99 protein-coding genes, 1 tRNA gene and 1 rRNA gene (2 of these 101 cut by a window edge) are annotated in these 115,069 nt (G+C 66.2%); 38 read left to right on the top strand and 63 right to left on the bottom strand.

Annotated features, from left to right (window positions below; translation table 11 throughout):
- Positions 1-663, bottom strand: partial view of a glycoside hydrolase family 97 protein gene (locus tag O2K97_RS14010; RefSeq protein WP_269219732.1) — the beginning only. Its footprint begins 1,401 nt before the window's first position; the window shows 663 of its 2,064 coding nt (coding positions 1-663); its start codon is at positions 661-663; its stop codon lies beyond the left edge, outside the window.
- A gap of 106 nt (positions 664-769) precedes the next feature.
- Between O2K97_RS14010 and O2K97_RS14005 the strand changes: the two genes are divergently transcribed.
- A complete protein-coding gene (locus tag O2K97_RS14005; RefSeq protein WP_269219731.1) occupies positions 770-1,783 on the top strand; it encodes a LacI family DNA-binding transcriptional regulator in 1,014 nt (337 codons plus the stop codon).
- Positions 1,784-1,788: 5 nt separating this feature from the next.
- Here O2K97_RS14005 and O2K97_RS14000 read toward each other — a convergent pair whose 3' ends face one another.
- Together O2K97_RS14000 and O2K97_RS13995 are read right to left on the bottom strand one after the other, a co-directional pair.
- Positions 1,789-3,432, bottom strand: a complete 1,644-nt coding sequence (locus O2K97_RS14000) for an alpha-amylase family glycosyl hydrolase (protein WP_269219730.1) — start codon at positions 3,430-3,432, stop codon at positions 1,789-1,791.
- Entirely contained in the window at positions 3,429-5,246 is a 1,818-nt protein-coding gene (locus O2K97_RS13995; protein ID WP_269219729.1) for an alpha-amylase family glycosyl hydrolase, read from the bottom strand. The genes O2K97_RS14000 and O2K97_RS13995 overlap by 4 nt, the downstream gene beginning before the upstream one ends.
- Positions 5,247-5,535: 289 nt before the next feature.
- Between O2K97_RS13995 and O2K97_RS13990 the strand changes: the two genes are divergently transcribed.
- A complete protein-coding gene (locus O2K97_RS13990) occupies positions 5,536-8,385 on the top strand; it encodes a TonB-dependent receptor (protein WP_269219728.1) in 2,850 nt (949 codons plus the stop codon).
- Positions 8,386-8,584: 199 nt separating this feature from the next.
- The gene (locus tag O2K97_RS13985) at positions 8,585-9,859 is read left to right on the top strand and encodes a sugar MFS transporter (protein WP_205681552.1); all 1,275 of its coding nucleotides are present in this window, start codon (positions 8,585-8,587) and stop codon (positions 9,857-9,859) included.
- 69 nt (positions 9,860-9,928) lie between these two features.
- Here the strand turns inward: O2K97_RS13985 and O2K97_RS13980 are convergent, their stop codons facing one another.
- A complete protein-coding gene (locus O2K97_RS13980; protein ID WP_419466068.1) occupies positions 9,929-10,393 on the bottom strand; it encodes a TetR family transcriptional regulator in 465 nt (154 codons plus the stop codon).
- 273 nt (positions 10,394-10,666) lie between these two features.
- Between O2K97_RS13980 and O2K97_RS13975 the strand changes: the two genes are divergently transcribed.
- The 4 genes from O2K97_RS13975 to O2K97_RS13960 all read left to right on the top strand — a co-directional run bounded on the left by O2K97_RS13975 (position 10,667) and on the right by O2K97_RS13960 (position 16,952).
- Entirely contained in the window at positions 10,667-11,869 is a 1,203-nt protein-coding gene (locus tag O2K97_RS13975; RefSeq protein ID WP_112861456.1) for an efflux RND transporter periplasmic adaptor subunit, read from the top strand.
- Positions 11,870-11,872: 3 nt separating this feature from the next.
- On the top strand, positions 11,873-15,151 hold the full coding sequence (locus O2K97_RS13970; protein WP_269219726.1) for an efflux RND transporter permease subunit: 3,279 nt from the start codon (positions 11,873-11,875) through the stop codon (positions 15,149-15,151).
- The gene (locus tag O2K97_RS13965; RefSeq protein ID WP_269219725.1) at positions 15,151-16,596 is read left to right on the top strand and encodes an efflux transporter outer membrane subunit; all 1,446 of its coding nucleotides are present in this window, start codon (positions 15,151-15,153) and stop codon (positions 16,594-16,596) included. The genes O2K97_RS13970 and O2K97_RS13965 overlap by 1 nt, the downstream gene beginning before the upstream one ends.
- Before the next feature lie 152 nt (positions 16,597-16,748).
- Positions 16,749-16,952 (top strand): hypothetical protein, encoded by a 204-nt coding sequence (locus O2K97_RS13960; protein WP_228763748.1) that lies wholly within the window; start codon positions 16,749-16,751, stop codon positions 16,950-16,952.
- A 7-nt stretch (positions 16,953-16,959) separates the two neighbouring features.
- Here O2K97_RS13960 and O2K97_RS13955 read toward each other — a convergent pair whose 3' ends face one another.
- The 7 genes from O2K97_RS13955 to O2K97_RS13925 all read right to left on the bottom strand — a co-directional run bounded on the left by O2K97_RS13955 (position 16,960) and on the right by O2K97_RS13925 (position 25,493).
- Positions 16,960-17,136: a hypothetical protein gene (locus O2K97_RS13955; RefSeq protein WP_017505124.1), complete on the bottom strand. Its 177-nt coding sequence runs from the start codon at positions 17,134-17,136 to the stop codon at positions 16,960-16,962.
- Positions 17,137-17,187: 51 nt separating this feature from the next.
- Positions 17,188-18,303 (bottom strand): HlyD family secretion protein, encoded by a 1,116-nt coding sequence (locus tag O2K97_RS13950; RefSeq protein ID WP_269219724.1) that lies wholly within the window; start codon positions 18,301-18,303, stop codon positions 17,188-17,190.
- Between the two features lie 13 nt (positions 18,304-18,316).
- Positions 18,317-20,014 (bottom strand): MFS transporter, encoded by a 1,698-nt coding sequence (locus O2K97_RS13945; protein WP_269219723.1) that lies wholly within the window; start codon positions 20,012-20,014, stop codon positions 18,317-18,319.
- On the bottom strand, positions 20,014-20,589 hold the full coding sequence (locus O2K97_RS13940) for a TetR/AcrR family transcriptional regulator (RefSeq protein WP_269219722.1): 576 nt from the start codon (positions 20,587-20,589) through the stop codon (positions 20,014-20,016). The genes O2K97_RS13945 and O2K97_RS13940 overlap by 1 nt, the downstream gene beginning before the upstream one ends.
- A 46-nt stretch (positions 20,590-20,635) precedes the next feature.
- Positions 20,636-21,145, bottom strand: a complete 510-nt coding sequence (locus O2K97_RS13935; protein ID WP_269219721.1) for a GNAT family N-acetyltransferase — start codon at positions 21,143-21,145, stop codon at positions 20,636-20,638.
- Complete coding sequence (locus O2K97_RS13930; RefSeq protein ID WP_269219720.1) at positions 21,142-23,220, bottom strand: S46 family peptidase; 2,079 nt, start codon at positions 23,218-23,220, stop codon at positions 21,142-21,144. Before O2K97_RS13930 ends, O2K97_RS13935 begins: the two co-directional genes overlap by 4 nt.
- A gap of 179 nt (positions 23,221-23,399) precedes the next feature.
- Entirely contained in the window at positions 23,400-25,493 is a 2,094-nt protein-coding gene (locus tag O2K97_RS13925; protein WP_269219719.1) for a S46 family peptidase, read from the bottom strand.
- A gap of 214 nt (positions 25,494-25,707) precedes the next feature.
- Between O2K97_RS13925 and O2K97_RS13920 the strand changes: the two genes are divergently transcribed.
- The 3 genes from O2K97_RS13920 to O2K97_RS13910 are packed head-to-tail and all read left to right on the top strand — an operon-like array spanning position 25,708 to position 28,671.
- Entirely contained in the window at positions 25,708-26,880 is a 1,173-nt protein-coding gene (locus O2K97_RS13920) for an ABC transporter permease (RefSeq protein WP_055805778.1), read from the top strand.
- The gene (locus O2K97_RS13915; RefSeq protein WP_017505116.1) at positions 26,877-27,632 is read left to right on the top strand and encodes an ABC transporter ATP-binding protein; all 756 of its coding nucleotides are present in this window, start codon (positions 26,877-26,879) and stop codon (positions 27,630-27,632) included. The genes O2K97_RS13920 and O2K97_RS13915 overlap by 4 nt, the downstream gene beginning before the upstream one ends.
- Positions 27,633-27,666: 34 nt before the next feature.
- Positions 27,667-28,671: an HlyD family secretion protein gene (locus tag O2K97_RS13910; protein WP_269219718.1), complete on the top strand. Its 1,005-nt coding sequence runs from the start codon at positions 27,667-27,669 to the stop codon at positions 28,669-28,671.
- Between the two features lie 23 nt (positions 28,672-28,694).
- Here O2K97_RS13910 and O2K97_RS13905 read toward each other — a convergent pair whose 3' ends face one another.
- Positions 28,695-29,492 (bottom strand): crotonase/enoyl-CoA hydratase family protein, encoded by a 798-nt coding sequence (locus tag O2K97_RS13905; RefSeq protein ID WP_269219717.1) that lies wholly within the window; start codon positions 29,490-29,492, stop codon positions 28,695-28,697.
- A 116-nt stretch (positions 29,493-29,608) separates the two neighbouring features.
- Positions 29,609-29,761, bottom strand: a complete 153-nt coding sequence (locus O2K97_RS13900; protein ID WP_017505113.1) for a hypothetical protein — start codon at positions 29,759-29,761, stop codon at positions 29,609-29,611.
- A gap of 156 nt (positions 29,762-29,917) precedes the next feature.
- Here O2K97_RS13900 and O2K97_RS13895 point away from each other — a divergent pair, with 156 nt between their 5' ends.
- Both O2K97_RS13895 and O2K97_RS13890 read left to right on the top strand, forming a co-directional pair.
- Entirely contained in the window at positions 29,918-30,139 is a 222-nt protein-coding gene (locus tag O2K97_RS13895; protein WP_269219716.1) for a DUF1289 domain-containing protein, read from the top strand.
- Positions 30,140-30,214: 75 nt separating this feature from the next.
- A complete protein-coding gene (locus O2K97_RS13890) occupies positions 30,215-30,730 on the top strand; it encodes a retropepsin-like aspartic protease family protein (protein ID WP_269219715.1) in 516 nt (171 codons plus the stop codon).
- On the opposite strand, the gene pgsA is transcribed toward O2K97_RS13890, so the two are convergent.
- From pgsA to O2K97_RS13855, 7 genes are all read right to left on the bottom strand, one after another.
- The gene (gene pgsA / locus O2K97_RS13885) at positions 30,727-31,371 is read right to left on the bottom strand and encodes a CDP-diacylglycerol--glycerol-3-phosphate 3-phosphatidyltransferase (protein WP_370458456.1); all 645 of its coding nucleotides are present in this window, start codon (positions 31,369-31,371) and stop codon (positions 30,727-30,729) included. The genes O2K97_RS13890 and pgsA overlap by 4 nt on opposite strands.
- Before the next feature lie 44 nt (positions 31,372-31,415).
- The gene (locus tag O2K97_RS13880; protein WP_269219714.1) at positions 31,416-32,039 is read right to left on the bottom strand and encodes a carbonic anhydrase; all 624 of its coding nucleotides are present in this window, start codon (positions 32,037-32,039) and stop codon (positions 31,416-31,418) included.
- Positions 32,040-32,060: 21 nt separating this feature from the next.
- On the bottom strand, positions 32,061-33,929 hold the full coding sequence (uvrC, locus tag O2K97_RS13875; RefSeq protein ID WP_269219713.1) for an excinuclease ABC subunit UvrC: 1,869 nt from the start codon (positions 33,927-33,929) through the stop codon (positions 32,061-32,063).
- Positions 33,930-33,945: 16 nt separating this feature from the next.
- A complete protein-coding gene (locus O2K97_RS13870; protein WP_242077064.1) occupies positions 33,946-34,392 on the bottom strand; it encodes a DMT family transporter in 447 nt (148 codons plus the stop codon).
- Positions 34,389-34,997 carry a hypothetical protein gene (locus O2K97_RS13865; protein ID WP_269219712.1) on the bottom strand — a complete coding sequence of 203 codons (609 nt, stop codon included), beginning with the start codon at positions 34,995-34,997 and terminating at the stop codon, positions 34,389-34,391. The genes O2K97_RS13870 and O2K97_RS13865 overlap by 4 nt, the downstream gene beginning before the upstream one ends.
- An 84-nt stretch (positions 34,998-35,081) precedes the next feature.
- Positions 35,082-35,552, bottom strand: coding sequence for an NUDIX domain-containing protein (locus tag O2K97_RS13860; RefSeq protein ID WP_269219711.1), 471 nt, complete (start codon positions 35,550-35,552; stop codon positions 35,082-35,084).
- Between the two features lie 66 nt (positions 35,553-35,618).
- Positions 35,619-36,368, bottom strand: coding sequence for a hypothetical protein (locus O2K97_RS13855; RefSeq protein WP_269219710.1), 750 nt, complete (start codon positions 36,366-36,368; stop codon positions 35,619-35,621).
- A 190-nt stretch (positions 36,369-36,558) separates the two neighbouring features.
- On the opposite strand from O2K97_RS13855, the gene O2K97_RS13850 reads away from it, so the two are divergent.
- From O2K97_RS13850 to O2K97_RS13830, 5 genes are all read left to right on the top strand, one after another.
- Positions 36,559-37,320 (top strand): SDR family oxidoreductase, encoded by a 762-nt coding sequence (locus O2K97_RS13850; protein ID WP_269219709.1) that lies wholly within the window; start codon positions 36,559-36,561, stop codon positions 37,318-37,320.
- Positions 37,321-37,323: 3 nt separating this feature from the next.
- Positions 37,324-37,737 carry a dihydroneopterin aldolase gene (folB, locus tag O2K97_RS13845; protein WP_269219708.1) on the top strand — a complete coding sequence of 138 codons (414 nt, stop codon included), beginning with the start codon at positions 37,324-37,326 and terminating at the stop codon, positions 37,735-37,737.
- Positions 37,738-37,819: 82 nt separating this feature from the next.
- Complete coding sequence (locus O2K97_RS13840; protein WP_269219707.1) at positions 37,820-38,488, top strand: hypothetical protein; 669 nt, start codon at positions 37,820-37,822, stop codon at positions 38,486-38,488.
- Between the two features lie 10 nt (positions 38,489-38,498).
- Complete coding sequence (locus O2K97_RS13835; protein ID WP_269219706.1) at positions 38,499-38,882, top strand: hypothetical protein; 384 nt, start codon at positions 38,499-38,501, stop codon at positions 38,880-38,882.
- A 66-nt stretch (positions 38,883-38,948) separates the two neighbouring features.
- Positions 38,949-39,233 (top strand): GNAT family N-acetyltransferase, encoded by a 285-nt coding sequence (locus O2K97_RS13830; RefSeq protein WP_269219705.1) that lies wholly within the window; start codon positions 38,949-38,951, stop codon positions 39,231-39,233.
- A 40-nt stretch (positions 39,234-39,273) separates the two neighbouring features.
- On the opposite strand, the gene O2K97_RS13825 is transcribed toward O2K97_RS13830, so the two are convergent.
- From O2K97_RS13825 to msrA, 6 genes are all read right to left on the bottom strand, one after another.
- A complete protein-coding gene (locus O2K97_RS13825) occupies positions 39,274-40,260 on the bottom strand; it encodes an SDR family oxidoreductase (protein WP_269219704.1) in 987 nt (328 codons plus the stop codon).
- Positions 40,261-40,339: 79 nt separating this feature from the next.
- Positions 40,340-40,657: a hypothetical protein gene (locus O2K97_RS13820; protein ID WP_269219703.1), complete on the bottom strand. Its 318-nt coding sequence runs from the start codon at positions 40,655-40,657 to the stop codon at positions 40,340-40,342.
- A 118-nt stretch (positions 40,658-40,775) separates the two neighbouring features.
- Positions 40,776-42,740 carry a glucans biosynthesis glucosyltransferase MdoH gene (mdoH, locus tag O2K97_RS13815; RefSeq protein ID WP_269219702.1) on the bottom strand — a complete coding sequence of 655 codons (1,965 nt, stop codon included), beginning with the start codon at positions 42,738-42,740 and terminating at the stop codon, positions 40,776-40,778.
- Positions 42,741-42,893: 153 nt separating this feature from the next.
- Complete coding sequence (locus tag O2K97_RS13810) at positions 42,894-44,741, bottom strand: acyltransferase family protein (RefSeq protein ID WP_269219701.1); 1,848 nt, start codon at positions 44,739-44,741, stop codon at positions 42,894-42,896.
- An 86-nt stretch (positions 44,742-44,827) separates the two neighbouring features.
- Positions 44,828-46,150, bottom strand: coding sequence for a VOC family protein (locus O2K97_RS13805; protein ID WP_269219700.1), 1,323 nt, complete (start codon positions 46,148-46,150; stop codon positions 44,828-44,830).
- 71 nt (positions 46,151-46,221) lie between these two features.
- Entirely contained in the window at positions 46,222-46,872 is a 651-nt protein-coding gene (msrA, locus tag O2K97_RS13800) for a peptide-methionine (S)-S-oxide reductase MsrA (protein WP_269219699.1), read from the bottom strand.
- Between the two features lie 139 nt (positions 46,873-47,011).
- On the opposite strand from msrA, the gene O2K97_RS13795 reads away from it, so the two are divergent.
- The 3 genes from O2K97_RS13795 to O2K97_RS13785 all read left to right on the top strand — a co-directional run bounded on the left by O2K97_RS13795 (position 47,012) and on the right by O2K97_RS13785 (position 48,856).
- Positions 47,012-47,101 (top strand) — tRNA-Ser (locus tag O2K97_RS13795).
- A gap of 184 nt (positions 47,102-47,285) precedes the next feature.
- Positions 47,286-48,476, top strand: coding sequence for a tyrosine-type recombinase/integrase (locus O2K97_RS13790; protein WP_269219698.1), 1,191 nt, complete (start codon positions 47,286-47,288; stop codon positions 48,474-48,476).
- Entirely contained in the window at positions 48,473-48,856 is a 384-nt protein-coding gene (locus O2K97_RS13785; protein ID WP_269219697.1) for a hypothetical protein, read from the top strand. The genes O2K97_RS13790 and O2K97_RS13785 overlap by 4 nt, the downstream gene beginning before the upstream one ends.
- A gap of 424 nt (positions 48,857-49,280) precedes the next feature.
- On the opposite strand, the gene O2K97_RS13780 is transcribed toward O2K97_RS13785, so the two are convergent.
- The 5 genes from O2K97_RS13780 to O2K97_RS13760 all read right to left on the bottom strand — a co-directional run bounded on the left by O2K97_RS13780 (position 49,281) and on the right by O2K97_RS13760 (position 52,071).
- Complete coding sequence (locus O2K97_RS13780; protein ID WP_269219696.1) at positions 49,281-49,652, bottom strand: hypothetical protein; 372 nt, start codon at positions 49,650-49,652, stop codon at positions 49,281-49,283.
- Positions 49,649-50,161 carry a TIGR02594 family protein gene (locus O2K97_RS13775; protein WP_269219695.1) on the bottom strand — a complete coding sequence of 171 codons (513 nt, stop codon included), beginning with the start codon at positions 50,159-50,161 and terminating at the stop codon, positions 49,649-49,651. Before O2K97_RS13775 ends, O2K97_RS13780 begins: the two co-directional genes overlap by 4 nt.
- Before the next feature lie 45 nt (positions 50,162-50,206).
- On the bottom strand, positions 50,207-50,431 hold the full coding sequence (locus O2K97_RS13770) for a hypothetical protein (protein ID WP_269219694.1): 225 nt from the start codon (positions 50,429-50,431) through the stop codon (positions 50,207-50,209).
- 98 nt (positions 50,432-50,529) lie between these two features.
- Positions 50,530-50,925 (bottom strand): phage tail fiber protein, encoded by a 396-nt coding sequence (locus O2K97_RS13765; RefSeq protein WP_269219693.1) that lies wholly within the window; start codon positions 50,923-50,925, stop codon positions 50,530-50,532.
- A gap of 105 nt (positions 50,926-51,030) precedes the next feature.
- Positions 51,031-52,071 (bottom strand): hypothetical protein, encoded by a 1,041-nt coding sequence (locus tag O2K97_RS13760; RefSeq protein WP_269219692.1) that lies wholly within the window; start codon positions 52,069-52,071, stop codon positions 51,031-51,033.
- 4 nt (positions 52,072-52,075) lie between these two features.
- Here O2K97_RS13760 and O2K97_RS13755 point away from each other — a divergent pair, with 4 nt between their 5' ends.
- The 7 genes from O2K97_RS13755 to O2K97_RS13725 all read left to right on the top strand — a co-directional run bounded on the left by O2K97_RS13755 (position 52,076) and on the right by O2K97_RS13725 (position 59,298).
- A complete protein-coding gene (locus O2K97_RS13755) occupies positions 52,076-52,399 on the top strand; it encodes a response regulator (protein WP_269219691.1) in 324 nt (107 codons plus the stop codon).
- On the top strand, positions 52,396-54,408 hold the full coding sequence (locus tag O2K97_RS13750; protein WP_269219690.1) for a chemotaxis protein CheA: 2,013 nt from the start codon (positions 52,396-52,398) through the stop codon (positions 54,406-54,408). Before O2K97_RS13755 ends, O2K97_RS13750 begins: the two co-directional genes overlap by 4 nt.
- Before the next feature lie 5 nt (positions 54,409-54,413).
- Complete coding sequence (locus O2K97_RS13745; RefSeq protein ID WP_269219689.1) at positions 54,414-54,917, top strand: chemotaxis protein CheW; 504 nt, start codon at positions 54,414-54,416, stop codon at positions 54,915-54,917.
- A gap of 87 nt (positions 54,918-55,004) precedes the next feature.
- Positions 55,005-56,816, top strand: coding sequence for a methyl-accepting chemotaxis protein (locus O2K97_RS13740; RefSeq protein WP_269219688.1), 1,812 nt, complete (start codon positions 55,005-55,007; stop codon positions 56,814-56,816).
- A complete protein-coding gene (locus O2K97_RS13735; protein WP_269219687.1) occupies positions 56,816-57,328 on the top strand; it encodes a chemotaxis protein CheW in 513 nt (170 codons plus the stop codon). The genes O2K97_RS13740 and O2K97_RS13735 overlap by 1 nt, the downstream gene beginning before the upstream one ends.
- Positions 57,329-57,362: 34 nt before the next feature.
- Positions 57,363-58,217 carry a CheR family methyltransferase gene (locus O2K97_RS13730; protein WP_269219686.1) on the top strand — a complete coding sequence of 285 codons (855 nt, stop codon included), beginning with the start codon at positions 57,363-57,365 and terminating at the stop codon, positions 58,215-58,217.
- 4 nt (positions 58,218-58,221) lie between these two features.
- The gene (locus tag O2K97_RS13725; RefSeq protein ID WP_269219685.1) at positions 58,222-59,298 is read left to right on the top strand and encodes a protein-glutamate methylesterase/protein-glutamine glutaminase; all 1,077 of its coding nucleotides are present in this window, start codon (positions 58,222-58,224) and stop codon (positions 59,296-59,298) included.
- 56 nt (positions 59,299-59,354) lie between these two features.
- On the opposite strand, the gene O2K97_RS13720 is transcribed toward O2K97_RS13725, so the two are convergent.
- The 6 genes from O2K97_RS13720 to O2K97_RS13695 form a co-directional block, all read right to left on the bottom strand.
- Entirely contained in the window at positions 59,355-61,115 is a 1,761-nt protein-coding gene (locus O2K97_RS13720; protein ID WP_269219684.1) for a hypothetical protein, read from the bottom strand.
- A gap of 214 nt (positions 61,116-61,329) precedes the next feature.
- The gene (locus tag O2K97_RS13715) at positions 61,330-62,829 is read right to left on the bottom strand and encodes a tryptophan halogenase family protein (RefSeq protein ID WP_269219683.1); all 1,500 of its coding nucleotides are present in this window, start codon (positions 62,827-62,829) and stop codon (positions 61,330-61,332) included.
- An 18-nt stretch (positions 62,830-62,847) separates the two neighbouring features.
- Entirely contained in the window at positions 62,848-64,809 is a 1,962-nt protein-coding gene (locus O2K97_RS13710; protein ID WP_269219682.1) for a glycoside hydrolase family 3 protein, read from the bottom strand.
- 94 nt (positions 64,810-64,903) lie between these two features.
- Entirely contained in the window at positions 64,904-67,705 is a 2,802-nt protein-coding gene (locus O2K97_RS13705) for a TonB-dependent receptor (RefSeq protein ID WP_269219681.1), read from the bottom strand.
- 204 nt (positions 67,706-67,909) lie between these two features.
- The gene (locus O2K97_RS13700; protein ID WP_269219680.1) at positions 67,910-69,337 is read right to left on the bottom strand and encodes a glycoside hydrolase family 30 protein; all 1,428 of its coding nucleotides are present in this window, start codon (positions 69,335-69,337) and stop codon (positions 67,910-67,912) included.
- Positions 69,338-69,445: 108 nt separating this feature from the next.
- Positions 69,446-70,507 carry a LacI family DNA-binding transcriptional regulator gene (locus tag O2K97_RS13695; protein WP_269219679.1) on the bottom strand — a complete coding sequence of 354 codons (1,062 nt, stop codon included), beginning with the start codon at positions 70,505-70,507 and terminating at the stop codon, positions 69,446-69,448.
- A gap of 28 nt (positions 70,508-70,535) precedes the next feature.
- On the opposite strand from O2K97_RS13695, the gene O2K97_RS13690 reads away from it, so the two are divergent.
- The gene (locus tag O2K97_RS13690; protein WP_269219678.1) at positions 70,536-71,840 is read left to right on the top strand and encodes an MFS transporter; all 1,305 of its coding nucleotides are present in this window, start codon (positions 70,536-70,538) and stop codon (positions 71,838-71,840) included.
- Between the two features lie 408 nt (positions 71,841-72,248).
- Here the strand turns inward: O2K97_RS13690 and O2K97_RS13685 are convergent, their stop codons facing one another.
- The 6 genes from O2K97_RS13685 to O2K97_RS13655 all read right to left on the bottom strand — a co-directional run bounded on the left by O2K97_RS13685 (position 72,249) and on the right by O2K97_RS13655 (position 80,117).
- Positions 72,249-73,082, bottom strand: a complete 834-nt coding sequence (locus O2K97_RS13685; protein WP_331276131.1) for a hypothetical protein — start codon at positions 73,080-73,082, stop codon at positions 72,249-72,251.
- A 21-nt stretch (positions 73,083-73,103) separates the two neighbouring features.
- The gene (locus O2K97_RS13680; RefSeq protein ID WP_269219677.1) at positions 73,104-74,795 is read right to left on the bottom strand and encodes a TonB-dependent receptor; all 1,692 of its coding nucleotides are present in this window, start codon (positions 74,793-74,795) and stop codon (positions 73,104-73,106) included.
- The gene (locus O2K97_RS13675) at positions 74,782-75,387 is read right to left on the bottom strand and encodes a hypothetical protein (protein WP_331276151.1); all 606 of its coding nucleotides are present in this window, start codon (positions 75,385-75,387) and stop codon (positions 74,782-74,784) included. The genes O2K97_RS13680 and O2K97_RS13675 overlap by 14 nt, the downstream gene beginning before the upstream one ends.
- Positions 75,388-76,068: 681 nt before the next feature.
- Complete coding sequence (locus O2K97_RS13665; protein WP_269219674.1) at positions 76,069-78,564, bottom strand: TonB-dependent receptor domain-containing protein; 2,496 nt, start codon at positions 78,562-78,564, stop codon at positions 76,069-76,071.
- Complete coding sequence (locus O2K97_RS13660) at positions 78,530-79,480, bottom strand: FecR family protein (protein ID WP_269219673.1); 951 nt, start codon at positions 79,478-79,480, stop codon at positions 78,530-78,532. Before O2K97_RS13660 ends, O2K97_RS13665 begins: the two co-directional genes overlap by 35 nt.
- 109 nt (positions 79,481-79,589) lie before the next feature.
- Positions 79,590-80,117, bottom strand: coding sequence for an RNA polymerase sigma factor (locus O2K97_RS13655; RefSeq protein WP_269219672.1), 528 nt, complete (start codon positions 80,115-80,117; stop codon positions 79,590-79,592).
- A 198-nt stretch (positions 80,118-80,315) separates the two neighbouring features.
- Between O2K97_RS13655 and O2K97_RS13650 the strand changes: the two genes are divergently transcribed.
- Positions 80,316-81,281, top strand: coding sequence for a hypothetical protein (locus tag O2K97_RS13650; RefSeq protein WP_269219671.1), 966 nt, complete (start codon positions 80,316-80,318; stop codon positions 81,279-81,281).
- Positions 81,282-81,284: 3 nt separating this feature from the next.
- The gene (locus O2K97_RS13645; protein WP_269219670.1) at positions 81,285-82,433 is read left to right on the top strand and encodes a glycosyltransferase family 4 protein; all 1,149 of its coding nucleotides are present in this window, start codon (positions 81,285-81,287) and stop codon (positions 82,431-82,433) included.
- Positions 82,434-82,442: 9 nt separating this feature from the next.
- Here O2K97_RS13645 and O2K97_RS13640 read toward each other — a convergent pair whose 3' ends face one another.
- Positions 82,443-83,033, bottom strand: a complete 591-nt coding sequence (locus tag O2K97_RS13640) for a methyltransferase domain-containing protein (RefSeq protein ID WP_269219669.1) — start codon at positions 83,031-83,033, stop codon at positions 82,443-82,445.
- Positions 83,034-83,136: 103 nt separating this feature from the next.
- Positions 83,137-84,546 (bottom strand): SLC13 family permease, encoded by a 1,410-nt coding sequence (locus tag O2K97_RS13635; protein ID WP_269221143.1) that lies wholly within the window; start codon positions 84,544-84,546, stop codon positions 83,137-83,139.
- Between the two features lie 221 nt (positions 84,547-84,767).
- Here O2K97_RS13635 and O2K97_RS13630 point away from each other — a divergent pair, with 221 nt between their 5' ends.
- The gene (locus O2K97_RS13630; protein WP_269219668.1) at positions 84,768-85,451 is read left to right on the top strand and encodes a hypothetical protein; all 684 of its coding nucleotides are present in this window, start codon (positions 84,768-84,770) and stop codon (positions 85,449-85,451) included.
- A 22-nt stretch (positions 85,452-85,473) separates the two neighbouring features.
- Here O2K97_RS13630 and O2K97_RS13625 read toward each other — a convergent pair whose 3' ends face one another.
- The 5 genes from O2K97_RS13625 to O2K97_RS13605 form a co-directional block, all read right to left on the bottom strand.
- Entirely contained in the window at positions 85,474-87,666 is a 2,193-nt protein-coding gene (locus O2K97_RS13625) for a GumC family protein (RefSeq protein ID WP_269219667.1), read from the bottom strand.
- A gap of 81 nt (positions 87,667-87,747) precedes the next feature.
- Entirely contained in the window at positions 87,748-89,031 is a 1,284-nt protein-coding gene (locus tag O2K97_RS13620) for an outer membrane beta-barrel protein (protein WP_269219666.1), read from the bottom strand.
- A 21-nt stretch (positions 89,032-89,052) separates the two neighbouring features.
- On the bottom strand, positions 89,053-90,030 hold the full coding sequence (locus O2K97_RS13615) for an SDR family NAD(P)-dependent oxidoreductase (protein WP_269221142.1): 978 nt from the start codon (positions 90,028-90,030) through the stop codon (positions 89,053-89,055).
- The gene (locus O2K97_RS13610; protein ID WP_269219665.1) at positions 90,027-91,349 is read right to left on the bottom strand and encodes a UDP-glucose dehydrogenase family protein; all 1,323 of its coding nucleotides are present in this window, start codon (positions 91,347-91,349) and stop codon (positions 90,027-90,029) included. The genes O2K97_RS13615 and O2K97_RS13610 overlap by 4 nt, the downstream gene beginning before the upstream one ends.
- A 234-nt stretch (positions 91,350-91,583) precedes the next feature.
- Positions 91,584-92,375: a PhoH family protein gene (locus tag O2K97_RS13605; protein ID WP_091752533.1), complete on the bottom strand. Its 792-nt coding sequence runs from the start codon at positions 92,373-92,375 to the stop codon at positions 91,584-91,586.
- A gap of 310 nt (positions 92,376-92,685) precedes the next feature.
- On the opposite strand from O2K97_RS13605, the gene O2K97_RS13600 reads away from it, so the two are divergent.
- On the top strand, positions 92,686-93,213 hold the full coding sequence (locus tag O2K97_RS13600; RefSeq protein WP_269219664.1) for a gamma carbonic anhydrase family protein: 528 nt from the start codon (positions 92,686-92,688) through the stop codon (positions 93,211-93,213).
- On the opposite strand, the gene O2K97_RS13595 is transcribed toward O2K97_RS13600, so the two are convergent.
- The 4 genes from O2K97_RS13595 to O2K97_RS13580 all read right to left on the bottom strand — a co-directional run bounded on the left by O2K97_RS13595 (position 93,208) and on the right by O2K97_RS13580 (position 96,981).
- Positions 93,208-94,149 carry a bifunctional riboflavin kinase/FAD synthetase gene (locus O2K97_RS13595; protein WP_269219663.1) on the bottom strand — a complete coding sequence of 314 codons (942 nt, stop codon included), beginning with the start codon at positions 94,147-94,149 and terminating at the stop codon, positions 93,208-93,210. The two genes, O2K97_RS13600 and O2K97_RS13595, sit on opposite strands and share 6 nt — an antisense overlap.
- Positions 94,149-94,610: a MaoC family dehydratase gene (locus O2K97_RS13590; RefSeq protein WP_269219662.1), complete on the bottom strand. Its 462-nt coding sequence runs from the start codon at positions 94,608-94,610 to the stop codon at positions 94,149-94,151. Before O2K97_RS13590 ends, O2K97_RS13595 begins: the two co-directional genes overlap by 1 nt.
- A gap of 39 nt (positions 94,611-94,649) precedes the next feature.
- Entirely contained in the window at positions 94,650-95,519 is an 870-nt protein-coding gene (locus O2K97_RS13585) for a TIGR01459 family HAD-type hydrolase (RefSeq protein ID WP_269219661.1), read from the bottom strand.
- Between the two features lie 187 nt (positions 95,520-95,706).
- Positions 95,707-96,981: an EAL domain-containing protein gene (locus tag O2K97_RS13580; RefSeq protein ID WP_269219660.1), complete on the bottom strand. Its 1,275-nt coding sequence runs from the start codon at positions 96,979-96,981 to the stop codon at positions 95,707-95,709.
- Between the two features lie 109 nt (positions 96,982-97,090).
- Here O2K97_RS13580 and O2K97_RS13575 point away from each other — a divergent pair, with 109 nt between their 5' ends.
- Positions 97,091-97,873, top strand: coding sequence for an SDR family NAD(P)-dependent oxidoreductase (locus O2K97_RS13575; protein WP_066624513.1), 783 nt, complete (start codon positions 97,091-97,093; stop codon positions 97,871-97,873).
- Positions 97,863-98,798 (top strand): lysophospholipid acyltransferase family protein, encoded by a 936-nt coding sequence (locus tag O2K97_RS13570; protein ID WP_269219659.1) that lies wholly within the window; start codon positions 97,863-97,865, stop codon positions 98,796-98,798. The genes O2K97_RS13575 and O2K97_RS13570 overlap by 11 nt, the downstream gene beginning before the upstream one ends.
- Here the strand turns inward: O2K97_RS13570 and O2K97_RS13565 are convergent.
- The 5 genes from O2K97_RS13565 to ileS all read right to left on the bottom strand — a co-directional run bounded on the left by O2K97_RS13565 (position 98,756) and on the right by ileS (position 105,430).
- Positions 98,756-99,262 (bottom strand): response regulator, encoded by a 507-nt coding sequence (locus O2K97_RS13565; protein WP_269219658.1) that lies wholly within the window; start codon positions 99,260-99,262, stop codon positions 98,756-98,758. The genes O2K97_RS13570 and O2K97_RS13565 overlap by 43 nt on opposite strands.
- 66 nt (positions 99,263-99,328) lie before the next feature.
- The gene (locus O2K97_RS13560; protein ID WP_269219657.1) at positions 99,329-100,186 is read right to left on the bottom strand and encodes a M23 family metallopeptidase; all 858 of its coding nucleotides are present in this window, start codon (positions 100,184-100,186) and stop codon (positions 99,329-99,331) included.
- The gene (locus O2K97_RS13555; RefSeq protein ID WP_269219656.1) at positions 100,183-100,383 is read right to left on the bottom strand and encodes a DUF2093 domain-containing protein; all 201 of its coding nucleotides are present in this window, start codon (positions 100,381-100,383) and stop codon (positions 100,183-100,185) included. Before O2K97_RS13555 ends, O2K97_RS13560 begins: the two co-directional genes overlap by 4 nt.
- Before the next feature lie 40 nt (positions 100,384-100,423).
- Entirely contained in the window at positions 100,424-101,677 is a 1,254-nt protein-coding gene (locus tag O2K97_RS13550) for a cation:proton antiporter (RefSeq protein ID WP_269219655.1), read from the bottom strand.
- A 756-nt stretch (positions 101,678-102,433) separates the two neighbouring features.
- The gene (gene ileS, locus O2K97_RS13545; protein ID WP_269219654.1) at positions 102,434-105,430 is read right to left on the bottom strand and encodes an isoleucine--tRNA ligase; all 2,997 of its coding nucleotides are present in this window, start codon (positions 105,428-105,430) and stop codon (positions 102,434-102,436) included.
- Between the two features lie 302 nt (positions 105,431-105,732).
- On the opposite strand from ileS, the gene O2K97_RS13540 reads away from it, so the two are divergent.
- The gene (locus tag O2K97_RS13540) at positions 105,733-106,638 is read left to right on the top strand and encodes a hypothetical protein (RefSeq protein ID WP_269219653.1); all 906 of its coding nucleotides are present in this window, start codon (positions 105,733-105,735) and stop codon (positions 106,636-106,638) included.
- A 128-nt stretch (positions 106,639-106,766) separates the two neighbouring features.
- Here O2K97_RS13540 and O2K97_RS13535 read toward each other — a convergent pair whose 3' ends face one another.
- The 4 genes from O2K97_RS13535 to hfaA all read right to left on the bottom strand — a co-directional run bounded on the left by O2K97_RS13535 (position 106,767) and on the right by hfaA (position 112,402).
- Positions 106,767-109,652 (bottom strand): M16 family metallopeptidase, encoded by a 2,886-nt coding sequence (locus O2K97_RS13535; protein WP_269219652.1) that lies wholly within the window; start codon positions 109,650-109,652, stop codon positions 106,767-106,769.
- Positions 109,653-109,762: 110 nt separating this feature from the next.
- On the bottom strand, positions 109,763-111,022 hold the full coding sequence (gene hfaD / locus O2K97_RS13530; protein WP_269219651.1) for a holdfast anchor protein HfaD: 1,260 nt from the start codon (positions 111,020-111,022) through the stop codon (positions 109,763-109,765).
- Positions 110,949-111,965, bottom strand: coding sequence for a holdfast anchoring protein HfaB (hfaB, locus tag O2K97_RS13525; protein WP_039247049.1), 1,017 nt, complete (start codon positions 111,963-111,965; stop codon positions 110,949-110,951). The genes hfaD and hfaB overlap by 74 nt, the downstream gene beginning before the upstream one ends.
- Positions 111,962-112,402, bottom strand: a complete 441-nt coding sequence (hfaA, locus tag O2K97_RS13520) for a holdfast anchoring protein HfaA (RefSeq protein WP_269219650.1) — start codon at positions 112,400-112,402, stop codon at positions 111,962-111,964. The genes hfaB and hfaA overlap by 4 nt, the downstream gene beginning before the upstream one ends.
- A 119-nt stretch (positions 112,403-112,521) precedes the next feature.
- On the opposite strand from hfaA, the gene O2K97_RS13515 reads away from it, so the two are divergent.
- The 3 genes from O2K97_RS13515 to O2K97_RS13505 form a co-directional block, all read left to right on the top strand.
- On the top strand, positions 112,522-113,193 hold the full coding sequence (locus tag O2K97_RS13515; RefSeq protein WP_269219649.1) for a rhomboid family intramembrane serine protease: 672 nt from the start codon (positions 112,522-112,524) through the stop codon (positions 113,191-113,193).
- Positions 113,194-113,296: 103 nt separating this feature from the next.
- Complete coding sequence (locus tag O2K97_RS13510; protein ID WP_112861507.1) at positions 113,297-113,722, top strand: CBS domain-containing protein; 426 nt, start codon at positions 113,297-113,299, stop codon at positions 113,720-113,722.
- 629 nt (positions 113,723-114,351) lie between these two features.
- Positions 114,352-115,069 (top strand): 16S ribosomal RNA (locus tag O2K97_RS13505); it runs 743 nt beyond the window's last position.

Raw genomic sequence — 115,069 nt, 5'->3', positions numbered from 1 at the left:
GTAGTCGATGCAGGCGGCCTCGTGGATGGAGACGTGCAGGCCCGACTGGCCCCGGACCGTCATCGGCGTCTGGGCGCTGCCGACCGCATCGATCGGCGTGCGGCTGTAGAGATATTCCTCGCGGTTCCATTCCCACGCCGGGCACCACAGGGCCTCGCCGTTTTCGGCCAGGTTGAACTCGGTGATTTCCGAACCGATGCGGACGGTGGTCAGGCCGGCCTGCTGCGGGAACTCATAGCGGAAGCCCAGACCGTCGTCGTACAGGCGGAAGACCACGTCCACGCGGCGTCGCAGGCCGCCGGTCTCGGCATAGGCGACGCGCCATTCATTGTAGTGGTTGCGGATGAACTGGCGCTCGCCCCACGGCTGCTCCCAAGTGTCGTCGACCGTGACCGGCTGGCCTGCGGTCAGGGTCAGGCCGCGCTCGATGGCCGGCGCGTCGGTCAGGAGGAAACCCAACTTGGACGGGGCCACCACGACCCGGCCCTGACGCAGCACCGAATACATCGGCCGTCCGTCGTTGTCGGTGAAAGCCTCGACCGTCAGCACGCCGCCGGGCGACGACGCGCGGGCATGGTTCGGTGCGGTCTGGGCGCGCGCGCCCGTCGCCCCCAGAGCCAGGATCGACACGCCGCCAAGGGCCAGGAAGGATCTGCGCTGCATCATGGGAACTCCGTTACGCCGCCTCTTGCCAACCGCCGCGAACGGTGGCTGAAATATTTGCAGAAAATTTTGCAGCTTCACCATGCTGCTGTGAGGACCCGCGACCTTGAGCCGCAAGACCACCCGTCTGGAAGACATCGCCCGCCTGGCCGGCGTGTCCATCGCCACCGCCTCGCGCGCCCTGAACGACAGCCCCGCCGTCAACGATCGCACCAAACAGACGATCTGGAAGCTGGCCAAGGAACACGACTACCCGTTCCGCCGTCACATGCCCGCCGGCCCGATCGGCGCCCAGGGCACGATCGCCCTCGTGGTGCCGCGTCCGCAGGGGCGCGAAGGGCGCCTTAGCGACCCCTTCTTCTTGGAGCTTCTGGCCGGGGTGGGCGAGGCGGCGCGCGAACGCGGCTGCGACCTGCTGATGAGCCATATCTCGCCCGCCAACTATGACGAGCTGTCGGCGGCGCTGAACACCAGCCGGGCGGACGGCGTGATCTTTCTGGGCCAATCCAGCCTGCATTCGGCCTTCAACCGTCTGGTCGACGCCGACCATCGTTTCGTCGTCTGGGGCGCCGAACTGCCCGATCAGGACTATTGCTCCATCGGCTCGGACAACATCTCGGGCGGGCGCCGGGCGACGTTGCATCTGGCGCGGCTTGGGCGAAAGCGCACCGTCTTCTTGGGCGATCTGGATCCGCCCGAGGCCATGCAGCGTCATCGCGGCTATCTGGACGCCTTGAGCCAGAGCGGACTGGACGTGGACGCCGACCTGATCGTGCCTGCGCATTTCGAGGTCGAATCCGCCGAGGCCGCCGTGGACGCCCTGATCCGACGTGGGCTGGATTTCGATGGCGTCGTGGCTGCGTCCGACCAGATCGCGCTCGGAGCCGTAAGGGCGTTGCTGCACGCCGGCGTCGAGGTGCCGGGCCAGGTCTCGGTCATCGGTTTCGACAATGTGCCGTTCAGCCGCTACTCGCGCCCGGCGCTCAGCACCATCGCCCAGGACACCATGAAGGCCGGCCGGTTGATGGTGTCCAAACTGCTGGATCACGGCGGCGCCGCAGCAGGCCGTTCCGAGCGCGTTCCGACCGAGCTGATCGTTCGCGAGACCTGCGGCGGCTGACCCCGTCATCCGGCGTCGGCGAAGATCAGGCCGGCCAGCGGCCTCAACGTCGATCCGTCCGCTTCGGTCCAGTTGACCGCCGCGATCCGGCGCGCGCCGGCGGGCGTTGACCAGTCCACGGCATCGAAGCCCAGGTTGAACACGCACAGCAGGCGCTCGCCGCCCTCGGCCCGTTCGAACCGGCGGAAGACCAACAGGTCGCCCGCACTCTCGATCTCCAGGCCGCCGGTCCGCAGCGCCGGATGGGCCTGGCGCAGGGCGATGATGCGGCGCGCGGCATGCAGGATCGAAGTCGGGTCCGCCTCCTGCGCATCCACGGACAGCGCCAGATGGCGCGGGTCGACCGGCAGCCAGGGCTCGACCGTCGAGAAGCCGGCGTTGGGCGCCGAGGCCACCCAGGGGATCGGCGTGCGGGCGCCGTCGCGGCCCAGCGTCTGTGGCCAGTTGGCGATGGCCTCGGGATCGACCAGCCGTTCGAACGGCACCTCGGCCTGAGGCAGGCCCAACTCCTCGCCCTGATAGACGAAGACATTGCCGCGCAGGCACATCAGCAGCAGCAGGGCCATTTCCGAAAAGGCCTTCTCGTCCCGGCCCTGGGCCCAACGCGACACCGCGCGCGGCGCATCGTGATTGGAGAAGGTCCAGGACGGCCAGCCCTCGCCCTGCTGATCCGGCCACATCCCATCGCCCACGCCGATCAGTTCGCTCTTCAGCGTATCGGCATAGAGATAGAGGAAGCCGTAGGCCGAGTGCAGACGGTCGTTGCCGGCGGTGAATTCCTTCATCTCGCGGTCGGCGTGATCGCCGCCGACCTCCGCCACCGTGAACCGGCCTTCATAGCTGTCGGTCAGGGCGCGGATGCGGTTCAGGAAGCCGATGATGTCCGGGTGGGACTGGTTGTAGATCTTGTCCTGGAAGTCGAACGGCCGCGTGCGCTTCTTGCCGTCCTGGATCGGCGGATTGTCGCGCAGGGATGGATCATGGATGGCGAAGTTGATCGCATCCAGACGGAAGCCGTCCACTCCCCGATCCAGCCAGAACCGCGCCGCCGCGATCAGGGCGTCTTGAACCGCCGGGTTCCTGACGTTCAGTTGAGGCTGTGACGCCAGAAAGTTGTGCATGTAGTATTGGCCGCGACGCGCGTCCCAGGTCCAGGCCGGGCCGCCGAACACCGACTGCCAGTTCGACGGCGGCGAGCCGTCCGGCTTGGCGTCGGCCCAGACATACCAGTCGGCGTGGTCGCCGTTTCGGCTGGCGCGGCTGTGGGTGAACCAGGGATGTTCGTCCGAGGTGTGAGAAAACACCTGATCGATGACGACCTTCAGCCCTAGGGCATGGGCGCGCGCGATCAGGGCGTCGAAGTCGGCCAAAGTGCCGAAGATCGGATCGACGTCGCAATAGTCCGACACGTCATAGCCGAAGTCCTTCATCGGCGACGTGAAGAAGGGCGACAGCCAGATGCCATCCACGCCTAGAGAGGCGACGTGGTCGAGGTGCTGGGTGATCCCCTTCAGATCGCCAACGCCGTCGTCGTTGGAGTCGGCGAAGCTGCGCGGATAGATCTGATACAGCACCGCGCCGCGCCACCAGTCCTGAGAGAGGGCAGGGGCGGCGTCAGCCGTGGAAAGATCGAGGGGCAGGGCAGTCACGGCACGCTCTTGCAGACGACGTAATCGAGGGGGGGCACGCGAACGGCGACACTGGCGGGTGCGGAGGATTCGGGTGTGCAATCGCCGCGCAGAGCTTGCCACCGCAGCGAGCCAGGCTCCACCTCGACTTGAGCGGCGACGGGCGCAGTGGAGGTGTTGAACAGGGCCAGGACCTCCGATCCGTCCTCGCCGATGCGAGACATTGCGAACAGACCGGGCTTGTCGCCATAGGCGCGCACGACCTGATGGCCGCGTCGCAGGGCCGGCTCTTCGGCGCGGATGCGGGTCATCTCTGCAATCGCCTGATATAGGGGGGCGTCAGTGGAGTAGGCCGGCTGGCGACCGCCGACCGGCGTTTCGTTCGCATAGACCGGCGTGCGGCTGGGCCACATGTCCTGGCGCGAGTTTCCGTATCCGCCCGCGCCGGCGAAACCCTGTTCATCCCCGTAATAGAGTGTCGGCACGCCGCGGCTGAACATCATCAGAGCATGGGCCAGTTTGATGCGCGCCAGCACCTCGGCGTCGTCGGCGTTCGGATTGGCCTGTTTCACGAAGAAGCCCACCCGGCCCATGTCATGGTTGCCCAGGAAGGTCGGCAGGATCGCGGCGGTTTCTGCGCCCTTGTCATAGATCGTGTCGGCGTCGAACAGCTTGGCCAGGGCGTCGGTCCCGACCTTGCCGGCCGCCACATCGGTCGCCTGCTTCTGGAACGGGAAGTCCAGCACCGCCGGATAGCCGTCGACCCGCGTGAACCGCGCCGTCACCGCCGGATCGGGATCATAGACCTCGCCGAAGATGTGGAAGTTCGGGATGCCCTTGGCCTCGGCGCGGGCGATCATGGCGGGGATGAAGGCCTGCCAGAAGCCCGGGTTCACATGACGGGCAGTGTCTATGCGGAAGCCGTCGATCCCGTATTTCTCGATCCAGCCGCCGAAGATGTCGATCATGCCCTGGATGACCACCGGGTCCTCGGTCAGCAGGTCGTCCAGCCCGGCGAAGTCGCCGTCCAGGCTGCTTTCGCCGGTGAAGGTGCTCTCGCCCCGGTTATGATAGTGGATCGGATCGTTCAGCCAGGCCGGAACCTTGGCGTTCTCCTCGCCCGCCGGGACATAGGGCGTGTAGGCGTAGTCGGGCCGGGTCAGGCGCGAAAAGTTCCGACCGTCGAAGCCCTCATTGATCGGCGCACCGTCGACGCCGCCGCGACGGGTGTAGGGATAGTCGGCGCGGCTGCGATAGGCGCAGCGACCCTCCGGGCATTCGCGATACTGGATGACGTCGGCGGTGTGGTTGGCGACGATGTCCAGATAGACCTTCATGCCGCGCGCGTGGGCCGCCTCGACCAGGGCGCGCATCGCAGCCTCGTCGCCGAAGTGCGGATCGACGGTGGTGAAGTCGGTGATCCAGTATCCGTGGTGCGCCGCGCCGGTGTAGTCGCCGTGGCTCTGCACCGGCTTGTTCTTGAACACGGGCGCCAGCCAGACCGCCGTCGCACCGAGACCCTGGATATAGTCCAGCTGTCGGGTCACGCCCGCCAGGTCGCCGCCGTGATAGAAATCGGTATCGGCCGGATCGAACCCGCTTTTCAGCCGGTCGGCGGCGTAACCGCCGTGGTCATTCGTGGCATCGCCATTGGCGAAGCGATCCGGCAGCAGGAAGTAGATCACCTCGTCCTGTGGAAGGCGTTGACGCAGAGCGGACAGGGCGTCTTCGGCCTGGCGCGTTTCCGCCGCAGCCGGCGTTGCAAAGCCGCTCAGCAGAGCCGCCGCCGCCATCGCCGCGTGCAGTCCGGCCCTTCTGGGGGTTCCCCTCGCCATGACGCTCACTCCCTTGCGTCTGGAAAGTGCAAAGCCTTCCAGATCGATTTGCAAGATTTTGCAGCAATGTGCGGGGCTGTCAACGCGTCGCTGAAATGCTGCAATGCGTCATGAACACAGCGCGAAATCGCACATCTCGGTGCCTCGGGGGACTATGAGCCCGCGCGAAGTGCGACGGAAATCAGACCTCCGCATTAACTGCTTGCAACATTCCCAAAGATTTGCATATTTTTGCGACGGCTTCAGATCGCGACGTTCAGAATCGCGGTCAGCCCCAGGGAGGATGACCATGTTCCAACGTCTCAACCGGCGCGCGCGCCTGCTATCCGGCGTCGCCTTCGGCGCAGCCGCCCTGATGGCGGTCAGCTCGGCCCACGCACAAACTGCGCCGGCCACGACGGCGCAGGCCGACGACCAAGCCACCGAGGTCGGCGAAATCGTCGTCACCGGCATTCGCCGCTCGATCGAGGCCGCAATCTCGGCCAAGGCGAACAACACCTCGATCGTCGAAGTCATCTCCGCCGAAGACATCGGCAAGCTGCCGGACGTCTCGATCGCCGAATCCTTGGCGCGTCTTCCGGGCGTGACGATGCAGCGCCTCGACGGCCGCAGTCAGCAGATTTCCATCCGTGGCCTGGGCCCTGATTTCACGACCGCCCTGCTGAACGGCCGCGAACTTGTCACTACCGGCGACAACCGCGGCGTCGAGTTCGACCAGTTCCCCGCCGAACTGTTGAACAGCGTCGTCGTCTACAAGACCCCGGACGCGGCCCTGATCGGCCAAGGCCTTGGCGGCACTGTCGACCTGCGCACCGTTCGCCCGCTGGCCTATGGCCGTCAGGCCGTCGCCATGAACTATCGCCACGAGTGGAACGAGATCGGCGCCCTGAACTCGGGCACGACCGACAACGGCGACCGCTACACCATCTCCTACATCGACCAGTTCCTGGACGGTACGCTAGGCGTGGCCCTGGGCTACGCCCACATGAGCTCGCCCTATCAGTCGGAGCGCTTCAACGCTTGGGGCTATCCAAACTACACGGACGGCAATCTGCTGACCGGCGGCGTGAAGCCCTATGTGATGTCGTCGGAGCTGGAGCGCGACGGCTATATGGGCGTGCTGGAATGGCGCCCGAACGATCGCATCCACTCCACGATCGACGCCTTCTATTCCGAGTTCAAGAACACCCAGGTTCTGCGCGGTATCGAATTCCCGCTGGCTTGGGGTGGCTTGGCCGAAAATCCCAACCGCAGCACCAATCCTGTCGTTCTGGGTGGCTGTCAGATCACTAACAATGTCGCGACGCCAAACGTCTGCCGTCCGGCGCCGTCGCTGCGTCCCGGCTACACCGTCGAAGACGGCCTCATCGTCGCCGGCACCTGGGACAACATCAAGGGCGTCGTTCGTAACGACCTGAACAAGCGCGACAGCAACATCACCGCCCTGGGTTGGAACACCGAGTTCACGCTCAGCGACGATTGGTCGGCGAACCTGGACCTCAGCTATTCGAAGGTCGAGCGTAACGACATCATCCTGGAAACCAACGCCGGCACCGGCCGCAACATCAACGGCGCGCTGGACACCCTGGGGTTCCAACTGACCGGCGACGGCGTGACCCGCTTCACCAGCCAGCTGAACTATGCCGATCCCACGCTGATCAAGATCACCAGCCCGCAAGGCTGGGGCGGCGACGTGATCCCTGAGGGCCAAGCCGGCTATATGAACACCCCGTCCATTGAGGACGAGATCAAGGCTGCGCGCTTCTCGGTGACCCGCGAGCTGCACCAGAGTCCGTTCAAGTCGATGGACTTCGGCTTCAACTACACCGAACGCCAGAAGACTTTCGTCAATGATCAATACTACCTAGGCGTCCCCGGCGGCGGTGATCTGACGGTGCCCTCGGCCTTCCTGCTGGACCCGACCGACCTGGGCTATCTCGGCATTAGCGCAGTGCTGAGCTATGACGCTCTCGGCCTGGTCAACAGCGGCGCGTTGAACCGCATCCGCAACCCGAACGCCGACGTCACCGCAGGCAACTGGGAAGTGACGGAAAAGGTCTCGACCGCCTATGTCCGCGCCAACATCGACCACAACCTGTTCGGCCGCGCCCTGACCGGCAACGTCGGCATGCAGTTCGTCTATACTGACCAAAGCTCCAGCGGCTTCTCGGCGCGTCAGGTTGGACCCGGAGTGGCCGAAACCATCGCGGTGACGGGCGGCGACGACTATCTGGAAATCCTGCCCAGCGCGAACTTCATCCTGGAAGCCGGCGAAGACATGTTCGCGCGTTTGGCGGTTTCGCGCACCCTGGCCCGTCCGCGCATGGACGACATGCGCGCCTCGCGAAACTACAGCTATAACCCCGGCCAAGCCCTATCGACCGACATCAATCGTTCTCCGTGGGGCGGCGGTGGCGGTAATCCGGAACTGCGGCCGTTCATCGCCGACGTGATCGACGTGTCGTTCGAGAAGTATTTCGCCAATCGCAAGGGCTACATCTCGCTGGCGGCCTTCTACAAGAACCTCGAAAGCTACGTTTATAATCGCAATCAGATCTTCGACTTCACTGGCTATCCCATCGGCGTGATTTCGCCGACCAACCCCGAGCCGGCGTTGCGCCAAGGCCTGGTCGGCGCGCCCGACAACGGCGAAGGCGGTTGGATTAAGGGTCTCGAGCTTTCGATCTCGGCGCCGTTCGACATCTTCCATCCGGCCCTGGAAGGTTTCGGCGCCCAGTTCAGCGCTTCGACCACGGACAGCGAAGTCCAGCCCGATCCGACCCAGGCCCCGACCGCCCTGCCGGGTCTGTCGGAGAACGTGATCAACGGCTCGCTCTACTATGAGCGCTACGGCTTCCAGTCGCGGATTTCGGCCCGCTATCGTTCGGACTACCTGGGCGAGGTCGCCGGCTTCGGCAACGGCCGCACCCTGCGTTCGGTCGCGGCGGAAACCGTGGTCGACGCCCAGGTCGGGTATGAGTTCCAGTCCGGTCCGCTGGAAGGCCTGTCGGTTCTGGCTCAGGTCAACAACCTGACCGACGAGCCGTTCAAGACCTTTGAGAACGGCGATGAGCGCCGGACCATCGACTATCAGCACTACGGCCGCACCTTCGCGGTCGGGCTGAACTACAAGTTCTGATTTCCCCTCTCTTCTGAGCAAACTTGGGCCGCCGCGTTCGCGAGGCGGCCCTTTTCTTTGCCTACGACACGGGCCGGCGGAAACGTTTCGTTACAGAGCGCGCTTTTCGGCTGGACGCGCCTTTCGCGATGTCCGAACCAAGCAGGATGAGAACCGCGCGACCACAGCGCGGCCGTTCGATTTCACTGGGGGATCATCCATGACCGTTCCGGACGCCGGAAAACGCCAGGGCGCAGGCCTGGCCTTCGCCTATGTCACCACGCTGTTCTTCGCCTGGGGCTTCGCCACCTCGCTAATCGATCCGCTGATCGCGGCGGTGAAGCGGGTGTTCGATCTGAACAACGCCGAGGCCTTCCTGACCACCTTCGCCTGGTTCATCGCTTACGGTCTGATGTCGCTGCCGGCCGCCTCGGTCCTCAGCAAGCTGGGCTACAGCCGCTCGATCATCGGCGCCCTGATCGTCATGGTCGCGGGCTGCCTGATCGTGCCGGCCGCGACCGCCGCCGACTGGTATCCCGGCGTGCTGATCGCCCTGTTCGTCATCGCCTCGGGCGTGACCCTGCTGCAGGTCGCGGCCAACCCGCTGGTCGCCGAGCTGGGCAGCCCCAAAGGCGCCTCCAGCCGTCTGAACCTGTCGCAGGCCTTCAACTCGCTGGGTACGACCGTCGGCCCTTGGCTGGGCTCGCACGTCCTGCTGACGGGCGGCGTCTTCGCCGCTGGCGCCGTGGTCACCGCCGCAACCCGCACCCAGTCGCTGCGCAGCATCGACATGGCCTTCCTGGGCATGGGCGCCTTCTTCGCCCTGATCGCTGTCTTCATCTTCACGGCGCGCAAGAAGATCAATGCGGCCGCGCCTGAATCGCACAATGCGGTCTCGCCGCTGAAGGCGCTATCGTCGCCGTGGGCCGTATTCGGCGCCTTGGCCATCTTCCTCTACGTCGGTTCGGAAGTCGCCATCGGCGGCATGCTGACCAACTTCCTGGAAAGCCCCGACATCCTGAACGCTCCCATCGAGACGGCGGGCAAGATGGTGGCCCTGTATTGGGGCGGCGCCATGGTCGGCCGCTTCATCGGTTCGGCCGTCCTGACCAAGGTTCGTCCCGGCATCGTCCTGGCCTTCTGCACCGTCGCGGCGGCCGTTCTGTGCCTGACCGTCAGCCAGATCGGCGGCCCGACGGCGGCCTACGCAGTTTTGTCTATCGGCCTGTTCAACTCGATCATGTTCCCGACCATCTTCACCCTGACGCTGGAGCGCTCGACCGCTCCGACGTCGGCGACGTCGGGTCTGCTGGTGTTCGGCATCATTGGCGGCGCCCTGCTGCCCCAGGTCGCGGCGCATATCGCCGATGCGGCCGGAAAGCTTCAGCCCGCCTTCATCGTGCCGATGCTGGGCTACGTCGGCCTGACCATTTTCGCGATCGGCTGCATCCGCACCAAGGCGCGGACCGAAGTGACCTCCACCGCTTCGCACTAAGCCGGTCGTCAGACAAGACAAAGGGCGCGGAGGTCAGCCTCCGCGCCCTTTTTCATTTCGGCGATGGGGTCAGCCGTCGATCAGGGACTGAAGAATGGGAGCCAGGCGGTCGCGCATCTCCTCACATTGGGCGGGTGCAATGTTGAAGCTGCCGCCGCCCAGTTCGCGACTGACCGACATGCCCATGATGAAGCCGGCCAGGAGACGCGCGCGGACCGTGGCGTCCGGCCCGCTCAGCCACTCCTCCAGCGGGCCGAAGAACCGTTGGGTGCAGGTGTTCTGAACCATCTCCGACGCCTTGGCCGAACCGATGGAGCGCAGCATGATCGACATGCCCTTCAGCTTTTCGGCCTTCTTGGGTTCGAAGACGATCTCGTGCGCCACGCGCCGGCCGAAGTCGGCCTTTTCGCCCTGCATCAGCGCGCTGCCGTCGCCGCAGCTGTCTAGCGCGGCCAGGAACAGGTCATCCTTGGAGCCGAAGTAGCGGCTGATGAGGGCCGCATCGACCCCGACATCGCGGGCGATGTCGCGCATGCCCACGTCGTCATAGCTCTCGGCCGCGAATCTCTCGCGCGCAGCATCGAGAATGGCCGTGCGCGTGGCGGCGGCGTTTCTCGGACGTGGGCCGGGACATAACAAGGTGATGACACTCCACAGACAATAACCGTAGAGCACATATGGCTTTGTCAACGCCTGTTGACAAGCGCCACCGCGCCGACCATTAAGTCACCACGCGTTGACAAGGCCGACTCCCCATCGGCATTCGTCCGCATGACAGGGATTTACCTCCGACAGGGAGATGCGCAGATGCGCGGGCTGAAGATTGCGGCGGTATCCGTCATGGTGACGGGTGCCCTTTATGGTTGTTCGCCAAAGGCCGAGGCGCCGGCGCAGGGCGCGCCGCCCGTAACAGTGGCTGTGCCGCTGAAGCAGCAGGTGCGGGACTGGGACGAGTTCACCGGCCGCTTCGAGGCGGTCTCCAGCGTGGACGTGCGCGCCCGGGTCGGCGGCTATATCCAGGCGGTTCACTTCCGCGACGGTCAGATGGTCCAGCGCGGCCAGCTGCTGTTCACCCTGGATCCGCGCCCGGCGCAGGCCGCGCTGGCCCAGGCTCAGGCCCAGGTGGCCCAGGCTCAGTCGCAACTGTCACTGGCCCGCGCCAACCTGGCCCGCAGCGAGGCTCTGCTGGCCTCGCAGGCGGTGTCCAAGGCCGAGTATGATTCCAACAAGGCGGCCGTCGATGCGGCCCAGGCCAATCTGGCGGCCGGCAACGCCGCCGTCCGTAATGCGCGCCTGAACCTGGAATACACCCGCGTCACCGCGCCGGTGTCGGGCCGCGTGTCCGACCGTCGCGTCGACCCGGGCAATGTCATCGCCGGCGGATCGTCGGCCGGCGACGTCCTGACCACCATCATTTCGGGCGGCCCGATCCACTTCGTCTTCGACGGTTCGGAAGCGGTCCTGCTGAAATACCTGCGTCAGGGCGGCGCCAACCAGGGTGCGACGGTCAATGTCCGTCTTCAGGACGAAAGCACCTATAAGCACACCGGCCGTCTGGACTTCTCTGACAACGCCGTGGACACCGCCTCGGGCGTAATCCGCCTGCGCGCCATCCTGCCCAACGCTGACGGCTTCCTGCGCCCCGGCATGTTCGGCAGCGCCCAGGTCGCGGGCGCCGGCGCCTATGACGCTCTGCTGGTGCCGGATTCGGCCATCGGCACAGATCAGGCCCGCCGCACCGTCGCCGTGGTCAACGCCGACGGCACCGTGACGAACAAGGCCGTCCAGCTCGGCCCGATCGTGCAGGGCCTGCGCGTCGTCCGTTCGGGCCTGGCTCCAACCGACCGCGTCATCATCGCGGGTCTGCAACGCGCCGCCCAGCCGGGCTCCAAGGTCACGCCCAAGAACGGCAAGATCGAACCCGTCGCCGGCGATGCGTCCCAGGCGCCCGTCACCCAGTCGGCGCCCGCGTCCAGCGCCTCCTTCGCCAACAGCCTGCCGGCCGGCTAAGCCATGAACATCTCCCGCTTCTTCATCGACCGGCCGATCTTCGCGGCCGTGATCGCGGTGGTGATCTCCATCATCGGCATCGCCGCCTATCCGCTGCTGCCGCTGTCGCAGTACCCGGAAATCGCGCCGCCGACGATCACCATCAACGCCGCCTATCCCGGCGCCTCGGCCGAGACCCTGGCCGAAACCGTCGCCGCCCCCATCGAGCAGGAGGTGAACGGCGTCGAGAACATGCTCTACATCTCCTCCTCGTCCACGTCGGACGGGGCGGTGGCCATCACCGTGACCTTCCAGCCCGGCACGGACCTCGACGCCGCACAGGTGCTGGTCCAGAACCGGGTGGCGCTGGCCGAGCCCCGTCTTCCCGAGGCGGTTCGCCAGACGGGTGTCGTGGTTAACAAGGCCGAGAGCGGCTTCCTGATGATCCTGGGCCTGACGTCGCCCGACGGCACCCTGGATAACGACTATGTCGGCAACTACGCCAACTCCACGCTACGGGACCGTCTGCTGCGGATCGACGGCGTGGGCGCGGTTCAGGTGTTCGGCGGCGGCAACTATTCGATGCGCGTCTGGATCGACCCGGCCAAGGCGGCCGAGCGCGGTCTGACGGGCCCCGAAATCGTCTCCGCCCTGCGCGCCCAGAACGTTCAGGCCGCCGCCGGCTCCATCGGCCAGCCGCCGTTCCCCAACAGCGCGGCCGCCTTCCAGCTGCCGGTTCAGGTCCAGGGTCGTCTCAGCGATCCCAATGAGTTCGCCAACGTCGTCCTGAAGACGGACGCTCAAGGCCGCGTCACCTATCTGCGCGACGTGGCGCGGATCGAACTGGGCGCCCAGGACTACGGCATCCGCGGCTTCTTCGACGGCCAGCGCGGCGTCGGCATCGCTATCGTTCAGCAGCCGGGCGCCAACGCCCTGGGCACCGCCGACCGCGTGCTGAAAGAGGTCGAGGCCCTGAAGTCCGAAGTGCCCGCCGGCATGAAGGTGGACGTGCCCTACAACCCGACCGAATTCGTCGCCGCCTCGGTGGAGTCGGTTCAGCACACCCTGGTCGAAGCCGTCATCCTGGTCATCATCGTGGTCATGGTCTTCCTGCAGACCTGGCGCGCGGCCATCATCCCCATCGTCGCCATTCCCGTCGCCCTGGTCGGCACCTTCGCGGTGCAGCTGGCGCTGGGCTATTCGATCAACTCCCTGTCCCTGTTCGCCCTGGTCCTTGCGGTCGGCATCGTCGTCGATGACGCCATCGTCGTGGTCGAGAACGTGGAGCGGGCCATCGGTGAGGGGCTCAGTCCCAAGGAGGCCGCCTATCGATCGATGCAGGAGGTTTCCGGCGCCCTGATCGCCATCGGCCTGGTGCTGGTGTCGGTGTTCGTGCCCACCATGTTCGTGCCCGGCATCCCCGGCATCTTCTATCGCCAGTTTGCGGTCGTCATCGCCTCGGCCTCGGTCATCTCGCTGTTCGTGTCCCTGACTCTGTCGCCGGCCATGGCCGCCCTGCTGCTGAAGCCGCACAAGAAGGATCATGAGCACGCTCGCAAGCCGGGCGTCCTGGGCACGGTCGTCTATTACGGCGGCTGGGCCGGGCGGAAGTTCAACGAGGGCTTCGATTGGCTGTCGGATCGTTACGGCCGCCTGACCGCGCGTCTGGTGCGCACGGTCGGTCTGGTGCTGATCATCTATGCCGGTCTTCTGGGCCTGACCGCCTGGCGTCTGGTGGATACCCCCTCGGGCTTTATCCCTGAACAGGACCAAGGCTTCCTGATCGGCGTCATCCAACTGCCGGCGGGCGCGTCTCTGGATCGCACCCAGGCGGTGATGGAACGCGCCACCAAGATCATCCAGGGCACCGCCGGGGTGAACGGCACCGTGGCCTTCGCCGGTCTGGACGGCTCCAGCTTCTCGTTCGGCTCCAACGCCGCCACCATCTTCGTGCGCCTGAACGGCTTCGAGGAACGCTCCAAGGAGGAGGCCGCTACGGCCCTGGCCGGCGCCATCACCCAGGCGACCGGACAGATCGAGGACGCGCAGATATTCGTCATCGCCCCGCCGGCGGTCCAGGGTCTGGGCACCGGCAACGGCTTCTCGATGATGATCCAGGACCGCGAAGGCGCCGGCTATCGTCCGCTGGAAGGCGCGACCTTCGCCATGATGGGCGCCGCCGCCCAGAAGCCGACCGAGGTCAGCCAGGTCTTCTCGACCTACAACACGGCCTCGCCGCGCATCACCGCCGACGTCGACCGCGACAAGGCGCTGATGCTGGGCGTCCAACCCAGTTCGGTGTTCGACACCCTGGGCGTCTATCTGGGTTCGTCCTACGTCAACGACTTCAACATGCTGGGCCGCACCTTCCGGGTGACGGCGCAGGCGGAGCCGACGGCGCGCGACGACATCGCCGACATCGCCAATCTGAAGACCAAGTCGTCCACGGGCGCCATGGTGCCGATCGGATCGGTGGCCAATCTGGTCAACGATTCCGGACCGGCGCGGATCGTGCGCTACAACCTGTTCCCGGCGGCCGAACTTCAGGGCAACGCCGCTGCAGGGGTCTCTTCCGGCGAGGCGCTGCAGATCATGGAAACCATGGCCGCCCAGACCTTGCCGCAGGGCTTCTCCTACGAGTGGACGGGTCTGGCCTATCAGCAGAAGGCGGCGGGTTCCGGCGCGACGGTCATCTTCCTGATGGCGGTGGTGTTCGTCTTCCTGGTGCTGGCGGCTCAGTACGAAGCGTTCACGCTTCCGCTCGCGGTCATTCTGATCGTGCCGATGTGTCTGCTGGCGGCCATCATCGGGGTGAACCTGCGTGGCCTGGACAACAACATCCTGGTCCAGATCGGGCTTGTCGTTCTGATCGCCCTGGCAGCCAAGAACGCCATCCTGATCGTCGAGTTCGCCAAACAGGCCGAGGAAGAGCAAGGCATGAACCGGTTCGAGGCTGCGGTCGCCGCCGCCAAGACCCGTCTGCGTCCGATCCTGATGACCTCCTTCGCCTTCATCCTCGGCGTCGTGCCGCTGATGCTGGCCTCCGGGCCGGGCGCGGAGATGCGTCAATCGCTGGGCACGTCCGTCTTCTCGGGCATGCTGGGCGTGACCTTCTTCGGCCTGATCTTCACCCCGGTCTTCTATGTGGTCAGCCGCTGGCTGTCCTCGAAACTGCCGCAAGGCAAGAAACCGACCACGACGCCTGACCGTCCTTCGGACCGGCCCGTGCGTTATGACGAAACCAGCGACCTGACCGATCCGAACGCGCCTGCGCCCGCGACCGGCCGGGGAGGGGACATCTGATGACCCGCAACAAGACCCTCAGCTTCCTGACCGCCGCAGCCCAGTTGACGGCTTCTGGCGCCCTGCTGGCCGCCTGCGCGGTCGGGCCCAAGGCGCCGATCGCCGACCTGCCCGTCGCCGGCACGGGCGCCTTCGTCGGCTCGGCCAGCCCCACTGTCTCGACCGCTGCGGCGCGCGACGACTGGTGGCGGCTGTACGAAGACCCCACGCTGGACGCCCTGATCCAGCAGGCCTTCGCCGAAAATAACCAGCTAGAAGCCGCCTTCGCCAATCTGCGCGCGGTTCGGGCGTCGTTGTCGGAGGCCCGCGTCGGCCGTTTCCCGACCACGACGACCAGCGCCCAGGCCCAGCGCAGCCGCGCCTCGGCCGCCACGGTCCAAGGCCTGCCCGCAGGGCAAGATGCGCCCGAAATCGACACCTATGACGTCGGCATTCAGGCGGCCTATGAGGTCGATCTGTTCGGACGGGTGGAATCCACCATCCGCGCCGCCCGCGCCGACGCCCGCGCCGCCGAGGCCGCCCTGGCCACGGTCCAGGTGACGGTCGCGGCCGAGATGACCCGCGCCTATGCCGACACCTGCTCGGCCAATGCGCAGATCGCGGTCGCCGAACGGACGCTGGAGTTGCAACGCAACACCGCCAACCTGACCCAGACCCTGCTCGACGGCGGGGCGGGCACCGGGCTGGACGTGGCCAGCGCCCGCGCGGCCCTGGCCCAGACGGCGGCGACCCTGCCGACCCTGCGCGCAGCCCGTAACGAGGCCCTGTTCCGCCTCGCGACCCTGACCGGCCGCACCCCGGCCGAGGCCAGCCAGGCCGCCGCCGCCTGCGTGCGCCCGCCCCAGCTCAGCCAGCCGATCCCGGTCGGCGAAGGCGCGGCGCTTCTGGCCCGCCGTCCCGACGTGCGCCAGGCCGAGGCCGAACTGGCCGCCGCCGCCGCGCGGGTAAACGTGGCGACCGCAAACCTGTTTCCGCAGATCAGCCTGGGCGGCTCCTTCGGCTCCACCGCGCTGGACGCTGGCGAACTGGGCGACGACCAGAACTTCCGCTTCAGCTTCGGTCCGCTGATCAGCTGGTCCTTCCCCAACGTCTTCGCCGCCCGCGCTCAGATCAAGGCCGCCGGCGCCCGTTCGGACGCAGCGCTCGCTGCGTTCGACCAGACGGTGCTGACGGCCCTGCAGGAGACGGAAACGGCCCTGTCCAACTACGCCAACGAGCTGGACCGCCGTGCGGCCTTGACCGAAGCCAGGGACCAGGCAGCCCGCGCCGCCGACCTGTCGCGCCTGCGCTTCAACGCCGGCGCCGACAGCTTCCTCTTGGTGCTCGACGCCGAACGCACCCAAGCGGCGGCGGACGCCGCTCTGGCCCAGTCTGACGCCTTGGTCACCACCTACCAGATCGCCTTGTTCCGCGCCTTGGCTGGAGGCTGGCAAGCCGACAGCTGACCGCGTCGCGATGCTGAAAGAAGAGGGCCGGGCGACGCATCGCCCGGCCCTTTTTTCGTTCGTCCACAGTTTGAGGACCGTCCTAATGTTCTACATTTGTTCCGTTTGTGATCTAACCGGCTGCGGCGGTCGGCGGCGTGATGGAGGATCAGATGAACGACGGAATCCTGGCCCATATGATGGCCGAACTGGATGCGGAGCTTGCGCGGGCGGAGCCGTCCTTGCCCGCCCATCCCGAACATACGCGCCAGACCGAGATCATGCGCGCTTTGGCCTTGGGGCTGGGGAATTTCGAGCGGATGCGGGCGCACGACGTGCATCTGCTCGCCGCCAGCCTGTCGCCGCGATCGGCCTGATCCGGCGTCAGGGCTTGCGCTTGAAGGTGTCGCCGATCTCAGCGGCGTCCGGGCCATCCGGTCCCGCGCTTTGGCGCTCGGCCTGACCGACCGCCTTGGTCGCCTTGTCGGAGGTCAGGGCGTCCGGCTTGCCGGCGGGATCGGCGCCGTTCTCTTCACGACCCTTGGTCTGTTCGCGGTCCATGGTGCTCTCCGTTGCTTGGAGAGGTAGCGCGATCGGGAGCCGCGCGTTCCGTCAGCCGGCCGTATTGACCTTCGCCACCACCGACATGCCCGGCGCCAGACGCTCGGCGGCGGGCTGGTTCGGGTCGATGCGGATGCGGACCGGGATGCGCTGGGCGACCTTGGTGAAGTTGCCGGTGGCGTTGTCGGGGCGGATGACGCTGAACTCCGACCCGGCGGCGGGGGCGATGCGTTCGACATGGCCGCGCAGGGTCTGGCCGCCCAGGGCGTCGACGGTGATTTCGACCGGCTGGCCGACGCGGATGTTCTTCATCTGCGTCTCCTTCATATTGGCCGTGACCCAGACCACGTCAGGCACCAGACCCATCAGCTGGGCGCCCGCGGTCACATACTGGCCCTGGCGCACGCCGATCTCGCCCAGACGGCCGGCGCGGGGGGCGACGATGCGGGTGTTGGCCAAATCGATCTGAGCCAGACGCACAGCGGCCTGGGCGTTCTCGACGGCGGCGGCCAGGCTGTCGCGGCCGACGACGGCGGAGGTGACGCCGGTCTGAGCGATGCCCTCGGCGGCGCGGGCCTGGGCGACCTGGGCCTGGGCGCTGCGCAGGGCGGCCTCGGCGACGTCCACATTGGCCTGGGCGACCCAGCCGCCGGCCTTCAGGGTGCGGGCGCGGTTGGCGTCGGCCTGGGCCCGCGTCAGCGTTGCTTCGGCCGCGGCGATGGAGGCGCGCTGCTGGGCCACCGATCCGCGCGCCGACGCCTGGGTCTGGGCCGAGTTGGACAGGGCCGCCTGGGCCGAGTGCAGGCTGGCCTCCGCCTGCTCCAGCCGCTGGCGATAGATGCGGTCGTCCACTTGGGCCAGCAACTGCCCCTGTTGGACGGTCTGGAAGTCCTGGACCGGCACCTGGACGACATAGCCGTTCACCTGCGGGCTGATGATCGTCACCTGACCGCGCACATAGGCGTTGTCCGTACGCTGGATCGCGCCCCGGAAGGGCGGCAACTGCCAGGCGTACAGCACCATCAGAACGCCCAGCAGGGCGACCCCGGCGGCGATGACGGTCCACATGACGTTCTTCTTCGGCGCAGGCGCAGGTGGAGCAGCGGCGGGCGCCTGCGGGGCGGCAGGGGCGGAAGAGGCGGGGGCGGGCGGGGCAGCGTCGGTCATTGTGGGTCTCGGTTCAGTCGGCGGCGGCGACGGCGGCGCTCTGGACCGCAGCGTCTGCATTGTTGTTCTTGGCGTCGCGGCGCGCCTTCCAGCGCGGCCGCAGGTGGGTGACGGTCACCCAGGCGGAGCCCAGGGCCGCGATCACGGCGATGACCAGAAAGACGTCGTTGTAGGCCAGCACATTGGCCTGCTGCGTCACCTGTCGGCCCAGCAGGACGGCGCCTTCGGCCTTCGCCAGCGCGGGGTTCGTTATCGTCGAGGCATAGGCGCCCGACAGCTGGCGCAGCCGCAAGGCGACCTGCGGGTCCAGCGCCGACATCCCGGCCGCCAGCTGGTTGGAATGGTATTTCTCGCGGATGATCTGAAGCGTCCCGGTCAGGGCCGAACCCGCCAGACCGCCGACGTTCTGAAGCACGCTGAACATGACGATGAAGCTGATCAGGTTCTGCTTGCCCTGGGTCAGCACCTTGACGATGCCGATCATCAGCGCCGGGCCGATGAACATGGCCGAGGCGAAGGCGATCAGGGCCTGGCTGAAATATAGCTGCGCCGGGCGCGTCAGGACCGTCGAATGGCTGTCGATCCAGGCGCCGACCGCGATCAGCGCCAGGGCGATGGCGATCGGCTTGTTCAGCTTCTCCATGTTCAGGGTGAAGGCGCTGACCAGGGTGCCGGCGATCATCGACAGCAGGATGACGACGAACAGGCCGTGAAGCTGATCTGGTCCCAGACCCACGACGGTCAGGAAGCCCACCGCGCCGGATGTCTGTTCCGACAGAACCATGCGGATCAGCAGGATCGCCCCGAACAGGCGCAGCAGGTCCGGCCCGGTCAGCCAGCGCGTGTTGATCAGCGGGTTCTTGCGATTGTGCTCGACCAGGAAGGCGGCGGTCAGCAGGATGACGGAGCCGATCAAGGCCCAGCCGATCCAGGCGGCCTGCGTCCACCAGACGATGCGTCCCAGACCCAGGGCCGCACACAGCAGGGCCACGCCTGGCGCGAACAGGGCGAAGGTCAGGAAGTCCAGCCGGTCGAACACCCGCAGCCGCTCGGACGGCGGCAGCTTGACCACCTGCACCGCGCCCCAGGCGACCAGGCACAGGCCCAGCTCGAACAGATAGAAGGCGCGCCAGTCGCCCAACTGGAGCAGGCCGGGCATGACGAGCCGCGAAATCGGCACGGCGAAACTGGCCAGGCCGATGCCGATGATCAGCCCCTTGAGTCTATGCGCCGCCGGAAAGGCCTGGATGATGTAGAGGAAGCCCAGGCTGGAAAGGCCCGCGCCCGCCATGCCGGCGATGGCCCGCACCAGCAGGGTCGATTGATAGTTGTCGACGAACAGGTGTGCGGCGCAGACCAGCACGAAGGCGCCCAGGAAGATCTGGGTGAACAGGCGCAGGCCGTACTGCATCCGGAACTTGACGAGGATCAGGTTCATGCAGGCGTTGGTCATGACGAAGACGACCGGCAGCCAGGCGGCCTCGGTGATCGTGATCCCCAGCGAGCCTTGCAGGTTCTGGATGTTGGCGGTGACGGCGGCGTTGCCCAGCGATCCGACCATGGCGACCAGCAGGCCGGTCAGGGCGTACTGGATCCGCATCGGCCAGGCGTGATCGGGCGTGGCGGGCGAGCCGGGCATCATCGGCCGCTCGTGCGGCTTCAGCGTCTCGACATACTGTTCCCAGGGCAGGTGCCAGTTGTTGCGGGCCATCAGCGCGGCTCCCCGCGCGGTCTTAGGCCGTCAAGAACAAGCGCGCGGGTGCGCAGCGACACGGCCTGGCGCTCGGCTTCGTCCGCGCCCTGAAAACCGGCGCCCAGCAGGGTGGCGATCAAACGGATGTCCATCGGCCGCAGATCCTCCCTCACCAAGCCGGCGGCCTGGGCCCGCTTCAGCGGTGCGGCGCCCGCCTCCATCAAGCTCTGCCGCAGCGGTGTAAGCGCATCTGGCGACCGCACGTTCCGCACGACGCCGGCCAGTCCCGCATTGCGCACCATGTCCTCGGCCAGCCGGTCCAGAAACCAGAAGAAGGCCTGCGGATCATCGCCCTGATCGGCGGTGCGCCGACCCAAGTCCGCGACGTCGGCCTCCAGCACCGCCAGAGCCAGTTCCGTGCGGTCGGAGAAGTGCCGATACAAGGTGCCGCGCCCCACTCCGGCCCGTTCGGCGATCAGATCCAGGGGCGCATCCAGTCCCTGGTCGGCGAAGACCGCGCGCGCGGCCTCCAGCACCGCCGCCCGGTTCAGAGCGGCGTCCTTGCGGACAGGTTTTTCGGCAGGGCGCGTCATGGTGAGGCGCGTAAATGGACACGACTGTCCGTTTTGCAAGGGGTAGCTAGAGCGCTTTTTCCAGCACCACGAAATCCAGCTCGGGCCGGGGTGGATCGACGGGGAAGGGGCGGGTCTCGCCGGTCGGGGCGTAGCCGCGTCGTTCGTACCAGGCGATCAGTTCGGTCCGGCGGTGGATGACCGTCATCTCCATGCGGCGCGCGCCGAAGCGCGCGATCGCCTCGCTTTCGGCGGCCGAGAGCAGACGACGGCCGAGGCCGGACGCCTGCAAGGTCGGCTCGACCGTCAGCATGCCGAGATAGGCCAGGTCCTCGCCGGCGCGGGCGACCTGAACGCAGCCGATCAGCGCGCCGTCGCGATGGGCCAGCAGGATGACCCGGTCGGGATCGGCGATCAGGGCCGACAGCTCCGCCGCGCTGGTGCGATCATCGAACAGCAGGTCGGCCTCATGCGTCCAGCCGGCCTTGGCGGTATCGCCGCGATAGGCGCGCTCGATCAGCGGATGCAGCGCGGCGACGTCGTCGGACGTCGCCGCGCGTATGGCGATCGGCGTCACCGGCTGACGCCCAGCTCCGTCAGCAGATGATCCATCCCATAAACGTCGCGCAGGGCCACGGTGACGGCCTGGGTTGTGACGATCACGCTGCGGTTGGTGTTGCGATCGTAGCCATAGGCGTTGCGCTGGGTCAGGACGGTGGAGTCGAAGTTGGCCCCGATGATCTCGCCCCGGGCATTTACCGCGGGCGAGCCGGACGACCCGCCGATCGTGTCGGTCGAGACGGCCATGTCCATCACCGCGTTCGGATCGATCCGGTCCTTGGCGGCCATCAGCTTGGGCGCGACCTTGAACGGTTCGGCGCCGGTGGCGCGGTCCCACAGGCCGGCGAAGGTGGTGAAGGCGCCGAAGCGCTGGCCGGGCACGTCCGAGCCTTCGACCTTGCCATAGGTCAGACGCAGCGTGCCGGTGGCGTCGGGATAGACGGCGTCGCCATAGGCGGCGAAGCGGGCGGCCGCCAGCTGTTCCGACGCGCGGTCGGTCGGGGCCTTGACCTTATTCTCCCATTCCGTGCGGACGGCGCGGGCGTCGGCGTCGATCGACAGCACATACTGGATCATCGGATCGTCCGACGCCTGAACCGCCGCCAGGCCGCCGGTCCACAGGGCGCGACGCACGGCCGGATCGGCCAGTTTGGTGCCCGAGACGACGCGGGCCGACAACGCTTCGGGGCTTTCCTTGCCGAGCAGGGTGCGAACGTAGGGGCTGTCCACCGTCAGCCATTCGCGCGTCTTGGACAGCCACCATTCCAGCCGGATCTGCTCCAGCTCGGGATAGGTGGGTCGTTCGGCGAACAGACCGGATTCGACGCCGGGCAGGCGGCTGTCGGCGAACTCGGCCAGACGCTGGTCCGACGGCTTGGCCCGCTCCTGCGCGCCGCGCACGATGGCCTTGGCCCACTGGAACAGCTGCGATCCGCCGGCGACAGAGGTGGTGCCCAGGCCCGTGCCGCCTTCCAGCAGGGCGGTCGGCGCATAGAGTTCGCGCGCGATGGGCTGGACCGCTTCCAGCGCCCCCCACGGATCGGGACCATTGCCGTTGGCGGCGGTGTAGCGCTGCATGAAGTCGACCTCGGCCGCCGCCTTGGCCTGGATGAACTGGGCGTCGGTCAGGGCGCGCATCCGGCCAAGACCGCGCTTGTAGGTGTTCTCCACTCCGACGATCGGGTCCATGGCGATGAAGGCCTGGTCCTCGCCCTCTTCGGAATAGCGGATCAGACGGCCGCGCAGCTCCGAGGCGATCAACTGATCCAGCGGCAGAACCACGTCGCGGATGGTGGCCAGCTGGTCCATCGTCAGCAGGCGCTGGGTCGCGCCGGGATTGCCGGTGATGAAGACGGCCTCGCCCTCGGTCGGCTTGTCGGCGTTCCAGGCGAAGTGGATCGGTGTCTCGACCGGCTTGCCGTCCTCGTACAGGCGGATGAAGGCGGCATCGATGGCGAAGCGCGGGAAGGAGAAGTTGTCCAGATCGCCGCCGAAGGTCGCGGCGCGGTCTTCCGGCGCCCAGGCCAGGCGCACATCGCTGTATTTGCGGTATTTGTAGAGTTTGAACTGGCCGCCCCGGTACAGGCTGACGACCTGGCAGCGGATATTGGGATCGGCTCCGCAGGCTTCGGTTTCGATCCGACCGGCCTCGGCCTCGCGGGCCTGGGTGAAGGCCTGACCTTCAAGCCCTTCGCCGGCCTTGTGCATCCGCTCTGTGACGTCGGAGATGTCGGTCAGGATCTCGGCCGTGGCGCCGGGGCATTTGCGCTCTTCCTCGCGAGTCTTGGGCGTAAAGCCCGTCTCGCCATACTGCTGCTGCGGCGTGGACAGGTTGGCCACGCAGGTGGCGACGCAATGGTTGTTGGTCATGACCAGGCCCTGGCCCGACACCACGCCCGCCGAACAGCCGCCGAACTTCACTGACGACAGCCGCACCCGATCCAGGAAGGCCTGATCGATATTCGTGCCCAGCGTCTGGTTGGCGCGGGCGATGGGGAAGTTGTCGTAGGTCCACATGCCTTCCTCGGCGCTGGCCGTAGAGGCGGCGGCGACAGCGAGAACGGCGGCGGAGGCGAGGAGAAGAGGGCGCATGTGCGGTGTCCTTTAAGTCTCCTCCCCGCCTTGCGGGGAGGTGGCGCGGCGCTTCTTCAGCGTCGTGACGGAGGGGCTCTTAAGCACTTTACAGGCGATCATGCGGTGGTGAAGAGCCCCTCCACCGGTTCGCGGTCCCCCTCCCCGCGCAGCGGGGAGGAGACTTCTTCGTTTTCAGCTTAGCGACGCACGCCCAGTTCGCGCAGCAGGCGCGGCTGGTTGTAGACGTTGCGCAGGGCCTCGGTGATGGCGGCGGTCGAGACCGTCACCGTGCGGTTCAGCTCGGGGTCGTAACCGAAGCTGCCGCCCAGCGAGTGGATGTTGCCGTCGAAGGCGGCGCCGATGACTTCGCCCTTGGCGTTGATCACGGGCGAGCCCGAGTTGCCGCCGATGATGTCGTTGGTCGAGACGAAGTCATAGACGGTCGACTTGTTGACCTTGCCCTCGGCCGCCAGCCAGTCCTCGGCCGCGTTGAAGGGCTCGGCGCCGGTGTTGCGCTCATAAAGGCCGCCGATCTGGGTGAAGGGTTCGACCGTCACGCCGCGATAGGTCCAGCCCTTCACCTGGCCGTAGGACAGGCGCAGGCTGAAGGTCGCGTCGGGGTACAGGTTGGTCCCGTAAACCGCGAACCGGGCCTGGGCGATCTTTTCGCCGGCGCGGCCGGTCGGGCCGGACACGGCCGATTCCCACTGGGTGCGGACCGCCTGGGCCGCATCGTCATTGGCCAGGACGAACTGGATCAGCGGGTCGCCCGAAGCGGCCAGTTGCTCCGGCGTCATGGCCAGGGCCTGGGCGCGGAAGGCGGGATCGGCCAGACGCGTGCCGTCGACCAGACGCTCCGCGATCTGCTCGGGGCTTTCCTTCCCCAGCAGCGCCTTCACGTTCGCATTGTCGACCGTCAGATATTCGCGGGTCTTGGACAGCCAGAAGTCGAGATAGATCTTCTCCAGGTCGGTCGAGATCGGCGTCTCGGTCGCCAGGCGACGCCCCAGCGAGGCGATGTCGGCATCCGAATAGCCGGCGCGGCGTTCAGCGATGGGCTTGGCGCGTTCCTTGGAGGCGCGGACGATGGCCTTGGCGTAGCTGTAGAGCGACGAGCGCTGACCGGCCGCCGATTCCAGCTGGCGATAGGGCAGATAGAGGTCGCGCTGGGCGGTCGAGGCGCGCTCCAGATCGGCCCACGGATCGCCGATGCGTTGCGCCAGGGCCGGGTCGGCGGCGACGCGCTGGCGCAGCTCCTGCTCCTCGCGGCGCTTGGTGGCCATGAAGGCCGGGTCGGTCAGGGCGCCCTGCTGGCCGTAATAGACCTTGAAGCTGTTCTCCAGACCAAAGATCGGATCGACCGAGACGCGCTTGGCCTCTTCGCCGGTGGTCGAATATTCCAGCAGACGGCCGCGCAGTTCCGACGACTGGATCAGGGTGATGGGCAGTTGCTGGTCGCGCAGCGCCTCTAACTGGGCCAACGTCAGCAGGCGCTGGGTCGAGCCGGGGTTGCCGGCGACGAAGGTGACGTCGCCTTCCTTGGGCGCATTGGCGTTCCAGGTCAGGTGGTTCGGCGTGGCGACCGGCTTGCCGTCCTCGTAGATGCGCAGGAAGCCGGCATCCAGAGCGTAGCGCGGGAAGTTGAAGTTGTCCGGGTCGCCGCCGAAGAAGGCCGCCTGGAACTCGGGCGCAAAGACCAGGCGCACGTCGTCATACTTGCGGAACTTGTAGAGCTTGTACTGACCGCCGCGGTAGAAGCTGATGACCTGGCAGGTCAGTTTCTGATCGTCGCCGCAGGTCTCTTTCTGGATTTTGTCGATCTCGGCGGCGCGGGCCTGGACGAAGGCGGCGCCCTCAAGACCGGCGCCGGCGCCGACGACCCGATCGGTGACGTCAGTGATGTCCGTCAGGATTTCGGCCGTCTGGCCGGGGCACTTCTTCTCTTCCTCGCGGGTGGCGGGCATCCAGCCGTTCTTGACGTAGTCGTTCTGGGCCGTGGACAGGTCTTGCACGCACGACACGACGCAGTGGTGGTTGGTCAGCACCAGGCCTTCGTTCGACACCAGCGAGGCCGAGCAGCCTTGCAGGCGGACAGCAGCGTTGCGCACGCTGTCCAGCCAGGCCTGGTCGATGTTGGTGCCGTACTTCTCGTTCACCGTGGCGATGGGGAAGTTGTCGAAGGTCCACATGCCCTCGTCGGCGCGGGCGGAGGTCGCAGGCGCGGACAGGACGGCGGTGGCGGCGCCGAGCGCGGCCAGAGAGGCGGTGAGACGAAGCGAGGGCAAGGACATGAAGGCGTGTTTCCCAGAGCGTGGGACGGCCTGTCCCATCTGTTATGTTGTAACTAGCGTCAACACAGGGCTGACGCCAAGAGGCTGTATCGCCCTTAATCCCCTGATTTCGAACCCGCAATGACACCTCTTCACAAGCCTTACCCCGATTTAACTTGGCGGTGAGGAGGCGCACGGTCAGATAGGCGCAAGTACCGGGGGTTTATCGACGACGATGTCGCTTGCGCTATCAACACTGCTGTTCGAGTGGCGCCGCTATATGGCGGCGGTCATGGCCCTGGCCCTGTCCGGGCTTCTGGTCCTGGCGATGACCGGCGTCTTCATCGGCATCGGCAAGGGATTCACCGCGACCATCGAACGGTCGAACGCCGACATCTTCATCATGCAGCCCGGCGCCAAGAGCCTGATCGGCGGACCGTCGGGCGTGCCACGCCGTTTCATCCCCTTAGCCTACAACCACCCTGAGGTGGTCGAGGTCATGCCGCTGGACGGTGCCGGCGGCACCTTCCAGAACATCAAGAACGTCGACCCGACCAAGAGCCAGGCGGACAATGCGTCGCAGGGCGCGCCGCGTCAGAAGTTCGTCCAGGCCAGCATCATCGACACCCGTCCCGGCTCGGTGACTATCCCGACCGACTATTCGCAGGAACTGGTCGACGCGCTGCGCCAACCCTACACCGTGGCGGTCGACGAGACGGCCCTGACGACCCTGGGCGTGAAGCTGGGCGACAAGGCTCTGTACAACGGCCAGACCGTCACCGTCGTCGGCGTGACGCGCGGCTATCCCAATATGATGCAGCCGGGCGTGGTCATGTCGCGCGACACCCTGCGGATGCTGGGCCAGGCCGACACCGGTCCGCGCGTCGGTCCGTTGATGGTCAAGCTGCGTGATCCGGCCCGCGCGCCCATCGTGGTGGCCCAGCTGAACGCCATGGGCGCCGGTCAGTGGAAGGCGTGGACCAAGCAGCAACTGGCCGACGCCAACGCCGGCGCCATGTTCGAGGAAGGCATCCTGGTCATCATCATCGGCGGCTGCGTCGTGCTGGGGATCATCATCGGCGTGGCCATCACCTGGCAGACCCTGCGCGGCGCCATCATGGCCAACATCAAGGAGTTCGCCTCTCTGCGGGCCCTGGGCGTCAGCATGGGGTCGTTGCGTCGGATCGTGGTCGAGCTCAGCTTCTGGGTTGGCGTCGTCGGCGTCATCGCGGCCATCGTCCTGACCTGGCTGGTGTCGCTGCTGGCGATGATGGGGGCGGTGATCATCGCCCTGCCGCTGTCGCTGCTGATCATCGTCGGCATCGGCCTGATCGCCATCGCCATGGTGTCCGGCCTGCTGTCGCTGGGCATCCTCAAGAACAGCCAACCGGCGGACCTGCTGCGATGAACGTTCATACAAAGGTTCACGGCAAGCACGGCGACTTCGCCATCGAGGCCAAAAGCCTGGTCAAGCGGTTCAAGTCCGGCAAGGCCTGGGTGGATGTGCTGAAGGGCGTCGATTTCGATGCGCGGCATGGCGACCTGACCATGGTCATGGGGCCCTCCGGCTCGGGCAAGTCCACCCTGATCGCAGCCCTGTCGGGCTTGCTGAAGCCCGAAGAGGGCCGGGTGGATGCGCTGGACGTCGACGATCTGTGGAAGCTGTCCTCGGGCCGGATCGACAAGTTCCGCCTGGATAACTGCGGCTTCATCTTCCAGGGCTTCAACCTGTTCCCGTCGCTGACGGCGTTGCAGCAGGTCGAGACGGTGCTGAAGTTCCAGGGGCTGACCGCGGGCCAGGCCAAGAAGCGCGCCACGATCGCCCTTGAAGAGGTCGGCCTGGGTCACCGCCTGCATCAGCGGCCGGCGGCCCTGTCCGGCGGTGAAAAGCAGCGCGTCGCCATCGCCCGCGCCTTGGCCAAGGATCCCAAGATCCTGTTCGCCGACGAACCGACCTCGGCCCTGGACGGCGAGAACGGCCAAGTGGTCATCAAGCTGCTGCGCCGCGCCGCCACCGAACACGGCGCCGCCGTCATCTGCGTGACCCACGATCCGCGCCTGGAGGCCTGGGCCGACCGGGTCATCCATATCGAGGACGGCAAGATCCTGGACGACCAGCGCCGCATCCCCGATCCGAACGCCATCCTGGCGTCCCACTAACCGACACGACGATTTCCCTTAGGACGACACGCCAATGCCCGGCTTTCTGAAGAAAAAACGCACCTGGATCGGCCTGCTGCTTGTGATCGTGCTGGCGGTCGGCTTCATGCTGTTCCAGTCCGCCGCCAAGACCAAGAAGGCCGAGCAGGAAAAGGCGGCGGCGACTAAGGTCGACAGCCCCTATGCGGCCATCGCCAACGGCAAGGTCGACGTCGAGGGCGGCATCATCCAGATCGCGGCCCGTCGCGGCGGTATCGTCCGTGACGTCCTGGTTCAGGAAGGCGATCGCGTGGTCGCCGGTCAGATCCTGGCCCGTCAGGAAGACGACGAGGCGCGTCTGGCGGTACAGGCCGCCGCCGCCGCCGTCAGCCAGGCCGAAAGCCAGCTGACCCAGATCCGCGTCGACATCCGCACCGCTCAGCGCGAGCAGGAGCGTCTGCAACGACTGGTCGCCACCAACTTCGTCGCCGCCCAGCGCATGGACCAGGCCCAGGACGCCGTCGCCACCGCCCAGGCCCGTCTCGGGTCGCAGGTCGCCGCCGTCCAGACCGCGCGGGCACAGTTGGATCAGGCCCGCTACAATCAGGAACTGACGGTCATCCGCGCCCCGACCAGCGGCCGGATCGTACGCCGCTACGCCAACCCCGGCGCCGGCGCCTCGACCCTGAACGTCTCCAACATGTTCGACCTCGAGCCCGACGCGCCGCGCATCGTCCGTGCCGAGGTGGTCGAGAGCGACCTGCCGAACCTGACCGACGGTCAGGCCGTCGAAATCAGCCCCGAGGGCGACGCCAGCAAGGTCTATATCGGCGCCGTCATGCGTCGGGCCGCCGTGTTCGGCGCACGCAAACTGGCCTCTGACGATCCGTCGCAGCGCAGCGATGAGCGGGTGGTGGAAGTCGTCGCCTCGGCCGGCGATGCGCCCCTGCTGATCGGTCAGCGGGTGTTGGTCAAGTTCATGAAGCCGGGCGAGACCGCCGGGGCCAAACGCGCGGTCGCCGCCGGCGTCGGGCCGAACCAGGCCATGAAGACGAAATAAGACGTCGGATCAGCGGCCCCGTTTCAGTTTCCTTTGAAATCGCCGGGCCGCTTTTCCAGCACGGCGGCGACGCCTTCCTGATGGTCCTCGGTCAGGTGGGCGAGCGCCTGCATGGCCGCCGACATCTCCAGCATCTGGTCGAAGGTCGTGTCGCGGCCTTGGCGCAGCAGGGTCTTGGCCATGCGCAGGGCCTGGGGCGGTTGGGCCGCGACCTGGGCGGCGGTAGCCAAGGCCTCGGTCATCAGGTCGTCGTGCGCGACCACGCGATTGACCAGCCCCCATTCGGCCGCCGTGGCGGCGTCGATGGATCGGGCGGTGAACAGCAGTTCGGCGGCGCGAGCATAGCCGATGTTGCGCGGCAGCAGCCAGGACCCGCCGTCGCCGGGAATGATGCCCAGCTTCAGGAAGGGCACGCCGAAGCTGGCGCGCTCAGACGCGATGCGGATGTCCCCGAGCCCCGCGATATCGCAGCCCAGCCCCATCGCCGGCCCGTTGACGGCGGCGATCAGCGGAACCTCAAGCCCATACAGCGACCGCACGATCCGGTGCACGACGCGGCGATAGCGTTCGCGGATCGCCGCGCCCGAGCCCTCGAACAAGTCGCGCCCGTCCCGCATCGCCGTCAGATCGCCGCCGGCCGAGAATGCCCGCCCGGCGCCGGTCAGGACCACGCAGCGGATCGACGGATCGGCGTTGACCCGCTCGCACGCCGCCGCGACCTCGTCGCCGTCGCCCAGATCGGGCAGGGCGTTCAGCCGCGCCTCGCGATCCAGCGTCCAGATCAGGATCGCGCCCCGCTTCTCTTCGGTGATCAGGCCCATGCTTCGTCTCCGTCTTCGCGCCCGTCATCGACCGTGAACGCCGCGTCAGGCAAGCCCGGAACTGCAAAAGCCCCGGCGAGACCGGGGCTTCTTCAGGCTGAGGGCCGGGCGGGCCGTCAGCGTTTCTTAATCGTATAGGGTACGAAGTTGGACGGATGGCTGACCACCCGGCCCGAGTTCGACGGCATATGCCGACTGTTGACCAGCATCCCGCCCCAAAGGGCGAAGGACATCATGGCGTGTTGGAGGTTACGCTCCTTATCGTTCATCTTGGCGTCTCCTTTCGCAGAACGATGAAAAGAGACGCGTCGTACCAATGGGATTCCACCGTCAGTCGTTTCGCGTCATCAGCCGATATAAGACAGTTTTGTGAATTTGCAACTTTATTCGTCAGGAGTCGGAGTGATTTTCGCCACTGTGTCACAATGAGCGCAGCTACCCCGAGCCGGCCCGGACCGCCCAAGGCCATCGCCACGCCCTGCGTCATGGTGTGCGCAGTCGATGGCGAGAGCGGCCTTTGCCTCGGCTGTTTTCGCACGCTGAAGGAAATCGCCGGCTGGCGGTCGCTGAGCGACGCCGAGCGCGCGGCGGTCATGGCTGAGCTGCCGTCGCGCCGTGGTCAGGTGGATCCGGCCAAGCTGGGCTAGCGCGGCTCGGGGCTTAAGCTTTCGTCAGCCACGTCGTTTCACCCCATCCAAACGCCGAGCCTCTAAGACAGAGGCATGGTTCGCATCGATACCCAGTCTGTCGTCGTCCTCGGCTTCGCTCTTATGGCGTCGTTCGGCACCGCCCTGACGATCCGCCATCTGGAAGGCGACGGCATGGCTCAGGCGGCGACGCCCGTGGTCGAGGCTGCGGTCGGCGCCTCCGGTACCGACGCCCAGGTGGTCAAGGGTGCGGACGGCCACTACTGGGCAGAGGCCAATATCGACGGCAAGGCGGTGCGGGTGCTGGTGGACACCGGCGCAAGCGTGGTCGCCCTGACGCGCGCCGACGCCCTGCGGCTGGGTGTCGATCCCGAACTCGAAGCCTTCACCGGCAAGGTCCAGACCGCATCGGGCGTCGTGCGCGCCGCGCCGGTTCAGCTGAAGACGATCTCGGTGGCGGGGGCGCGGGTGGACCGGGTCGAGGCCCTGGTGGTCGAGCAGGGGCTGGAATACTCCCTGCTGGGCATGAGCTATCTGGGCCGGCTTTCCGCCTTTTCCGCCACGCCGGCCGGGCTGACGCTGCGACCCTAAAGGTCGCGCATCTGGCGACGGGCTTCGCTGAAATACTGCCAGCCGGTCCACAGGGTGATGATGGCGGCGAACCAGATCAGGAAGATGGCGAAGGATTCGAACGCCGGCTGCCAGGCCAGCGGCGATCCGTCTTCGTTTTGCAGACCCAGGGCGCCCCACAGCAGGGTCAGCTGAAGCGCGGCGAGCGCCACCATCTGCACCGTGGTCTTCCACTTGGCGGCCAGGGTGACCGGAAGTTCGATACGGCCGGCCATCGTTTCGCGAAGGGCGGAGACGGCGAATTCGCGGAACAGGATCAGGCCGCAGGGCAGGGCGATGCCGGGTAGGGATCCAGAAGCCAGGACGCCCAGGATGGCGCCGGTCACCAGCACCTTGTCGGCGATGGGATCCAGAATGGCGCCCCAGCGCGTGGTCGCGTTCCAGCGGCGGGCGAGGTAGCCGTCGACCCAATCGGTCGAGGCCGCGATGACGAAGATCCAGAAGGCCCAGACGCTGAATCGCCCTTGGGTTTCCGGCGACAGCCAGGCCTCAAGCGCGCCCGGCGCCGCCCCGGCCATCATGGCGAACATCACCACCCCGGCCGCCAGACGCAGTCCGGTCAGGATGTTGGGAATGGGGTTGGCGCGGTGGGCGGAGGTCATCGTCATGTCCGTTGCAACGCGCCGGGTGTGGCACGGTTCGCCGCTCAATCCAACGGTTCGAACCGGGGCTTGTCGGTCAGGGCCGTAAGCGCGCCCTCGGCGATGCCGAAATGCAGGCCGCTGAGCTGAATCTCGCCCTTGGCTTCGCGCTCGGCGATCCAGGGGAAGGTGCGCAGGTTCCGGATCGACAGCCGCACGATGGCCTCTTCGGCCGCGCGCTCCAGCTGGTCGGGGGCGACGGTTTCGGCGACGTGCTGGACGACAGGCGCGCCTTGAGCGATCCAAGGGGCGACGAAGTCGGCGACGATTTCAGGCGCGCCGTTGATCATGGCGTTGACCCCGCCGCAATGGGCGTGGCCCATGACCACGATCCGCTTGACGCCCAGCACCTTGACCCCGAACTCCAGCGCCGCCGACACGCCGTGCAGCTTGCCGTCCGGCTCGTAGGGCGGGACCAGATTGGCGACGTTGCGCACCACGAACAGTTCGCCCGGCTTGGCGTCGAAGATCAGGGCTGGATCGGCGCGGCTGTCGGAACAGGCCACGATCAGGGTGTGCGGCTTCTGGCCCTTGGTCGCCAGGGTTTCGTATTCGGCGCGGGCCGTCGGCCAATGCTCGGCGCGGAAGCGGCGATAGCCGGCGGTCAGTTCGTCTTCGGTGTCGCTCATGGTCGGTGTCTTAGCTCCGGCTCAGCTTTTACGGAAGAAGGCGTGGATGCGTTCGGCGAGGGGTTGGTTGATGCCGTCGACCTTGACCAGATCGGCCAGCGAGGCGCGGCTGACCCCCTTGGCCGAGCCGAAGGCGTGCAGCAGGGCCTTCTTGCGGCCGGGGCCGACGCCTTCGATCTCGTCCAGCGGGTTCTTCTTGATGTCCATCGAGCGGCGCTTGGCGTGGGCGCCGTTGGCGAAGCGGTGGGCCTCGTCGCGCAGGCGTTGCAGGTAGTAGAGGGCCGGCGACTTCAGCGGCAGCATGAAGGGGGCCTTGCCGGGCATGAAGAACTTCTCCATGCCGGCGTCGCGATCGGGCCCCTTGGCCACGCCGACGACGGTGATGTCATCCAGCCCGCCCAGGTCGGCCATGACCGCCAGCACCTCGGCCAACTGTCCCGCGCCGCCGTCGATCAGCAGCAGATCGGGGCGGACGACGTCTTCGCCCTCTTCCTCGTCCTTGACCAGGCGCGAGAAGCGACGGCGCATCACCTCGCGCATCATGCCGTAGTCGTCGCCGGGGGTCAGATCCTCGCCCCGGATGTTGAACTTGCGATACTGCGACTTCTGGAAGCCTTCGGGGCCGGCGACGACCATGCCGCCCACCGCATTGGTCCCTTGAATGTGGGCGTTGTCGTAAATCTCGATCCTTTCAGGTCGGCTCTCCAGTCCGAAGGCCTCGCACACCGCGTCCAGGATCTTGCCCTGCGCCGAGCTTTCGGCCAGGCGGCGACCCAGGGCCTCGCGCGCATTCGTCAGGGCGTGGTCGACCAGCGCCAGCTTCTCGCCGCGCATCGGTCGGACGATCTCGACCTTGCGGTCCGCCTTCATCGAGAAGGCCTCTTCCAGCAGTTCCAGCTCGTGCGGGCGGACGTTGGACAGGATCAGGCGCGGGATCGGCTTGTCCTCGTAGAACTGACCCAGGAAGGCGGCCAGGATCTCAGGATCGGTGTCGGTCTTGTCCACGCGCGGGAAATAGGCGCGGCCACCCCAGTTCTGGCCGGCGCGATAGAAGAAGACCTGGACGCAAGCCTGGCCGCCGTCGGAATGCAGGGCGAAGACGTCGCCTTCGGCCACGCTGTCGGCGCTGACGGAGTTCTCCATGGCGATGGCCGACAGGGCGCGGATGCGGTCGCGCACGCGTGCGGCCTGTTCGAAGTCCATCTCGTCCGACGCCGCCTGCATCTCCTTGGACAGGCGGCTTATGACGGCACGCGACTTGCCGCGCAGGAACTGTTCGGCCTCTGTGACCAGTTCGCCGTAGTCCTCAAGGCTGATCAGGCCGGTGCACGGCGCCGAGCAACGCTTGATCTGGTGCAGCATGCAGGGGCGGGTGCGGGTCTCATAGACGCTGTCCGAACAGGACCGCAGCAGGAAGGCCTTTTGCAGGGTGTTCAGCGTGCGGTTGACCGCCCAGGTCGAGGCGAAGGGGCCGAAATAGTCGCCGGGCGTCGTGTGGGCGCCGCGATGCTTCCTGACCTGGGGCGCGCGGTGATCGCGGCGGATCATCAGTTCGGCGAAGGACTTGTCGTCGCGCAGCACCACGTTGAAGCGGGGCTTCAGCTTCTTGATGAAGTTGGATTCCAGCAGCAGGGCTTCGGTCTCGGTGGCGGTGACCACCAGCTCCATCGACCGGGTCTGCGACACCATCAGGCCGATGCGCTGGGTGTGAAAACGCCCCTGCGCATACTGGACGATGCGCTTCTTCAGCGACTTGGCCTTGCCGACATACAGGCACGACCCGTCCTCGCCATACATGCGATAGACGCCCGGCTTGTCCGGCGCCCGGCGCGCCTCGTCGGCGATCAGGGCGGCGGCTTTCAGTTGGGAATCAGGCGTCTCCTCGGTCATCGCGCCCGATATAGGGTCAAGAGCGCCGGACCAGAAGGACGCCGGCCAGAACAAGCCCCACCCCGGCGATGCGGCCGATGTTCAGCGGCTGGCGCGGCACGCCCAGCGCCCCGAAATGATCCAGCGCCAGGCTGAGCAGCAGCTGGCCGCCGACCATCAGGGTGATGGTCATGGCCACACCCAGGCGCGGCACGCCCCAGGCGGCGGCGACCACGAAACAGGCGCCGTAGGCCCCGCCCAGCCAGGCGTACCACGGCAGGGCCCGCGTCGCGGCCATGTCCGGCCGGGTGTGCAGGATCGCCGCCAATATCCCCAGCACCGTCGTCCCGACCGCAAACGAGATGAAGGCGGCGTTGACCGGCGAGGCCACGGCGGTCGCCAGCCTGGCGTTGGTCGGAGCCTGAAGCGCGGTGGCGCCGCCGGCCAGGATGACGACGAGGATGGCGAGCAGGGACGGGTTCATGGCCCCTGGCTAGCATGGCTTTCAGGACTTGCAGAGGGCGGCGTTCGGCGGCGGGCGCGGCGCAGGCGGCGGCGCTCAGCCCGATTGAGGGGCGCGCCGGACGGGTTTGCGTCGTCCGAGGATAAAACAGGGTGCAATCGGTGCGCTTCGCCCGGTTCGGACCCGGCGTCGTCCGTCGAGGGGCGAGGGGCGCGCGCGTCGGTCCCATCAGACGGTCGGGGCGGAAAATCAGGGTGCAATGTGTGCACATCGCCGGTCTGGGACGCCATCGACGACAGGGTTTCGAAGATCCTGAGCCAGCGCTGGGCCTCGGTCGCCTCGCCGTCCATCAGGGCCAGTTGCAGGCGACGACGCGCCGTGTCGGCCATGTCGGAAAAGGCGATATCCTCGACCGCCTCGAGCTCGAGCGCGGGATCGTACAGGTCGGGATCGTCCTGGTCCCCGCGCCGCCACTTGCCCTTGCGCGCGCGAATGCGGAAGGCCGACAGGCCCAGGTCGTAGCGGCGACAGACGATCCGCGCCGGCTCGCCCGCCAGATAATCGTCGCGGGCCAGGTCCCAGATCTCCTGCGAGCGGACGCGATAGACGGGGGCGGCTTGGGTCATGGGCGGACGCTGCCACGCGCCTGCGTCAGATGCGGACGCACAACGTCTCCTCCCCGCTGCGCAGGGAGGAGACGGCAGCGGGTCTCACCAGTCCGGATCGACCGGGGCGCCGTCGAAGATTTCGGCCAGGCGCGCGCCACAGCCCCGGTTCACATCGTCCGGCAAGGCGTAGGGCGAGAACCAGCCGATCTCGGCGATCTCGCCGTGGCTGGTGCGCTCGCCCACATCGAAGGCGTCGATGCGGAAGACTGCGACGTGATCGCCGGGAAAGAACCGCGCGTTGGAATGGATCGAGATCAGGCGCGGCGCCCCGCGCGCGACCAGACCGGCCTCTTCACGCAGTTCGCGCACCACGGCGGCGTGCGTCGTCTCGCCCCAATCCACCCCGCCGCCCGGCAACCACCAGCCGGCCAGATAGGTGTGCCGGACCATCAGCACCCGCCCCTGCGCATCCACCGCCACCGCCCGCACGCCCAGCGTCTTGCCCCGCGTCAGCCGCGACCAGGCGAAGAAGAGGGGGCGGGTGAAGGGTTCGACGTGGATGCGCCAGATCATTCTGTCGTCCTTAGCGGCTCATATCGCATGTCTCGAGGGCACAGCCTCCAAAAGACATGGCCAGATTTATCTTGGCCGTTCTGCATCGGGATTATCGGGAAATAGCCTCAACAACCCTTGCTGCGGAAGATGCTGACAAGCCTTTAGACCCCATTGACCTCTGCGCTCGGCTGCACTCGACGGATTGATGGCCCAGTAGTCAGTGATCGATGCTCTCAACCGACCATCGACGATTAGTCTCTCACCAGACCGATATAGCCCACGCGCTTCTTCTGGCGCGTCATCGAACCGCACGAACACTGCGGCATCCACCGGGGCCTTGCCCACGTAGCTGTATGTCAGGCATCGGCCGATGTAGCTTGCCGGCCTCGACGCTCCGCGCGCCGCCTGACGTGCGAACCATGCTGTTTCCGCTTCGCAACGCGCATCGCCATCTGGCGCAAGTTCGAACTTGTAGACGCCAGACGGTTCGCCCCGCGTAGGACCGAAATAGTAGCCGTCCCCCGGCCCCATGTTGATATACAAGGCGCCGGCGACACCGCTGCGCAGCCACAAGTCTTCTCCGCTGCCTATTCCGATGAATTGCGACGCCGTCTGGAAGCTGGGATCATCCGCAGGGTCACGGGAAAGATTGCCTGGCATCCAAACGTCGATCCCATAAGGGCGCTCGCCAAACCAGCGTAAGGCTGCATCCTGCTCACATCGTCGGTTCATCTCATGAAGCATGGCGGAACTGGGACGGTCCGCTAGATACAACGTCGTCAGGCAACCCGACAGCGGAGCGGCCATCGCGATGGCTAGCAGTATGCGCGACATTTTAAACTCCCCCACAAATCGGACCTTAGCGTTAGGCGCGCTTCAGGCAAGTGAACCATCCCTGCTTGAACCCCGCCCCGTCCCGCACTAAGCCAAGACGGACAACAGGAGCATCCCATGCTGGCTCTCGGCATCATCTTCGGCTTCATCGCCGTTCTGGCGGCGTTCAACGTGTTCGAGTTCGGTCGGGTTGACTGAGGCGGCTGCTCGCTCCGAGCGGGGCGTCGCCCTGGTCACGGGCGGGGCACGGCGGATCGGGCGGGCCATCTGTCTGAAGCTGGCCCAGGCCGGGTTCGACGTGGCGATCCATCATCATGCGTCGGGCGACGACGCCCGGACCCTGGCCGACGAGATCGCGGGTCTGGGGCGACGTGCGTGCCTGTTGCAGGCGGACCTGACGGACGAGGCCAGGGTGCGGGCGTTGATCCCCGCGGCGGTCGAGGCGCTGGGGTCGGTCAGCGTGCTGGTCAACAACGCCTCGGTGTTCGAGGACGACCGGATCGGCGACCTCACGCGCGACAGCTGGGACCTGCATCTCGACACCAATCTGAGAGCGCCGATCGTTCTGGCCGAGGCGTTCGCGGCGCAAGCCGTCGAGGGCGCCATCGTCAATCTGTTGGACCAGAAGGTGCTGAAGCCGGATCCGCGCTTCTTCTCCTACAGCCTGTCGCGCAACGGCCTGTGGTGGGCGACCCAGACCCTGGCCCAGGCGCTGGCGCCCGGCATCCGGGTCAATGGGGTGGGGCCGGGGCCGACCCTGCCGTCCATCCACCAGACGCCCGAAGAGTTCGCCGCCGAGGCGCGCGCCACCCTGCTGGAAACCCCCGGCAGCCCCGAGGCGGTGGCCGAGGCGGTGTTGTGGCTGATTGACGCCCGGATGGTGACGGGCCAGATGATCGCCGTCGACGGGGGCCAGCACCTGGCCTGGCGCACCCCCGACATCCAGGAGTAGCGCGTGGTTTCCTCTCCTCTGGCGACGCCGGCTCCGGCGGACGATCCCCTGCTTTTCGGGCCGCTGCGTTTCGAGCGGCTGAGCGTGTTCGTGCGCGGGTTGGAGGTCGAGGCCGGGATCGGGGTCTATGACCATGAGCAGGGGCGGCTGCAGCGGCTGGTGATCGATGTGACGCTGGAGCTGGCGCCGCGCCCCATCGAGCGGCTGGGCGACACCATCAACTATGAGACCGTAGCCGACGCCGCGCGCGCCATCGCCGCCGAGGGGCATGTGGGGCTGGTGGAGACCTTCGCCGAACGGCTGGCGCGGGCGTGCCTGGAGGACAACCGCGTGCAGCGGGCCACGGTGCGGATCGAAAAGCCGGGCGCCCTGGCGGCGGTGGCGGCGCCGGGCTGCGAGATCGTGCTGGGGCGGTAAGGGCGGTTGCTTCGCGCCGCGCCGACCGCCATTGTCGTCGGTAGATTCCAGCCGGGCGTCCGGCGTGACAGAAGCGTTGTTCATGGCCGAACCCGGCGATCCGAAAGACCCAGCAGCGCCCCGCGATCACGACCATGATCATGACGCCGAGGTCGGCTTCGTCTCGCCCGCGTCGCTGGCGGGCCGTGCGCGTGAGCGGCAACCGGAGCCGTTTCCTTCAGACGAGCCCGAACCGGACCTGTTCGATCCGCCGGAGTTGGCGCCGGGGCCGGGGCCATTCGACCGATCTGGCCCGACGACCCGGCCGACGGCGCCGTTTCCGCCCCGGTCCGAGCCGAAGCCTGTCGAGGCCAAGCCGGCGCCGGCCGTACGCGCGGTGCGCCAGCGTCTGACGGCCGAGGCTGCGCCGCGTCGTGAAGGACCGGTCGTGCCGATGCGGCTGTATGCGGTCTATGTGCTGATCCTGCTGGCCGTGCCGACGCTGGGCGTGTCGTGCCTGGTGGCCCTGCTGGCGGTGATGCGGCGCGATGGGTCGACGGATCCGCTGGAGCACAGCCACGCCGTCTATCAGCAGCGCACCATCGTCGGCGCGGTCGGGGCGGCGGTCGTCGGGGCCCTTTTGATCGTGGTCAACATCGGCGTGCTGGTGCTGTTCGCCCTGGCGATCTGGGTCCTGGCGCGCGGCGCGTTCGGGGTGCTGAAACTGAAGAGCGGACAGGCCGTTCCTCGCCCCCGCAGCCTGCTGTTCTGAAGGACCGACGATGACGAACGAACCCAATTTCATCGCCGGGCAGACTTCGGAGGGCAAGGTCGGAGCGCTGATCGCCTGGGCCCTGTTCATCCTGTCGATCCCCAGCGCCAATGTGCTGGTTTTGATCGGGCTGGTGGTGTCCTATGTCACGCGCGGGACGGCGACGGGCGTGGCGCGCCAGCATATCGAGGCGCAGATCCGGCTGTTCTGGTCAGTCTTCTGGTGGACCATCGCGGCCTGGGTCGGGATCTTTGTCAGCGCCCTGGCGTCGGTGGTGCTGATCGGCATTCCGTTCCTGCTGCTGTTCCTGCTGGTCTGGTTCCTGCTCAGCGTCTGGTTCACGGTCAAGAGCGTGATCGGCCTGCTGAATCTGCTGAACGACAAGCCGATCTAAGGGCCGATTTGAACGTGACGGAACGTCCCGGCGGCCTTGGCGGTTGATCCGTCAAAGGAGAACCCGATGGGACAGTTCAAGGACGTCGAAGGCGACAACCGGTTCGAACAGGCGTTCGACGACGACAAGGGCGCGGGCCTGGTCTGGGCCGACTATGCCGTGAAGGGCGATGCGCGGATCATCCTGCATGTCGAGGCCGAGCCATCGCTGCGCGGATCAGGCGCAGCGGGGCGGTTCATGCAGTCGCTGGCCGATCATGCGCGCCAGAAGGGGCTGAAGCTGTTTCCGCGTTGCAGCTACGCCGTCGCCTGGCACAAGCGGCATCCCGATTACGACGACGTCTTGGCCTAGGCGAGGCCGCCGCCCCGCGATCGCAGGGCGGCGGTTCGGTTCAGCCGCCGGCGTAGCCGCCGATGATCGGCAGGATCTCGCCGGTGATGAAGCTGGACATCTGGGGCGAGGCCAAAAAGACGTAGGCGGGCGCGATTTCCTCGGGCTGGGCCGGGCGTTTCATCACCGTGTCAGCGCCGAACTTCGAGGTCGCTTCGGCGTCCTTGTCGGCGGGGTTCAGCGGGGTCCAGACCGGGCCGGGCGCGACGACGTTCACGCGAATGCCGCGCGGCGCCAGATGCGTGCCCAGCGAACGGGCAAAGGCGTGGATGCCGCCCTTGGTCAGGGAATAGTCGAGCAGATCCTTGTTGCCCATCAGACCGGTGACGGAGCCGGTCATGACGATGGCGCCGCCGGCCTTCATGTGCGGAACAGCCGCCTTGGTCATGTTGAAATAGCCGTAGAGGTTGGTCTTCAGCGTGCGGTCGAAATGCTCGTACGTCAGGTCCTCGAAGGCGGGGACGTGCTCTTGGAAGGCGGCGTTCGGGACCAGGACGTCCAGCCGGCCGAAGGCGTCGAGCGTGGCCTTGACCGCCATCTCGGCGAAGGCGGGATCGGAGACATCGCCCTTCAACACCACGGCGCGGCGACCCTCGGCCTCGACGGCGGCCTTGGTGGTTTCGGCGTCAGCGTCCTCATCCAGATGGCAGATGACGACGTCGCAGCCCTCGCGCGCGAACAGGACGGCGACTGAACGGCCGATGCCGGAATCGGCGCCGGTGATCAGGGCGGCGAACCCGTCCAGCTTGCCCGACCCCTTCCAGAAGGGCGCATCATAGAGGGGCGCGGGATCCAGCGCGGCCTCGTCGCCCGGCTTGGTCTGGTGCTGTTTCGGGAAGGGCGGTTCGGGGTAGGGGCGGGCGCCGGCCTGCATCGCGCCGGACGGTTTGTCATCGCCGGACGCCTTGTCCTTGGCGTCAATGTCGCGCTGGATGGCGCGTTCCTGATCGGCGATGTCTTCGGCGCGCGCGTGGGTCCGGTCGTCCATGGATGTCGTCTCCTGAAGATGGGGTCTTCAGGAAAGCGGACGGGCAGGCGGGTCGTTCCGACGGCCCAGCTTCGGTTTTTCAGCCGACGCGGTGGACGATGGTCTTGATGGTCTCGGCGCGGTTCGGCAGGTCGGCGGCGAGACGCGAGGCGATCTCGCGCGCGCCTACCGGATAGGCGTCGCCGCCGTCGGCGATGGCCTTGGCCTTGGCTGCGGCTTCGAGCAGCAGCCGTTCCAGCGCCTCGATCTCTTCCAGCGCCAGGGCGTGGGCTTCGAGCTGAAGACGTTTGACGCGGTCGGCCGTGGTTTCGGGCGCGCGCATCAGGTCATAGACGGCGGACTCGGATTCGACGATCCGCAGGTCGGGCTTGGTGTCGGCGCTGGTCTTCTTGGTCATGGAATCAGTCCGCAACAGGTGGCTGAAATCCAAGACTGAACGCGAACCCTTCCGCCGTCGAGCTAGGCTGTGACGGTTGTGGCGGCGCTGTGGCCGCCACGCATCGCTTTTGGCCCGATCAGAGCTCGGGCGCGCGGGCCGGGACCATGGCCGGGGCGGCGACGGGGGCCAGGACGCCGCCGGCGACCGCACGCAGCGGCGAGCGCGGCGTGTGCAGGACGGCCGGCGAAACGCTGACGCCGTCCTGAACCGGGGTGACCAGATAGCCCTTGGCCGCCAGCTTGTCGCCCGAACGGACGCGCGAGGTCCAGACGGTGATCGGGGCGGCCAGCAGCAGCGGCAGGACGATCGGGGCGAACCAGGTGGCCAGGTCGGGACGGACGGCGAGCGGGATCAGGAAGCCCACGCCGGCGATCATCTGCCAGCGCATGGCGCGGAAGGCGTCGGACCAGGCCAGGCCGTCGGCCTCGCGCTGCTGGGTCGACCAGCCGGTGTCGTGGCCCGAGACGATCTGGATGAAGGCCTTGGTGTTGGCGACCATCAGGATGGGGGCCAGGATCGCCGACAGGGCGATCTCGGCCGCCATGCCCTTGGCGATGGCGCGACGGCCGCCGAAGGCGCGCAACTCGGCCGGACGGCTGAGGACCAGGGCGGCGCCCATGAACTTGGGCCCGATCAGCAGCACGCCGGACAGGAAGGAGGCCAGCATGAAGGGCGTGAACTGGGGGTTCAGGATGTAGAAGAAGCTGGTCCAGTCGACCGGATAGAACATCTGGATGAACAGGCCGACCATCAGCGACGCCAGCCACAGGGGCGACGACAGATAGGCCATGCAGCCCATCAGCAGCTGCAGGCGGCTCATCGGCGACAGGCCCTTGGCCGTGATCAGGCCCAGGTGCTGGAGGTTGCCCTGGAACCAGCGGTGGTCGCGGCGGATGAAGTCGGTGATCGACGGCGGGGTCTCTTCCCACGATCCGTCCAGCGAGGCGGTGACGTGGACGGCCCAGCCGGCGCGGCGCATCAGGGCGGCCTCGACGACGTCATGGCTCATGATGTGACCGCCGAAGGGCTTCCTGCCCTTCAGGTGCGGCAGGCCGCAGCAGGCGGCGAAGGCGCGCGTGCGGATGATGGCGTTGTGGCCCCAGTAGCTGGATTCCGAACCGGTCCAGTAGGCCAGGCCGGCAGCGGCGACGCGGCCGTACAGGCGCACCGAATACTGGGACACACGCGCGAAGATGGTGCGGGCCTTGATGATGACCGGGGCGGTCTGGATCAGGCCCACGCCGGGATTGCGCTCCATGGCGTCGACCATGCGCAGCAGGGTCTCGCCGGCCATGGTGCTGTCGGCGTCCAGGACGATCATATTCTCGTAGGCGCCGCCGAAACGACGGACCCATTCGGCCAGGTTGCCGGCCTTGCGCTCGGCATTGTCGGTGCGGCGGCGATAGAAGGCCTTGGAGTTGGCGGCCATGCGGAACGATTGGAACACCGAACGCTCGGCAGCGGCGGCGTCTTCCTTGGTCGAATCGCTCAGCACGAAGATGTCGAAGGCGGACGAGGCGCCCAGACGCGCCAGGCAGGAATCGATCTGGGACAGGCGCGCGAAGGACGAGCGTGCGTCCTCGTTGTACAGCGGCATCAGCAGGGCCGTGCGGGTGCGCGGCATCGGCGGATGCGGCGAGAAGGCGAGGTCCGCCTGATCCTTGCCGCGCAGCATGACGAACAGGCCCATCAGGCCGCTGACGAACCAGCAGGAGATGGCGGTGATCAGGACCATGAACAGGCTGAAGGCCAGGATCTCGGTGCCGTCCCAACCCTTGCGGGCATAGAGGTAGAAGGGGGTGATGGCCGACAGGCCGGTCAGGACGATGGTGCCGGCCAGCAGGGCCAGGCGACGCGACGCTACCGTGCGCGGCGAGGTCGCGGGCGTCACGTCGGCGACGGCGTCGGGCGCGGACAGGGACTGAACCGGCATGGCCAGCGGCGCCTCGTCGGGCAGCCACGACCAGCTAGGCGTTTGCGCGCCGTGGATCGTCGTCTCGATTTCAGCCTGTTCGACAGGCCGGATCGCCAGCTTGTTCATGCCGCTCTGGACGCCCCCGAGTGAACCGGATGTCGTCCCGAGGGCTGGGGACGACGCGGAGTGCTGCACTGCAACACGACCTGCATAATCGATCACATTCGCGCGATTTTCAATCACGCAATGTTGATGAAACCAAAAAATGTGGGGGTGAAGTCAGGCCGGAACGTCGAACGCGGCGGAAGCCGGGCGGCCGTGCGGCGACTCCGTGGCGACCGACAGCAGTTTACGGTCCAGGACCCAGGCTGCAACCCCCACCCAGCAGACCAGAACGATGGCGTAGAGACGCTCCCACCAGCCGACGTTGGCGTCGTTGACCGTGCCGGGGAAGACGAGGTGCTTGGTCAGGACCATCAGAATCGCCATCACGACGAAGGTGACGGCGAGGAAGAGCTTCAGGCGCGGCACGTCCCGGCGTTTGGCCAGTCCCCACAGCAGCAGCATCGGCGCCAGCTGGATGCCCAGGGCCAGGTTGATGATCATGTGGCGCGGATCGGGCCAGGGCCACAGGGTCGAGGCCGACATGCCGCCGCCAGCCAAGATGAAGACGATGGCGATGACCCAAGCTGCGACCCGCGCGCCGGTCAGGGCGTAGATGGCCAGACCAAAGCCGATCCCCGCCAGACCGGCCATGACGCCGGCGACGAAAACCCCGCCGTTGAAGATGATCGGCGCCTTGGCCGTCGTCCCGCCCAGTTCGCTGAGATACTGGGTGGCATTGTTGAAGCCGGGGTAGGCGAGGATGGCCACCGCGACCACCGTCAGGGCCAGAAGCGGGGCGGCGACGCCCACGCCCAGCAGGCGACGACGGCGGTGATAGCGAACCTGCGGCTTCAGCAGGGCTTGAAGGTCCAGCGGCCAGGGCCGGCCGTCCAGCGGCTTCAGCCCCCACAGCGGGCGAATGGCCGGGATGCGACGCACGACCTCATAGATCGCCAGGCTGCCGACGAAGGTGATGGCGATAAGGGACAGCAGTTCGACCGGCGCCGGCAGGTTCGCCGGGCGGATGATCCAGACGGCCGCGACCAGCACCGTCTGGTGCGCCAGATAGAGGGGAAAGGTCGCCTGCGTCAGATAGTTGAGCGCAGGGCCGCCCCGGTCGCGCAGATGGCGATAGCCGAAGCCCAGGATGGCGACGATCACCGCCCATTGGTCGATGCCGTAAACGGCGGCCTTGGGCACGCCCCAGAAGGCCCGCGCGCCGGGATGCCAGACCTGGACCATCATGATCGGGAGGGCGACGGCCGCCAGGGCCAGGGCGATCCAGCGATAGCGCTCCATCGTGCGCCACAGGCTCTCACGCCCCACGATGCTGAAGCCGAACAGGAAGGCGACCAGCGACAGGGCGTGATTGTACCAGTCGTTGTGCAGGGTGTTGGTCAGGCCGAACCAGGGAAAGAGCAGCCACCGGATGGCGAACAGATAGAGGATCGGCAGGACCAGCAGGCGTGGGCCGGTCAGCGCCTTTTCCAACCCGTTCCCCAGTCGGTCGATCAGGCCGGGCTGGCGCCACAGAACCACGGCGATCAGGCTGTAGACCGCGATATAGACGATGAACCAAAGATGGTTGACCGGCACGCCGTCGGCGAGACCGCTCCAGCCGAACTCATGGCCCAGCCAGGCGACGAAGCCGGCGACGCCGCCGGGCCAGCCGCCCTTGTCCATCGACTCGATCCAGGACTGGATCGGCACCAGAACCAGGGCGCCGAAGATCAGGGGCGGGACCAGCCGCTCGAACCGGGCGCGGGCGACCTCGCGCGGGGTGCGCCGGAAGGTCATGAACCGCAGGGCGGCGCCGGACACCAGAAACAGCAGGGTCAGCCGCCAGGGATTGGTGACCAGGATCGCCTCACGCATCCACTCGAAGGTGTGGGCGCTGTGGATGTGCCAGTCATAGACCCCGTAAACCAGGCCCACATGATACAGGATCAGCAGGCCGAAAGCGCCGACCCGGATCCAGTCGAGATCGTAACGGCGCTGGGTCGGGGAAGCGGACGGGTTCACGGCCGCGTCTATGATCCGCGTCTGCGCATCAGGCAAGACGCCGGATGGACGCGGGGCGTCGCCAGCCCCGCATCCGGTTGAAGGGACTAGACCGTCTCCGTCAGGCCCAAGGCCCTCAGCGTCGCTGTGATCGAGGCTTCCTGTTCGGCGCGGTACAGGGCCATCTCGTCCTGGACAGGGCGGCCCAGCGCCTGTTCGAAATCGGCCTTGGCGGGATCGACGGCATAGGCGGTTTCGCGAGCCTCCGATCCCAGGTTGGACTGGAAGATGCCGGCGGCGCTGACAGGCAGGAAGTCTTCATAGGTGATGGGTTCGGCGACGACGTGGCCCGCCGCGATCAGGGCGTCCAGATCAGCAGTCTCGGCGCGGGCGGCGAGACCCTCAGGCGTCACGCGATAGCGGAACCAAGCGAGGTCTGCGCGGCGCAGGGCGTCCCAGTCGTCGGGCAGGGCGGAGAAGTCCTTCTTCGCCAGGGCCTCGTCATACAGGGCGCGACCGGCGGGGGTCAGGGCGCAGCCGCGCTGTTCGATCTCGCCGAAGCGGGCGGTGTGGGCGCCCGCCGTGGGGCCGTCGGCGCCGGGGAAGGTGATCGCCTCCTGCAACGCCTTGAAGCTGGTCTGGCGCAGCAGGATCGGACAGGCGCGGGCGGGCGGACCCTCGATGGTTTCCTTCGGGCTGATGCCGCGCGCGGGCATGGCGGTCTGGGCCGCATCGATATCCAGCGTGCGCGGCGTCAAGTGGTTGATGTGTGGCCCCTTGAAGCTGACCACATCGGCGATCAGACGGTGGGCGGCGACCAGCCGTTCGTAGGTCTCGGCGCTGACGGTCGCCTGGGCGTGCCAGCGGAAGGTCTCCAGCAGTTCGGAGACGAAACGATCGGCCTGAGCCTCGTCCAGACCGCCCGCGGCCTCCGCCGTCTCAATCAGTTCACGCGCGCCGGGGGTGAAGATGTCGCGGCGAGCCAGCGTCTCGGCTGCCTCCGCGCGCAAGGCGTCGTCCTCGATCAGTTCCAGCCGCAACAGCGAGGTGAAGACCCGGAACGGATTGCGCGCCAGGGCCGCCGGATCGACGGGACGGAAGGCGGTCGAATGGACCGGCACCCCGGCGGGGGCCAGGTTGTAATAGCTGACCGGCTCCATCCCCATCACCGCAAAGGCGCGCGCGATCGTGGCCAGTTCATCGGCCGTGCCGACGCGGATGGCGCCGTGGCGTTCCTCCGACAGACGCGCCAGTTCGCCGGACGCCGCCAGCCTGTCGGCGCCGCTGGCATCGGCCTTTAAAGTAGCGGCGTTGATATCCGCCACCAGCGTCAGCAGGTCGCCGTATTGCGGCACCTCGGCCCGGTACATGGCGGACAGGGCGGCCGAAAACCGGCTGCGGATCTCGTCAGGATGGATGAAGGCGGACATGAGCGCTCCCATTTTTCGCCGATCCATAGGCCGACTGGCCGCCGGTTGAAACCCGGCGGCCGTCGCAGGGGTCAGGCGTCGACGCCGACCCCGATGGGGCAGACCACGCCGGTCCCGCCGATGCCGCAGTATCCGGCCGGGTTCTTGGCCAGATAGCCCTGGTGATAGCCCTCGGCGTAGAAATAGTCGCCCGCCGGCTCGATCTCGGTGGTGATCGTCCCGCGCCCGGCCTGGGTCAGGGCCGCCTGATAGGCGTCGCGCGACGCCTCGGCCTCGGCCTGCTGCTCGGCGTTCAGCGTATAGATGGCCGAGCGATAGGTGGTACCCACGTCATTGCCCTGGCGCATCCCTTGCGTCGGGTCGTGGTTCTCCCAGAAGGTCTTCAGCAGTTCGGCGTAGGAGATGACGGCCGGGTCGAACACCACCTTGACCACCTCGGTATGGCCCGTGCGGCCCGTGCAGGTCTCCTCATAGGTCGGGTTCGGCGTGATGCCCCCGGAATAGCCGGCCGACGTCACCCAGACGCCCGGCAACTGCCAGAAGATGCGCTCCACGCCCCAGAAACAGCCCATGCCGAAGATGGCGGTCTGGAAACCGTCGGGATAGGGCCCCTTCAGCGGATGGCCGCTGACATAATGGTTCACGTCGGTGTCCAGCGGCTGGGCGCGGCCGGGCAGGGCGGTCTCGGGCGTGGGCATTTCGGCGGTCTTCTTGAACAGCATTTGCGGCTCTCTCATCGGAAAATGGCGTTGAAGTCCATATGGGGATGCGAGAGGCGCTTGCCGAGGGGGCGAGGGTGTTCTATCAGGCCCGCCTCCCGCCGGATCGACCTCCGGCGGCGCGCAAGACGCAGCGTGAAACGGACAGGTGGCGGAGTGGTCGATCGCGCACGCTTGGAAAGCGTGTGTAGGTGAAAGCCTACCGAGGGTTCGAATCCCTCTCTGTCCGCCACACCCACGCCCTCCAATGTCACCGCTTGCCAACCCAGCGCCCCGCCGCGCAAGGATTTGCGCCTCAAGCCCGTCATCGCTGGACGGGACGCGAACCGCTCATCTTAGGGCGGGACTTAGGGCGAGCTTAGGGTGGCGACCGCTTCTGTCGTCGGCGTATGTTCTCCTTACGTTCTGGAGAGGCCATGGCGCGCGACGTAAACAGATTGAACGGCAAGAAGGTGCCGGGGATGCGCGAGCCAGGGCTCTTCGCGGATGGGGCCGGACTCTATCTGCGGATAGACCAGACCGGATCGCGTCGCTGGGTCTACATTTTCTATCGGGCCGGCCGTCGTCGAGAGATGGGGCTGGGCAGCCTGGAGGCCGTGAAGCTGACCGACGCCCGCGCCGCCGCCGACAAGGTGCGGGCCGAGATCAAGGCGGGGATCGACCCTATCGAGGCGCGGCGTAGGGCGAATGCGCCGAAACCGGACACCACCTTTTCAGCCGTCGCCGCCGATCTGATGGATGGTCTGGAGAAGGGCTGGAAGTCCCCCAAGCAGCGCCCGCAGTGGGAAGCCTCTCTGACCCAGCACGCCGCCGCCATTTGGAAAGCCGAGGTCAGCACCGTCGACACCGAAATGGTCCTGAAGGCTCTGCGCGAGATATGGACGACGAAGCCAGAGACGGCCCGCCGCGTCCGGTCTCGCATCGAAATGGTCCTTGACGCCGCCACGGTGCGCGGGCTGCGGACGGGCGAGAACCCTGCACGATGGCGCGGACACATGGCGCGGATGCTGCCGAAGGTCAGGAAAGAACAAGGCCACCATGCCGCGATGGCCTATCAGGACGTCCCGGCGTTCCTAGAGCAGCTATCCGGGCGCCACAGCATCTCGGCTGATGCCCTTCGATTCCTGGTCCTGACCGGCGCGCGATCGGGCGAGGTGCGAGGGGCGACTTGGGATGAGATCAATGGCGCGACCTGGATCATACCGGCCGAGCGCATGAAAGCCGGCCGAGAGCATCGCGTCCCGCTGTCTTCTGCTGCCGTCGGCGTGCTGACCGCGATCGACGCCGACGTGCGCCAAGGCCTGATCTTTCCCGGCCTAAAGGGACCGCTGTCCGACATGGCTCTGGCGATGGTCATGCGGAAAATGGGGATCAAGGATGCGACCCCTCACGGATTCCGATCTGCGTTCCGAGATTGGGCAGGCGACTGCACCAACTATCCGCGCGAGCTGCTGGAAGAGGCGCTGGCCCATCAGGTCGGTTCTGCCGTCGAGCGCGCCTATCGCCGTGGTTCAGCTGTCGAGAAGCGCCGGCCGCTCATGGAGACTTGGGCCGACCACTGCATGGGCGTCACCCGTGCCGACAACGTCTATCCGTTGAAGGCATGACCGCCGAAACCGTCGGCTCCATGATCGAGCGGGGCGCGAAGATCATATGGGAGTGCGAAGTCGACCGGATCGAACACTGCGGCCATGTGGACCTTGACGCCGTCGCGCGCGCCAAGGGCGAAGACTTCACCCTGGCAAATAGGCGCCCCGCCTGCCGCGTAGAGGGCTGTCCCGGCCGGGTTCGGTTCATGGACAAGACGAGCACTTGGCCGCGCCAAGTCGACACGATCACCGACATGGATCGGATCTGGTGGGATTACACCGCAGCAGAGAATGAGCGGCTTAAGGCTCTGGGATGGTGGCTTGAAATGGGGAAGTGGAAACCGCCGCCCGCGCCGGTCTATGGAAAAGGCCTCAACGGCAAAACGCCCCCGGCGTGAACCGAGGGCATTTTGGCGGGCGGTCTCACCCAGGGAACGTAATAGACCGCCCACCGAGCGGGGTGGCGCATATTGCCGGGCCACCACCCTCATAAGCCGGCTCTGCTGCGGTTAACTCCAGCAGTGACCATCGGTTCCTGTGAGCGGAATAAGACGAAAGCCGCCCCGGTCTCCCGGAGCGGCCTCGATGGCGGAGCCGAGGCTCGACGCTGAAAGGTGGGATAATCCCTCTTTTGCCTAGCCCGGTCGAGGCGGCGCCGCTGGCGGACATCTGAACGGCAGGTCTGCCCCGCTTGACACGGCCCACCGGCAAATCCGCCCGACCGCCGCCCAGCCTCGATCGCCCCACGCCTCAACCGCGTCATCGTGCGCCGTCAGCGCCGCGTCGCTGTCCAGATCGGCCGGCGACAGCTGCGGCTTCGCCTCAACCCGCAGATCGGCATTGGACGGGAAGATCGGCGTCGCGTGTTCCTTGCTGGCGCAGGATGACGCAGCCACGGCGAACGCGGCGATCAGAAGGGCGGGTGTCAGGCAGCGTAGCGGTCGCATTGGCGCGTTCCTCTTTGCGGTCGTTGATGGTGGTGGTGTCGTTCAGGCGCTCTTCGGCCGCCGATTCCTTGGCGGCGCCGTCGATGACCAGGACACGGGTATTCGCTTCGACGCGCTTGACCTCGGACCGGGGCGCGCAGGTGTTCAGGACCACGACGGCCGCGACGATCAGGACGCCCAAGACGAAGGCGACGGCGAACAGAGGCGACACACCCCAGGACGCCAGACGGCGGATCAGGGCTCTCACGCCTCATTCACCGTCACGGGCACGCCGGCGGCGTTGAGGCGGATCACCTGAACCGCCGGCAGCGCGACGCCGGCCGGCCAGCGCATCCCGCCCTTGGCCAGTCGAGCCTTGGCGATGCGGGTGATCGAGACGGCGTTGCCCTGGTTGCCGCCTAGAACGTGGAAGTGGGTCGCGTCCTCGCCGATGTAGAAGCCGACATGCCCGCCTCCGGTGCGCGTGAAGACCAGGACACAGCCCAAACGCGGCCCGAGCAGCTCACGCCCCCACGTCGCCCAAGACGAGGCGCGAACGGCGATCGGCGGTGACGCCAGCCCGGCTATCATCATACACATGGCGACGAAGGTGCCGCACCATGCCGTCTCGTCATCCACGACCTTGATGCCCAGCACCTTGGCGCCGAGCTTCTGTACCCAGCCCATGATGACCGGGCTGTGTTTGGGTCCGACGGTTTCACGCACGCCGATTTGCTGGCGGGCGAACGCCAGCCAGGCAGGCTCTTTCGAGGCCATGGTCAGTCTCCGGTTTTCGTGGTGTTTGAGCGCCCGAGCTATTTCTCAGGAGCAGATATCGTGGGTCAGGTGAGGTGGAGAGCGCCGGTGCTGGCGCTCAACGAAGCTGGCAATCATGGGATACGCTGGATCGACGTCTTCTGACCCGATCAGCCTAGGACCATTCCGCATATCCAGAACCAGCCCATCCAAGTTGATCAGCGCTTCCGCCGAGGCGGTCACACAAGCTGACAGTTCGGCGCGCGCCTTTGCGCCCAGCACATACGGCATGATCAGTCTCCAGTTTGTGAGGGAGGGCGCGGCCCGGCGTGGCTGCTGTTCCGATCACCGGGCCGCTGGCGTCAGGCGAGGGAGATCGCCAGACGATCTTAATCGACGGTGACGGTCAGGGCGCCGGTCGCGAACTTGACGAGATTGGTGGCCTGGATGCTCTGCGACGCCGCCAGCGCTCCCGAGGCCAACAGCTGACCGCCCGACGCGGCCGAGAACAGGCCGAAGTGGGAGGCCGTCGCCGCCCCGGCCGCCGCGCCGAAATCGACATCGGCGCTGTTGGCGATCGAGGTGTTGCCGGTGATTGTGCCGAAGGTCGCAGCGACGCGGCCATCGGTGCGAACCGTGGTCGTGACCTCGGCCCCGCCAGAACCAGCATCGGTCGGGTCGCCATTGAACAGGCCGACGTAGACGCCGGCCGGGGCGCTGGGCATGGCCGTGCCCTTGAGCCAGTTCAGGATTGCATTCTGGGTATAGGTGCTCAGTCCGCTCATGGCGGGTCTCCTTTCAGGATGGGGTGAGGACGATCACCGCGGCCCAGAAGGCGACGGGGAACAGGATGAGGGCGGTGACGCGCGCGGCGACGATCTGACGGCGGGTCACGATGTCCACGCGATCATCTCGGCGTCGCTAGGAACTCGGCTATCGTCGAACCAGATCTGGCGCTTCACGAGGCCTTCCAGAGCGCTGCCGCCTCCGTTAGTTGCGAAGTCGTGACTTACGGCGGCTGTGTAGTCGCGGACGCTCGTAGTCCGATACAGCACGCCATTAACCGCCAGCCTAAGCTCGGTTGGGGTGCGGAAGTAGAAGATCTTGTTGAACGTCGTGAAGTTGCCAGCGTCTAGGTTTAGCGGAGCGCTGACCTGCTCCACGGCATCAGTGCTGTTTACGACCACGATTGTCGGTGAAGGCGTCGCCTGCACATTTACTGTGAGGCCTCCCAGCGTCGCCACTAGCGATGCCGTGTTCATGTAGCAAAGCTCAGCGAACAGGCCGTGCGTGTATCGCGAACGAACTATGTTGATGCCCTGCTCGCCCGAGGGACCGCCGCCGTTCGACGTATCAGTGTGGTGAATTCGGTCTCGGCCAACGCCTGTCGCAGAGGTCAAGCGGATGATGTCAGGGATGGTCGAGGACAGGCCTTCGCGCGGCTCCATCAGGTTGATGAAGTCCAGCACAAAGCTGTTCCCGTTCTTCCCCCGCAGGATAATCGCCGGGTCGGTTACGGTTTGAAGGGACGACTTGGCGCGGTTCCAGCCCGTTCCTGCGGGCGTGATCGAATACCACGTCACTCCGTTGTCGAAGCTGAATTCCAGCGGGTCAGTTCCCGACACACGCTTCACGTCGAAGTAGAGACGCCGCAGGATTGAGGCGTTGGTGATGGCCTGCGTGACCGTGCCGTTATCCGCCGTGAAGGTCAGGAGCGAAGCGGTGTTGGCCGATCCCTCGCGGCCGATCTGGTTCAGGGTGGCGGTTGCGTTCGCCTTGACCCAGGCGGCGTTCGTCAGGTCACGCGGCGCGACCGCTCGATTCCACTGTCCATTGAACGACAGCAGACCCTTGCGCGACCGGCGCGGCCCCATGTTACCGTCGCGCAGCAGGAGAGTGCCGTCGATGTCCTCGATGTAGTGGGACAGCATTCGCATGGCGCTGAAGATCGCCCTGACCGGCGCGGGCTATTCGGTGGCCGAGGCCGCCGACGGCGCGGAGGGCATCGCCAAGGCCAAGGCCAGCGCCTTCGACCTGATCATCACCGATCTGAACATGCCAGTCATGGACGGCCTAACCATGATCGAGGAGATGCGCCGTATGCCCGAGCAGATGGGTGTGCCGATCGTGTTCCTGACCACAGAGTCCGACGAGGGCATGAAGGCGCGGGCCAAGGCGGCGGGCGCCACGGGCTGGCTGACCAAACCCTTCGATCCCGACCAACTGGTGCGGATCGCCAAGAAGGTGCTGGGGCGATGAACGAAGCCATCGCCATCTTTCAGGTTGAGGCGCGCGAGAACCTCGAACTGATCGAACAGGGCCTGCTGGATCTGCTGGACCGGCCTGAAGATCGGGATCTGGTGGATGCGGTGTTTCGGGGGCTGCACACGCTGAAGGGATCGGGGGCCATGTTCGGCTTCGACGCCCTGGCCGGCTTCACCCACCATTGCGAAACCGCCTTCGACCGCGTCCGCAAGGGTGAGGTGGCGGCGACCAAGGATCTGGTCTCGGCGGTTCTCGCCGCCCGCGATCATATGCGTCGTCTGCTGGAGGACCCCTCGGGCGCGCACGGGGCAGCGGGCGATGCCCTGCTGGCTGATCTGGAGCGTGCGGTGCGCGACGCCGACGACGCCGGGGCGCCCGCTGAGGCGCCGCCTCCTAAGGCGACGACCTGGCGAGTGAAGTTCGAGCTTCCTGCCGACGCCTTTCGCAACGGCTCCAACCCTTTGGCTCTGCTGAATGAGCTGCGGGATTTGGGTGACGCTCATGTCGTCGTCGATGCGTCGCGTGTTCCGGCTCTGGGCCGGATGGAGCCGACTGACCTCTACCTCGGCTGGACGGTCACCCTGACGACGGATCAGGGGCGGGCGGCGATCGAGGACGTCTTCATCTTCGTCATGGACGAGATGACCTTGAGCATCGAAGCCGTGGACGCCGAACTGTGCGACGCCGTTGAAAATGCGCACCCGGACGCGCCGGCTTCGGTCGCTGAGAAAACGGCAGCCCCGCAGATAGAGCCGGTCGAAGCCGCCAAGGTCCCGGTGGCATCCGGCGCCGACCCCGTTGACGCCGGCGCCGCAAAATCCACCAAGGTGACGGAAAGCGTTCGCGTTCCCGCCGATCGTCTCGATGAACTGATGGACCGGGTCGGGGAGCTCGTGATCGCCCAGTCGCGACTGAGCCAGCTTTCCAACGCCGGAACCGATATGGCTCTGCGCGCGGTCTCCGAGGAGATCGAACGCCTGTCGGGCGAACTGCGCGATACGATGATGGTGCTGCGGATGGTGCCGGTCTCGACCCTGTTCGGTCGGTTCCGCCGTCTGGTTCACGATCTGGCGCGCGAAACCGGCAAGGCCATTGAGCTGTCGACCGACGGCGAGAGCACCGAGATCGATAAGACGGTCATCGAACGTCTGGCCGACCCCTTGGTCCACCTGATCCGCAACGCCGCCGACCATGGACTGGAGATGGCCGAGGACCGGACCGCCGCAGGCAAGCCCGCCACGGGGCGCATCCGTCTGTCGGCCCATCAGTCGGGCGGCGAGGTGGTCATCACCATCCGCGACGACGGCCGGGGCATCGACCGCGACCGCGTCCGCGCCAAGGCTGAGAGCCAGGGGTTGATCGAGCCCGGCGCGGCGATCAGCGATCATGACCTGCTGCAGATGATCTTCCATCCCGGCTTCTCGACGGCGGCGGCCGTCACCAACCTGTCGGGCCGCGGCGTCGGTATGGACGTGGTGAAGCGCACCATCGAGGGCCTGCGCGGCTCCATCGACATCGCCAGCCGCCCCGGAGAGGGGTCGGAGGTGTCGCTGCGCATCCCGCTGACCCTGGCCATCATCGACGGCCTGTTGGTGCGGGTCGGCCATGGCCGCTACGTCATCCCGCTGGACGCGGTCGAGGAGTGTCTGGAGCTGTCGCTGGACGAGGATCTGCGCTCGCGCGGCCGCAGCTTCATCTCGCTGCGCAACAGCCTGGTGCCGTTCCTGCGTCTGCGCGAGATGTTCGACACCGGCACGCCGCCCGAACTGCACCAGAAGGTGGTCGTGGTCTCGACCGGCGCCGAGCGCATCGGCCTGGTCGTCGATCAAATCATCGGCGACCACCAGACGGTGATTAAGTCGATGTCCAAGCTTCATTCCGGCCTGCCGACCTTCTCGGGCGCCACGATCCTGGGTGACGGCGCCGTCGCGCTGATCCTGGACGTCGGTCACCTGGTCGCCAAGGGCCAGCAGCAGGAGGCGCAGATGCGCGAAGCGGTATGAGCGGCGTGGCCGGTACGCCAGGCTGGACCGGAGCCGAGCAGATCGAGGTTCTCACCTTCGAACTGAACGGGGAAATGTTCGCCCTTGAAGCCGTGGCGGTGCAGGAGATCATCGATCTGGCGCCGGAGACGGCGGTTCCGGGAGCCAGCGCCTTCGTCGGGGCGGTCATTAACTTCCGCGGCAAGGTCATTCCTCTGTCGGACCTGCGGGTCGCCTTCGCCATGGAGCGCGGCGAGCCCACCATCGATAGCCGCATCGTCGTGATCGAGATCGATCTGGACGGTGAGCCGACCCTGGTCGGGCTGCGTACCGACAAGGTTCACGAGGTCACGACCCTGGCGCGGGCCGACGCGGAGGCGCCGCCAAGCGTCGGCATGCGCTGGCGGCCTGAGTTCGTCCAATGTCTGGTCAAGCGAGACGGCGAGTTCATCGTCGTTCCAGCTCTCCAGACCCTCTTCAATCAGCAGCGGGAGCCGCGTCATTCAATCGCGTCCGCGACCCGCCACTAGCCAATCCAACCGCGTCAGGACGGCTTCTGTCCGAGCGCTCCGATCTCGAAAATTCACCGGCCTGACATCAACAAAGGGGGCTCTGAAATGCGCTTAACGATTAAAGCAAAACTAGCCGGGGCCTTCGCCGCCGTCCTAGCGATCTCCATGATTCTGGGGGGGGTCGGCGTCATGAAGATGAGCGCGGTCAACGACCAGTCGACCGTGATCACTGAAAACTGGATGCCGAGCATCGACGCCATCCACAGCATCAACACGGCGACCTCGGATCTGCGGGCCCAGCAGTACACCCACATCACCTCGACCGATCCGGCGCGCATGGCCGCCGTCGAGAAAGACATCGCCGCCACGCTCGATACGATCAAAAACGAACGGACAAGCTATGAGGCCCTGATCTCCTCGAACGAGGAGCGCGCGCTCTACAATCAGTTCGCCGGCAAGTTCGACAATTATCTGAGGGACGGCGAGCGGATGCTGAGCCTCTCGCGCGCCAACCAGAACGAGGCCGCCGCCCAGACCATGCTGTCCAGCAAGCCGCTCTATGACGACATGTCGGCCGATCTGCTGAAGCTGGTCAATCTCAACGTCGACGGCGGAAAGGCCGCCAGCGTCGAGGGCGACAAGGTCTTCGCCGAGTCCCGCGCCCTGTTCATCGCCCTTGTCGTCGCCGGTCTGGTCATCGGCGTGATCGCCGCCCTTTGGATTTCCCGCACCGTCACCCTGGGCCTTCGCAAGGTCTCGACGGCCATCGAGGCCGTCGCCATCGGCGACCTGGATCAGGACATCAAGGTCACGACCAATGACGAGATCAAGGATCTGGTCGATACGGTGAACCGGATGACCGACAATCTGAAGGCGACGGCCGCCATGGCCGACGAGATCGCTCAAGGTGATCTGACGGTCCAGCCCAAGCCTTTGTCGGACAAGGACACCCTGGGCCTGTCGCTGCAGTCGATGGTGGAGCGTCTGCGCGGCGTCGTCTCCGACGCCCTGTCGGCCGCCGACAACGTCTCCTCGGGCAGCCAGGAACTGTCTGCCACCTCGGAGCAGATGAGCCAGGGCGCGACCGAACAGGCCGCCGCCGCTGAACAGGCCTCCGCCTCGATGGAGGAGATGGCCGCCAACATCAAACAGAATGCCGACAATGCAGCCCAGACCGAGAAGATCTCGCGTCAGTCGGCCAAGGACGCCGAACTGAGCGGCGAGGCCGTGACCCGCGCGGTGGACGCCATGCGCACCATCGCCGAAAAGATCGGCATCGTGCAGGAGATCGCCCGCCAGACCGACCTGCTGGCGCTGAATGCGGCGGTCGAGGCGGCCCGCGCCGGCGAACACGGCAAGGGCTTTGCGGTGGTGGCGTCCGAAGTCCGCAAACTGGCCGAGCGCAGCCAGACCGCCGCCGCCGAAATCAGCTCGGTCTCGGGCGACACGGTCAAGGCGGCCCAGGAAGCCGGCGACATGCTGCAACGCCTGGTGCCAGACATCCGCAAGACCGCCGAACTGGTCTCGGAAATCTCCGCAGCCTGCCGTGAACAGGACGTGGGCGCCAATCAGATCAACGAGGCCATCCAGCAACTGGACAAGGTGACCCAACAGAACGCCGGCGCGTCCGAGCAGATGTCGGCGACCTCCGAGGAATTGGCGGCCCAGGCCGAAGAGCTTCAGACGTCGATCGCCTTCTTCCGCACGGACGCCGCCGGCGGCCGGCCTGCCGCCCGCGCCCCCGCCCGCGCCTCGACCTTCAAAGCGTCCGCCAGACCCGCCGGCCGCCCCGTCGCCAAGTCGAGCCCTGCCAAGTCTCCGGTCCACGCCCAGCAGGCGCGGGTGAAAGGCTTCGCTCTTGACCTGACCAGCGGCGGCGCCGATGCCGAGGACATGGACTTCCGGGAGAGCGCCTGATGTCCGCGCCTGGCGAAAAACGAGCCGCAGCCGAAGGGCAGTATGTCACTTTCGGCCTCGGCGCAGAGGTGTTCGCCACGCCGGTCGGTCTGGTCAGGGAAATCCTGACCTATCAGACCCCCTCGCGGATCCCCAACAGCCCCGCCTATCTGCTGGGTCTGACGGATGTCCGCGGTCAGGGCGTTCCCACGGCGGATCTTCGGATCCGCCTGGGAATGGCCCCGGTCGAGCCGACGTTGAACACCCGCATCCTGGTGCTGGACATTGCGCTGGAAGACCGAATGCTGAGCCTGGGTCTGGTCGCCGACCGCGTGTTTGAGGTCACCGCCTTCGCCGCCGACCAGATCGAGCCCGCGCCTGATTTCGGGATCAAGTGGCGATCGGACTACATCTCCGGCGTTGTGCGGCGGGATGATGGTTTCGTCGTCCTGATCAATCTGCCCCGCCTGCTGTCCACGACCGGCGAAGCCGCAACCCTGGCCGACATGGCCGCCGTCGACCAAGCCGCCTGATCGGCGCCCGCCTCTTAGAATAGAGAGAGAACCCTTGTCCCAAGCGGCGCTAGAACGGTCCGCCCCCGCACCCGATCAGATCAGCGCCCGAAACTTCGAACGGCTGGCGCGCTACATCTACGATTACAGCGGCATCAAGATGCCCTCGTCGAAGCGCACCATGCTTGAGGGGCGGTTGCGTCGTCGACTTCGCGTCACGGGTCACGAGACGTTCGACGGCTATTGCGACTATCTGTTCAAGGACGACGGGCTGGAGACCGAGTCCGTGTTTCTGATCGACGCGGTGACGACGAACAAGACCGACTTCTTCCGCGAGCCGCGACATTTCGACTACATGGCCAGCCATGTGCTGCCTGACTTCAGGGCGGCGGGACAACGCCGGATCCGGGCCTGGAGCGCGGCCTGTTCGACGGGCGCCGAACCCTACACCATGGCCATGGTCATGCAGACTTTCGCCGAACAGGCGGGTGGGCCCGATTTTCAGATCCTGGGCACCGACCTGTCGACGGAGGTGTTGGAGACGGCGCTGCGCGGGATTTATCCCGACGAGATGCTCAACCCCGTGCCTGCCGACATGCGGCGTTGGGTGATGAAGGCGCGCGACGCGCGGCGGCGCGAGAGCCGCATTCATCCGTCGCTACGGGCCAAGCTGTCCCTGGCGCGTCTGAACCTGATGGACGACACGTACGCCGTGGGCGACCCCTTCGACATCATCATGTGCCGCAACGTCATGATCTATTTCGACAAGCCGACCCAGTCCAAGGTGCTGAACCGCCTATGCGCCCGTCTGAGGCCCGGCGGCTATCTGTTCATCGGCCATTCCGAAAGCATCACGGGCATCGATCTGCCGCTGGTCACAGTCGCCAACACCATTTTCCGGAAGACCTGACGTCATGCCAAAGGTTCGCGTTTTGGTGATCGACGATTCCGCCAGCGTTCGCCAGACCTTGGTGGACGTGCTGTCGGCGGACCCCGGCATCGAGGTCATGGGCGTGGCCTCCGATCCCTTCGTCGCCGCCCGGCGCATCGCCGAAGACGTGCCTGACGTCATCACCCTGGACGTCGAAATGCCGCGCATGGACGGCATCACCTTTCTGCGCAAACTCATGTCCCAACGGCCGATCCCGGTCGTCATGTGTTCGTCCCTGACCGAGGCCGGGTCGGAAACCCTGATGCAGGCGCTGGAGGCCGGCGCGGTCGATATCATTCTGAAGCCGCGCATCGGGGCGGCGGACCATCTGGCCGAGAGCGGAGACCGCATCCGCGATGTGGTCAAGGCCGCCGCCCGCGCCCGCGTCGGCGCCCGACGCCCGACCGCCCGGACCCTGGATCCCGGTACGAAGCTGACGGCCGACGCCATGCTGCCGCCGCCCAGCGGGGCGGCCATGGCCCGCACTACCGAAATGGTCGCCTGCCTGGGCGCCTCCACCGGCGGCACCGAAGCCCTGCGTGAAGTCCTGCAGGCCCTGCCGGCCAATGCACCCGGCATCATCATCGTTCAACACATGCCGGCCGGCTTCACCGCCGCCTTCGCCAAGCGCCTGAACAGTCTGTGCGAGGTGGCCGTCAAGGAAGCGAGCCACGGCGATCCGGTCCTGCGCGGCCATGTGCTGATCGCGCCGGGCGACAAGCACATGCTGCTGGAACGTCAGGGCGCCCGCTATCAGGTGGCGATCAAGGACGGCCCTCCTGTCTCGCGTCACCGCCCCTCGGTGGATGTCCTGTTCCGCTCCGCCGCGCGCGCGGCCGGCCGCAACGCCATGGGGGTCATCATGACCGGCATGGGCGACGACGGGGCGCGCGGTCTGCTCGAACTTAAGGACGCCGGCGGCGTGACCGTGGCTCAGGACGAAGCCAGCTCCATCGTTTTCGGCATGCCAAAGGAAGCCATCGCCCGCGAGGCGGCGCAGAAGATCATGGGGCTGGAGCATATCGCCCGCGAGATCATGGCGGTCGACCGCTCGCGCTGACGGCGATCCGCGCTCGGTGTAGCCAACCTGCCTATCGGATGCGGTGCGCCCGCACCTCAGAACAGCAGGTCGGCGAACTCGTCTTCCTCTTCGGCAGGGGCGGTTTCGACGGCTGCCGCCGCAGTCTCGGAACCTTCAGCTTCGTGGGCGTCCTCTCGCGCCACGGCGTATTGCGCGTGTATCAGCCGTTCGCGCGCCATCGTGTAGCAGCGCCCGATCTCACTCATGGCGTCATCAAGGGCGGCTTCGATCCCGGACAGGTCATCGACCTCCGGTCCCGCCGCTTCGGCCAGGGCTGCTGCGGCGTCGTGCAGGGCGTCGCCCATGTCCGCCTTTAGACCCAGTTGTTCGGCCGCCACGGTCAGCGACTGGGCCGTCGCCACGCCCTGATCGCTGAGGCCGCCCAGATCGTTGTCGACCACATCCGCCGCCTGGCGCAGTCGGGCGCGAACCCCGACGAGGCGATTGGCGTCGATGCGCTCATCCTGGGCGCCCCCGGCAGACATATGATCCGCCACGCCGGCAAGGGCGTTCAGCGAATTGAGCGTCAGGTCGGCCTCTTCCTCCAACAGCCCGGCGTGACTGCTCAATTCGATGGCGATAACGCTCAAAGGCTTGCCGATATCGCCCAGACGATTGGAGCGCAGGCTGCTGTTGATCGCCATCTGCTGGATGTCGCGCTTGACCCCCTGAATGGCGCCGACGCGATGCGACAATGCCTCGACCGCAGAGACGGTCTCGCGGCTGATCTTGTCGGCGTTGACCATGGCGGCCGTCACGTCGCCGACCAGAAGGCCGGCATGACCCAGGCTCTCCTCCAACTCTCGCAAGCCGCCCTTGCCGTTCTGCTCGGACAGATCGTTCACGGCGATGATCTGGGCGGTGTCGGCCGCCATGTCGCTCAGGCTCTGGGTGACCTTGCCGGCCTCGGCTTCGAAATCAGCGGCGATGTCCGACATCTGGGCGGCCAGCATATGCAGCAGCCGCCGCTCGGCGCGGTCGCGCGCCTCTTCGGGCAAGTCGGTCTCGGCCACAAGTCGGCTGGTCACGCGCAAACCCAGTTGAACGTGTTCCACGCGCTGACGCGTGATGTCGCCGATTTGCAAGGCCATCAGAGCCTTGCTGACCTTCGTCTGGATACTCCGGGCGATCGCCGCAGTCGCTCGGGCCACATTGGCGATACGGGTATGCTGTTGCTGAATGTCGCGGGCGTCGATCGCCAGTCGGTCGGGCACGACGGGGATCAGGGCGTTGTATTTGCCGCCGAGGCTCTGTTCGAATTCAAGCGCCTGCTGCAGGCGCGCCGACAGATCTTTCAGTTGATCGGCCAGCTCGTCCAACTGGCCCACGCCGAGATCCAGCTGGCTGCACATCCGTTCGGCAAAACCGGCGAACTCATCCGAGGCGCGGATCGTCGAGCCGGCCGTGATCTTCACATTGAGTGCGAAGGCCCGAAGATAGCGAAGCGTGGTCCGCATCGACTCGATGTTGGACCCGAGCTGCTCACCGGCGGTCTTGATGTTGGCGAAGTAGGCGACCCGCTCATGTTGCGCCTGGGGTAGAGCATTCAGGCCGTCGGCCGTGGACAGAAGCTCCTGAGTCGTGTTCGAAACCGACTTGGCGTCGAGTGTGACCTCCAAGCGATCCAGGGACTCGATCAGTCGCCCCACCATGTCCAGCGATCCCGCCAGCCGCTCTCCGGCGTCGGAAAACCGCCTCTCGATCAAAGCCCGCGCCGTTTCCAGATGATCGATGACGCTGGCCGCCTGCATGGGCGGCGCCGCTGTGAAGGCGAAGGCTTGGCTTGGGACGCTCACTAACATTCTCGTTCCGAACGTTGATCTGCAGATCCTATTCGAAACTTACCAACCGCCGGTAAACACCGACGCGGCGGCAGCGCCAATGTGACGAAAGCGCCGTCAGTCTAGGCCGCTTGGGCAAGGCTTCCCCAAGCTGAAAATCGCTCGGATCGTCGCTGCTGCATACGCGGCGACGACGTCGGCTGAATTGCCTGGATGCTTAAGGACTGAGCTAGGCGGCGGGGCAGACCCTCGCGATGTAGTCCGAGTGGGCCGGCATCAGGTCTGCGCATTTGCGGATCACGTTGCGAACGTCGTGAAGATAGCGCGCCACTTCCTCGTGGGACTTGAGATCGGCCAGCGGATCGTACCCGCGCGGCACAAAGCCCTGGCCCAAGAAGACCTGGATCCAGCTTTCCTCGGCGAACAACTCCTCATCCTCGCGGAAGATGCGGCCGTTGGCCATCCACAGGTCGATCTTGCGTTGAAGCGTAGCCGGGATATCCATGTCTCGGACATAGCGCCAGAAGGGCGTGTCGTCCCGCGTGGTCGCCTTGTAATGCAGGATGACAAAGTCGCGGATGCGCTCGTATTCGAAGTCGGTCTGGCGATTGAACTCGGCGATGGTCGCCTGATCGAACCCGGCGTCAGGCAGAAGTCGCACCAGACGGATCACGGCCGACTGGATCAGGTGGATCGAGGTGGACTCCAGCGGTTCGAGGAAGCCGGACGCCAGGCCGACGGCGACGCAGTTCTTGTTCCAGATTTTCTTGCGCTTGCCGGTAGTGAACCGCAGCCGGTTCGGTTCGGCCAGTTGCTCGCCGTCCAGATTGGACAGCAGCATCCGCTCGGCCTCGTCGTCGTCGATGTACTGGCTGGAGTAGACGTGGCCGTTGCCCGTGCGGTGCTGCAACGGGATGCGCCATTGCCAGCCCGCCGTGCGGGCGGTCGCGCGGGTGTAGGGCGTGAAAGGTTCGCCGCGGGCGCAGGGCACGGCCATGGCGCGGTCGCACGGCAGCCAATGGCTCCAGTCCTCATAGCCGGTCTTCAAAGCGTGTTCGATGATCAGGCCCCGGAAGCCGGAGCAGTCGATGAACAGGTCGGCGGCGATGACCTCGCCGTCGTCCATCATGACGGACTCGACCCAGCCGTCGTCGGGTCGCAGCGTGACGTCCGCGACCTTGCCCTCGCGCCGCGCGACGCCGGAGGCTTCGGCGAGACCGCGAAGGTAGCGGGCGTAAAGGGCGGCGTCGAAGTGGAAGGCGTGCGCGATATGGCCCAGCGGCGACTGCGGCATTTTCGGATCCGCCCGCATGAAGCGGTTTTCGGGCGCGGCGACGGTGTTTATCGAATAGTCCGCCAGGTTCGAGGTCTGACCCGCGGCCTGCATCTTCAGCCAGTAGTGATGCAGCCTGAGGAACGCCAGATTCTGGCCGATGACGCCGAAGCCGTGGATGTAGCTTTCGCCCAATCGGCCCCAATCGACGAACTGGATGCCCAGTTTGAAGCTGCCCTGGGTGCGGCGCATGAAGTCGGTTTCGTCCAGCCCCAGGAGCTCGTTGTACTTCTTGATCGCCGGGATGGTGGCTTCGCCGACCCCGACGATGCCGATGGCCTCGGACTCGATCAGGGTGATCCGGTAAAGGTCGCCGAACAGTTTCGACAGAAGGGCCGCCGTCATCCAGCCGGCCGTGCCGCCGCCGACGATCAGGATGTGTTTGAGCTGTTTCACGCCTCAGCCGCTCCGTGGTTACGGAGCGACGGTGCAGGCTGCTGGCGTTAGGGGCAAGGGGAGAGGGCCGGTCAGGGCAGGGCGGCTGTAGCTGAGGCCGAAACCGCGCGCGAACTGGACGACGTCGCCGGGATGTTCGCCCGTGCTGCAGGCAGAGCCGGGCCAGGCGAAGGACAGATGTGCGGTGAAGTCGTTCGCCCCGCCGACCAGGACATCGGCGATGCCGTCACCCTCGGTGCCCGGCAGGAAGGCGGCCACGAAGGCGTCGGACAGGTTGATCAGGTCGTTGGCGTAGGTCGGGCGGCCCGAATAGAGCACCGAGATCACCGGCACGCCCTTGCTGGCGACGGCGCGCAAGGCGGCGAGATCGGCAGGGTATAGGGCGCTGTGCTGGACCGGCTTCGGGAAGCGGACATCGCCGTTGTATTCCGCATAGGGCGTCTCGCCCAGCACCGCGACCACGGCGTCGAAGTCCGCGACCCTGACGCCCGATCCATCTGCGGAATAGGTCACATTGGCGTCGCCCAGGGCGGTGCGCAGGGCTGTCAGCAGGGTCTCGCCCCCGCCGAAATCGGCGTTGACGTTCTCCGTGCCCTGCCAGGTCAGCGACCAGCCGCCGGTCTGGTTGGACAGGCTGTCGGCGCTGGCGCCGATCACCAGAACCTTTCGACCGCGCGCCAAGGGCAGGACGTCGTTCTCGTTCTTGAGGAGGACGATGGACTTGCGCACCGCCTCACGCGCCAGATCCTCGGCGTTTAGCGCCTCGGCATGGCCGGTCAATCGGCTGGCGGCGACGGGACGGTCGAACAGGCCGGCCCGCATCTTGACGCGCAGGATGCGGGTCACCGCGTCGTCGATCCGCGACATGGGAATGGCGCCGCTGTTCACATCGGCCACGGTGTTGGCAATGAAGTCGCGCCAATCCTCCGGAACCATGACGATGTCCAGGCCGGCGTTGATCGCCTGGGCGCAGTGGGACTTGGTGCAGCCATCTACCTGTTCGATGCCGTTCCAGTCGGACACCACGAGGCCGTCGAAGCCCAAGCTACCCTTCAACACATCGGTCAGCAGTTCGCGATTGCCATGGACCTTGCCGTAGTTCTTGCCGGCCTCGACGTCGTTCCAGCTGTTGTAGGTCGCCATGACGGTCTGAACGCCGGCGTCCAGGGCGGTGTAGTAGCCGGCGGCGTGGCGGGTGATGATCTGGGCGCGTGTGTTGCGGTTCTCGCCCTGATCGACGCCCTGATAGGTGCCGCCGTCGCCCAGGAAATGCTTGGCCGTGGCGACCACGTCGCCGTCGCCGGTCAGGTCGCCCTGCAGACCCTCGACCATGGCCTCGGCATAGCGGGCCACAAGCTGGGGATCGCTGGAGTAGGATTCATAGGTGCGGCCCCAGCGCCGGTCCTCGCCGATCGCAACGGTGGGGGCGAAGACCCAACTGATGCCCGTGGCGCGAACCTGACGTGCGGTCGCCCGCCCGATGCGGCGCACCAACTCCGGGTCGTTGGCGGCGCCCAGGCCGATATTGTGGGGAAACAGGGTCGCGCCACGCACATTGTTGTGGCCGTGAACGGCGTCCGTGCCCCAGATCAGAGGAATTTTGACCGCCATGTCTGTGCGCAGGGCGGCGTCGTGGAACTGGGCCGAGTAGGCCGCCCAATCGGCGACTGAAGCGTCCTTCTTCATGTTTGGCCAAGCGCCGCCGCCATTCAGGACCGAGCCGATGTAGTAGCGCGTGACCTCGTCCGGCGTGATGTTGCGAACGTCGGGCTGCGTCATCTGACCGACCTTCTGCTCCAGCGTCATACCGGCGACGATGCGGCTGATGCGTCGTTCCATCGCCGCATCCAGACGCGTCGGCGAGGTCATGACAGGCCAGGCGGAACCGTCCAGCACGCGCGTCGGCGTGGCGGCCGTGCTCGCGCAGGACGCCAGCGCGAGCGCGGACAAGCAGAGCGTCGTGTTCAGCAGGCGTTTCATGGCGAACTCATCACAGATGGCGAACAAGGACAAGGGAAGATGGATCGGCAGAACCGATCCATCCCGTACGTTGGTCAGGCCAAGGCCCGGAGCATCAGAAGCGGTAGTTGACGCCGAACAGGAACTGGCGGCCGTACTCTTCGTAGGTCTCCGGCAGGACGGCGCCGTCGGCCGTGGTCGTGCCGCCCGCATCCAGCCCCAGCCGCGTGCGGTAGGGGGAGTTGGTCAGATTGTTGACCTGGAACAGCACTCCCAGACCTTCGAGCGGACCCTGTTCGAAGGTGTAGCCGATCTGGGCGTCGATCTGCTCATCGTCCTGGATTTCGGTGAAGCCGCGGTTGGTGAACAACTGGACTACCTCGCCCTTGAACGCTTCACGGAAGCGCTTGGAGATGCGGGCCTGGAAGCCGTTGCGCTCATAATAGGCGGTGGCGTTGTAGACCATCCCAGACAGGCCGGGGATCCGCGTGGGGGCTTGCGGATTGCCTCCCGCATTCAGATCGGATTCGGTGAAGGAAACCGAGCCGACGAAGCCGAAACCGGACAGCGGTTCCCATACCCTGCCGAAGCCGACGGCGCCGGACAGTTCGATGCCCTGGACCGATCCGCCCGTGCCGTTGGCGGGCAGGGTGATCTGGCCGATGGGGCTGATCGTCGTGCCGGCCGGGATCGAACTGGCCGACAAGGGCAGGGGAATCCCGGTGAAGTCGAACTCCTGCGTCTGGGAGTAGATGTAGGTTTCGAGATCCTTATAGAAGGCTGCGACCGACAGGTAGGTCGTCGAATCCACATACCATTCATAGGCCAGGTCGTAGGCGGTCGCGCGCCAGGGTTCCAGATTTGGGTTGCCGCCCGAGGCCGACCACGGATTGACCGTCGTGCCGGGACCACAGACCTGGCCGGTGCAGACCAGGGCGTTGAAGCCAGGCGTCACATTGGCGCGCAGGTCGTCCATACGGGGCCGCGCCATCGTTTTGGATGCGGCGAAGCGGAGACGGTGGCCATCGCCCAGATCGTAGATCAGGTTCAAGCTGGGCAGGACGTCGATGTAGTCGTCGCCTCTCGTGACCGAGATCGGAACGATGGGCGTTCCGGGGTTCAAGCCGTTGATGATGACGCCGGTCGATTCCTGGGACTGATCGACAACCTGAAGACCGAAGTTGCCTCGGAAGTTGTTCCACTCGAAATCGGCCTTGGCGTAATAGGTGACGACCTCTTCTTCGATATCCCAGTTCTTGTCGAAGAAGTTGGCGTCCAGGATCGGGGCGCGATCCCAGTAAACGTCCAGCGCCCGCGAGAGGTCATAGCTGAGCACATTGCCGAAGCCGGCGAAGTCTAGAGAGGTCGGCGAAACCAGATACTCGCTGGCGACTAGCACCTGCTGACGGCCGTTCTTCAGGAACAGGTCGAAGTCGTCGACGCGCTTGGTCTTCTGGCGATTGGCCAGGTTGACGCCGACGGTCACGGTGTTGATCACGCCGTCGAAATCGCGCTGACCCTTCAGATCAATCGAATAGACCGACTCCTCGACATCAGGGAAGCGGATCGAGCCGTCGTGGCCCCAACCGCCCCACGGCGCCCGGTCGCCCAGCGAAACCTGCGAGGCGTCAGCATAATCGAGGCCCTCAGTGTAGGTCGGATACTTGTCATCGTTCAGATCGAAGCGGATGTCGTCCAGGGTGCGGCCGACGTTCGGGGTCGCTCCGGTGACGCCGCCTGTTCCGCGGCCATAACCCGCGTAGGTCTCAGCGACGACTTCGCGTCTCTTGTTGCTGGAATAGGCGAGATCGGCTGACACGCGCATCCGATCGCTGATGTCGTATTCGGTGTTCAGGCCGACGGAGAAGAGCTCGTCCTGACGAGTGTTGAAGTCGTTGCGGATGATCGGGACAACGTTTTCGACCGTAGCGCTGTCTGCGAAGAGCGTGCCGCCACGATCGACCGCGACGACATTGGAATAGGCGGCGTCGTCGGCGTAGTAGTTGGAAAACCACTGTGCGCCGCGCATCGTCTCTTCTTGGTCAAACTTGGAATAGTAGACGTCCAGCACCGAATGCAGGCGGTTGTTGGGGCGCCATTCCAGTATGCCGATCACCGCATCTCGTGTGTTCAGGCGCGAGGTGGCGAAGATTTCCTGGCCATTGATCATGAAGGCGCCGTCGGCGGAGTCGGGCGACGTGCGGTCGCCCGGGAAGCTCTCGTAGCCATAGGCCTTGAAGTGTCGGTTCTGGGACGGCGAATCCAGGTGCGCGTAGCCCAAGGCTACGCCCAGCGTGTCATCCATGAACTGATCGATATAGCTGATGGAGAAACGGCCGCCGTAGCTGCGGACATCGTCGTTCAGTCCGCCGTTCTCCAGCGCCTCGCCGCGCAGGTTCATGGCGATGGCGCGGTCGCCGAACTCCAGCGGGCGCACGGTGCGCAGATCGGCGGTGCCCGACAAGCCCATGCCGGAAACCTCGGCGTCGGGGGTCTTGTAGATGACCACCCCGGACAGAAGCTCGGAAGGATACTGGTCGAACTCGACGGCGCGGTTGTCGCCGGAACTGGCCTGCTGGCGACCGTTCAGAAGGGTGGTGGTGAAGTCTGGAGCCAAGCCCCGGATCGAGATGACTTGGGCGCGGCCGTTGACCCGCTGGGCGGCTAGGCCAGGCAGGCGGGCGATGGATTCGGCGATGGAGACGTCCGGCAGCTTGCCGATGTCTTCGGCGGAAACCGCCTCGACAATGGAGGTCTGGTTGCGCTTGATCGAAATGGCGTCCGCCAGGCCGCGGCGGAGGCCGGTGACCACAACCTCGTCGACCTCGGTGGGGCCGTCGTTCTGGGTCTGCGGTGTTTGCGTCTGGGCCAGGGCGACGCCGGGCAGGACGATCGCTAGGGTGGCGACCGACGCCATCAGCCGAAGGCGGCTTTTCCTGCGGACAAGTCGAATTGGTGCGTGATCGTTGCGCATGAAGTCCCCTCGCGTTTTCCCCTGGTGCAGACTCTCAGGCCCGCATCCTTATCCACGCGCCGCCAAACTGGATAGTCAAAATTGGAAGCGCTTCCAAAAAAACTAGTCCAAAACTCTCGTTGTCGCAATCCCTGAACTTGGGCTTGGCTATTTCGGGGGAGGCGACCAGACGTACGTGGCGGCCGTGAAGGCGGGCAGTTCGGCGGGGGCTTGTCGATCTCCGTCGACGATGTTGAAGACGACGGGCTCTCCGCCGTCGTTCAGAAGAATCAAAACGCGCTGCCCGTCGGGGTTGACGAAGGCCACGCCGTGAAGACCCTTGGGTTCCACCGAGGCGATCCGCACGGCGCCGGGCATTACGAAGCGACTGGCGTGACCGAACGCGTAGTATTCCTGGTTTCGCTCGATCTCCCCCGTCTGCGTGTTGATGGTCACGACCCCTCGACAGTCGCCGCATCCGCCCGAATGGGGGCCGTGGGTTTCATCAAGCGCCAGGTTCCACATCAGGACGCCGCGCGCCCATTGCTCGGTCGAGCCGATGATCAGATTCTTCATCATCCAGCGGAAGCTTTCCGAGAAGTCGGCTGACCATTCACCACCCGAGCATTCGGTGAAGAAAACATCCTTGTCCGGATGGGCCGCTCGAACCAGCCCCTGAGTCGAAACATCGCCCGCGTAGCAATGCCAGGCGACGCCGCTGATGTAGGGTGCTGCAACGGTGTCGGCCAAGACGCCCAAGGGCTGTTCGGGCTTGTCCCAGTTGTGATCCCAGTCGAGAATTTCTGCGTCCAGTTTCGCGTCAGCCAGCGCCGGGCCGAGATGACCGCCGATGAAGGCCGCGCGCCCTTCAGGTCCCCAGCGCATGCCGGGATAGCTGTCAGGTTCGAAATCGGGCTCGTTCTGAATACTCAGATAGTCGGTCGGCACGCCGTGCTCCGCCGCAGAGCGGATGTAGCGCAGCCAGTATTCGGCATAGGTCGAATAAAACTCCGGCTTCAGCTGGCCCTGGATCAGAGAACCGCTCGTCTTCATCCAGGCAGGTGCGCTCCAGGGCGAGGCCATGACCTTGAGATCGGGGTTTAGGGCCAAGGCCCGTCTAACCGTGGGAAAAACAAACTCCTGCATACGCGCGGAGGAGAAGTTCGCGAGGGTGGGATCGGGCTTGTCCGCAAGGCTATAGTGATCCAGCGAAAAGTCGGAGGCACCGACGGTGACTCGCGTAAGGCTGAAGCCGAGGCCGCCCGCGCGCCGACCGAACAATTCCTGCAGCAAGGCATCGCGCGCCGAGGGCGTAAGACGGGTCTGGATCAGCCAAGCGGATGCATCGGTGATCGAGGCGCCGAAGCCGACCATCGTCTGATAGCGCTGGCTCGGATCAACGGTGACGGTCGGTCGGTATGGCCTCGATGACCCGTTAGAAAAGGTGAGGCCTGGCTGCTCGCTCAGCACTCGGGTGCGATCGCCCGATGTCATCCATACCTGGGCAGCGGTATTCGGAGCGGTGGAGCAGGCTGCCAGCAGAAGGGCGCCGACCGCGCTTGCGATCGCAACACGACCGAGTGACCAGACATTCATCGCGACACCTCCCATGCCCCAAGTCAGAGTCGACGCCGCCGTTGATCGAGGTTGCCGATGAGTTCTTGTTGGGAGCGCTTCCAAAAAGCGGCAATCCGGCTGTGGCTGTCAAGCCTTCTCGAGGTCGAGCGCGGACGATAGCTGACCTGCCGATCCTCTAGCGACCACAGCATGCGGCAGTGTCAGAAAGCCCCAGTCATCGCCGCCGGCGACCAATCGTCTCACCAAGGTCGCCACGGCCTGACGCGCCATCTCCTTCAGCGGCTGGTGAACGGTGCTGAGCGGAGGCCAGACAATCTGGGAGACCGGGGTGTCGTCGAAGCCGGTGATCGAAAGCTGGCTGGGCACGTCCAGGCCGCGCCCGTGCGCGACCGACAGCGCGCCCGCCGCCATGTCGTCATTGGCGCAGATCAGGGCCGTAGGCGGTTCAGGCTGATCCAGAAGTTGCGTCGTCAGCAGGCCTCCAGAACGAAAGGTGAAGTCGCCACGGACGACCTGGACCGTCTGAGACCCTAAGCCCGCTTCCTGCAGAGCCCTTTTCAATCCGTCAAAGCGTCGCTCGGCCGAAAGGTGTCCGGCGATGCCGTTGATGAAGGCGAACCGGCGGTGCCCGAGCTCCAAAAGATGGCGCGCAATGTCATGCCCGCCCGCCTCGTCGTCGATGCCAACCCCGTCTGCAACGGCGAGACCCGGCCCGCCTGGCGAGATGGTCACCACTTGGCATGCGCGCTTGCGAATGTCCTGAATCAGTTCCGCATCGTCGGCGAAGGGCGGGGTCAGGATCAGGCCCTGACAGCCTTGCGTCGCGACGAGGTCAAGAACCTGACGCCGCCGATCCGGACTGTGCTGGGGCACATGGCGGGTGACAAGTTGATAGCCGAGCGAGAGACACTCGCGAAGCGCGCCTAGTTCCAGCGCCGAGGCGTAGAAGGAGTTGGGTTCGGCCTCCAGATCGGATGCAAGGATCAGAGCAAGGATGCCGCCGCCGCCGCCCGCTAACGACCGCGCCTGGGGGTTCACCCGGTAATTCAGAGCCTCGACAGACGCCAGAACCCGTTTACGCACCTCATCGCGCACATTGGGGCCACCGTTCAGAACCCGCGACACGGTGGTGCGCCCGACGTTCGAATGCCGGGCGACGTCGTCGATCGTGGGCTTCTTAATGGTCAAGTTTCGACTTCCTCTGCGTCGATGGACGATGGGCTTGCCGAGGTGTGATTTGCAAGACCTCGACGCCGCGTGTGTTGGCCCGTCATATGCGCAGATGACGCTTCAGGCTGAACCGCTGATCGGGCAAGGCCCCCCGCCGCGCTCACGGTGGTTCCTCGTCGGTTACGGCGCCGCTCAGGCCGGCGCTTTCATCGCCTTCATCCCTTTGCTGACGCTGTTGCTGCCAATGCAGGCGGAGGTGATCGCGGGTGCGGACAAGGCGCTGCTGCTCAGTCAGGTCGCCATGATCGGGGGGGTGGCTGCGGCCTTCGCCAATATTGCGTTCGGCGCCTTGAGCGACAGAGGGAGCGGTCGGTTCGGTCGTCGCCGTCCCTGGATCATGGCTGGCCTGGCGGCCTCAGCTGCAGCCTTGGGCCTGATCGGGGCCGCGACGACGGCGACAGCGCTGATCCTGGCGGTGGTCGCATTTCAGTTCGCCATCAATGCGCTTTACGCCCCGCTTACGGCCGTGGTGCCCGACATGGTGCTCAACCGCCAAAAGGGCGCGGTGGTCGCCCTCGCCAGCCTGGCCTTGCCGATCGCCAATGTCTTCACCGCCGTGGTCGTCGTCGCTCTTGCGGCATCGCTTCGGGCGCAGATTTTGGCGGTCATCGCGGCAGCTTCCGTCCTGATCGTGCCGTTCGCCCTACAGCTGCAGGAGCCGGCCGTGAGCGTCGCCAGGGATACGAGATGGCGTCTGTCCTTGGCCGCCTTCCGGGACATGAAGTTCGCCTTGGCCTTCCTCTCTCGGTTGTTGACCGAAAGCGGTGTGGCCATCAACACTCTGTTTTTGCTGTTCCTGATTCAAGGACAAACTGCAGGCCCCCGGCCATGGGCGTGGTCGGACCTTGAGTTGTTTTCAGCCCTTTTGCTGGTGTCGACCATCACCTCGACGTTGGGGGGATTGTCGGCCGGTCTGTTGTCCGACCGGGCAGGGCGACGGGCGCCTTTCGTCATCACGGGCGGCGTCGGCATGGCGATTGCGCTGGTCTTGCTGGCCTGTAGTTCAGACTGGTCTAGCCTGTTGATTGCTCAGACCGTGTTCGGTCTGGCGCACGGTGTTCACGCCGGGTCCGTTTCCGCGATGAACGCCGAGATATTGCCAGATCCGGCCCATGCCGGACGGGATCTGGGGCTTATGAATCTCGCGATCGCCCTACCTCAAGGCCTGGCGCCGGCGCTGGCGGCAACCGTGTTGGCCGCTGGTCTGCCGCTCGCTAGAGTCTTCGGTTTGGCGGGGGTGGGGGTTCTCGTTGCAGCGGCTTTCTTGATCCCTTTGGCGCGCAAGGTTTGAAGTCGGCCATGTTCTGAGGCAGCGATGTGTCTTGAAGCCGCGATGCCTTCGGCGGCCGCCTCCCAGCAACGAAGGCCCGATGCAGGACTTTATCTCGAATACGCCAAGCATCTGAGCTATCATCCAATGCTTGCTTGAAGGGAGGGCCGTTGAGAGTCACTCCCTGTCCGGGCTGCAGGGTCGGCGTCACATCAGGCGTTTCGGAAACCGACCTTACCTCTAGCACGACGTGCGTCGCGGCCGATGCAGGCTAGGTCTTCGGTATGCGATGACGTGGTGGGTGACTGATGTGACGCCGTCGGCCCCTTGGCGATCTGCGAGCAGACTGAGCCGTCATATTGGCGGGACGCCACGGAACGACGTCTCAAACGCTGTCAGCCTTACCGGGCCAATTCAGACGCTGGAGACCTACTGATCAAGCGGTGTCGGAACCTTCATCGCCACGATCTCACGGGTGCGTCGGGTGATGCCGTACAACATCCCAGGTTCGCTTTCGTCCCAGTCGATGGCCTGACCTTCAGCCTCGATCCCTAGCGTCTCGACGTGATCCAGAACGCCACCACCCATCGGAAGGGCCACGACGTATAGCTCTGGCAGGTCGTGCCCGGTCAGATACAACCGCCCATCCGGCCCCCAACCGCCGCCGGAGATGCTCATCGGCGCGATCCGCTCCAGGATCGAAGGCGGCAGGGGCCAGGCCTCCAGCCGGTGCCACTGGTCGTCGAAACGCACCAAGGTGGTGTGGCGGTGATCGCGCTGCGCCTCGCCGCCGCGACCGTCATAATTGGCGAACAGGGCCCACCATGATCCGTCGTGACGATCGACCCAGGTGATCGAGCCGGTTCCCATGCCCAGCGCGACGCTGCGCTTGTGATGCAGATCGACCGGATCGAACACCTCGACCGTGCTGAGCTGGGGCGTGGCGGGAAAGTTGGAACTGGCGCAAACCAGGTCGGCGTCGATCAGACTGCACGAGTTGATGTGCGGGAACCGCGCGCGGTCGCCGGTCCATTCCGCCTGTTTCTCGCCGCTGGCCTTATCATAGCGGACGATGGACCAGTTGGAGACGGCATAGACGGCGTTCGGTCCCACAGCCACGCCTTGGCGCGCATCTGATGCATAGCGTCGGACTGTCTCGGCCCGCCCCGCCAGAACGATCGGGGGAGGTGCGGCGTGTGCCGCAGCCGCCGGCACCGCCTGAACGGCCGACAGAACCAGGGCGGACAGGATCGAGACGGACATGGGGGACCTTTCAGATCCGGATCAGAAGCTAGCCGACAGACCGACCCAATAGGTTCGGCCGTAGTTCGCCGATTCCTGCAGATAGGTCCGGCCCGGACCCGTCACTTCGCGACGGCCCGAGTTCGACAGGTTCTGACCCTCGGCGAAGACGGTGATCCCGTTGTCGAACCGCCAGCTGATCGAGGCGTCATAGGAGTGACGGCCCTTCCAGTATTGGTCGGCGTTAGGGATGGTGTCGTTGATCGTCTCCAGGAAGCCGCCGATATAATTGTGCGACACCCGCGCCTCGATCGGCCCGCGCTGATACCAGATCGACTCGTTCGTCGTGGTCGAAGGCTGCTGGAACAGGCCCGTGTGACGCTTGCCCGCCGTGGTCAGGAAGGTGAACTCGGTGTCCAGGAAGGTGCCGTTGGCGCTGACGCCGAACCCGTCAAACGGGGCCGGCAACATTGTCAGGGCCTGCTGGAAGGCGACCTCGACGCCGCGGATTTTGGCCGTCTCGGCGTTCGTCGGGGTCGAGACGATCACTGCCTCCACACCTCGGCCCACGTCCAGGTTCTGGACCGAGCTGAGTGTGAAGATTTCGTTGTCGATGCTCTTGCTGAACAGGGCGACCGACATCAGGCCGTCGGTCGGATAGTATTCGAACGACAGGTCGAACCCTTCGCTTTCGCGCGCCTTCAGGCCAGGGTTGCCGCGGGACAGCGTCGCTTGCGATCCGTCGAAGCTAACGTTCTCGCTGGCGGCCAGAGAGCCGAAGTCCGGCCGGCCGATGGTGTTAGTCCAGGCCGCACGCACCACCACGTCGTCACGCACGTCCCAACGCAGGTGCAGGCTGGGCAGCCAGTTGTCATAGTCGCCGCTATTCGACACCGGCGTCAGCACCCCGCTCGTCGCGCGCGCGGCGTCCGAACTGACCTCGGTCTGTTCGTAACGCAGCCCGCCCAACACGGTCAGATCGCCCCACCGATAGCTGGCGTGGGCGTAGCCGGCGGAGACGTCCTCGGTGACGTCGTAATTGCCCGTCGGCAGTGCCGTCGTCGCAACGAAGTTGGCGGCATTGGCGGCGTAGAAGTCTTCCGCCGTCGCCACGTCGATGCGTGGCGTCAGACGATACTGTCCCTCGATCAGCTTGTCCGGCCCCGGGCGGTCCACTTGGTCCAGCGTGTAGATGAAGCCGATCCTGGCGGTATAGTCGGTGCGGCTGGAGGTATAGCTGCGATCACTGGAGCGCAGCACGGCGCCGAACTTCGCCTTCAGGTTTCGTGTGTCGCCGCCCTCGTCGAAGGCGATGTTGAAGCGGGCCTGCGTCGTCTTCTCGTCCGTTTCGACCAGCGACACGCGTCGCTGCTGTAGATTGAAGAGGGCCGGATTACGGAAGGCCGTCGGATTGGTCCGCGTGAAAACCGGGAAGAAGTCCGAGGTATCATAGCTGAAGCCGAAGTTGGCGTTCGACGCCGTGCGAAACTCCATCGAGGTGTTCGGCGTCTCCAGCCCGGCCTGAGAATAGACCAGATCGCCGTCCAGCCGCCATTGCGGCGTGGCGTCCCAACGGAAGGCGGTGCGGCCCAGGCCGATCTCGCGGCGCGTGATCGGCTGGTTCAGACCGACGATGTTGCGACCCGTTGCGAAGGTTCCGGAGGTGCGGGTCTGGTTGGTCACGTTGCCGGTCGGCTCGGTGCGGAACTCGGTGCGCTCCTCATCGTCCTCCATGCGGGCGTAGAGCGCCGAGGGCTTCCCAGCGGAAGTCCACGGTCGGCCGCCACTCCAGCTTGCCGTTCACGCCCGAGCGCTGCTTGGTGTTGTTGTACCAGAACAGGCGCAACTGGGTCGGCACCTGGATGCCGTTGCCAGTCGCCGAACCCGAGTTCACGGGCGCGCCCGCTGTCGTATACTCGCGGATCGAGGGGGCGGCGGCCTCGGCCTGCGGGATGTCGTAGTCGAGCTGTTCGTGCGAGGCGCCGATCACCACGCCCCATTCATCGGCCGCGCCGAAACGGCGACCGGCGGCGAAGGACAGGCGATAGGAGGGATCGTCGTTGCGCACGTCTCCGTGCTGTTCGTAGACCCCATACGACGCCATGCCGTTGAAGAAGGGTTTGGAGGCGTCGAAGGCGCTGCGGGTGGCGATGTTGATGACGCCGCCGATGGCGTTGCCGTCATTCTCGGGCGTCACCGTCTTGATGACCTCCACCCGGCCGGCCATGACCGAGGGCACGATATCCATCGGCACGGTGCGCGCGCTCTCGTCCACCGAACCGACGAAGGCGCCGTCGATGGTCGTGCGGTTATAGGTCGAGGCCAGGCCCCGCAGGATCGGCCGCGCGGCTCGCCCTGGTCTTCCATGACCGACACGCCGGGAATACGACGCAGGGCTGCGGCGGTGTTGTGGTCGGGCAGTTTGCCGATGTCGTCCGCCGACACCGCGTCCATGACCTCAAACTCTGCGCGTTTGACGGCGATGGCCGCGCGCTGGGCCTCGCGCTGGCCGGTCACGACGATTTCGTCCACCTCTGCGGCCTGTGCGGCTTCCTGGGCCCGCGCCGAGACGGCGAAGGCGGCTGTAGCCAGTGCAGTGGTGGCGAGTAGCAGCGGCCCATAGGCCCGACGTGTGATCTTGATGGTCATGGCATCCCCCGATGTCGATCCGACGTCCGCGCACTAGGGCGGGCCGATGACGTGCGGGGCACCGTTGGGAGTCGCTTAGGAGAAGTCTTGATGACGCGGATGTGGTGTTTGGGTTCTCACGCGGAGCAATCAACTTGCGATAAGCGTGATGCCGACGATTAGTTTCCGAGCAGTTTCCTTTTGCGATAGCCTGAGAACTTGTGGGCGGCCAGGCCGCGTTCTTATTCCCGTCTTGGATGTTGCTGGAAGAAGTCCCGGATGATTGCGGTCCCATCCATGTCAAATGAAGCGGCTGCACCAACAGGGCCGTCGTTGGCGGAAGCCGCACCCCTATGAAATTGTGTTGCAAGCGCCGTGGCTAATGCGCCGTCCACGTCAGCGTCAGACCGATCGTTCGAGGTCGGAGAGGCGTTATGGCCTGGGCGTCCGGCAGGCGGAACGGGTCGCTATAGGCGAAGGTGTTGGCCTTGGTGTCGAACAGGTTGTCCACGAACAACCGTGCGGTCCAGGCCGAGGCCTCGACGCCCAGCGACAACCGCCCCGTCGCATAGTCGCCCATCCGATGCTTCTGGCGTCCGTCAAAGGTCAGGCGGGAGGCGCCGACGTAGGACAGGCCGCCGTCTGCGAGCAGGTGCAGCTTGTCGCCGAGCGGCTGACGCCATGTGAAGCCCAGGTTGGCGGACGTTCTGGGCACGCCGGGCAGTCCCGCGTTCCTTCGCGAATCGAACTGGACGTTTGGATCGGTGATGCGCGGATCGGCGATCAGGCCGTTGGCGAAAACCTCCAAAGCCTCGAACGGACGCCAGTTCGCCTCGACCTGCACGCCCTTGTCGGCGCCGTCGCCGACATTGACGACATAGGCCAGACCGCTGGGCAGAAACTGGTCGCTCTGCACATTGCGCCAGCGCGCGGCGTAAGCGGCGGCACGGACGCGGGCGCGTCCGTCCGGCGAGCGGTATTTCGCGCCGATCTCGACGTTCCACAGCGCATCGGGCTGATATTCGCGAGCGGGGGAATCGGCTGCCCCGCTAAAATCCTGACCAATAACGCCGGCCGTGTTGAAGCCGCCGGCGCGGTGTCCCTGGCTGATCTGCGCCGACAGGTTCAGCTGGTCGCTAGGCGTCCACGCCAGAGCGATCTTGGGGGTCAGGCCTGCGGACTCGCCGTGTCCGTCGAAAAACCGCGACCGCCGGCCTTGGATGACCGAGGACGTCGTATCGTACTCCAGCACATAGTAGCGCGCGCCGGCCGTTAGCGTCAGGTCATAGGGCAGGTCCAGCGATGCTTCGCCGTACACGGCGGCCTCGTCGAGACGGTCGCGTCTGTCTTCGGAATAGACCGGGCGCGGCGTCGGCGTCAGGGCGGACAGAATGGGGGCGGTGTGCGTGGTGCTGGACGACGCCAGAGCGCCGGCGAGCCAGCGCCAGCGACCGATGTCCGGTGAGGCGAAGTTGGCTTCACCGACAACAAGACGGATGTTTTTGCTCTCGTCGAGCGCGCCGATCCGCCAGCCGGAACCGAAACGTCGCAAGGCGCTGGAGGCGTCGTAACGGCTCTTGAAGCCATGTTCGACCATGGCTACCGACGCATTCATTCGGCCCCAGCCGCCCTGACCTTCCAGGGAGCCCGAGATCTGGTCGAAGCGGTTCTGATGCGGCTCGCGCACCAGGTTCGCGCGTCGAAAGGGACCGAGGCCCCGGTAAACGTAGTGGGTGTCTTCGGTGACGATCGACTGATGCACGACACCGGCGCGAGCGGTCCAGACTGGCGAGATTTTCAGCGCCGTCGACAGTCGACCGCCGCGTCGCATGCCGTCGTTGACCCGCCTGAGCTTCAGTTCGACGTCGTTGATGTAGCCGCTATAGGTTTCGCCATAGATCGCCGCGCGGATCGCGGCCCGATCACCGGCGACCGGGACGTTCGCGATCAGGGAATAGTCCGAGTTCCAACCGCCGCCCCCGGTGCGCGACCGGGTCGCGGCGAGGGACAAGGCTTCCTGCCCGAAGGCCGGGGCGCGTGTTACGATGCGCACGACGCCGCCGATCGGGCCGGTGCCGTACAGCGTGCCTTGGGGACCGCGCAGCACCTCCACCCGGTCTATGTCGATCAGCTTCAGATCCGGATCAGGCGCGGCATAGGTGATCGGCGTCAAATCAAGATAGAGGCCGACGGTGGATTGGGTCAGGCCGGTGAAGACCCCGTCCGAGACTCCGCGCAGCAGAATCTTGTTCCGGCCGGGGCCGAGATTGGTCACCGTCATGCCGGAGACGAGACTGTCCAGGCCCTGCATGCCTGTGACCCCCGCGCGGGTGATGCGTTCGGCGCCGACCGCCGTCATGGCCGATGACGAGGACTGGATCAGTTCGGGTCGGCGCGGCGCGGTCACGACGACTTCGCTGACCTGAGCCACGTCTTCGGGCAGCGCCACAGGAGCAGTGGGGCGTGGGGCGATTGGTCGAGCGGCAGCGGACGCCGTGCTTGGTCGCCTGCTGATGATCACAGCGCCGTCTGGGCGAATGTCGTGGCGACAGCCGCTGCCCGCCAGCAATCGCGTCAGGGCCGCGTCCAGCGACATTCGGCCGTTGATCGCGGGGCCGAAGCCTGAACACGCCGTGACGCTGCCTCCCAGAGACACGCGCGCCTGTAAAGCCAGATCCAGCAGCGCGCCGTCGATGGGTTGGCGTGGAATGTAGAAATCCAAGGCGCGCGCATCGGCATAGGCCGGCGTGCTCAGCGCGGTCGTCGCAAACAGCAGCAGGCTGGGAAGGAGGGCGGCGGCGTGTGGCTTGGAGAGGCCGGGAAGTCCGGGCCGCCAGGTCTCAACCGGCCTCACGCGCGGTGACGCGGACTTCACGCGCCGAGACATCCACGCGGACGGGAACGAAATCCTGCAACTGTCTCAACATCACGGCCTCGTCGCCAATATGCAGGGCGCCCGTGAACCTTAGCGCCTGGGCCGACCTCGATAGCACAACAGGTTTGTCGAGATAACGCGAAAGATCGTCTGTGACATCCGCGAGCGGACGATTGCGATAGACCAACACGCCTTGCCGCCAGGGCGACGCCTGATCTGGCGCGACGCGCGATAGCGCAGGGATTTGCATGCCGTGCTGTTCCAGCGCCTGGCCTGCGGTCAGCCGAACTTTCGGCGCGTTGACCGGTGAGACGGCGACCACGCCGCGTGCGACGGCGACTGCAAAGTCATCGCCGTCGTTCAGCACGTTGAAGGCGGTGCCGAGAACTTCGACCTGATGATCGCCTGCGGCGACGACGAAGGGACGAGACGGTTCGTGGACGATATCGAAAGCGGCCTCGCCCTGTGTCAGGGCCACCGACCGCCTGCCGCGTTCGAAACGGACGCCCAGCGACGAGTGGCGGTTCAGATAGACGTGCGATCCGTCCTCCAGCGCGACGGTGAGCGGCGCGTCGGTCGTCGCATAGGTTCGCCCGTCAGGCATGAGCCAGAACGACAGACCGACCGCCAGCGCGACGCTGGCGGCGACGCCAAGTCCAGCCGCGAGCCAGGACGTGCGGCCCTTCGTGCGGCGAACTCTAGCCTCGGCCAGGTTCACGACGGGCGCGATCAAGGGCTGCGGCGCGGCGTCCAAATCGACCCACAGGCTCTCGATGGCGTCATAGGCGGCGACATGCGCCGACGAGGCTTCGAGCCAGACCTGGAAATCGAACCAGGTGGATTCGGGCGCATCGTCGTCACGCAGGGTGACGAACCAATGCCGCGCCTCTTCCTCGATGTCGGTCTGTGCGCTCATCCGATCCCGGCCTGGCCGGCCGCCCAGCGACCTGCCTCCTGATGACAAGACGCCGCCGCCAAGCCGCCACCTTCAGACAGAGTCTCCAATAGGGCGAAAACTGCGTGCATCAGGGTTGAACCTTGCGAGCCAGGACGCGCAGGGCGTCCATCATGTGCTTCTCGACGGAACTGCGGGAAATGCCGAGTTGGGCTGCGACGTCGGCGTAGCTGACGCCCTCGAACTTGTGCAGGCGAAACACCGTCTGCGTCTTGGATGGCAGGGTTTCCAGGGCGGCGACAAGACAGGCCAGCCTTTCACGACCGGCGACGACCGCCTCAGCGGATGGAGCGCCTTCCAGATCCTCGCTTGCGCCGACCTCATGGTTGAGCCGCCTCCACTCGCTGTCGCGGTGGACTGCGCGCTGACCGGAACGCCAACGGTCCATCAACAGATTGGAGGTCAGGCGAAACAGAAAGGCGCGGGGATTGTCCGGCTGGATCGACGGATCAAGCGCGGCCACCTTGAGATAGATGTCCTGCAACACATCATCGATGTCGCTCGATGCACCGCCCAGCCGAGCGCGACAGAACCGGGCCAGATCCTCGCGCTGCTCGAGGTAGGCGGCGATCAGGGGATGCGCGGACGGCGCGGTCAAGCAGATGAAGTCCTCTCGTGCGCCAATCCCGGGCTCGCCTCCTCAATGCCGTGACGATTTTCGTGAGGCAAGGGTCGCCCGGAGCCGTCTTGACCATGAAGGCGCCGTGCAACGGCGACGAGCAGGATCAAGATGCGCAGGCTGGTTGGACACGACGACTCCACGGTTCCGGTCTTCTCGGCCAGCTAGGGCGTCGTCGTGTTCGATCTCTGGCGCTCGGGCTTCATCCGCCGTCCCTTAAGCAGCTTCATTGACCAAGCTCCCCGGGCCGAGGAGGTCGTGTGGCTGCCGGACTGCGGCCCGCATGCCTATGTCGCGGACCCGTTCGGGATCATGCGCGACGGCGTGCTGACCGTCTTCGTAGAGGCGTTCGACTATCATGTGCGTCGAGGCGAGATTCACTATCGCCAGTATGACGCCGACGACCGACTGGTGGGGCAGGGCGTGGCCCTGTCCGAGCCCTGGCACCTGTCCTATCCGACGCTGATCGAGGACGGCGGCGAACTCTACATGCTGCCGGAGGGCTACAAGAGCGGCGGCCTGATCCTCTATCGCTGCGTGCGTTTCCCGGATCGCTGGGAGGCGGTGGCCCGGATCGGCCAGACGGCTGCGATCGATGCGACGGTGGTCAAGCACGACGGCCGGTGGTGGATGTTCCATGCCTTGTCGGGACCGGACGACCGCGCGATGCGTGAGTTGCACATCGCCAGCGCGGATGCATTGACCGGTCCCTGGACGTCGCATGTCGGCAATCCTGTCATGCGCGGATTCGAGACGTCCCGACCGGGCGGTTCGGCCTTCGTCCACGGCGGCGCGCTTCATCTGCCGGTTCAGGACTGCGCCCAGACCTATGGCGCGGCCATTAATCTGTTGCGGATCGATACGCTGACCCCGGACGCGTTTTCGGCCGCAGTCGTGAAGCGGTTCGAGCCAGGCCATCTGCTGGACGGATACGGCGACGGCTTTCACACCCTGTCGGGTCACGGCGACGTCACCTTCATCGATGTGAAGGGCATCCGCCGGTCGGCGGCCGAGCCTTGGCTGAAGGCCGGCTTCAAGGCTCGGCGTCTGCTGGGCCTCAACGGTCCGCGCGGTCGCCGCGCCACCGGCGCCGCCGTCCATCCCAAGATTTTCGAGACAGCTTCCGTTCGGAAGGAAGGCTAGACCATGCGTATCGCCGTCGTTCTGCCCCGTGGGTGCAGCTTCTGTCCCGACAAGGGCAACTCGATGGAGACGGTGGTTCGCACCCTGGCGGCGCATAGCCGGCTGAGCCGTTCGGTCACGCTGATTTGCGACGACGGCGCTCCCCCGCAGCCTGACCTCAACATCCAGACCGTGCCGGCCGGCCTGGGACGCAAGGCGCGCAATGCGGCGGTGGCGTCCATTCTGCGCGCAGTGTCGCCAGACATCGTCGAATATCATCAGCAACTGAAGATGGCGTCAGAACTGGTGCGCCAAGTCCCGGCCGCCGTCCACGTCCTTTACCGCCACACGCGCATCAAGCCGGCCAAGAACGTCATCGAAGCCTTCCGCTATGGTCGTCGCCTGGCGCGCTTCGACCGGCTGGTTTTCGTCAGTCAGGCGGCGGGGCAGGAGTTTGCGGAAGACTATCCGCGTCTGGCGGACCGCGTCGCCTCGGTCTGCAACCCGATCGCGATCGAGGCCTGGCGCGCCTCGCCGGACACGCGCGAGAATCTGATCCTGTTCTCCGGCCGCGCCATGCGCGACAAGGGTCTGGACGTGTTCTGCGTCGCCTTGGCCGAGACGCTTGATCGTCATCCCGACTGGCGCGGCGCCCTGATGCTGGGCGACTGGGAGAAGCATAAGGACTGGGCCGCGCCGCTGATCGGCGCGCTGGATCGGTTCGGCGACCGTGTCGAAATCTACAAATCCGCGTCTCTGGACGAGGTCCGGGCCGTGACGCGTCGCGCGGCCATCGCGGTCACACCGTCTCGCGTTCGTGAGGCGATGGGGCTGACGGCGCTGGAGGCGCATGCGGCGGGGGCGGCCCTGATTTCGTCCGGACGCGGGGGGTTGCGAGAAGCGAGCGGCGAGCACGCCATCTACGTCGATGTGGAAAACGCGGAGCCGCTCACGGCGGCGCTGAACCACCTCGTCGAAAATCCGGCGGAACGGCTGGCTTTGGCGCGCGCGGGCCAGGCGTTCGTCGAACGTGTGCATGCCCCCTCCGCCCGCGCCGCCGAACTGGACGCCCTTCGCGAGACCTTGGCGGATCGGTCATCCTCGGGCCGGTCGCCGTCGAGCGCTCGCCAGCCTTTGCGCCAGATGCGGCATGGGACGCAGTCCGGCGCCTGAGCCGGCCGCTCAGGCCTTGCGGATGAAGCTGTCGTAGACGTGGGTCACGGCGTCGAACCGGACGCGTGACGGTCGGTCGCCCAGCGGCGCCGGATCGAAGTGCGCCTCGGTCAGGCCTGCCGCGACGGGGTCGCTGATCTTGTCTGTGTTCCAGCCGAGCAGCAGCCGTCCGCTGGGCCGAAGGATGGCGGCCAACGCCTTCAGCGCCCTTTGCTGCTGTTCGGAACTGTCGACGCCATAGCCCAGCACGCCGTTGCAGACGGCAGCGTCAAAGCTCAGATCGGAGAAAATCCCGTCCGCCTCACAGACGTCGCCGGTGCGATGCCGGCCGCATCGGCCCCAGCGCTCGGCGGCGGCGTCAATATCGGTTGTCCAGACTTCTCCTCCGTCGGCTTCCAGCGCGGCGTAATCATCCAGCGTATATTCGCGACACCCTACCCACAGTATGCGGCCGCCCTCTGCGGCCAAGGCGGGGACGTAGCTTTCGGCCATCACGCACCGATCGGGGAGGGCGCGAATGCGCGCCGCCTTGGCGGACCGTCGTTTGCAATCGGCGTCCTTGCCGAAGATCAGCGTCCTTAAGACCGTTCCCATACCCATGCGCTTCCCCTCGCCTTGCCCCGTAAGGTTGGTAGCGAGCAGCGGATCGACTGCCAACCATCGCAAGGGCGTTTTAAGCCTGTCGAAAAAGCGGGGCGGGTGTTCAGAACGGGAAGAAGATCGGGATGGCCACCATGGCGGCGACCCAGGTGATCAGGTTCAGAGGCAGGCCGACGCGCACGAAGTCCATGTAGCTGTAGCCGCCCATGTTGAAGACCAGCACATTGGTCTGATAGCCGAAGGGGGTGGCGAAGGCCGCCGAGGCCGCCATCATAACGCAGACCAGGAAGGGGCGGGGATCGACGCCCAGGCTTTCGGCCAAGGCCACGGCGATGGGCGTGATCAGGACCGCGACGGTCGCATTGGATAGCAGTTCGGTGGCGAACAGGGTCACGCCGTACAGCACGATCAACGCCCCGAGCGGGCCGAGCGGACGGATGAACCCGATCAGACGGTCGGCGCCGGCGGAGGCCAGACCGGTCACCTCGATCGCCGTGCCGACAACCACCATTCCCGCGATCAGCAGCAGGATTTCGGGCCTCAGTCCGGCGTAGGCTTCTTCGGGCGTAATGACCCGAAGCAGGATCAAGGCGACAGCGCCGGCGAAGGCGGAGGCGGCGATGGGCGCCCAGCCGAGCGCAGCCGAGATGATCACCAGAACGAAGATCCCCAAGGCGATCATCGCCGGGCGAAGACGGAACGGCCGGTCCGCCGCGCTGTACAGATCAATGTCGCCCAGATGCGCGTCGCCGGAGCCATCGGCCTGATTGCGGGATCCGCCAAGACGGGGAAGGCCGAACGGCAGGCGTCGCCGGCGTTTTGAAATTGCTTCGGCTTCGGCGCGTTGCCGCGCCTCCTCCATCTCCGCCAGTCGCGCGGCTTCCGCCTCATCCATGGCGACGGACCGGCCGAGTTGACGCGCACCGACGAAATACAGCCACAGGCCGCCGACGACGGCGATCGCCAGACCCACGGGGGTGATCTCAAACAGACCGAAGACGGGCTGTCCCGCGTTGCGCGCCATGTCATTGACCAAGAGGTTGGTCGAGGTGCCGATCAGGGTCAGCAGCCCGCCCATGACGGTGACATGGCTCAAAGGCATCAGAAAACGTTTGGGAGACAGCCGAAGCGACTGGGCCACGTCGCGGATCACCGGCGCAGCCAGCACCACGACCGGCGTATTGTTCAAGAAGCCGCCGACCGATCCAAAAAGGCCGATGACGATCCAGATGCCCCTGGCGCCGATCCTCGAGGCGAGCTGCGTGGCCTGGCGGATCAACCAGCCAAGCAGGCCCGACAGCTCGATGGCGTAGGCGATGACGAAAAGACCGGCGAGAGCGATGACTGCGGGGCTGGCGAAGGCGCCCTGGACCTCGACGGGCCGAACGACACCCAGCAACAGCAGCACCGCCGCACCGGTCAGGGCGACGACATCGGCTCGGACCTTGCCATGAATGAGGACGCCGACAACGCCGACAAGAACGGCGAGCGCCGCGATCTGATCGAAAGTCATGATGCCGTGCAGACCGTCCCCCGTCTCTCGCGTCAACCAATTTCGTAAGATCGGCTCCCTGTCAGCGGTTCACGTGCTAGGGTGGTTCCATGCTCGAACCGATTGCATCGCCTCGTTCATGGGTCGTCGCGCTTGCGGCGTCCCTCATTTTTCTAAGCGCCTGCCAGCGTGAGCCGACCGCAGCAAGCGCGCCTGTTGCGGAGCCGGCGCAGACGCCGGTCGTGACCGTGGCACCCGCGCCAATCCTGGACCGCGCAAGCCTGCTTCAGGCCATGGACATCGCCGCCTCTGCATTCGCCGCCGGGCAGGAGGTCGCAGGCGCGTCTCTGGCCGGCCGACGTTTCGTCGTGCGCCAGGCCTTCGGCTGTGGTGGTCCCGCCGTGAATGGACCGTCGCAAGCCGGTTTGGCGACAGTGACATGGAGCGAGGATCGAGAGAGCGCGAAACTGGCGCTGACGCCCGGCGACTGGTCGCAATCGGCGTTGATCGCGGGTGACGCTGAAACCTGGGAAGCGGCCGAGGGCTTCTGGTTGGCCCGCCCCTGGCTGCGCGTCGACACCTGTCCGGCGATCCAGGGGGGCGCCTCGCCTGAAGCCCCATCGGCGGCCCAGACCATGGGCTTGGCGGCTGTTTTCAAAGAAGGCGGGTCCAGGACTGTCCGGCGCAACGGCCGGGCCTATGAGGCGACGCTGCGCGCCGAAGGCGACCAGCCTTTGATGCCGTCCGCGAAAGGCTATCGCCTGGTGCTTGAGGGACGAATGACCGCGTTCGCGGACGGTCGCGCCATTCGCTGCCGCGCCGTGGACGCGGATCAAAGGCCGGTCTGCATCGGCGCCGTTCAACTCGACCGCGTCGCCTTCGAGGACGCCGAGGGCAAGACGTTGAGCGAATGGCGAGAAGGCTGAGGGCGCTGACTTTCCGTCCACATCAGGCGGCGTAGTATTTGCGATAGGCCCGATAGCCGTAGTCGTGATGGCCGTAGTGCTGCCCGGCCTGCGCCCGGACATCGACCTGACTGAGGGTGACGCCGGAAAGGCGAACGCCGGATTGGCTGAGGATGCGGATCGCGGCGGCGACGGCGCGTGGGGGGGTCTTTCGCCAGCGGGCGAGCAGGACGACGCTGTCGGCCTTGGCCGCCAGGATACGGGCGTCGGCGAGGACCAAGACAGGCGCGGTGTCGATGACGATCAGGTCGAAGGCCTGACGCAGTTCGTCGAGCAGGGCAGTCATCGGCGGGACGCCGAACAGGTCATCGGCCGACAGGCCTGATCCCGACAGGGGCAGAACCTGCGCGCCAGAGGCCGGGTCCAGCACCAGGACGTTTCGCCAGGCCGCTGCGCCATGCAGGACCTCGGCCAGGCCGTGATCTGGGTTCAGGCCCAGCATTCGCGTCACGCCGCGCCGACGCGGGTCGCCGTCGATCAAGAGAACGCGTCCGCCGGAGCGCGCGGCGACGCGGGCCAGACAGACGGCTGTGGTGGTCTTGCCTTCGCCGGGCAGGGCGGAGGTGACGGCGACGATGCGCGCGGACGGTTCGCCCACGACGCTGACGATGGGGGTGATCGAGGTGCGCAGCGCTCGGAAAGCCTCGGCAAAGACCGACAGCGGGCGTTGGACGACGAGATCGATCGGATGCAGCGTCTGATCCTCCGCCGTCGCCACCGATGAAGCCAGCGGAACGGCGCCGATGGCCCCGACGCCCAGCCTGCGTTCGATATCGTCGGGGCCGCTGAGGCCGGTCTGCATGGCGTTGGCGATGATGACGGCGCCGGTTCCCGCCGCCGCGCCGAGCATCAGGCCGAGTGCAAGGCTGATCATCAGGTTCGGTGCGCTTTGCTCGGTCGGAGGCGTGGCGCGCGACACGATGCGGGCGTCCGCCTGCTCGACCCCGGTCTGGGCGCTGGTCTCGCGATAGCGATCCAGGAAGGCGCGGTAGATGGCGCTGGCGGCCTCGGCCTCGCCTTCCAGTTCGCGCAGGCGCACCGAGGCGGCGTTGTTGTCGGCCAGCGCGCCGCGCGCGGCGTCCAGGCTGGACTGCACCGAGGCGGCGCGTTGGCGGGCGACCTGGGCTTGGGCGTCCAGGTTGGAGACGACACGGCGGATCTCGGCCTGGATCTGGGCGTCGATGTCGGACAGCTCCTGACGGGCGCGGATCAGGTCGGGGTGCAAAGGGCCGTAGCGGACAGAAAGGTCCGCGACGCGCGTGCTGATCGCGGCACGCTGGGCGCGCAGGTTCTGAACCACGGGGGATGTGAGGGCCTCGCCCACATCGTCGCCGTTGGAGCCGGCCGCCATCTGGGCGCGGGCGGTGCGCAGGCGGGCGTCCTGTTCGGCCTGCTGCGCGCGGGCCAAGGCGAGTTGCTGGTTGTAGGCCGAGATCTCCTGCTCCGTCAGGGTTGCGCCCTGGGCGCTGAGCAGGCCGTTTTCTATCCGGTAGGCTGAGACGGCCGCGTCGGCGGCCTCGACCTGGCGGCGCAGATCTTCCAGCCGAGCGCCCAGGAAGGTGTTGGCCTGGGCGTTAGCGTCGAACTTGGCGGTGAGTTGAGACTGGAGATAGGCGTCGGCGAAGGCGTTGGCGATGCGGGCCGCCTTGGTCGGACTTTCGGAGGTGAAGCCGACCGCCATCGAATAGGTCAGGCCGACGCGGCGCACGGTCAGGCGCCGCCGGACGGCGTCGATCACCTGCTGCCGCTCGATCTCAGCATCGGTCGGCGCAGGCGTGGCGCGCGGCAGGCGCCTGGCGAGTGGCGAGGATCGCAGGCGGGCGTTGAACTCGGGATCGCGGATCAGATCCAGCGTCTCCACGACCTGAGCGGCGAGCTGGGGTGACTTCAGAACCTCGACCTCGGTGTCGACGATGGCCGCCTCGGCGTCGAGCGCCGACAGCACGGCCTGACCCGCCACGACCTGTGCCTTGCGGGTATTGATCTGAAGATTGGCGATGGCGGTATAGACCGGCGGCTGGCCCAGCATCAGCGCCAGCACGATCAGGCAGACAGCGGCTGCGACGGCGCTGAACAGGCCGAGACGACGGCGGAAGGCGGCGATCAAAGCGTGGAGGTCGAAGGCGTCGTCCGCCGGCTGGCCGGGACCGCCGATCGCGGGGTCGTGGTGGGTCATCGCGCCATCGAACGGTGGTCGTCCCGTCCAGTCCTGCGATGATGCCTTCAGGTTGTCAATCTTCGCGCTGTGGCCGTGCAGTCAGAATTGCGAGACGACCGCGGCGGACAGGCGGGTTGAGCGATAGCTCGGTCCTGCAACCGCGCCGGACGAGGATTGGTCGAGATAGGTCAGACCGGCGGTCAGGCCATAGCGACGGTTGAGGCGATAGATGACGCTGAAACCAGCGGTAAAGCGGGTGTCGGTGCGGCCGAGGCCGTTGTAGTCGTCCTCACTCCACGCCGTTTCCGCCGTAAGGACCAAGTTGCGCAGGAGTTCGTGGTCCGCGCCGATCGACACGTCGGTGCGCAGAGCGCCGGCCGCGCCGATCACGCCGGTGTCCTCGACGCTGCGCGTGGCGGTGGCGGTCAGAGTCGTCAGTTGGGTGGGGAACCACGACAGGCGCGCACGACCGCCGAAGCCGTCGAGATCGCCATAGGCTGGATCGTGGAAATTCTGGCGGATGTATCCGGCGGCGACCTGGCCCCGGATCAGCGCGCCCAGCTCGAAGTCCACGCCAGCCAAGGCTTCGTGGCCGGAAGAGGATCGTTCGGGCGACCCTGCCACCGTGTGATAGCGGCGGTCGTCGCGGGCGAGCTGAAAGAACAGGGCCGTGGCGGGTGAGAGGGCGTAGTCGGCGCGGCCGGTCAGGCGGACGGCTGTGCGATCCCGGTCGTCCTGTTCGATGACGGCGCCGGCGTCGCTCAGTCCATCGAGGTAGTCATAGCGAAGAACGGCGGCGTCGGCCGAGAGGCGCAATCGACCCCGCGTGCGCGTCGCCGCGAGCGAGGCGGAGGCCAACTCGAAGGCGATCGGGCGTCGAGCGACGGGGCCGGCCCCGGCGGCCGTGCGGGCCTCGTGATCGCGGGCGTAGTCGGCGGCCAAGGTGATGTCGACGCCTCGAACGATGTCGAGACGGCCGGCGCCGCCCAGGCTCCAGTCGGTCGTGTTCTCGCTGTCGAAGTCGAGGTTGCGGTCGATCTCGGCGCGGGCGCGGGTTTCAAACGCGTGGCGCGACCAGTTGGATCGGACGACGACTTCAGGCGTCAGGCGCAAGGTCGTTGCAGGCTGACGGTTGTCCTCGGCCGCGAAGATGTTGTCGTCATGGACGACGCCCCACTGAAGCCGGGGAAAGGCCGTGAAGCCGCCGGCCCGGATGCCGAGCGGGTCGTAGGCGGGTTGCGACCGATCACGCACGGCGACCGCACGGTTGCGAACGAAGAGGTCGATTTGCGCGTCTTGCGCCGACCGCAAAGCCTGAGCCGAGGCGTCGGTTGCGCCGGACATTATCAGGACGACGCCGGCCGGCAGGATTTCGCGTCGCATCGGCCCCCCAGCCTTCTTGCGTCAACCGTTCTCGTATTGACGCCACCAGGCGACGAACTTTTCCAGTCCGATCTTCAACGGGGCCTTGGGCTGATAACCGCACAGGGCGTTCAGCTTGGAAATGTCCGCATAGGTGGCGGTGACGTCTCCGGGCTGCATCGGCCGCATGATCTTGTTCGCGCTGACGCCCAGCGCGTTTTCCAGGGTGGAGATCATCTCCATCAGGCCGACGGGCTGGCTGTCGCCGATGTTGTAGATTTCATGCACGCCCTGAGCCGGGGGACGGTCCAGAATGGCAACCACGCCGTCGACGATGTCGTCGATGTAGGTGAAGTCGCGCGCCATCTTGCCTTCGCCATAGACCTCGATCGGCTCGCCACGCACGATCTTCTGGGTGAAGCTGAAATAGGCCATGTCAGGCCGGCCCCAAGGGCCATAGACGGTGAAGAACCGCAGGCCCGACTGCGGAAAGCCATAAAGCCTGGCGTAGCTCTGGCTCATCAGTTCGCACGAGCGTTTGGTCGCGGCGTAGAGCGACACCGGGTGGACGGTCGGATCGTCCTCTCGGAAGCCCGACCCTTCTAGCGGCCGGTCGCCATAGACCGAACTGGACGAGGCATAGACCAGGTGCGTCACCTCATTGTGCCGCGCGGCCTCCAGCATCGACAGATGGCCGGCCAGGTTGGACCGCTCATAGGCGAAGGGGTTCTCAAGCGAATAGCGCACCCCGGCCTGGGCCGCGAGGTGGACGATCCGCTTGACCCCGGCGTCTGAAACGAGGGCGCGCATCTGCGCGTGGTCGGCGATGTCGGCGCGGACCATCTTGAAGCCGTCTAGCCCTTCCAGCCGGGCGGCGCGGGCGGCCTTCAGGCGCGCATCGTAGTAGTCGTTGAAGACATCGACGCCGATTACCTGCTCGCCACGGTCCAGCAGACGCTCGGCGACGTGCATGCCGATGAAGCCGGCCGCGCCCGTGACGAGGATCGGCGCGCCCATCAGCCGCGCCCGATGCCCATGTAGCGGAAGCCTCGGCTCTTCATGTCCTCGGGCCGATAGATGTTGCGCAGATCGACCAGGACCGGCTGTTTCATCAGCAGCTTGATGCGGTCCAGATCCAGAGCGCGGAACTGGTCCCATTCGGTGACGAGGACCACGGCGTCGGCGCCGACGACGGCGTCATAGGCGCTGTCCTTCATCTGGATGTCCGGCAACAGCTTGGCGGCCTCATGCATGCCTTCGGGATCGAAGGCCTGGACGGTCGCGCCGGCGGCGATCAGAGCAGGCGCAATGTCCAGCGACGGGGCGTCACGCATGTCGTCGGTGTTCGGCTTGAACGTCAGGCCCAGGAGGGCGACCGTCTTGCCCTGGACGCTGGTGCCCAGGGTTGCGGCGACGCGGTCGGCCATGGCCTTCTTGCGGGCGTCGTTGACCTCGACCGTGGCCTCGATCAGCTTTGTCGGCGCGCCGTATTGCTGGGCGGTGCGGACCAGGGCGATAGTGTCCTTGGGGAAGCACGAGCCGCCGTAGCCGGGGCCGGCGTGCAGGAATTTCGAGCCGATACGCTTGTCCAGGCCGATGCCGCGCGCGACCTGCTGGACGTCGGCGCCGACGGCTTCGCACAGGTCGGCCATCTCGTTGATGAAGGTGATCTTCATCGCCAGGAAGGCGTTGGCGGCGTATTTGATCAGCTCGGACGTGCGACGGCCCACAAACAGCAGTGGGCTCTCGTTCAGGTTCAGCGGACGATAGAGTTCGCTCATGACCTTCTGCGCTCGGCCGCCGGTGTCGCCGGTCATGTCGTCGATGCCGATGACGACGCGGTCGGGACGTTTGAAGTCGCCGATCGCGGCGCCTTCACGCAGAAATTCGGGGTTGGAGACGACGGCGAAGTCGGCCTTCGGATTGGTCTTGCGGATGATCGCCTCGACTTCGTCGCCCGTGCCGACAGGGACGGTCGACTTGGTGACGACGACCGTGAAGCCTTCGATCAGGCCGGCGATCTCCTCGGCGGCGGCGTGGACGTAAGACAGGTCGGCATGGCCGTCGCCCCGGCGTGTCGGCGTGCCCACGGCGATGAAGACGGCGTCGGCCCGGCGAATGGCCTCGGCACCGTCCAGTGTGAAGAACAGCCGGCCTTCGCGTACATTGGCGGCGACCAGATCATCCAGCCCCGGCTCATAGATCGGGATTTCGCCCCGCTCCAGCCGCTCGATCTTGGACGGGTCCTTGTCGATGCAGGTGACGACATGGCCGAAGTCGGCGAAACAGGCGCCGGACACCAGGCCCACATAGCCCGTCCCAATCATCGCTACGCGCATCGAAATCCCTCATCAGCCGCGAGCCGACCTTTAGCGGGTGAGCGCGGCGGGGGACAATGGGCGTTTGGTCCAAGCCGTCAGATCGTCCCTCGCCGTCATTCCGGGGCGTCCGCAGGATGAACCCGGAACCCAGGTGGTTCGCACCCAGCGTTGAACGCATAGAGTCGAGCGTGCGGCCCTGGGTTCCGGGTTCTTCGCTACGCTCAGCCCCGGAATGACGACTAAGCCAAGTCTTCAGAGCACGCCGATCATCGAGGCGACCAGCGGGTGACGGACGATGTCGCGCTCGGCCAGACGCACCACGGCGATGTCGGGTACGGCCTCCAGTCGCGCCGAGATGTCCGACAGGCCCGAGATGCCGGGCAGCAGGTCCGACTGCTGCGGATCGCCGGTCACCACCATGGTCGAATGCCAGCCCAGGCGGGTCAGCAACATCTTGAGCTGGACGTAGGTGCAGTTCTGCGCCTCGTCCACGACGATGAAGGCGTTGTTCAGCGTGCGGCCGCGCATATAGCCGACCGGGGCGATCTCGATCAGGCCCTCAGCCATCAGCGCCTTGACCCGCTTCATCGACAGACGATCGGACAGGGCGTCGTAGAGCGGGCGCAGATAGGGGGCCAGCTTGTCCTCCATGTCGCCGGGCAGGAAGCCGATGGATTCGCCGGCCTCGACCGCAGGGCGGCTCAGGACGATGCGGCCGACCTTGCCCGCCTCCAGCGCCTCGACCGCCTTGGCGACGGCGAGGTAGGTCTTGCCGGTGCCTGCGGGACCCAGCGCCATGACCAGGTTGTGGTGGTCGATAGCCTCCATCAGTTCGCCCTGGCCCTCAGACTTGGGCTTCAGCGTCTTCAGATAGCCTTGGTCACGGTCGTCATTCGAGGGATAGGGCGACCAACCCGATCGTTCATTGTGGGGCGCGTGAAGCCGACGAACTTTCGACTCCTCCATGAAATCACGCGAATCCAGGATTCCGTGTTCACGCGTTTGACGCTTGGTTGCAGCACGCTTGGTCATGGACGCCTCCAGGGCATGAAAAAAGGCGGACCCGAACGGGCACCGCCTTGGATGGTCTTGGGGAGGAAGAGGTCGCGGCCTGCAGAGGAGCGGCCCGGATCGACAGCAGGGCCGTCTGCAACGGGGTGCGCCCGCCGCCGAACAACCGAACCAGGATCCCAACGCGCCACGCGAAAGCCCCGAGTAGATGACCGGATCGGGCTTGATCCGGTTTCGGATCCGGGGCCGAAATGGCGACCCACGAATCGCATCAACAGAATGATGCTATCGTGGTTAGCGATCCGTTAAAGCCCTCGTTTTTCAAAGATTAGGCGGTGTACAGATGACCATTTACGCTTTGGGCGACAGCAAACCGCAGCTTCCGCCGCAGGGCGAATACTGGGTGGCGCCAAGCGCATCGGTGATAGGAAATGTGATTCTCCACCCCAACGCCAGTGTCTGGTTCGGCGCCGTGCTGCGCGGGGACAACGATCCGATCACAGTGGGGCCTGACAGCAACATCCAGGACGGCAGCGTGCTGCACACCGACATGGGGTCGCCGCTGACGCTGGGGCGCGGCGTGACGGTGGGACACAAGGCCATGCTGCATGGCTGCGACGTCGGGGACTACAGCCTGATCGGCATCGGGGCGGTGGTGCTGAACGGCGTCAAGATCGGCCGGAACTGCATCATCGGGGCCAATGCGCTGATCACAGAAGGCAAGATCATCCCGGACAACAGTCTGGTCGTGGGCCAGCCCGGCAAGGTGGTGCGGGAACGTGACCCGGCGCACATCGCCGTGCTGCAGATGTCGGCCGAACATTATGTGCAGAACTGGAAGCGGTTTGCGGCGGAGCTTCGGCCTCTATGAGTGGCTGAGGACGGCCCGCGCCGCGGCGGCATCGGCGTCGATCTGGGCCTTCAGGGCGTCGAGACCGTCGAAGGTTTCCTCGCCACGCAGCCAGGCGACCAACTCCGTGTCCAGCGTCTGGCCGTAGAGGTCGCCGTCGAAGTCGAACAGCCAGACCTCCATCAGCGGAGTTTCCAGCGCATACATAGGACGCACGCCCAGGCTGGCCACGCCGTCGATCACCCGTCCGTCCGGCAATCGGCTGCGGGTCGCATAGACGCCGTAGGCGGGGCGCATGTAGTCGCCGAGCGCGATATTGGCCGTCGGCACGCCGATGGTGCGGCCGCGCTTGTCGCCATGGATCACCTCGCCCCGAATAGCGAAGGGGCGGCCCAGGATGGCGGCGGCGCGGGCCATGTCGCCGGCCTTCAGGGCCTCGCGCACGGCGCTTGACGACAGTTTCAGCCCGTCCGCGTCATCCAGCCGTTCGGCGACCGAGACAGTGAAGCCCAGCCTCTCGCCGTAGGCGCGCAAGGCCTCGGGCGAGCCGGATCGGCCCTTGCCGAAGGTGAAGTCGAAGCCGACGGCGGCGTGGCGGATGCCCAGACCCTCGGCCAGCACTCGTTCGGCGAAGGCGGCGTCGGTCATGCCGGCCATCTCGGCGTCAAAGGGCAGAAGATACAGGATGTCGACGCCCAGCGGCGCCAGGGCCTCGGCCATCTGGTCGGCCGTCATCAGTCGAAAGGGCGCAGCGTCCTTCTGGAACCAGCGGCGGGGATGGGGGTCGAAGCTGACGACGCCCAGCGGCGCGCCCAGCCGTTCTGCTGCGTCACGTGCGCCGGCGATGACGGCCTGATGCCCGCGATGCACGCCGTCGAAGGCGCCGACGGCGACCGCCGCGCCCTTCAGCGCGTCCGGCACCTCGCGCCAGTCGCGCCAAATACGCGCAATCTGCATCAACGCTGGGACGGTTTGCGCCGGCGGGGGACGCGGACGACCGCGACGCCGTCCATGATCATGGACTCGCCGACGAAGCCTTCGCAGCTGAGTTTGACCCGCGCGCTCTCGGGCTCGACCTCGATCACGGTGATCAGGATGCGCACGACGTCGTCGATCCGCACCGGCTGATGGAAGGCCAGGGTCTGGGAGATGTAGATCGAGCCGGCGCCCGGCAGGATGGTGCCGACCACGGCCGATCCGAACGAGGCGCTGAGCAGGCCGTGGGCGATCCGGCCGCGATAGGCGGTCTTGGAGGCGAAGGCCTCGTCCAGATGCACCGGGTTGAAGTCGTCGGAGGCCTCGGCGAACAGCCGAATGCGGTCCTCCGTCGCGACGACGATTTTCTCGGCCGCCATGCCGATGTGAAGTTCGTCCAGGATGTAACCACCGGACGGATGCTGCTGAACCAATTCGACCATGGATGAGGCTTTAGCGGCGGTGCGACAAAATGGCGAGCCTTACCAGTTCAGTTCGAGCGCGGCGTATCGCGCATAGGTCGTTTCCGCCTTCAGCAGGGCTGCGGCGCGGGCAGGGTCAAGCGCGCCGTCTTCGCCCTTGGCTTGGTCGCCGTGGATGCCCTGGGCGATGAACAGGCAGTCGAGCCCTTGCACGTTTGCGCCCATCACGTCGGTGACGACGCCGTCGCCGATGCACAGGACGCGCGAGCGATCGACGGAGCGGCCCAGCAAGCCTTCCGCCTCCTTGATCGCCAGATCGTAGATCGGGGCAAAGGGCTTGCCCGCCATCACGACCCGGCCGCCCTGCGATTCATAGAGGTCGGCCAGCGATCCGCCGCAGTAGATCAGCTGGTCGCCGCGCTGCACGACGCGATCGGGATTGGCGCAGATCAGTTCGATGTCGCGTGCGGCACCGACGGCGAACCGCTCACGGTAGTCTTCGGGCGTCTCGACCGTGTCGTCCACCGGGCCGGTGACGGAGATGAACGCGGCGTCCTCAGGCGACGCGGCGCGCTCGAGGCCAAGACCCGCGTACAGCGGCGCGTCACGTTCGGGGCCGACGATCCAGGCCGGACCCGGCGCGCGCTTGGCCAGTTCGGCGCGGGTCGCGTCGCCGGAGGTGACGAAGGCCTTCCATGCCTCGCGCGGCACGCCCAGCCCGTCCAGCTGAGCGATCACGTCCGAGGCCGGGCGGGGCGAGTTGGAGATCAGCACGACGTGGCCGCCCTCGCGGTTGAACCGGGTCAGCGCCTCGCAAGGCCCAGGCCAGCTTTCGCGGCCATTATGGATCACGCCCCAGACGTCGCAGAGCAGGATGTCGTAATCGCCGGCGACGGCGTCGAGGTGGGGCAGGGCGTGGGGGAGGGTCATGGGACGTTGGTAGCGGCTAGGACGCAGAGGCGAAAGTCTCCTCCCCATGAAATGGGGAGGGGGACCGCGAAGCGGTGGAGGGGTTCTTGAAGCGGGCTCGGCGCCTGCGATGGGGAGAAGCCCCTCCGTCACGGCGCAAAGGCGCGCCGTGCCACCTCCCCACGGAGTGGGGAGGAGACGGACTGTTTTAGCTGAACCGGCGACGCTGCTCGGCGCTGCGCAGGGTGGAGCGCAGGAACTCGGCCGGGGGGTCGGTCTCGGCCAGCACCTGTTCCTTGATGGCGCGGGGTTCGCCGAACAGGTGACCCTGGCCCATGCCGACGTCCAGTTCGAGAATGTCGACGACCTGGCGTTCGTTCTCGACCTTTTCGGCGATGACCTCGACGCCATAGCGGCGGGTCAGGGCGGCGAAGTCGGCCGCCTGGATGTCGGGCATGGAGCGTAAGGGGGCGCCGCCGTCCAGGTCCAGCAGTTGCTCGATCATGAGGTCGGCCGCGACCTTGATGAATTTGACGTCCGAGCGTTGCAGATCGGCGAAGTCGAGGTCCAGCGTCTGCACCTTGTCCAGCGAGAAGCGGAAGCCCAGGTCGGCCAGCTTGGCCATGTTGCGCGCCTCGATGGCGCCGCGCGCGTCGAAAGTCGCCTGACCCAGTTCGAAGATCAGCGCCTGGTTCAGGTCGCGGTTCTCGCTGAGGAAGTCCAGGAACTGCGGGAAGAAGGTCTCGTCGCCCAGCGAGGTCAGGGCTACGTTGCAGAAGACGCCGACCTTGCGATCCTGACGCGCCAGCCGCCGCACGATCTGGGCGCAGCGGAACAGCAGCAGATTGTCGATCGCCGGCACCAGGCCCTCGCCCTCGGCCAGGGACAGGTATTCCGCCGGCATCATGACGCGGTCGGTGGCGTCGCGCAGCCGGGTGAAGCTCTCGTAAAAGATCGTCCGGCGCTGGGGCAGGGAGACGACCGGCTGCAGATACAGATCGACGCGGCCTTCGCTGAGCGCCTCGTGAATGGTGCGCAGCAGGACATTCGACTGCGCCATGCGACGGCCCTCGAAGGTCTCGACGCCGATATGGGGCGCGGCGGCCAGGCGTTCGTCGATGCTTTCGCTCATCTGCTGGACGAGGGATTCCAGCATGCGGACCTCGCCGGTCAGGGCGTCGGTGTCGGACAGGACGCCGGTCTCGATGGCGTGCGCCAGTTCGGTCAGGGCGCCCTGGGTCGATTCCATCGCATCGGCGAGCAGGCGGTGGGCCTCGCGGACCTGACCTATTTCCTTCTTCAGGACGCGGCGCTCGGTGATGCCGGTGACGATGCCGTGGAAGGCGCCCAGCAGCCCGAGTGCGCCGAGCGTTCCGGCAACGCCTGCGCCGATCCCTAAGCCCGCGCGCCACAGGAAGGCGCCCACGGTCATGCCGAGGAACAGATAGGCGAAGTAGAGAAAGCCCGTTGTTACGTTGCGCATCGGCTGGCGGTCGGCCACTCCCGGATGGAATCGCCTGAGTATCAGGCTATCAATGTCATTCGGCTAGAGCGGGGCTGCAAATATCCCCGCCAAACCTACGGGAAACGCAATGGAACTGTTCGATCTGACCGGCAAGGTCGCAATCATCACCGGCTCGTCGCGGGGAATCGGCAAGGCCATCGCCGAACGGCTGGCCGAACACGGCGCCAAGGTCGTCATCTCGTCGCGCAAGGCCGGGCCGTGCGACGAGGTCGCCGCCGAGATCAACGGCAAGTACGGCGCCAAGGCCGATGAACCGCGCGCCATCGCGGTGCCGGCCAACATCGCCTCGAAGGAAGATTTGCAGCGGTTGGTCGATGAGACCAACGCCGCCTTCGGCCAGATCGACATTCTGGTCTGTAACGCCGCGACCAATCCCTACGCCGGGCCGATGGCGGGCATCGCCGACGACCAGTTCGAAAAGATCCTGCAGAATAACGTCATCTCGAACCACTGGCTTATCCAGATGGTCGCGCCGCAGATGGTGGAGCGCAAGGACGGGGCGATCCTGGTGATCTCGTCCATCGGCGGGCTTCGCGGCAACGCCCTGATCGGCGCCTACAACATCTCCAAGGCGGCGGACATGCAGCTGGTGCGCAACCTGGCGGTGGAGTGGGGGCCGTCGAACGTGCGGGTCAACTGCATCGCGCCTGGATTGGTCCAGACCGATTTCGCCAAATATCTGTGGGAGAATCCCGAGCTGCTGAAACAGGTCACCGAGCCGGCGCCGCTGAAAAGGATCGGTCAGCCCGATGAAATCGCAGGGACGGCGGTCTATCTGTGCAGCCCTGCGTCGGCCTATGTGACCGGCCAGACCCTCGTGGTGGACGGTGGATTGACGATTGCCTGGTAAGAGTAGCGATTGGCGACAGGATTTCGCATGGCGCCTGGAGGCCTTCGGCTTTCAGGCGCTGTTCGGTTTTCTGCGCCTGTTGGGTGTCGAGCGGGCGTCGGGGTTGGGCGGCTGGCTGCTGCGCACCCTGGGGCCGCTGACCGGCACGCAGAAGACGGTGATGCGAAACCTCCGCATCGCCTTTCCCGACATGCCGAGCGATGAGCGCGAGGCCCTCACCCTGGCGCAGTGGGATCAGACGGGCCGGACCTTCGCGGAGCTGGCGGTCATGGATCATCTGACGCCCGAAGGCGGGCGGGTCGAGGTGGTCGGGATGGAGCGGCTGCACGCCCTGCGCGACAGCGGCAAGCCGGCCGTTTTGATCTCGGGCCATCTGGCCAACTTCGAGGTGATGGCGGCGGTGATCATGGCGGCGGGCGTGCCGTGTCAGGTGACCTATCGCGCCGCCAATAATCCGTACGTCGACGCCCTGATCCGCCAGAGCCGGGAGCGATACGGCATCCGCCTGTTCGCGCCCAAGGGCGATGGGACACGCGAGCTGATGGCGGGGATGAAGCGCGGCGATTCCATCGCCCTGCTGGTCGATCAGAAATACAATCAGGGGCCGGAGGTGGAGTTCTTTGGTCAGCCGGTGAACGCCTCGCCTGGAGCGGCGAGACTGGCGTTGAAGTTCGATACCGTCATGCTGCCGCTGTCGGTGGTGCGGCTGCCGGGCGTGCGGTTTCGAGTGACGGCGCACGAGCCGATCGTGGTCAATCAAAGCGATGACAAGGCGGCCGATACGCTGGCCGGCATCCAGGCCGCCAATCGCTTCGTCGAGGACCGGGTCAGAGAGCATCCCGTGGACTGGTTCTGGGTCCACAAGCGTTGGCCGGACAAGGTCTATGCGGCGTTGGACCGCGAGGCGTCCGACCCTCGACGGTAAGGCCCAGCGTAGTCGGGCGTATCGCGGCGCCGACGGCAGGGGCCGATATAGCCATCGGCCTTGATGAAGGGGCGCGGCTTCATGATGACGGCGTTCAGCCGATCCAGCACGGCCTTGGCGGTGATCGGCTTGACGATGAACTCGGTCACCCCGGCGTCGCGGGCCTCGTAGACGCGGCTGCGTTCGGAATGGCCGGTCATCATGATGATCGGCAGATGCGGATTGGGGCTGTCGGGGCTGGTGCGGACCAGGCGGGTGAACTCGACGCCGTCCAGCGGGAACATGTTGAAATCGACGATGGCCAGATCGATCGCGTGGCGACGCAGCAGGTCGAAGGCGGTCGCGCCCTCGGCCGCCTCATAGACGTTGCGGATGTCGGCCGAGTGCAACACGGCGGCAGCGATCGCGCGCATGTTCTGATTGTCGTCCACGAGCAGGACGTTCAGCGATTTCAGTGAGATCATCGGGGCCTGCCAGAGATTGGCGCGAGGCTAAGGGGATATGCGTAGTCTCGCAAGAGGAGCCCTTGATCAGGCGAGGGTTTCTGGAGCCTGCGCGCCGACCATCAGCGACGGGTCAAGGTTGCGATCGCGCCATTTCATGCGCCAGCACAGGTGCGGGCCGGTGGCGCGGCCGGTCATTCCGACGCGGCCCAGCGGATCGCCGCGCCGGACGCGCTGACCCAGCGCCACATCCAGCCGCGACTGGTGCAGATAGCAGCTGTTCAGGCCCTGACCGTGGTCGACCAGGGTCAGGCCGCCCTCGAAATGCATATCGGGGCGCACGAAGGCGATGCGGCCGTTGGCGGGGGCGCGGATGACGCTGCCCTGCGGCGCGGCGAGATCGATGCCGTAATGGGGCCGGGCGGGCGTGCCGTTCAGGACGCGCTGAGCGCCCCAGGCGCTGGAGACCCGGTAGCTCTCCAGCGGCCAGACGAAGCCGTCCTTGAAGTCGTCGGTGTCGATGCGGCTGGCGAAGCCCTCGGTCTTCAGCGCGATCTCCTGCTGGATGCGGGCCAGGAGGGCGGGATCGCTGGGCTCGACGGTCGAGGGCGGCAGGCCGTTCACGCTGGTTGACGGGAAGGCGTAGGGGGCGATGGCGAGCGTGCGTCGGGCGGACCGGTCGCCGGACCGGGCTTCGACCTGGGTGGTTGGACCGGCGTCGCGGTCGAAGCCGATCACGAAGAGGCCGGCGGCCGAGGCGGTCGTCAGAGCCTCGCCGTCGACGAAGATCAGGGCGCGCGGCGCGGTGCGACCGAAGGCGTAGCCGCCCTGACGCCAGGCGCCGTTCAAGGCCAGCGGCAGGACGTTGCTGTCCTCAGCCATCAGCGGGGCGGCGATCAGGCTGGCGCCCGCGCCGGTCAGAAGGGCGCGGCGCGACAAGATCATTTTGCGCCCTGCTGGGCCGCGAGGAATTCGGCGGGCCCGAAATAGGGCTGCTGGCGGCTGGGGCTCCAGTAGCGGAGGACTTCCAGCGGGATCGGTTTGTCCGTGACGGCGCAGCGCACGAAGCGGCCGGGCTTCAAGACGGCGAACTCGCCGTCGCCATAGTGAAGGACGGCCTGATCTGCGGCGATTTTGTCCATGAGCGGACGATAGCGGGCGGCGGACGGCGCGGAAAGGGGCTCAGGGCGCCGCGACCGCATCCGTGATCGGGCCGTCCGCCGCTGCGGGGCGGATCGCGCCGGCCGCAGGCGGCTTCGGCTTTCCGCCCATCCGGTCGGTGAACAGGAAGACGAAGGGGTTGAGCGAGATGGACAGCAGGGCGGCGGCCAGGATCAGGTCGTGGGTCTCGCGGCTCATGGCGCCCAGGGACACGCCGAGCGCGGCCAGGATGAAGGAGAACTCGCCGATCTGGGCCAGGGACGCCGCGACGGTGAAGCCGGTCGGGCGATCCAGCTTGAAGGTCTTGGCGATGACCAGGGCAGCGACCGACTTGCCGACGATGACGATGCCCAAAACGCCCAGAACCGCCCACGGCTGGCGCACCACGATCATCGGATCAAACAGCATGCCGACCGAAACGAAGAACAGCACGGCGAAGGCGTCGCGCAGGGGCAGGGATCGCTCTGCCGCATTGTGACCCAGGGGCGAGGCGTTCATCACCAGGCCGGCCAGGAAGGCTCCCAGCGCGAAGGAATGGAACAGGAAATAGGCCAGCCAGGCGATGCCCAGGGCGATGGCGAGGACGCCCAGGGTGAAGAGTTCGCGCGACTTGGTGTGGGCGATGCGGATCAGCAGCCAGGGGATGACCTTGCCGCCGACGACCAGCATGCCGACGACGAACAGCACGACCTTGAGCAGGGTCAGGCCGACGTCTGCCCCCAGGGCCGCAAAGTCCGTCTGGGTTCCAGCCGGGACAAGCACCATGGGCAGCATGACCAGGGCGATGACGATGACCAGATCCTCGACGATCAGCCAGCCCACGGCGATGCGGCCGATCTCGCCCTTGACCTGTTTGCGCTCCTCCAGCGCCCGCAGCAGGACGACGGTCGAGGCGACGGACAGGGCGAAGCCCATCAGCAGGGCCTCGACATCGCCCAGGCCCAGCACGAACCGGCCGAGCCCCCAGCCCAGCACGGTGGCGACGCCGATCTGAACCAGGGCGCCGGGAATGGCGACCTTGCGGACCTGCATCAGATCCTTGGGCGAGAAGTGCAGGCCGACGCCGAACATCAGCAGGATGACGCCGATCTCGGCCAGTTGCGGCGCCAGTTCGGTGTCGGCGACGAAACCGCCGGTATAGGGGCCGACGATCACGCCCGCGACGAGATAGCCCACCAGGGGCGACAGTTTCAGCCGATGCGCCAGCATGCCGAACACGAAGGCGAGGACAAAGCCCCCGACCAGGGTGAGAATCAGGCTGTCGGCATGCGGCATCAGGGCTCCTGTCGCGAGCGAAGGTGTGATTTGGGTAGGCTTTGCAGTTGGGGCGCGAGGCGCGGTTTGACAAGATGACGCAGTGTCGCGCGGGACGGAAAACGGCTTCGTCTTCGCGGCTTTCGGCCTGCGAAGGGGATGGAGGGCTGGGCGGAGCGTCGGGCCTTCGCCCGGAGTTCTGTGATGTGATTACCGTTTCGACGAAGGGTGTGACGCTCCGCGCGGAAGGTTGGCCTGCAAGCTCGGGGCGCCGAGCGGTGGCGGTCTTGTCGCCTAACCCCATCAGCCTGCGACGGGCGGGTCGGAGCAGCGATCCCCGATCCCCGGTGCGGCCGAGTATCCCCCTCGACCCTGCGACGCGACTGCGGACGCCGGGGCGATTCCCCGACCGATCAGCCCCGGCGCCGCGATGGGATCTCACCATCGCCCCCGTTCCCTCCGCTCTCGCCGCCGCAAGGTCGCAGGCCAGGCGAGCCCTCCATGCGACGAGACAGGTGCATTATGGGGCCGTTTGACCCCGCGGACGGGAAAAGGGGGACATAAATCGGCAAGCGATTGAAATCGCTGCGGATGGACCAGCGTCATTGCGCTGGCTGAGCATCGTCTCCTCCCCATGTCATGGGGAGGTGGCTCGAAGCGCAGCGGAGAGACGGAGGGGCTCTTCGCGCATCCCCGACCTCTGTGGGACGTCAAGAGCCCCTCCACCGCTTCGCGGTCCCCCTCCCCCTTGCATGGGGAGGAGACGGTTTGGTGCGATCAGGCGTGCGTCTGGTCCCAGTACCGAACCGCATCGGCGTCGCGGGCCGAGAGGTCGGGGTAGACGGGGTCGGAGCCGACGTCGGGGACGCGGCGCCACGAGCGGGCGCATTTCGGGTGGTCGGCCAATCCGATGACTACGCCTACCAGAGGAGTGTTTTCGTGCAGAACAGCCCCTTCAGGAACGGGCGCGTGTTTGAAACTGGCGAGGCTTGTCACGAAAACTTCCGCCGCGAAATCCTCGATGGAAAGACCCTCTGCTTCAAAGTCGCCGATATAGGCGGGTTTCCCGTCAGCACGTTTTCCAAGTTTCGGATCAAGGAAAATCAGGGGATGCGCGTCTAGAGAACCACCGATGCGCTTCAGGTTTCTAGCTTGTTCAAGCGCCAAGTTGACCATGCTCTTGATCTTGGCGATCTCTGCCCAACGCTCGGCCTCGGCCGGATTACGCCATTCGGCCGGGGTGTCGGGGATGACCCGCGCGCAGTTGGAGCCCGCGTCCGGGAAGCGCGTGGTCCAGGCCTCTTCCATCGTGAAGGGCGTCAGCGGGGCCAGCCAGGCGGTGAGGCGCATGAAGACCTCGTCCATCACCGTGCGGGCGGCGCGACGGCGCAGGCTGTCGGGGCGGTCGCAGTACAGGGCGTCCTTGCGGATGTCGAAATACAGGGCCGACAGGTCGCCGGCGCAGAACTCCAGCACCGGGCGGACGACGTCCTGGAAGCGGTATTCGGCGTAGGCGGCGCGGACCTGAGCGTCGAGCTCATGCAGGCGGTGCAGGATGAACCGCTCCAGCGGCGGCATCTGGTCCAGCGGCAGGCGTTCGGCCTCATCGAAATCGGCCAGGGCGCCCAGCAGATAGCGGACGGTGTTCCTGAGCTTGCGATAGGCGTCGACCGTGGTCTGCAGGATCTGTTTGCCGATCCGCTGGTCGTCCGAATAGTCGACCAGGGCCACCCACAGACGCAGGATGTCGGCGCCGGATTCCTTGATGATTGTCAGGGGGTCGGTCGTATTGCCCTTGGACTTGGACATCTTCTCCCCCTTCTCGTCGAGGGTGAAGCCGTGGGTCAGGACCGCCTTGAACGGGGCGCGGCCGCGCGTGCCGCAGCCTTCCAGCAGGGACGACTGGAACCAGCCACGGTGCTGGTCGGAGCCTTCCAGATAGAGGTCGGCGGGCCAGTGGGCGGGACGGTCGCCGGTGTAGCCGTTTTCCGGCAGGCGCGGGTCCAGCGTGAAGGCATGGGTCGAGCCGGAATCGAACCAGACGTCCAGAATGTCCTCGACCTTTTCGTAGCGAGCCGGGTCGTGGGCGCCCAGGAAATCGCTGTCGGGCGCGGTGAACCAGATGTCGGCGCCATGTTCGGCGACGGCCGCGACGATGCGGGCGTCGACCTCGGGGTCATGCAGGGGCTGGCCCGTCTGTTTTTCGATGAACATCGCCAGAGGCGTGCCCCAGGCGCGCTGGCGGCTGACCAGCCAGTCGGGACGGCCCTCGACCATCGAGCGGATGCGGTTCTTGCCGGCGACGGGATGGAAGGCGGTGGCGTCGATCGCGTTCAGCGCCGTCTCGCGCAGGGTGTCGCCGCTCTTCAAGGGTTGATCCATGCGGATGAACCACTGAGGGGTGTTGCGGAAGATGATCGGCGCCTTGGAGCGCCAGCTGTGCGGATAGGAATGCTCCAGTCGCCCGCGCGCCAAGAGGTTGCCGGCCTCGATCAGCTTCTCCATCACCGCGCCATTGGCGGGACCGAACTTGCCGGTCTTCTTGCCCTCGGTCTCCAGCACCTTCAGGCCCGCGAACAGGGGGACGTGAGGGTAATAGGCCCCGTCGGGATCGACGGTGTCGGGCACCTCGTGATGACCGTGGGCCTTCCACACCTCGAAGTCGTCGGCGCCGTGGCCGGGCGCGGTGTGGACGAAGCCGGTGCCGGCGTCGTCGGTGACGTGATCGCCGGCCAGCAGGGGCACGGAGAAGCCGTAGCCGCTGTCGAGCGCGGCCAGCGGGTGGGCGGTCTCAAGGCCCGACGGATTGATGTCGTAGACGCGGGTCCAGGCGGCGATCTTGGCGGCCTTGAACACGTCCTCGGCCAGCTTGTCGGCCAGGATCAGGCGGTCGCCGGGCTTGGCCCAGGGCGCGAACTCAAGGCCTTCCTCCATGGCCGTGACCTCATACAGGCCATAGGCGATTTCGGGGCCGTAGCTGATGGCGCGGTTGGCCGGGATGGTCCAGGGCGTGGTGGTCCAGATGACGATAGAGGGCGTGCTGGAGCGGAAGGCCAAGAGGTCGTCGGGATGGTCGTCCGACATGGCCGTGACCGGGAACTTGACCCAGATCGTCGGGCTGACGTGGTCGTGGTACTCGATCTCGGCGTCGGCCAAGGCGGTGCGCTCCACCGGCGACCACATGACCGGCTTGGAGCCGCGATACAGCTGGCCCGAGTTCTTGAACTTGTGGAACTCGGCGACGATGGCCGCCTCGGAGGTGAAGTCCATGGTGGCGTAGCGGTTGGCGAAGTCGCCGACGATGCCCAGCCGGTGGAACTGGTCCTTTTGCAGGTCGATGTATTTGCCGGCGTATTCGCGGCAGGCGCGGCGGAACTCGTCCTTGGACACCTCGTCCTTGCGGCGGCCCTTGGCGCGGAACTGCTCCTCGATCTTCCACTCGATCGGCAGGCCGTGGCAGTCCCAGCCGGGGACGTAATCGACATCGTAGCCCAGGAGGAACCGGCTGCGGACCACGAAGTCCTTCAGCGTCTTGTTCAGCGCATGACCGATGTGGATGTCGCCGTTGGCGTAGGGCGGGCCGTCGTGAAGGACATAGAGGGGGGCGTTCTGCGCCTGACGCTCGGCGCGCAGGGTGCCGTAGAGATCGCCCCACTGTTCCAGGATGACCGGCTCCTTCTGGGGCAGGCCGCCGCGCATGGGAAAGGGCGTCTCGGGCAGGAAGACGGTGTCGCGATAGTCGCGGCCGCAAGGGGTGTCGGTGGCGTCGGCCATGTAAAGTCTCGGCGTCGAAGGTTGAGCGTTCGCTATTTCACTCGCCCGTATCGTGGGCTGTCGATCCCGGCGTGCACGGGGCCATGCGGCCCAGAAGCGCTACGCCGGGCGGCTAATCGAAATCAGGCGAATGGAGACGCGGACGGTCATTGTGCGGGCGGTCTAGCAGACGGATGCGGCATTGCGCCATCCCGAAGCGCAGGCGTCATCAACGGAAACGAAAGGCTTTTGCGGTTTTGTGACGGGAGGATCGGCCGGAATCTTGTTCGGCCGACACGATATTCGCTTGGGAGTTCCCGCCGATGCGGCTGCGGATCACGAAATGGATGCTGGGCCTGGCGGCCGGTCTCGCCGTCTCGGCGGGCGCCGGAGCCGCGCTGGCGCAATGCAACTCCGGCTGCGAGCCGCCGCCGTGCACCTCGTGCGAGCCGCCGCCGCCGCCCGAGCCGCCGCCCTGCAACGGCGGTGGAAACTGCGGTCCTGGCGGCAACAACGGCAACTGGAACGGCAATATCAACACCAACGTCAATGTGAACGTGAACCTTGGCGCGAGCGCCAATGCGAACGCGGGCGCCGGGGCCAACGCCAACTCGGGCGCGCGGTCCTACGTCAACGCGCGCGCCGGCGGGTTCTCGGGCAGCTTCGGCGGAGGCGGCGGCGCGGCCTATGTCAGCGTCGATCAGCCCTATCCGACCACCATCCAGGGCCTGGCCGTCGAGGGCGTGATCGCCCAGACGGTGCGCACCCCCTACAGCGCCTTTCGCAGCATGATGAAGCGGGTCGTCATCCAGGCCGTCTGCATCGACGACCGCCAGGTGCCCCACCCCGCCTCGCAGGTGCGGCCGGATCGCGAGATCGCCGAAGGGTTCGAGGGCGAGCTGTATCGCTGCCTGTCGGGCACCTGGCTGCAGGCGACCATCGCCGATTACAACGGCGACGTCAGCTTCGATCACGGCACGACCCTGACCTGCCGCAAGCATGAGGCGCTGTGGTACGGAACGGGCGGCAAGCTGGAATGCCGGCCCGAGAAGCCCGAGCGGGATTGCAACGAGCGTTCGCTGCTGCGTCGCTACGGCGCCGGGATCAAGATCCTGACGATGTATCGCGAAGAGGAATACACCGAATACCGCGAGGAACAGGTCGAGAGCGCGACCGTGCTGACCGGGGTGATCACCCTGGACGGCGGCGTCGGCGGCCGGGTCTTCTGAACCGGACCTAAACACGCCCGTTCAGCCGCCGCTCAGGCGGGACATGAGATAAGGCGACCGTCGGCTCTCCGTCGACGATCCTGACGACTGGCCCCGGTTCGCGAGAACCGGGGCCTTTTTCGTTGGCGTTACTGGGCCGCCGGTTGAGCGGTGACGGTGGCGCGCCAGGCGCTGTCGGACTTCAGATACTGGCGAGCCAAGGCCTGAAGGTCGGCGGCGGTGACGGCTTCCAGGGTGGCGATCTGGTTGCGGGTCTGATCCAGCGTCGCCGGATCGCTCTGGGCCTGCGACAGCTGGGTCAGCCAATAGCCGTTGTCGGCCATGCTGCGACGGATGCGCTCGACGGCGGGGCGACGGGCGCGGTTCAGTTCGTCCTCGCTGATCGGATTGTCGCGCAGGTCGGCGGCGATGGCGTCCACCGTCTCGAACAGCTTGGGCAGGGCGGCCGGCGGGGTTTCCGCCGTCACCGAGATGAAGCCGTAGCCCGGATAGGTGTCCGAGGCGGTCGAGCCGGCGCTAGGCGAATAGGCCAGGCCCTGCTTCTCGCGGATCTCGTCGTTCAGGCGCAGTTGAAGCACGTCCGACAGGATCGACAGCTGACGCGCGGTCTTGCGATCTTCGACCTGGTCGGTGGTCGGCCAGGCGACGAAGCCCAGAGCCTGTTCGGCGGGTCCGGTGTGATACAGCTGGACCGGCGTGGCGGTCGGGGCCGGGAACTTGCGCACCGTCGATCCGGCGGGCGGCGTGGGCGCCTGACCGCGCGAGGGCAGGGCGCCGAAGGTCGAGCCGACGGCGGCGATGACCGCGTCGACGTCGACGTCGCCGACGACGGTGATCTCGACCGGACCTTGGGCCAGGGCTGAGCGAACGCCGGAACGAATGTCATCGATCTGGATCGCGGCGATCTGTTCCGCGGTCGGGGTCGTCTCACGCGCGTCGCCGCTGGCCAGCAGGCCCGAGGCGTCGCGTTGGAAGACGCCGCGCGGCGTGGCGCCCAGCTGGGCCAGGATTTGCGGGAACATGGCCTTGGTCTGTTCGAACGAGGCGCCGCGCAGACCCGGATCGGTCAGGTAGGCGGCCAGAACCTGAAGCTCCAACTGGAGATCGGCGGGCTTGGTGGCGCCGGCGAAGATGTAGGCGTCGCCGGCCTGATTGACGGCGGCGCTATAGGTGCGTCCGCTGAGGACGCGGTTCATTTCGTCCAGGCTGAGCTTGCCTAGACCGCCGGGGGCCAGGACGGTGCTGGCCATCGACAGCGGCGACAGGGTGTCGGCAGGCAGGCCCAGTTCGCCAAGACCGGTGCGGGCGCTGACCAGGATCTGATCGGCGCGGAAGTCGGTCTTCTTGATGTTCAGCAAGGTGCCGTTCGGGAAGCGAACCAGGGTCGCGCCCAGATCTGCGACTTCCGAACGGGCGGCGGGGACCGCCGGGGCGCCGAAGTCAGCATAGGGCCACTTCAGCTCGGCCTCGGCGGCGCGGGCCTGAACCGGCGTATTGCGCGAGGCCTCCAGCGCAGCGGTGACGGCGGCCTCGCCGCCCTCGACCGGGACGGGCGAGCTGAACAGCAGCAGCGGGCCCTGGCCCTCGAACACCGCCTTGGTCGCCTGATTGACCTGATCGACGGTCAGGCCTTCGACGGCCTCGTTGAAGAGATCGAGGTTGGTCTGGGGCGAGCTGAAGACCTGATCGTCGTTGATGGCGCCCAAGAGACCGTTCGCCAAGGTTGAGGTCGAACGGGTCGCGGCCGAGGCGACGGCGTTCTGAAGCGCGGTGCGGGTGTTGACGATTTCGCGCTGAAGCTCGGCGTCGCTGACGCCGTATTCAGCCAGACGACGGCTTTCCTGCTCGACGCTTTCCAGCGCACGCTGCCAGCCGCCGGGATTGAAGGCGACCGACAGGGTGCCGGCGTCCAGGCTGTCGAACAGCGACTGATATCCGGCGCCGGCGCCGATGAAGGGCGGGTTGTCGGCGCGGGCGATCTCGCCCAGGCGACGGTTCAGCACGGCCAGGCCCAGGCCGCGACGGACGTCGGCGGCGCGCTCGGCGGCCGTGTCGGGGCTGAGGTCCGGGGCCTTGATCCAGTTAATCTGGATTGAGGACTGGATGCCCGGCTCGACCAGGATGCTGGTCTGCGGTTGACGCGGGGCGACGGTTCCCAGGTCGGGCTCGGGACCATCGGCGGCGGTCGGCTTCCAGTCGCCAAAGGCCGCGCGGACCTTGGCCTCCATCGCATCCACGTCGAAGTCGCCCACGGCGATGAAGGTGGCGCGCGAGGGGCGATAGTAGGCGTCGTAGAAGTCGACGAAGCGCTGGCGCGGTGCGGTGCGGATGATGTCGAGGTCGCCGATCGGCAGGCGTTCCGACAGACGCTGGCCGGGCGCCAGGAGGCCGAGCTGGGTCTTCAGCACGCGCAGTTGCGGCGTGTCGCGGGTCCGCTCCTCGCCGACGATGACGCCGCGCTCGGAATCGATGGCGTCCGGCGCCATTAGGGCCGCCGACATCATCTCGCGCAGGATGTGCAGGCTGGGATCGACCGTCTCGTCCTTGGTGTTGGGCAACTCCAGCATATAGGCGGTCTGGTCGAAGCTGGTGAAGGCGTTGGTGTCGGCGCCGAAGGCCAGGCCCAGGCGCTCGAGGATGCGAAGCATCTCGTTCTCCGGCACGTCCTTGGTGCCGTTGAAGGCCATATGCTCCATGAAGTGGGCCAGACCCTTCTGGTCGTCGCGCTCCATCAGCGAGCCGGCGTCGATGCGCAGGCGGAACGAGGCCTGACCCGGAGGCGTCGCATTGTGCAGAAGGGCGTAGCGCATGCCGTTGGGCAGCAGGCCGTAACGGACGGCCGGATCGGCTGGAATGTCGCTGGCGGCCTGGGCCCAGGGGGCTGACGGCGCGACCTGACCGGCGGCGGCCGCAGAGGGCGGCGTGGTTTGGGCAAGAGCAGGAGCGGCGAACGCCCCGGTGGTCAGGGCCAGTCCCGAGACGGCGACAAGCAGCAGATGACGCGCAGAACGCATAAGATCACTCCGAAACCGCAACCCCCGATGGCGCGATGCCGGATGTGTAAAGTGTGCTTGCCTTCGCCACAAGCGGCGCTGGCGAACCTTACCGACTTGTCATGTTCGGATCAGCCGCCGGGGCGGCTGATGTAGAAGCTAGCGCTGTTGCCGACGGCGTTGGCGCCGACCACGGCGGTGCGTCCGGACGAGACCGTGGCGTTGGTGGTTGCGGTGACATTGCCGCTGTTGGTCTGGGTGTTGTTGACGTTGACGTCGCCGCCGCACTGGGAACAGGCATAGCCCGTCACCACATTGCCGACCGCGTCGGAGCCGACGTAGGCGTCATAGCCGTTGACGCCGACATAGGTCGCGTTGGCCTCGACCCCGCCGGTATTCAGCTGAGTGTTGTCCAGCTTCAGATAGATGTCGTTGTTGCCGGCGACCGTCTCGTTGGCGACGCTGCGGGCCGCCAGAACCGTCTGGCCCTGGAGGTTGGTCTGGACGCGGGCGTCGGCGCGGACGCGGCCGGCGTTGGCCTGGTCCGTCTGGATCAGCATGGAGCCGCCGGCGTTGGCGGTGATTGCCTGGTTGGCCCCGGCGTTGGCGCCGACCGTCAGGTCCCAGCCGTTGTCGACATAGACGTCGGTGCGCGCCTCGGTCGTCGAAGCGGCGTTCGACTGACGGATAGCCAGATCCTGGTGCGAGGCGCCCGTGGTGTTGGTCTGGACCGCATTGGCGACAGCCTGGGACGAGAAGATCGCGGGCGCGGGGATGTATTGAACGTCGGCGACGGTCTCGGCGAAGACGGTGGTCTGGGCCCTCTGGTCGATGACGCCGGTCAGGGACGAGGAGGGGCCGCCCAGGGCGAGGGTGTTGGCGACGGCGGTGCTAGTGGCGAAACCGCCTTGCAGCACGCGGCCGTTCGGCGCCTGGACATAGGTTCCGGCCTCGACCCGGTCGCCGGTCGCGGACTGGCTGGCGTCGGCGGCGAAGGTCGCGCGATCGGTGGTGACGCCCAAGTAGTTGCCGCGCGCGGTCGTATCGACGCTGAGCTGGCCGTCGGCCTCTCCGTTCACGACCACATTGCTGCGGGCCACTGTGGCGCCGGTCATCGACTGGCGCGAGACCAGGCCGGCGGAGGCGGCCGTGACCCCGCCCGCGAGCGCATTGCCCTGGGCGTTGGTGCTGACGGTCACCTGATCGACGGACAGGTCGATGTCCACCAGGCCGGTAACGTCGCCGGTCTGGGTCTGGGTGCTGGAGCAGGTTTCGCCGGCTTGCGGGTCGCAGGTCGGCGTTTGCTGGGCGCTCGCCTCAGTGGCGAGTGCGGCGAACGTCGCCGTCGCGGCCATCATGCCAACGAGACGGATCGGCGCGGGTCTGGCCATTGTTGGTGTCCTGAGTGGGATAGGCCGGATAATAGCCGCCGGTCGGGCCGACCGTGGAATCGCCGAGCGGATCGTTGGCGGGGTTCAGGCAGATTTCGGGGCCGGGCGCGCCATAGAGGTTGGCCATGAACTCGACCGTGGCCCGTTCGACCAAGGCGCGGACGGCCAGCTGCGTCGGTTCCATCCCGCCCGTGCCGGCCGAGATGTCGAAGACGTTGCCGTTCAGGAAGTCGAACACGCCGGCCGAGATTTCGCGCCCGATGATCTGCTTCTGATAGGAGACGACATCGACCACCTCCAGCGTGGTCGTCTGGACCAGGCGCAGGTCCATGGCGATGTTCATCACATAGACGCGGTGGTTGACGATGCCCGAGCCGGGGCGGTTGCTGTCGACCTCGCCGCCGGCGATGTCGAAGCCGCCGGAGCGGATGTTGTAATTCACCTCGGTGATGCCGCCGACGACATAGAAGTCCGAACCCGGCACCTGACCGGCCAGGATGCGGCGGTACTGGGTGTCCTCTGGCCCCTTGGCGTCGGGGGCCTGGTCGCCGATCAGCTTGTTGTTGGCGTAGCGCAGCTCAAGCTCGGACACCGAGGTGTCGTAGCGTTCGACGATGCGGGCGCCGGCCTTTGCCAGCGCCGAGTTCGCCATCAGGGAGGCGCCGCCGGTGATCTGGCGGCCGCCGTCGGACGACACTGTGCCGGTGTAGTCGCTGATCCTGCCCACGGCCATGCGTGGCGAGGGCAGGTTGTAGCGACGCGCGTAGTCGGCCAGGCAATAGAGCGCGGCGGAATAGGGCGTGGGGTTTGCGGTCACCGGCGCATTGCCGATCGGCGTCGCATATTGACCCGATGGACCCGCGACTGGGCTGACGCAGCCGGCGAGCAGAAGGGCGACGGCCGAGACGGCGGCGGACCCCTTGATAAGATGACGTCGGCTCATGGCAGGTTGATGTTCCCGTTCAGTGCCGTACCGGCGTTGATGGCGCCGGTGTTGGTCTGGGTCGAGTTGACGATGACGGTGTTGCGGCTGCCCTGGACCACCACGTTCAGCTGATTGCCGATGGCGGTGGAGCCGCCGATCGTCGTGCCGCCGTTGCTGGACGCGCCCGCGCCGGCATAGGCCGAGGCCGCGCCGCCGGACTGGCTGGAATAGGATGAGGCGCCGGACTGGATGATGCCGTTGACGATCAGCCGATTGCCGTTGGCGTCACGCGTATAGCCGGTCGCGGCCGTATTGGCGGCCGTTCGCGCGCCGCCATAGCCTTGCTGGAAGCGCGAAGCGCCGCCCGAACCCGTCGACTGCGCGGTCGCCGGCACGCTTGCAGCGGCGGCGAAAGCCATGACGGCGGTGGATACAAACAGCCTCTTGGCGGGCATTCCGGGGTTCCTCGCGCACAAACGAACGCCGGACCACGAGCGTGATCCGCACCCCAACCTGCATTAAGGTTATTAAGAAGCGCTTGATGCGACGCGGGTCACTGAGCATTTGTGGCGTCATGTCAGATGCATCCGGTCGATTCGATCCGCCGAACAGCCGCCCGGCGCGAGAGCCGATGTTCAACGTGCCGCTGGTCGTGCTGCTGGTCGCCGTGTCGATGCCGACGCTGTATCTGTTCCAGCGCGACCTGCCGGACACGGGCGTGAGCATGGCGTTCGCGCCCATTGATCTGGAGCAGGGGCGATGGGGCGGCCTGCTGACGGCCATGCTGCTGCACGGCGGCTGGACCCACGCGATCATGAATGCGGTGGCGGCGCTGGCCTTCGGGACGCCGGTGGCGCGGCTGTTCGGGACCAAGGTTGGTCCGACGGTCTTTCTGCTCTTCTATCTGGGTTGCGGCGTCTTGGCGTCGCTGGGCTACGGGCTGATCCATTGGGGATCCAGCGAGCCGATGGTCGGCGCGTCCGGCGCCGTCTTCGGCCTGATCGGCGCCGCGACGCGACTGCTGGGAGGGCAGGGCGGGGTGCTGCCGATCGCCGATCGCCGCGTGATCGGCGCGGCCATCACCTGGATGGCGGTCAACGCCGTGACAGGAATGATCGGCGGCCTGCCCGGGGCCGAGGGTGCGCGGATCGCCTGGGAGGCTCACGCGGTCGGGTTCGTGATCGGCTTTCTGGCCATCGGTCCCTTGGGGCGGATGTTCGGAAACGGGGGCGCGCCTCATCCGTGAGGCGCGTTGATTCCGGACGGGGGCTGAGCGATCATCGCTCCCTGAGCGGCCCTGTCGCCATTCCGGCCCCGCGGTCGCTTCTTATTAGAGAGAAGGGACCGCGATGTTCGTCGCCGAAATCCTCAAGACCAAGGGAAACGCCGTCTTCTCAATCGCGCCGGATCTGACGGTGACGCAGGCGTGCGCAGAATTGGAGCAGAAGCGGGTCGGGGCGCTGGTCGTCTGTGACGGCGACAAGGTGGTCGGGGTGTTTTCCGAACGCGATGTGGTCAAGGCGTTGGCGGCCGATGGCGCCGATGCGCTGGACCGCCCGGTCGCCGACTATATGACGGCCAAGGTGATCTATGCCGAACCGGCCGAGGAGATGTCGGCTTTGATGACCCGAATGACTGATCGGCGCATCCGGCATCTGCCGGTGATGCAGGCGGATCGTCTGGTCGGCGTCATCTCCATCGGCGACGTGGTGAAGTGTCAGATCGCCGAACACGCCCATGAGGCCGAGAGCTTGCGGACCTATATTGCAGGATGAGAGGCGCGCGCGCTGTTGGCCGATTCCGGTTTTGCGAGAAACTTCCCCCGCATCATCAGAATCCGCTTGCTGACAAATCCACGTCTCCGTATAGAGCCGCCTCGCTCGGAAACGGGCCGGCCGGCGGGGCGGCGGGGATGAAAATCTCCAAGGTCCCACGAAAGAAAGAGTTGAAAAACTTCTTGCTTTCATCGGTTGGTTTAACTAGGTTCCGCGCTCCAATCGAATCGCCGACGGGTTTTTAGAGGTAAGCCTCGCTTTCCTCCGGTGGTTTCTTGCGGTCTGAAGGGTTCGCTCTTCTCTCCGAAAGATCTCTGAAAAGAGCGGTTGACACGGGGTTTGCGGTTCTCTAAATCGCCGCCTCCGCCGACGACACGGCGTTAAACGGTCGGGCCTCTCCGGAGGTTCCAGGTCTTTGACATTGTTGATTTGGAAAGAGAAACGCAGGCGGCGGTGTTCTTGCGATGACCCTAGAGGTCATCATACGACACTGACTATCTGCGGTCTTTTTTGAAAAGATACCATGCGTCGGTCTTCGGATCGATGACGTGGGAACTCGTCAATAAAATACGTAGAACTAATGCCAAGGACGACTTCGGTCGGTCCGATGCTTAGGTCAGAAGTCAACTCAACCTGAGAGTTTGATCCTGGCTCAGAGCGAACGCTGGCGGCAGGCCTAACACATGCAAGTCGAACGAACTCTTCGGAGTTAGTGGCGGACGGGTGAGTAACACGTGGGAACGTGCCTTTAGGTTCGGAATAACTCAGGGAAACTTGTGCTAATACCGAATGTGCCCTTCGGGGGAAAGATTTATCGCCTTTAGAGCGGCCCGCGTCTGATTAGCTAGTTGGTGAGGTAAAGGCTCACCAAGGCGACGATCAGTAGCTGGTCTGAGAGGATGATCAGCCACATTGGGACTGAGACACGGCCCAAACTCCTACGGGAGGCAGCAGTGGGGAATCTTGCGCAATGGGCGAAAGCCTGACGCAGCCATGCCGCGTGAATGATGAAGGTCTTAGGATTGTAAAATTCTTTCACCGGGGACGATAATGACGGTACCCGGAGAAGAAGCCCCGGCTAACTTCGTGCCAGCAGCCGCGGTAATACGAAGGGGGCTAGCGTTGCTCGGAATTACTGGGCGTAAAGGGAGCGTAGGCGGACATTTAAGTCAGGGGTGAAATCCCGGGGCTCAACCTCGGAATTGCCTTTGATACTGGGTGTCTTGAGTATGAGAGAGGTGTGTGGAACTCCGAGTGTAGAGGTGAAATTCGTAGATATTCGGAAGAACACCAGTGGCGAAGGCGACACACTGGCTCATTACTGACGCTGAGGCTCGAAAGCGTGGG

Origin of the sequence: Brevundimonas vesicularis (assembly GCF_027105095.1) — a bacterium.
In the GTDB taxonomy this organism is placed as follows: Bacteria; Pseudomonadota; Alphaproteobacteria; order Caulobacterales; family Caulobacteraceae; genus Brevundimonas; species Brevundimonas vesicularis_E.
The sequence above is the reverse complement of the archived record's forward strand: the minus strand, read 5'-3'. Positions and strand labels throughout refer to the sequence as shown.

Coding starts and splice junctions, on each gene's coding strand:
- O2K97_RS13995 (WP_269219729.1), bottom strand. CDS start 5,246: ATGGCGAGGGGAACCCCCAGAAGGGCCGGACTGCACGCGGCGATGGCG.
- O2K97_RS13990 (WP_269219728.1), top strand. CDS start 5,536: ATGTTCCAACGTCTCAACCGGCGCGCGCGCCTGCTATCCGGCGTCGCC.
- O2K97_RS13985 (WP_205681552.1), top strand. CDS start 8,585: ATGACCGTTCCGGACGCCGGAAAACGCCAGGGCGCAGGCCTGGCCTTC.
- O2K97_RS13980 (WP_419466068.1), bottom strand. CDS start 10,393: ATGCGCGACATCGCCCGCGATGTCGGGGTCGATGCGGCCCTCATCAGC.
- O2K97_RS13975 (WP_112861456.1), top strand. CDS start 10,667: ATGCGCGGGCTGAAGATTGCGGCGGTATCCGTCATGGTGACGGGTGCC.
- O2K97_RS13970 (WP_269219726.1), top strand. CDS start 11,873: ATGAACATCTCCCGCTTCTTCATCGACCGGCCGATCTTCGCGGCCGTG.
- O2K97_RS13965 (WP_269219725.1), top strand. CDS start 15,151: ATGACCCGCAACAAGACCCTCAGCTTCCTGACCGCCGCAGCCCAGTTG.
- O2K97_RS13960 (WP_228763748.1), top strand. CDS start 16,749: ATGAACGACGGAATCCTGGCCCATATGATGGCCGAACTGGATGCGGAG.
- O2K97_RS13955 (WP_017505124.1), bottom strand. CDS start 17,136: ATGGACCGCGAACAGACCAAGGGTCGTGAAGAGAACGGCGCCGATCCC.
- O2K97_RS13950 (WP_269219724.1), bottom strand. CDS start 18,303: ATGACCGACGCTGCCCCGCCCGCCCCCGCCTCTTCCGCCCCTGCCGCC.
- O2K97_RS13945 (WP_269219723.1), bottom strand. CDS start 20,014: ATGGCCCGCAACAACTGGCACCTGCCCTGGGAACAGTATGTCGAGACG.
- O2K97_RS13940 (WP_269219722.1), bottom strand. CDS start 20,589: ATGACGCGCCCTGCCGAAAAACCTGTCCGCAAGGACGCCGCTCTGAAC.
- O2K97_RS13930 (WP_269219720.1), bottom strand. CDS start 23,220: ATGCGCCCTCTTCTCCTCGCCTCCGCCGCCGTTCTCGCTGTCGCCGCC.
- O2K97_RS13925 (WP_269219719.1), bottom strand. CDS start 25,493: ATGTCCTTGCCCTCGCTTCGTCTCACCGCCTCTCTGGCCGCGCTCGGC.
- O2K97_RS13920 (WP_055805778.1), top strand. CDS start 25,708: ATGTCGCTTGCGCTATCAACACTGCTGTTCGAGTGGCGCCGCTATATG.
- O2K97_RS13915 (WP_017505116.1), top strand. CDS start 26,877: ATGAACGTTCATACAAAGGTTCACGGCAAGCACGGCGACTTCGCCATC.
- O2K97_RS13910 (WP_269219718.1), top strand. CDS start 27,667: ATGCCCGGCTTTCTGAAGAAAAAACGCACCTGGATCGGCCTGCTGCTT.
- O2K97_RS13905 (WP_269219717.1), bottom strand. CDS start 29,492: ATGGGCCTGATCACCGAAGAGAAGCGGGGCGCGATCCTGATCTGGACG.
- O2K97_RS13900 (WP_017505113.1), bottom strand. CDS start 29,761: ATGAACGATAAGGAGCGTAACCTCCAACACGCCATGATGTCCTTCGCC.
- O2K97_RS13895 (WP_269219716.1), top strand. CDS start 29,918: ATGAGCGCAGCTACCCCGAGCCGGCCCGGACCGCCCAAGGCCATCGCC.
- O2K97_RS13890 (WP_269219715.1), top strand. CDS start 30,215: ATGGTTCGCATCGATACCCAGTCTGTCGTCGTCCTCGGCTTCGCTCTT.
- pgsA (WP_370458456.1), bottom strand. CDS start 31,371: ATGACCTCCGCCCACCGCGCCAACCCCATTCCCAACATCCTGACCGGA.
- O2K97_RS13880 (WP_269219714.1), bottom strand. CDS start 32,039: ATGAGCGACACCGAAGACGAACTGACCGCCGGCTATCGCCGCTTCCGC.
- uvrC (WP_269219713.1), bottom strand. CDS start 33,929: ATGACCGAGGAGACGCCTGATTCCCAACTGAAAGCCGCCGCCCTGATC.
- O2K97_RS13870 (WP_242077064.1), bottom strand. CDS start 34,392: ATGAACCCGTCCCTGCTCGCCATCCTCGTCGTCATCCTGGCCGGCGGC.
- O2K97_RS13865 (WP_269219712.1), bottom strand. CDS start 34,997: ATGACCCAAGCCGCCCCCGTCTATCGCGTCCGCTCGCAGGAGATCTGG.
- O2K97_RS13860 (WP_269219711.1), bottom strand. CDS start 35,552: ATGATCTGGCGCATCCACGTCGAACCCTTCACCCGCCCCCTCTTCTTC.
- O2K97_RS13855 (WP_269219710.1), bottom strand. CDS start 36,368: ATGTCGCGCATACTGCTAGCCATCGCGATGGCCGCTCCGCTGTCGGGT.
- O2K97_RS13840 (WP_269219707.1), top strand. CDS start 37,820: ATGGCCGAACCCGGCGATCCGAAAGACCCAGCAGCGCCCCGCGATCAC.
- O2K97_RS13835 (WP_269219706.1), top strand. CDS start 38,499: ATGACGAACGAACCCAATTTCATCGCCGGGCAGACTTCGGAGGGCAAG.
- O2K97_RS13830 (WP_269219705.1), top strand. CDS start 38,949: ATGGGACAGTTCAAGGACGTCGAAGGCGACAACCGGTTCGAACAGGCG.
- O2K97_RS13825 (WP_269219704.1), bottom strand. CDS start 40,260: ATGGACGACCGGACCCACGCGCGCGCCGAAGACATCGCCGATCAGGAA.
- O2K97_RS13820 (WP_269219703.1), bottom strand. CDS start 40,657: ATGACCAAGAAGACCAGCGCCGACACCAAGCCCGACCTGCGGATCGTC.
- mdoH (WP_269219702.1), bottom strand. CDS start 42,740: ATGAACAAGCTGGCGATCCGGCCTGTCGAACAGGCTGAAATCGAGACG.
- O2K97_RS13805 (WP_269219700.1), bottom strand. CDS start 46,150: ATGTCCGCCTTCATCCATCCTGACGAGATCCGCAGCCGGTTTTCGGCC.
- msrA (WP_269219699.1), bottom strand. CDS start 46,872: ATGCTGTTCAAGAAGACCGCCGAAATGCCCACGCCCGAGACCGCCCTG.
- O2K97_RS13790 (WP_269219698.1), top strand. CDS start 47,286: ATGGCGCGCGACGTAAACAGATTGAACGGCAAGAAGGTGCCGGGGATG.
- O2K97_RS13785 (WP_269219697.1), top strand. CDS start 48,473: ATGACCGCCGAAACCGTCGGCTCCATGATCGAGCGGGGCGCGAAGATC.
- O2K97_RS13775 (WP_269219695.1), bottom strand. CDS start 50,161: ATGGCCTCGAAAGAGCCTGCCTGGCTGGCGTTCGCCCGCCAGCAAATC.
- O2K97_RS13770 (WP_269219694.1), bottom strand. CDS start 50,431: ATGCCGTATGTGCTGGGCGCAAAGGCGCGCGCCGAACTGTCAGCTTGT.
- O2K97_RS13765 (WP_269219693.1), bottom strand. CDS start 50,925: ATGAGCGGACTGAGCACCTATACCCAGAATGCAATCCTGAACTGGCTC.
- O2K97_RS13760 (WP_269219692.1), bottom strand. CDS start 52,071: ATGCTGTCCCACTACATCGAGGACATCGACGGCACTCTCCTGCTGCGC.
- O2K97_RS13755 (WP_269219691.1), top strand. CDS start 52,076: ATGGCGCTGAAGATCGCCCTGACCGGCGCGGGCTATTCGGTGGCCGAG.
- O2K97_RS13750 (WP_269219690.1), top strand. CDS start 52,396: ATGAACGAAGCCATCGCCATCTTTCAGGTTGAGGCGCGCGAGAACCTC.
- O2K97_RS13740 (WP_269219688.1), top strand. CDS start 55,005: ATGCGCTTAACGATTAAAGCAAAACTAGCCGGGGCCTTCGCCGCCGTC.
- O2K97_RS13735 (WP_269219687.1), top strand. CDS start 56,816: ATGTCCGCGCCTGGCGAAAAACGAGCCGCAGCCGAAGGGCAGTATGTC.
- O2K97_RS13725 (WP_269219685.1), top strand. CDS start 58,222: ATGCCAAAGGTTCGCGTTTTGGTGATCGACGATTCCGCCAGCGTTCGC.
- O2K97_RS13710 (WP_269219682.1), bottom strand. CDS start 64,809: ATGAAACGCCTGCTGAACACGACGCTCTGCTTGTCCGCGCTCGCGCTG.
- O2K97_RS13705 (WP_269219681.1), bottom strand. CDS start 67,705: ATGGCGTCGGTCGCCACCCTAGCGATCGTCCTGCCCGGCGTCGCCCTG.
- O2K97_RS13700 (WP_269219680.1), bottom strand. CDS start 69,337: ATGAATGTCTGGTCACTCGGTCGTGTTGCGATCGCAAGCGCGGTCGGC.
- O2K97_RS13690 (WP_269219678.1), top strand. CDS start 70,536: ATGGGCTTGCCGAGGTGTGATTTGCAAGACCTCGACGCCGCGTGTGTT.
- O2K97_RS13685 (WP_331276131.1), bottom strand. CDS start 73,082: ATGTCCGTCTCGATCCTGTCCGCCCTGGTTCTGTCGGCCGTTCAGGCG.
- O2K97_RS13680 (WP_269219677.1), bottom strand. CDS start 74,795: ATGGAGGACGATGAGGAGCGCACCGAGTTCCGCACCGAGCCGACCGGC.
- O2K97_RS13660 (WP_269219673.1), bottom strand. CDS start 79,480: ATGAGCGCACAGACCGACATCGAGGAAGAGGCGCGGCATTGGTTCGTC.
- O2K97_RS13645 (WP_269219670.1), top strand. CDS start 81,285: ATGCGTATCGCCGTCGTTCTGCCCCGTGGGTGCAGCTTCTGTCCCGAC.
- O2K97_RS13640 (WP_269219669.1), bottom strand. CDS start 83,033: ATGGGTATGGGAACGGTCTTAAGGACGCTGATCTTCGGCAAGGACGCC.
- O2K97_RS13635 (WP_269221143.1), bottom strand. CDS start 84,546: ATGACTTTCGATCAGATCGCGGCGCTCGCCGTTCTTGTCGGCGTTGTC.
- O2K97_RS13625 (WP_269219667.1), bottom strand. CDS start 87,666: ATGACCCACCACGACCCCGCGATCGGCGGTCCCGGCCAGCCGGCGGAC.
- O2K97_RS13620 (WP_269219666.1), bottom strand. CDS start 89,031: ATGCGACGCGAAATCCTGCCGGCCGGCGTCGTCCTGATAATGTCCGGC.
- O2K97_RS13610 (WP_269219665.1), bottom strand. CDS start 91,349: ATGCGCGTAGCGATGATTGGGACGGGCTATGTGGGCCTGGTGTCCGGC.
- O2K97_RS13600 (WP_269219664.1), top strand. CDS start 92,686: ATGACCATTTACGCTTTGGGCGACAGCAAACCGCAGCTTCCGCCGCAG.
- O2K97_RS13595 (WP_269219663.1), bottom strand. CDS start 94,149: ATGCAGATTGCGCGTATTTGGCGCGACTGGCGCGAGGTGCCGGACGCG.
- O2K97_RS13590 (WP_269219662.1), bottom strand. CDS start 94,610: ATGGTCGAATTGGTTCAGCAGCATCCGTCCGGTGGTTACATCCTGGAC.
- O2K97_RS13585 (WP_269219661.1), bottom strand. CDS start 95,519: ATGACCCTCCCCCACGCCCTGCCCCACCTCGACGCCGTCGCCGGCGAT.
- O2K97_RS13580 (WP_269219660.1), bottom strand. CDS start 96,981: ATGCGCAACGTAACAACGGGCTTTCTCTACTTCGCCTATCTGTTCCTC.
- O2K97_RS13575 (WP_066624513.1), top strand. CDS start 97,091: ATGGAACTGTTCGATCTGACCGGCAAGGTCGCAATCATCACCGGCTCG.
- O2K97_RS13565 (WP_269219658.1), bottom strand. CDS start 99,262: ATGATCTCACTGAAATCGCTGAACGTCCTGCTCGTGGACGACAATCAG.
- O2K97_RS13560 (WP_269219657.1), bottom strand. CDS start 100,186: ATGATCTTGTCGCGCCGCGCCCTTCTGACCGGCGCGGGCGCCAGCCTG.
- O2K97_RS13555 (WP_269219656.1), bottom strand. CDS start 100,383: ATGGACAAAATCGCCGCAGATCAGGCCGTCCTTCACTATGGCGACGGC.
- O2K97_RS13550 (WP_269219655.1), bottom strand. CDS start 101,677: ATGCCGCATGCCGACAGCCTGATTCTCACCCTGGTCGGGGGCTTTGTC.
- ileS (WP_269219654.1), bottom strand. CDS start 105,430: ATGGCCGACGCCACCGACACCCCTTGCGGCCGCGACTATCGCGACACC.
- O2K97_RS13540 (WP_269219653.1), top strand. CDS start 105,733: ATGCGGCTGCGGATCACGAAATGGATGCTGGGCCTGGCGGCCGGTCTC.
- O2K97_RS13535 (WP_269219652.1), bottom strand. CDS start 109,652: ATGCGTTCTGCGCGTCATCTGCTGCTTGTCGCCGTCTCGGGACTGGCC.
- hfaD (WP_269219651.1), bottom strand. CDS start 111,022: ATGGCCAGACCCGCGCCGATCCGTCTCGTTGGCATGATGGCCGCGACG.
- hfaB (WP_039247049.1), bottom strand. CDS start 111,965: ATGAGCCGACGTCATCTTATCAAGGGGTCCGCCGCCGTCTCGGCCGTC.
- hfaA (WP_269219650.1), bottom strand. CDS start 112,402: ATGCCCGCCAAGAGGCTGTTTGTATCCACCGCCGTCATGGCTTTCGCC.
- O2K97_RS13515 (WP_269219649.1), top strand. CDS start 112,522: ATGTCAGATGCATCCGGTCGATTCGATCCGCCGAACAGCCGCCCGGCG.
- O2K97_RS13510 (WP_112861507.1), top strand. CDS start 113,297: ATGTTCGTCGCCGAAATCCTCAAGACCAAGGGAAACGCCGTCTTCTCA.